Annotated in this window: 103 protein-coding genes, 2 tRNA genes and 1 pseudogene; 53 read left to right on the top strand and 53 right to left on the bottom strand. The window is 62.6% G+C overall.

What is annotated here, in order from left to right:
- Positions 1-156 precede the first annotated feature (156 nt).
- Positions 157-1,287 (top strand): glycosyltransferase family 2 protein, encoded by a 1,131-nt coding sequence (locus tag IVB22_RS29770; protein ID WP_247520962.1) that lies wholly within the window; start codon positions 157-159, stop codon positions 1,285-1,287.
- Positions 1,288-1,294: 7 nt separating this feature from the next.
- Positions 1,295-2,797 (top strand): glycosyltransferase family 39 protein, encoded by a 1,503-nt coding sequence (locus IVB22_RS29765; RefSeq protein WP_247520725.1) that lies wholly within the window; start codon positions 1,295-1,297, stop codon positions 2,795-2,797.
- 13 nt (positions 2,798-2,810) lie between these two features.
- On the opposite strand, the gene IVB22_RS29760 is transcribed toward IVB22_RS29765, so the two are convergent.
- Both IVB22_RS29760 and IVB22_RS29755 read right to left on the bottom strand, forming a co-directional pair.
- The gene (locus IVB22_RS29760; RefSeq protein ID WP_247520724.1) at positions 2,811-4,706 is read right to left on the bottom strand and encodes a CHASE2 domain-containing protein; all 1,896 of its coding nucleotides are present in this window, start codon (positions 4,704-4,706) and stop codon (positions 2,811-2,813) included.
- An 11-nt stretch (positions 4,707-4,717) separates the two neighbouring features.
- On the bottom strand, positions 4,718-5,239 hold the full coding sequence (locus IVB22_RS29755; protein ID WP_247520723.1) for a FecR domain-containing protein: 522 nt from the start codon (positions 5,237-5,239) through the stop codon (positions 4,718-4,720).
- A gap of 287 nt (positions 5,240-5,526) precedes the next feature.
- Here IVB22_RS29755 and IVB22_RS29750 point away from each other — a divergent pair, with 287 nt between their 5' ends.
- Positions 5,527-6,222, top strand: coding sequence for a DUF899 family protein (locus IVB22_RS29750; RefSeq protein WP_247520722.1), 696 nt, complete (start codon positions 5,527-5,529; stop codon positions 6,220-6,222).
- A 27-nt stretch (positions 6,223-6,249) separates the two neighbouring features.
- Here IVB22_RS29750 and IVB22_RS29745 read toward each other — a convergent pair whose 3' ends face one another.
- Positions 6,250-6,573 carry a hypothetical protein gene (locus IVB22_RS29745; RefSeq protein WP_247520721.1) on the bottom strand — a complete coding sequence of 108 codons (324 nt, stop codon included), beginning with the start codon at positions 6,571-6,573 and terminating at the stop codon, positions 6,250-6,252.
- Between the two features lie 63 nt (positions 6,574-6,636).
- Here IVB22_RS29745 and IVB22_RS29740 point away from each other — a divergent pair, with 63 nt between their 5' ends.
- The 7 genes from IVB22_RS29740 (at position 6,637) to IVB22_RS29710 (ending at position 14,452) form a co-directional block, all read left to right on the top strand.
- The gene (locus tag IVB22_RS29740; protein ID WP_247520720.1) at positions 6,637-7,977 is read left to right on the top strand and encodes an RtcB family protein; all 1,341 of its coding nucleotides are present in this window, start codon (positions 6,637-6,639) and stop codon (positions 7,975-7,977) included.
- 263 nt (positions 7,978-8,240) lie between these two features.
- Positions 8,241-9,416 carry a DUF2778 domain-containing protein gene (locus IVB22_RS29735; protein ID WP_247520719.1) on the top strand — a complete coding sequence of 392 codons (1,176 nt, stop codon included), beginning with the start codon at positions 8,241-8,243 and terminating at the stop codon, positions 9,414-9,416.
- Between the two features lie 181 nt (positions 9,417-9,597).
- The gene (locus IVB22_RS29730) at positions 9,598-11,082 is read left to right on the top strand and encodes an AMP nucleosidase (protein WP_247520718.1); all 1,485 of its coding nucleotides are present in this window, start codon (positions 9,598-9,600) and stop codon (positions 11,080-11,082) included.
- Positions 11,083-11,375: 293 nt separating this feature from the next.
- Positions 11,376-11,447 (top strand) — tRNA-OTHER (locus tag IVB22_RS29725).
- 408 nt (positions 11,448-11,855) lie between these two features.
- On the top strand, positions 11,856-13,007 hold the full coding sequence (locus IVB22_RS29720) for a slipin family protein (protein ID WP_247520717.1): 1,152 nt from the start codon (positions 11,856-11,858) through the stop codon (positions 13,005-13,007).
- A gap of 121 nt (positions 13,008-13,128) precedes the next feature.
- Positions 13,129-13,293, top strand: a complete 165-nt coding sequence (locus tag IVB22_RS29715) for a hypothetical protein (RefSeq protein ID WP_374207726.1) — start codon at positions 13,129-13,131, stop codon at positions 13,291-13,293.
- A 397-nt stretch (positions 13,294-13,690) separates the two neighbouring features.
- On the top strand, positions 13,691-14,452 hold the full coding sequence (locus IVB22_RS29710; protein ID WP_249805449.1) for a Crp/Fnr family transcriptional regulator: 762 nt from the start codon (positions 13,691-13,693) through the stop codon (positions 14,450-14,452).
- Between the two features lie 333 nt (positions 14,453-14,785).
- Here IVB22_RS29710 and IVB22_RS29705 read toward each other — a convergent pair whose 3' ends face one another.
- The 3 genes from IVB22_RS29705 to IVB22_RS29695 all read right to left on the bottom strand — a co-directional run bounded on the left by IVB22_RS29705 (position 14,786) and on the right by IVB22_RS29695 (position 17,757).
- Positions 14,786-14,998 (bottom strand): hypothetical protein, encoded by a 213-nt coding sequence (locus IVB22_RS29705; RefSeq protein WP_247520715.1) that lies wholly within the window; start codon positions 14,996-14,998, stop codon positions 14,786-14,788.
- Positions 14,999-15,709: 711 nt separating this feature from the next.
- Complete coding sequence (gene groL, locus IVB22_RS29700; protein ID WP_247520714.1) at positions 15,710-17,353, bottom strand: chaperonin GroEL; 1,644 nt, start codon at positions 17,351-17,353, stop codon at positions 15,710-15,712.
- A gap of 89 nt (positions 17,354-17,442) precedes the next feature.
- Positions 17,443-17,757, bottom strand: coding sequence for a co-chaperone GroES (locus IVB22_RS29695; RefSeq protein WP_247520713.1), 315 nt, complete (start codon positions 17,755-17,757; stop codon positions 17,443-17,445).
- Positions 17,758-18,138: 381 nt separating this feature from the next.
- Between IVB22_RS29695 and IVB22_RS29690 the strand changes: the two genes are divergently transcribed.
- Positions 18,139-18,426: an usg protein gene (locus IVB22_RS29690; protein WP_247520712.1), complete on the top strand. Its 288-nt coding sequence runs from the start codon at positions 18,139-18,141 to the stop codon at positions 18,424-18,426.
- A gap of 161 nt (positions 18,427-18,587) precedes the next feature.
- Positions 18,588-19,136 carry a cupin domain-containing protein gene (locus tag IVB22_RS29685; RefSeq protein ID WP_247520711.1) on the top strand — a complete coding sequence of 183 codons (549 nt, stop codon included), beginning with the start codon at positions 18,588-18,590 and terminating at the stop codon, positions 19,134-19,136.
- A gap of 140 nt (positions 19,137-19,276) precedes the next feature.
- On the opposite strand, the gene IVB22_RS29680 is transcribed toward IVB22_RS29685, so the two are convergent.
- Positions 19,277-20,527 carry a NupC/NupG family nucleoside CNT transporter gene (locus IVB22_RS29680; RefSeq protein WP_247520710.1) on the bottom strand — a complete coding sequence of 417 codons (1,251 nt, stop codon included), beginning with the start codon at positions 20,525-20,527 and terminating at the stop codon, positions 19,277-19,279.
- 111 nt (positions 20,528-20,638) lie between these two features.
- Here IVB22_RS29680 and IVB22_RS29675 point away from each other — a divergent pair, with 111 nt between their 5' ends.
- Positions 20,639-21,862, top strand: a complete 1,224-nt coding sequence (locus IVB22_RS29675) for an MFS transporter (protein ID WP_247520709.1) — start codon at positions 20,639-20,641, stop codon at positions 21,860-21,862.
- Between the two features lie 158 nt (positions 21,863-22,020).
- Here IVB22_RS29675 and IVB22_RS29670 read toward each other — a convergent pair whose 3' ends face one another.
- Both IVB22_RS29670 and IVB22_RS29665 read right to left on the bottom strand, forming a co-directional pair.
- Positions 22,021-22,785 (bottom strand): SDR family oxidoreductase, encoded by a 765-nt coding sequence (locus IVB22_RS29670; RefSeq protein WP_247520708.1) that lies wholly within the window; start codon positions 22,783-22,785, stop codon positions 22,021-22,023.
- 13 nt (positions 22,786-22,798) lie between these two features.
- The gene (locus tag IVB22_RS29665) at positions 22,799-23,557 is read right to left on the bottom strand and encodes a proteasome-type protease (RefSeq protein WP_247520707.1); all 759 of its coding nucleotides are present in this window, start codon (positions 23,555-23,557) and stop codon (positions 22,799-22,801) included.
- Between the two features lie 329 nt (positions 23,558-23,886).
- Between IVB22_RS29665 and IVB22_RS29660 the strand changes: the two genes are divergently transcribed.
- Complete coding sequence (locus IVB22_RS29660) at positions 23,887-25,476, top strand: ABC transporter substrate-binding protein (protein ID WP_247520706.1); 1,590 nt, start codon at positions 23,887-23,889, stop codon at positions 25,474-25,476.
- Between the two features lie 124 nt (positions 25,477-25,600).
- Here IVB22_RS29660 and IVB22_RS29655 read toward each other — a convergent pair whose 3' ends face one another.
- The 3 genes from IVB22_RS29655 to IVB22_RS29645 form a co-directional block, all read right to left on the bottom strand.
- Positions 25,601-26,440, bottom strand: coding sequence for a transglutaminase family protein (locus IVB22_RS29655; RefSeq protein ID WP_247520961.1), 840 nt, complete (start codon positions 26,438-26,440; stop codon positions 25,601-25,603).
- 168 nt (positions 26,441-26,608) lie between these two features.
- A complete protein-coding gene (locus IVB22_RS29650; protein WP_214488697.1) occupies positions 26,609-27,553 on the bottom strand; it encodes an alpha-E domain-containing protein in 945 nt (314 codons plus the stop codon).
- A 16-nt stretch (positions 27,554-27,569) separates the two neighbouring features.
- A complete protein-coding gene (locus tag IVB22_RS29645) occupies positions 27,570-28,988 on the bottom strand; it encodes a circularly permuted type 2 ATP-grasp protein (RefSeq protein WP_247520705.1) in 1,419 nt (472 codons plus the stop codon).
- A 218-nt stretch (positions 28,989-29,206) separates the two neighbouring features.
- Here IVB22_RS29645 and IVB22_RS29640 point away from each other — a divergent pair, with 218 nt between their 5' ends.
- The 3 genes from IVB22_RS29640 (at position 29,207) to IVB22_RS29630 (ending at position 31,167) form a co-directional block, all read left to right on the top strand.
- Positions 29,207-29,944, top strand: a complete 738-nt coding sequence (locus IVB22_RS29640; RefSeq protein WP_247520704.1) for a molybdopterin-binding protein — start codon at positions 29,207-29,209, stop codon at positions 29,942-29,944.
- Positions 29,945-30,010: 66 nt separating this feature from the next.
- A complete protein-coding gene (gene gpt / locus IVB22_RS29635; protein WP_247520703.1) occupies positions 30,011-30,520 on the top strand; it encodes a xanthine phosphoribosyltransferase in 510 nt (169 codons plus the stop codon).
- 29 nt (positions 30,521-30,549) lie between these two features.
- Positions 30,550-31,167, top strand: a complete 618-nt coding sequence (locus tag IVB22_RS29630) for a hypothetical protein (RefSeq protein ID WP_247520702.1) — start codon at positions 30,550-30,552, stop codon at positions 31,165-31,167.
- A 135-nt stretch (positions 31,168-31,302) separates the two neighbouring features.
- On the opposite strand, the gene IVB22_RS29625 is transcribed toward IVB22_RS29630, so the two are convergent.
- Complete coding sequence (locus tag IVB22_RS29625) at positions 31,303-32,325, bottom strand: methionine synthase (protein ID WP_247520701.1); 1,023 nt, start codon at positions 32,323-32,325, stop codon at positions 31,303-31,305.
- A gap of 117 nt (positions 32,326-32,442) precedes the next feature.
- Here IVB22_RS29625 and IVB22_RS29620 point away from each other — a divergent pair, with 117 nt between their 5' ends.
- The 3 genes from IVB22_RS29620 to IVB22_RS29610 all read left to right on the top strand — a co-directional run bounded on the left by IVB22_RS29620 (position 32,443) and on the right by IVB22_RS29610 (position 34,902).
- Complete coding sequence (locus IVB22_RS29620; RefSeq protein ID WP_247520700.1) at positions 32,443-33,144, top strand: glutathione binding-like protein; 702 nt, start codon at positions 32,443-32,445, stop codon at positions 33,142-33,144.
- A gap of 175 nt (positions 33,145-33,319) precedes the next feature.
- Complete coding sequence (locus IVB22_RS29615) at positions 33,320-33,928, top strand: 2-hydroxychromene-2-carboxylate isomerase (RefSeq protein WP_247520699.1); 609 nt, start codon at positions 33,320-33,322, stop codon at positions 33,926-33,928.
- On the top strand, positions 33,928-34,902 hold the full coding sequence (locus IVB22_RS29610) for an NADPH:quinone oxidoreductase family protein (protein ID WP_247520698.1): 975 nt from the start codon (positions 33,928-33,930) through the stop codon (positions 34,900-34,902). Before IVB22_RS29615 ends, IVB22_RS29610 begins: the two co-directional genes overlap by 1 nt.
- A 99-nt stretch (positions 34,903-35,001) precedes the next feature.
- Here IVB22_RS29610 and IVB22_RS29605 read toward each other — a convergent pair whose 3' ends face one another.
- The 5 genes from IVB22_RS29605 to IVB22_RS29585 form a co-directional block, all read right to left on the bottom strand.
- Positions 35,002-35,892 carry a crotonase/enoyl-CoA hydratase family protein gene (locus IVB22_RS29605; protein ID WP_247520697.1) on the bottom strand — a complete coding sequence of 297 codons (891 nt, stop codon included), beginning with the start codon at positions 35,890-35,892 and terminating at the stop codon, positions 35,002-35,004.
- A gap of 181 nt (positions 35,893-36,073) precedes the next feature.
- Positions 36,074-37,498 carry an amidase gene (locus tag IVB22_RS29600; RefSeq protein ID WP_247520696.1) on the bottom strand — a complete coding sequence of 475 codons (1,425 nt, stop codon included), beginning with the start codon at positions 37,496-37,498 and terminating at the stop codon, positions 36,074-36,076.
- Positions 37,491-38,663 (bottom strand): M20 aminoacylase family protein, encoded by a 1,173-nt coding sequence (locus IVB22_RS29595; RefSeq protein WP_247520695.1) that lies wholly within the window; start codon positions 38,661-38,663, stop codon positions 37,491-37,493. Before IVB22_RS29595 ends, IVB22_RS29600 begins: the two co-directional genes overlap by 8 nt.
- Before the next feature lie 5 nt (positions 38,664-38,668).
- On the bottom strand, positions 38,669-40,201 hold the full coding sequence (locus IVB22_RS29590; RefSeq protein WP_247520694.1) for a M81 family metallopeptidase: 1,533 nt from the start codon (positions 40,199-40,201) through the stop codon (positions 38,669-38,671).
- Between the two features lie 207 nt (positions 40,202-40,408).
- A complete protein-coding gene (locus tag IVB22_RS29585; protein WP_247520693.1) occupies positions 40,409-41,539 on the bottom strand; it encodes a M20/M25/M40 family metallo-hydrolase in 1,131 nt (376 codons plus the stop codon).
- A 406-nt stretch (positions 41,540-41,945) separates the two neighbouring features.
- Between IVB22_RS29585 and IVB22_RS29580 the strand changes: the two genes are divergently transcribed.
- The 4 genes from IVB22_RS29580 to IVB22_RS29565 are packed head-to-tail and all read left to right on the top strand — an operon-like array spanning position 41,946 to position 47,062.
- Positions 41,946-43,526 carry an ABC transporter substrate-binding protein gene (locus IVB22_RS29580; protein ID WP_247520692.1) on the top strand — a complete coding sequence of 527 codons (1,581 nt, stop codon included), beginning with the start codon at positions 41,946-41,948 and terminating at the stop codon, positions 43,524-43,526.
- Between the two features lie 53 nt (positions 43,527-43,579).
- The gene (locus IVB22_RS29575) at positions 43,580-44,521 is read left to right on the top strand and encodes an ABC transporter permease (protein WP_247520691.1); all 942 of its coding nucleotides are present in this window, start codon (positions 43,580-43,582) and stop codon (positions 44,519-44,521) included.
- Positions 44,521-45,444, top strand: a complete 924-nt coding sequence (locus IVB22_RS29570) for an ABC transporter permease (RefSeq protein ID WP_247520690.1) — start codon at positions 44,521-44,523, stop codon at positions 45,442-45,444. The genes IVB22_RS29575 and IVB22_RS29570 overlap by 1 nt, the downstream gene beginning before the upstream one ends.
- A gap of 1 nt (position 45,445) precedes the next feature.
- A complete protein-coding gene (locus IVB22_RS29565; RefSeq protein WP_247520689.1) occupies positions 45,446-47,062 on the top strand; it encodes an ABC transporter ATP-binding protein in 1,617 nt (538 codons plus the stop codon).
- Between the two features lie 235 nt (positions 47,063-47,297).
- On the opposite strand, the gene IVB22_RS29560 is transcribed toward IVB22_RS29565, so the two are convergent.
- Positions 47,298-48,155, bottom strand: coding sequence for an alpha/beta fold hydrolase (locus IVB22_RS29560; protein WP_247520688.1), 858 nt, complete (start codon positions 48,153-48,155; stop codon positions 47,298-47,300).
- Positions 48,156-48,282: 127 nt separating this feature from the next.
- Between IVB22_RS29560 and IVB22_RS29555 the strand changes: the two genes are divergently transcribed.
- A complete protein-coding gene (locus IVB22_RS29555; RefSeq protein WP_247520687.1) occupies positions 48,283-49,017 on the top strand; it encodes a 1-acyl-sn-glycerol-3-phosphate acyltransferase in 735 nt (244 codons plus the stop codon).
- Here the strand turns inward: IVB22_RS29555 and IVB22_RS29550 are convergent.
- Together IVB22_RS29550 and IVB22_RS29545 are read right to left on the bottom strand one after the other, a co-directional pair.
- Positions 49,014-49,601: a TMEM175 family protein gene (locus tag IVB22_RS29550; protein ID WP_247520960.1), complete on the bottom strand. Its 588-nt coding sequence runs from the start codon at positions 49,599-49,601 to the stop codon at positions 49,014-49,016. The two genes, IVB22_RS29555 and IVB22_RS29550, sit on opposite strands and share 4 nt — an antisense overlap.
- 161 nt (positions 49,602-49,762) lie before the next feature.
- Positions 49,763-49,849 (bottom strand) — tRNA-Leu (locus tag IVB22_RS29545).
- A gap of 174 nt (positions 49,850-50,023) precedes the next feature.
- On the opposite strand from IVB22_RS29545, the gene IVB22_RS29540 reads away from it, so the two are divergent.
- The gene (locus IVB22_RS29540; RefSeq protein WP_247520686.1) at positions 50,024-50,467 is read left to right on the top strand and encodes a twin-arginine translocation pathway signal; all 444 of its coding nucleotides are present in this window, start codon (positions 50,024-50,026) and stop codon (positions 50,465-50,467) included.
- Positions 50,468-50,485: 18 nt separating this feature from the next.
- On the opposite strand, the gene IVB22_RS29535 is transcribed toward IVB22_RS29540, so the two are convergent.
- On the bottom strand, positions 50,486-51,688 hold the full coding sequence (locus IVB22_RS29535) for an FAD-dependent monooxygenase (protein WP_247520685.1): 1,203 nt from the start codon (positions 51,686-51,688) through the stop codon (positions 50,486-50,488).
- A 7-nt stretch (positions 51,689-51,695) separates the two neighbouring features.
- Positions 51,696-51,941 (bottom strand): zinc-finger domain-containing protein, encoded by a 246-nt coding sequence (locus IVB22_RS29530; protein WP_025590194.1) that lies wholly within the window; start codon positions 51,939-51,941, stop codon positions 51,696-51,698.
- A 260-nt stretch (positions 51,942-52,201) separates the two neighbouring features.
- Here IVB22_RS29530 and IVB22_RS29525 point away from each other — a divergent pair, with 260 nt between their 5' ends.
- Both IVB22_RS29525 and IVB22_RS29520 read left to right on the top strand, forming a co-directional pair.
- Positions 52,202-53,356, top strand: a complete 1,155-nt coding sequence (locus tag IVB22_RS29525; protein WP_247520684.1) for a hypothetical protein — start codon at positions 52,202-52,204, stop codon at positions 53,354-53,356.
- A 55-nt stretch (positions 53,357-53,411) separates the two neighbouring features.
- Positions 53,412-54,164, top strand: coding sequence for an alpha/beta hydrolase (locus tag IVB22_RS29520; RefSeq protein WP_308200477.1), 753 nt, complete (start codon positions 53,412-53,414; stop codon positions 54,162-54,164).
- A 3-nt stretch (positions 54,165-54,167) separates the two neighbouring features.
- Here the strand turns inward: IVB22_RS29520 and IVB22_RS29515 are convergent.
- Positions 54,168-55,532: pseudogene (locus IVB22_RS29515) on the bottom strand (hypothetical protein); the annotation flags it as partial.
- A 207-nt stretch (positions 55,533-55,739) separates the two neighbouring features.
- Between IVB22_RS29515 and cysE the strand changes: the two are divergent.
- The gene (gene cysE / locus IVB22_RS29510; protein WP_247520682.1) at positions 55,740-56,567 is read left to right on the top strand and encodes a serine O-acetyltransferase; all 828 of its coding nucleotides are present in this window, start codon (positions 55,740-55,742) and stop codon (positions 56,565-56,567) included.
- 107 nt (positions 56,568-56,674) lie between these two features.
- Positions 56,675-56,893, top strand: coding sequence for a DUF3126 family protein (locus IVB22_RS29505; RefSeq protein ID WP_025590201.1), 219 nt, complete (start codon positions 56,675-56,677; stop codon positions 56,891-56,893).
- 135 nt (positions 56,894-57,028) lie between these two features.
- On the opposite strand, the gene IVB22_RS29500 is transcribed toward IVB22_RS29505, so the two are convergent.
- Positions 57,029-57,667 carry a hypothetical protein gene (locus tag IVB22_RS29500; RefSeq protein WP_374207744.1) on the bottom strand — a complete coding sequence of 213 codons (639 nt, stop codon included), beginning with the start codon at positions 57,665-57,667 and terminating at the stop codon, positions 57,029-57,031.
- Between the two features lie 296 nt (positions 57,668-57,963).
- Here IVB22_RS29500 and IVB22_RS29495 point away from each other — a divergent pair, with 296 nt between their 5' ends.
- On the top strand, positions 57,964-58,293 hold the full coding sequence (locus IVB22_RS29495) for a hypothetical protein (RefSeq protein ID WP_247520680.1): 330 nt from the start codon (positions 57,964-57,966) through the stop codon (positions 58,291-58,293).
- A gap of 73 nt (positions 58,294-58,366) precedes the next feature.
- On the top strand, positions 58,367-58,897 hold the full coding sequence (locus tag IVB22_RS29490; RefSeq protein WP_247520679.1) for a gamma carbonic anhydrase family protein: 531 nt from the start codon (positions 58,367-58,369) through the stop codon (positions 58,895-58,897).
- A 22-nt stretch (positions 58,898-58,919) separates the two neighbouring features.
- Here IVB22_RS29490 and IVB22_RS29485 read toward each other — a convergent pair whose 3' ends face one another.
- Complete coding sequence (locus IVB22_RS29485; RefSeq protein ID WP_247520678.1) at positions 58,920-59,087, bottom strand: hypothetical protein; 168 nt, start codon at positions 59,085-59,087, stop codon at positions 58,920-58,922.
- On the bottom strand, positions 59,084-59,311 hold the full coding sequence (locus IVB22_RS29480) for a hypothetical protein (protein WP_247520677.1): 228 nt from the start codon (positions 59,309-59,311) through the stop codon (positions 59,084-59,086). The genes IVB22_RS29485 and IVB22_RS29480 overlap by 4 nt, the downstream gene beginning before the upstream one ends.
- A gap of 896 nt (positions 59,312-60,207) precedes the next feature.
- On the opposite strand from IVB22_RS29480, the gene IVB22_RS29475 reads away from it, so the two are divergent.
- From IVB22_RS29475 to IVB22_RS29465, 3 genes are all read left to right on the top strand, one after another.
- Positions 60,208-60,360, top strand: a complete 153-nt coding sequence (locus IVB22_RS29475; protein ID WP_247520676.1) for a hypothetical protein — start codon at positions 60,208-60,210, stop codon at positions 60,358-60,360.
- Between the two features lie 347 nt (positions 60,361-60,707).
- Positions 60,708-66,377 carry an MBG domain-containing protein gene (locus tag IVB22_RS29470; protein WP_247520675.1) on the top strand — a complete coding sequence of 1,890 codons (5,670 nt, stop codon included), beginning with the start codon at positions 60,708-60,710 and terminating at the stop codon, positions 66,375-66,377.
- A 363-nt stretch (positions 66,378-66,740) separates the two neighbouring features.
- On the top strand, positions 66,741-68,441 hold the full coding sequence (locus IVB22_RS29465) for a ShlB/FhaC/HecB family hemolysin secretion/activation protein (RefSeq protein WP_247520674.1): 1,701 nt from the start codon (positions 66,741-66,743) through the stop codon (positions 68,439-68,441).
- 373 nt (positions 68,442-68,814) lie between these two features.
- Here the strand turns inward: IVB22_RS29465 and IVB22_RS29460 are convergent, their stop codons facing one another.
- The 3 genes from IVB22_RS29460 to IVB22_RS29450 all read right to left on the bottom strand — a co-directional run bounded on the left by IVB22_RS29460 (position 68,815) and on the right by IVB22_RS29450 (position 71,223).
- Positions 68,815-69,321 (bottom strand): hypothetical protein, encoded by a 507-nt coding sequence (locus IVB22_RS29460; protein WP_247520673.1) that lies wholly within the window; start codon positions 69,319-69,321, stop codon positions 68,815-68,817.
- A 155-nt stretch (positions 69,322-69,476) separates the two neighbouring features.
- Complete coding sequence (locus IVB22_RS29455) at positions 69,477-70,364, bottom strand: alpha/beta hydrolase (RefSeq protein ID WP_247520672.1); 888 nt, start codon at positions 70,362-70,364, stop codon at positions 69,477-69,479.
- Positions 70,365-70,593: 229 nt separating this feature from the next.
- A complete protein-coding gene (locus IVB22_RS29450; RefSeq protein WP_247520671.1) occupies positions 70,594-71,223 on the bottom strand; it encodes a transglutaminase-like cysteine peptidase in 630 nt (209 codons plus the stop codon).
- A 140-nt stretch (positions 71,224-71,363) separates the two neighbouring features.
- On the opposite strand from IVB22_RS29450, the gene IVB22_RS29445 reads away from it, so the two are divergent.
- On the top strand, positions 71,364-71,519 hold the full coding sequence (locus tag IVB22_RS29445; RefSeq protein WP_247520670.1) for a hypothetical protein: 156 nt from the start codon (positions 71,364-71,366) through the stop codon (positions 71,517-71,519).
- Between the two features lie 35 nt (positions 71,520-71,554).
- Here the strand turns inward: IVB22_RS29445 and IVB22_RS29440 are convergent, their stop codons facing one another.
- From IVB22_RS29440 to IVB22_RS29410, 8 genes are all read right to left on the bottom strand, one after another.
- Positions 71,555-72,172, bottom strand: a complete 618-nt coding sequence (locus tag IVB22_RS29440) for a PilZ domain-containing protein (protein WP_247520669.1) — start codon at positions 72,170-72,172, stop codon at positions 71,555-71,557.
- Between the two features lie 171 nt (positions 72,173-72,343).
- Positions 72,344-73,150: a SagB/ThcOx family dehydrogenase gene (locus tag IVB22_RS29435; RefSeq protein WP_247520668.1), complete on the bottom strand. Its 807-nt coding sequence runs from the start codon at positions 73,148-73,150 to the stop codon at positions 72,344-72,346.
- A 22-nt stretch (positions 73,151-73,172) separates the two neighbouring features.
- The gene (locus IVB22_RS29430) at positions 73,173-74,489 is read right to left on the bottom strand and encodes a YcaO-like family protein (RefSeq protein WP_247520667.1); all 1,317 of its coding nucleotides are present in this window, start codon (positions 74,487-74,489) and stop codon (positions 73,173-73,175) included.
- A 21-nt stretch (positions 74,490-74,510) separates the two neighbouring features.
- The gene (locus tag IVB22_RS42115) at positions 74,511-75,443 is read right to left on the bottom strand and encodes a TOMM precursor leader peptide-binding protein (protein WP_374207743.1); all 933 of its coding nucleotides are present in this window, start codon (positions 75,441-75,443) and stop codon (positions 74,511-74,513) included.
- Between the two features lie 736 nt (positions 75,444-76,179).
- Entirely contained in the window at positions 76,180-76,371 is a 192-nt protein-coding gene (locus tag IVB22_RS29425) for a hypothetical protein (protein WP_247520666.1), read from the bottom strand.
- Between the two features lie 297 nt (positions 76,372-76,668).
- On the bottom strand, positions 76,669-77,736 hold the full coding sequence (locus IVB22_RS29420; protein ID WP_247520665.1) for a radical SAM protein: 1,068 nt from the start codon (positions 77,734-77,736) through the stop codon (positions 76,669-76,671).
- Positions 77,737-78,050: 314 nt separating this feature from the next.
- Positions 78,051-79,214: a CynX/NimT family MFS transporter gene (locus IVB22_RS29415; RefSeq protein WP_247520664.1), complete on the bottom strand. Its 1,164-nt coding sequence runs from the start codon at positions 79,212-79,214 to the stop codon at positions 78,051-78,053.
- Between the two features lie 63 nt (positions 79,215-79,277).
- The gene (locus IVB22_RS29410; protein WP_247520663.1) at positions 79,278-79,565 is read right to left on the bottom strand and encodes a hypothetical protein; all 288 of its coding nucleotides are present in this window, start codon (positions 79,563-79,565) and stop codon (positions 79,278-79,280) included.
- A 143-nt stretch (positions 79,566-79,708) separates the two neighbouring features.
- Between IVB22_RS29410 and IVB22_RS29405 the strand changes: the two genes are divergently transcribed.
- The 5 genes from IVB22_RS29405 to IVB22_RS29385 all read left to right on the top strand — a co-directional run bounded on the left by IVB22_RS29405 (position 79,709) and on the right by IVB22_RS29385 (position 86,063).
- Complete coding sequence (locus IVB22_RS29405; protein WP_247520662.1) at positions 79,709-80,482, top strand: enoyl-CoA hydratase-related protein; 774 nt, start codon at positions 79,709-79,711, stop codon at positions 80,480-80,482.
- A 16-nt stretch (positions 80,483-80,498) separates the two neighbouring features.
- Positions 80,499-82,235, top strand: coding sequence for a ubiquinone-dependent pyruvate dehydrogenase (gene poxB / locus IVB22_RS29400; RefSeq protein ID WP_247520661.1), 1,737 nt, complete (start codon positions 80,499-80,501; stop codon positions 82,233-82,235).
- A gap of 68 nt (positions 82,236-82,303) precedes the next feature.
- On the top strand, positions 82,304-82,891 hold the full coding sequence (locus IVB22_RS29395) for a hypothetical protein (protein ID WP_247520660.1): 588 nt from the start codon (positions 82,304-82,306) through the stop codon (positions 82,889-82,891).
- A gap of 324 nt (positions 82,892-83,215) precedes the next feature.
- A complete protein-coding gene (locus IVB22_RS29390) occupies positions 83,216-84,385 on the top strand; it encodes a trans-acting enoyl reductase family protein (protein ID WP_247520959.1) in 1,170 nt (389 codons plus the stop codon).
- A gap of 79 nt (positions 84,386-84,464) precedes the next feature.
- Complete coding sequence (locus IVB22_RS29385) at positions 84,465-86,063, top strand: FAD-binding oxidoreductase (protein WP_247520659.1); 1,599 nt, start codon at positions 84,465-84,467, stop codon at positions 86,061-86,063.
- A 130-nt stretch (positions 86,064-86,193) separates the two neighbouring features.
- Here the strand turns inward: IVB22_RS29385 and IVB22_RS29380 are convergent, their stop codons facing one another.
- From IVB22_RS29380 to IVB22_RS29360, 5 genes are all read right to left on the bottom strand, one after another.
- Positions 86,194-86,922: an amino acid ABC transporter ATP-binding protein gene (locus IVB22_RS29380; RefSeq protein WP_214488743.1), complete on the bottom strand. Its 729-nt coding sequence runs from the start codon at positions 86,920-86,922 to the stop codon at positions 86,194-86,196.
- A complete protein-coding gene (locus tag IVB22_RS29375; RefSeq protein ID WP_247520658.1) occupies positions 86,909-87,559 on the bottom strand; it encodes an amino acid ABC transporter permease in 651 nt (216 codons plus the stop codon). Before IVB22_RS29375 ends, IVB22_RS29380 begins: the two co-directional genes overlap by 14 nt.
- Positions 87,560-87,562: 3 nt before the next feature.
- Positions 87,563-88,225: an amino acid ABC transporter permease gene (locus tag IVB22_RS29370; protein WP_247520657.1), complete on the bottom strand. Its 663-nt coding sequence runs from the start codon at positions 88,223-88,225 to the stop codon at positions 87,563-87,565.
- Between the two features lie 19 nt (positions 88,226-88,244).
- Entirely contained in the window at positions 88,245-89,024 is a 780-nt protein-coding gene (locus tag IVB22_RS29365; protein ID WP_247520656.1) for a transporter substrate-binding domain-containing protein, read from the bottom strand.
- Between the two features lie 229 nt (positions 89,025-89,253).
- Positions 89,254-89,808, bottom strand: coding sequence for a PAS domain-containing protein (locus tag IVB22_RS29360; RefSeq protein ID WP_247520655.1), 555 nt, complete (start codon positions 89,806-89,808; stop codon positions 89,254-89,256).
- Positions 89,809-90,301: 493 nt separating this feature from the next.
- On the opposite strand from IVB22_RS29360, the gene IVB22_RS29355 reads away from it, so the two are divergent.
- The gene (locus tag IVB22_RS29355; protein WP_247520654.1) at positions 90,302-91,099 is read left to right on the top strand and encodes a rhomboid family intramembrane serine protease; all 798 of its coding nucleotides are present in this window, start codon (positions 90,302-90,304) and stop codon (positions 91,097-91,099) included.
- A 189-nt stretch (positions 91,100-91,288) separates the two neighbouring features.
- Entirely contained in the window at positions 91,289-91,717 is a 429-nt protein-coding gene (locus IVB22_RS29350; protein WP_247520653.1) for a CBS domain-containing protein, read from the top strand.
- 3 nt (positions 91,718-91,720) lie between these two features.
- Here the strand turns inward: IVB22_RS29350 and IVB22_RS29345 are convergent, their stop codons facing one another.
- Complete coding sequence (locus IVB22_RS29345) at positions 91,721-92,779, bottom strand: patatin-like phospholipase family protein (RefSeq protein WP_247520652.1); 1,059 nt, start codon at positions 92,777-92,779, stop codon at positions 91,721-91,723.
- 233 nt (positions 92,780-93,012) lie between these two features.
- On the opposite strand from IVB22_RS29345, the gene IVB22_RS29340 reads away from it, so the two are divergent.
- Entirely contained in the window at positions 93,013-94,077 is a 1,065-nt protein-coding gene (locus IVB22_RS29340) for a hypothetical protein (RefSeq protein WP_247520958.1), read from the top strand.
- Positions 94,078-94,177: 100 nt separating this feature from the next.
- On the opposite strand, the gene IVB22_RS29335 is transcribed toward IVB22_RS29340, so the two are convergent.
- Entirely contained in the window at positions 94,178-94,741 is a 564-nt protein-coding gene (locus IVB22_RS29335) for a nitroreductase (RefSeq protein WP_247520651.1), read from the bottom strand.
- An 82-nt stretch (positions 94,742-94,823) separates the two neighbouring features.
- The gene (gene thrS, locus IVB22_RS29330; protein ID WP_247520650.1) at positions 94,824-96,869 is read right to left on the bottom strand and encodes a threonine--tRNA ligase; all 2,046 of its coding nucleotides are present in this window, start codon (positions 96,867-96,869) and stop codon (positions 94,824-94,826) included.
- A gap of 247 nt (positions 96,870-97,116) precedes the next feature.
- On the opposite strand from thrS, the gene IVB22_RS29325 reads away from it, so the two are divergent.
- Positions 97,117-98,382, top strand: a complete 1,266-nt coding sequence (locus IVB22_RS29325) for a hypothetical protein (RefSeq protein WP_247520649.1) — start codon at positions 97,117-97,119, stop codon at positions 98,380-98,382.
- 105 nt (positions 98,383-98,487) lie between these two features.
- The gene (locus IVB22_RS29320) at positions 98,488-99,615 is read left to right on the top strand and encodes an MFS transporter (protein WP_247520957.1); all 1,128 of its coding nucleotides are present in this window, start codon (positions 98,488-98,490) and stop codon (positions 99,613-99,615) included.
- 15 nt (positions 99,616-99,630) lie between these two features.
- Here IVB22_RS29320 and IVB22_RS29315 read toward each other — a convergent pair whose 3' ends face one another.
- The gene (locus IVB22_RS29315) at positions 99,631-100,941 is read right to left on the bottom strand and encodes an alpha/beta hydrolase (protein ID WP_247520648.1); all 1,311 of its coding nucleotides are present in this window, start codon (positions 100,939-100,941) and stop codon (positions 99,631-99,633) included.
- Positions 100,942-101,238: 297 nt separating this feature from the next.
- Between IVB22_RS29315 and IVB22_RS29310 the strand changes: the two genes are divergently transcribed.
- Positions 101,239-102,609, top strand: coding sequence for an APC family permease (locus IVB22_RS29310; protein ID WP_247520647.1), 1,371 nt, complete (start codon positions 101,239-101,241; stop codon positions 102,607-102,609).
- Positions 102,610-102,611: 2 nt separating this feature from the next.
- Positions 102,612-103,856 (top strand): hypothetical protein, encoded by a 1,245-nt coding sequence (locus IVB22_RS29305; protein WP_247520646.1) that lies wholly within the window; start codon positions 102,612-102,614, stop codon positions 103,854-103,856.
- 31 nt (positions 103,857-103,887) lie between these two features.
- Here IVB22_RS29305 and yidD read toward each other — a convergent pair whose 3' ends face one another.
- A complete protein-coding gene (yidD, locus tag IVB22_RS29300) occupies positions 103,888-104,241 on the bottom strand; it encodes a membrane protein insertion efficiency factor YidD (RefSeq protein WP_247520645.1) in 354 nt (117 codons plus the stop codon).
- Positions 104,242-104,478: 237 nt separating this feature from the next.
- Here yidD and IVB22_RS29295 point away from each other — a divergent pair, with 237 nt between their 5' ends.
- The gene (locus IVB22_RS29295) at positions 104,479-105,387 is read left to right on the top strand and encodes a hypothetical protein (protein WP_247520644.1); all 909 of its coding nucleotides are present in this window, start codon (positions 104,479-104,481) and stop codon (positions 105,385-105,387) included.
- A 142-nt stretch (positions 105,388-105,529) separates the two neighbouring features.
- On the opposite strand, the gene IVB22_RS29290 is transcribed toward IVB22_RS29295, so the two are convergent.
- Positions 105,530-105,979, bottom strand: coding sequence for an iron-sulfur cluster assembly scaffold protein (locus IVB22_RS29290; protein ID WP_247520643.1), 450 nt, complete (start codon positions 105,977-105,979; stop codon positions 105,530-105,532).
- Positions 105,980-106,209: 230 nt separating this feature from the next.
- On the opposite strand from IVB22_RS29290, the gene folE reads away from it, so the two are divergent.
- Both folE and hisI read left to right on the top strand, forming a co-directional pair.
- The gene (gene folE, locus IVB22_RS29285; protein WP_247520642.1) at positions 106,210-106,932 is read left to right on the top strand and encodes a GTP cyclohydrolase I FolE; all 723 of its coding nucleotides are present in this window, start codon (positions 106,210-106,212) and stop codon (positions 106,930-106,932) included.
- A 28-nt stretch (positions 106,933-106,960) separates the two neighbouring features.
- Positions 106,961-107,380, top strand: coding sequence for a phosphoribosyl-AMP cyclohydrolase (gene hisI / locus IVB22_RS29280; RefSeq protein ID WP_247520641.1), 420 nt, complete (start codon positions 106,961-106,963; stop codon positions 107,378-107,380).
- Positions 107,381-107,407: 27 nt separating this feature from the next.
- Here the strand turns inward: hisI and IVB22_RS29275 are convergent, their stop codons facing one another.
- From IVB22_RS29275 to mddA, 3 genes are all read right to left on the bottom strand, one after another.
- Entirely contained in the window at positions 107,408-109,525 is a 2,118-nt protein-coding gene (locus tag IVB22_RS29275) for an alpha/beta hydrolase (RefSeq protein ID WP_247520640.1), read from the bottom strand.
- Between the two features lie 4 nt (positions 109,526-109,529).
- The gene (locus IVB22_RS29270) at positions 109,530-110,147 is read right to left on the bottom strand and encodes a TetR/AcrR family transcriptional regulator (RefSeq protein WP_247520639.1); all 618 of its coding nucleotides are present in this window, start codon (positions 110,145-110,147) and stop codon (positions 109,530-109,532) included.
- Positions 110,148-110,289: 142 nt separating this feature from the next.
- Entirely contained in the window at positions 110,290-111,075 is a 786-nt protein-coding gene (mddA, locus tag IVB22_RS29265; protein ID WP_247520638.1) for a methanethiol S-methyltransferase, read from the bottom strand.
- Between the two features lie 285 nt (positions 111,076-111,360).
- Between mddA and IVB22_RS29260 the strand changes: the two genes are divergently transcribed.
- Positions 111,361-112,380 (top strand): transglycosylase SLT domain-containing protein, encoded by a 1,020-nt coding sequence (locus tag IVB22_RS29260; RefSeq protein ID WP_247520637.1) that lies wholly within the window; start codon positions 111,361-111,363, stop codon positions 112,378-112,380.
- Positions 112,381-112,454: 74 nt separating this feature from the next.
- Here IVB22_RS29260 and IVB22_RS29255 read toward each other — a convergent pair whose 3' ends face one another.
- Positions 112,455-112,814 carry a hypothetical protein gene (locus tag IVB22_RS29255; protein WP_247520636.1) on the bottom strand — a complete coding sequence of 120 codons (360 nt, stop codon included), beginning with the start codon at positions 112,812-112,814 and terminating at the stop codon, positions 112,455-112,457.
- A gap of 305 nt (positions 112,815-113,119) precedes the next feature.
- Here IVB22_RS29255 and IVB22_RS29250 point away from each other — a divergent pair, with 305 nt between their 5' ends.
- Positions 113,120-114,295 (top strand): DUF2336 domain-containing protein, encoded by a 1,176-nt coding sequence (locus tag IVB22_RS29250; RefSeq protein WP_247520635.1) that lies wholly within the window; start codon positions 113,120-113,122, stop codon positions 114,293-114,295.
- Positions 114,296-114,558: the final 263 nt, after the last annotated feature.

The raw sequence follows: 114,558 nt of genomic DNA, 5'->3' as shown, positions 1-114,558 counted from the left end.
AGCGAAGCAGGGCGCGGATCCGATCCGGCGGCGGCTACCGAGTAGCCCGCGCTAGGCGGACACCGGGGCGGTTTCGCCCCGTTTTCACCGTCCGGTCACCTCGTTCCTGAAGCTCGCCTTGGCATGTCGGGCGGCGGCGGATATACGCTGGCGATCATGAATGACGCCATCAAACCGGGCCCCGAAACCCCGTCGCAGGCCGGTTTGCCTGAGCTTTCGGTCGTTGTGCCGACCTTCAACGAGCGCGACAACGTCACCGTGCTGTACCGGCGGCTGGAGGCCACGCTGTCAGGCATTTCCTGGGAAGTGGTCTTTGTCGATGACAATTCCCCTGACGGGACCTGGGAAGTGGTTCGGGCGCTGGCGCGGAAGGATTCCCGCGTCCGCTGTATCCGCCGGGTCGGACGCCGCGGACTGTCGGGTGCATGCATCGAGGGCATTTTGGCCTCGAGCGGCCCCTATGCGGCAGTGATCGACGCCGATCTGCAGCACGACGAAACGCAACTGCCGAAGATGGTCGCGCTGCTGCGGAGCGGCGAAGCGGAACTCGTGGTCGGCAGCCGCTATGTCGAAGGCGGCAGCGCCGACAGTTTCAACAAGCAGCGGGCAGGGGCCAGTCAGCTTGCAACCGAGGTCGCCAGGCGCACCCTGAAGGTCGAGGTCGCCGATCCCATGAGCGGCTTCTTCATGATCCGCCGCGATCGCTTCGAGCAATTGGCGCCGCAGCTCTCGACCCAGGGCTTCAAGATCCTGCTCGACATCATAGCGACCGCGCAGGGCAAGCTGCGCACCATCGAAATTCCCTACACGTTCGGCTCGCGCCAGCACGGCGAGAGCAAACTCGATTCCATGGTGGCGCTGGATTTCCTCGGCCTGGTGCTGGCCAAGCTGACGCACGACGTGGTCTCGCTGCGTTTCCTGTTGTTCGCAATGGTCGGGGGCACCGGCCTTGTCGTGCATCTCGTGACGCTGTTCATCGCGCTCGAAATCTTCAAGGAGCCGTTTGCGGAGGCGCAGGCCGCCGGTGCGCTGACTGCGATGACCAGCAACTTCATCCTGAACAATTTTCTCACCTATCGCGACCAGCGGCTCAAGGGATTTGCAATCCTGCGCGGCCTGTTGCTGTTCTATCTCGTCTGCGGCGTCGGACTGCTCGCCAATGTCGGCGTCGCGTTCGCGGTCTTCGATCAGGAACCGATCTGGTGGCTCGCAGGGCTTGCCGGCGCGCTGATGGGCGTGGTCTGGAACTACGCGATGTCCGGACTGTTCGTCTGGCGCAAGCGATGACCGGAAAATGAATTCGAACGAGGCTCGGGTTGCGCTCAATACGGGTCTGGCGATCCTGGGGCTCGTTGCGCTGCGCCTGATCGCCGCGGCGTTCACGCCGATCACCTTCGACGAAGCCTACTATTGGATGTGGTCGAAGCATCTTGCTGGCGGCTACTACGATCATCCGCCGATGGTCGCGGTGGTGATCCGGCTCGGCACGCTGATCGCAGGCGATACCGAGTTCGGCGTACGGCTGGTCTCGATCCTGCTGGCGCTGCCGATGAGCTGGGCGATCTATCAGGCCGCCGCCATCCTGTTCGGCAGCCGGCGTGTGGCTGCGTCGTCGGCGATCCTTCTGAACGTCACGCTGATGGCCGCGGTCGGCACCATGATCGTCACGCCGGACGCGCCGCTCCTGGTGGCTTCCAGCCTCCTGCTGTTTGCGTTGGCCAAGGTGCTGCAGACCGGTCACGGCGTGTGGTGGCTGGCGGTCGGCGCCGCCGCCGGTTGCGCGCTGCTGTCGAAATACACCGCGCTGTTCTTCGGGCCGGCGATCCTGATCTGGCTGGTCGCCGTTCCCAAGCTGCGGCATTGGCTGATCTCGCCGTGGCTTTATCTCGGTGGGCTCGTGGCGCTAGTTCTGTTTGCGCCGGTCATTCTCTGGAACGCCGGGCACCACTGGGTTTCCTTCATCAAGCAGATGGGGCGGGCGAGGATCGAGGATTTCCATCCAGTCTACATCGCCGAACTGATCCCGACGCAGATTGCGTTCGCGACGCCGCTGGTGTGGATCCTCGGCGCGATGGGGCTGTACGCGCTGTTCCGCCGACGCGCCGGCGCGCTGCCGGCGCGCGTGCTCGTCAACATGATGTTCTGGGTCATCGTCGCCTATTTCGTCTGGCACTCGCTCCATGCCCGCGTCGAGGCCAACTGGTTTGCGCCGGTCTATCCGGCGTTTGCGATTGCTGCCGCCGTCGCCGCGCATCTGGTCGAATGGGAGCCTCGCTGGCAGCGCCTGGTCGACTTCTGCCGGCGCTGGGCGTTGCCGGGCGGCGTCCTGATGTTCGTACTGCTGGTCGTGCAGGCCGACACCGGCGCGCTGTCGGGCTATCGCCGCGATGCCACCGTGCGCAGCGTCGGCATTGGCTGGCGCGAAACGGCTGATGGAATTGAGGCGGTGAGGGCGCGCATCGGCGCAACATGCGTGCTTGCGCCGGATTACGGCACCACCGCATGGCTCGCCTTCCATCTGCCGAAGGGCACCTGCGTCGTGCAGCACGGCCAGCGCATCCGTTGGATCAACTTGCCCGAACCTGATGCGGCACAGCTCGCCGGCAAATTGCTATATGTATATGAGGCGCGGCTCGGCGATGCGCCCTATCTGAAGGACAGGTTTGCCCGTGTCGAACGGGTCGGGGAGGTCCAGCGCAAGCGCGGCCCGCTGCTAATCGAGACCTATGCGCTCGATCTGCTGGACGGCCCCAAAGTCGAAGTGCTCGAGCGCTCGCCGCCGCCGGAAGCGCGATAGAGCGCGCGGCCGGTCACTCCGCGGCGTCGGGATGCGTGCGTTGATCCATCGTGGGATGTTCGCCCCGCCACAGCCAGACCGTGAGCGTGCCTGATCGGCCGCGAATCTGCGTCTCGACAGGGCCGGCAAGGCTGCCGGTTTTCAGCCGGGCGCCGATGCGCTCCGCCGCGATGCGCAACGTATCGCTCAGCGCCAAACGGACATCGTGACGGGCCGCCACTTCCATCAGACGGCTCGCGATGTTCACGGTGTCGCCGGTTGCGGTGATGTGCTGATGGTTTCGGCCGCCGAGCCGGGAAGCGACGATCGGCCCGAAATGCGCGCCGATCTTGAAGCCGATGCGATGAGCGATTGCAGGCGGCAACGCCTCGATCCAGCGTTCGGTCTTGACGCAGAGCGCGATCGAACATTGCGCCGAGCGCGCAGCGTCATCCGGCGCTGCCTCCGGCAGGCCGAACAGGATCATGGCGCCATCGCCGAGGAAGCTCGTGATCATGCCGCCGCAATGCGTCACTTCCTTGTCGACCAGGGCGTGAAACTCCTTCAATAGCCCCCTCGTGGCGTCGGGATCGAGCGTTTCGCTGAGCGAGGTAAATCCGGACAGGTCGACGAACACGACGGCGGCATTCTGCCTGACCGGCGCCAGCAGGAAGTCGGGATCGCGCGTGAGCCATTGCTGCAGGCCCGGCGTCTGGAATTGTTCGAGCAGCTTGTTCTGCGCGGCGAGATGCTGTGCGCTACTCCGGCCCGACCACAATTGCAATGTGCCGAACAGGATGATCGGCGGTGCAGCAGCGGCAATGGTGGTTGCGGCGTCGAGCCATATGCCGTGCGCGAAAGCAATCGCATTCGCAGCCAACCACGCCAGCGCCACCGCGCTGACCGTCAAGAGACCGATTGCATTTCGTCGCCAGGCCAGCAAGCCGACCAGCAGCACCGGGAGCAGGATCGTCGTGACGGCCTCGACGATACGAACCGACCGGTCGCGCACGACGCTGTCTCCTGCGACCAGATGCGTAATCGCGGTGGAAATGATTTCTACACCCGGCATCAATGAATCGAACGGCGTCGGAAAGAAGTCGCCGGCGCCGGTCGCGGTCGCGCCGAGCACGACGATCCGGCCCTGGATGGCTTCCTTGTCGATCTGGCCGTCGATCAGATTTGCGGCGCTGACGGTGCGAATGGTCTGGCGCGGGCCGTAGTAGGAAATCGGCAGCGCATAATCGGAAGCAGTCGCGATCGGCCGCTCGCCGAACAGCAGGCGGTCGGGCTCGATCGTCAGCTTCTGGCCGATCGCGACGGACGCGACGCGAAGCGGAAACGACAATTCGATTCTGTCGCGCGTCCGGAACAGCATCGGGACCGAGAGCGGCGTGCCGGTCTGGCGCGTCGTGACATTGGCGATGCCGACTTCCGCGCGGTCGGCAAATGCCGGCAGCGGCAGCAGGAAGCGATCGGCCTTCGGCAGGCGTGCCAGCGGCCCATCGTCCTCCGCGGAAGCCTGAACGGTGTTGGAAAATACCGCCGCTGCCGCAAGCACGGTCGGACTCGTCGTCAGCGATTTCGCGAGTGCCGCGTCGCCGTCGGCGGGCCCTTTGTCGACCAGCAGGAGATCGATCGCGATGACCTTCGGCTCCAGCCGCGCGATCGCCTCGACGATCCTGGCGATCTCCGTGCGCGGCAGGGGATAGGTGCCGGCGAGCTTGACGATGGTGTCGTCGATCGCAACGATCGTGACGAGGTCCGGCGGCGGCTTTACGCCGCGCACGAGCGTTCGCATATCGGTCAATGCCGACTCGAGGCGGTCGAGAAACCGCAAATGGCCGCTGGTATGGCCGAGCCATATCGCGCCTGCCCACAATACCGTGCAGAGCAACGCAGCCAGAATAGGAAGACGTCGATGGCTCATTCGCTTGATTTCTATTGTCCCAGTCTTGCCATCAGGGCCGTAACGCGCGCGGGCGGCCAGCGTTTCACGATCAGCTCGCCAGATCCCTCGACATCGACACCGTCGCCGGCGCCGAGTACGACGCGGCCGGGACCGGTGCGGCGCGCAACGCTCACGCGGCCGTCGACGACAAAGATGGAGGTCTTTCCTCCCTCGGCATCTACCGCCCATTTGGTGCCGCGCACCGCGGCAATCGCCTGCGGCGTCACCACGTTGAACCAGGTACGGCCCGGCTTCTTCGGCACTTCGAGCAGCAGGGCCTTGTTGCTCAGTTCGACGGAATCGACATGGCCGTCGCGGTTGCGATCCCCGAGCTCGAACTTCGCGCCGCTTTCGGACACGATCGTGATCGCCTTCTCGCATCGCAGGGTCTGTATCCCCTGGGCTGTTTGCGCGGACGTGCATCCCAGTCTGGCCGGCTGCGCTGCAGCGTCACCAACGAGCAGCACGAGACTTGAGAAAATAATACATCCGGCGCGTGCTAGCATTGTCATGGCAGCTTCCCTTTCGGGCTATCTGGAGCAGAGGGAGCAGGGATGATACGGTAACGTATCACGTGCCGCCCTCAGTGCAAAAGCATGGGACCGGCGATAGTATGTCTGCCTGCGGGGGTGAAGGTTCGGCGGAATGGGTCCGATCCGGTAAATCGGCATAGCGATCCGGCAGATCGGCAAAGCCGACCGAAAACGGTGGTTTTTAGTCGATTTTTTTTGCCTACCGGTGTCGGCCTGGCGAGCCCCAGAACGTCTTGTAGCGGGCAAACCAAAAATCGAGGTCCGCCATGTCCGGTTCCGCACTGAAACCCGCCGCCGAACTCGCCCGCGGAAACATCGTGCGCTTTCCCAACGAGAGCGCCGAATATCGCCGCGCCCGCGAGCAATTGCTGACGGAAGAAATCGAACTGCGCCGTCACATCGAACGCGTCGCCGAATTGCGCCGCGCGCTGCCGCCGGGAGGGGCGGTGATGAAGAATTATGAATTCGAAGGCGAGGGCGGCAAGGCAACCTTGTCGGACCTGTTCGGCGACAAGCCGACGCTCGTGATCTACAGCTACATGTTCGGCCCGGCCCGCGAGCAGCCGTGCCCGATGTGCACGTCCTTCATGAGTACCTGGGAGGCGAAGCTGCCCGATGTCGAACAGCGCATCGCGTTCGTCTTCGTGGCGCGCTCGCCGATCGCGCGGCTGATCGCGGCGAAGAAGGCGCGCGGCTGGACGCGGCACCGGATCTCTTCGGATGCATCGGGCGACTACACGCGCGATTACGTCAGCGCCGCAGATGCGGACATGCCCGGCTACAACGTGTTCACGCGCCGCGACGGCAGCATCCGCCATTTCTGGTCCGGCGAAATGGGGCCATCGACCGCCGATCCCGGACAGGATCCGCGCGGCGCGCCCGACATCGATCCGCTGTGGACCATTCTCGACACCACGCCGGAAGGACGCGGCAGGGATTGGTATCCGCGCCTGAGTTACTAGCGGCGGCACAAGTGGACGTTGCCGGCTCTATTTACAAATCCTGGAATTGCTGTATGTGATCGCGCGCTTCTCGCCGATCTCTGGGAAAGACGATGCTTCGTATAGACACCAATGTTTCACGTTATGCAGGCCAGCCGGTCGTCCGGCATGGTCGCGCTTTGGCGTGTTCGGTTGGCGTGTATCCAACGAGAGCACCGATTTCGCAAAGCGAACCAGCAGCGTAAGACGGCGGCGGGTCTTCCCTCTGCCGTCCAGGCAGAGAGAAATGATCCGCACGATGCCCTTCGCGGCTAAATGCATCCCCTCAACTCCCTGCCTGCAAACCGAACCGGCCTGTGTCGCGACTGACATGGGATTCTGCCGGAGTCCCGAAGGGCCTTCGGAACGAGGTATATTGCAGTGAAGGAGGATCCAATGCGATCCGATCCCTACCAGGAGCGGGCCAGGGCTTTGGCCGTTGAAGCCGGGCTTGACCCCGATGCGAAGATCGATCGGCCCGGCCAGCGGCCGATGCCGACGTGGTGCCTGTTTCGCGATGCCGCGCGCAAGGAGAAACTTGCGCGGGAAGCGCAGGCCGTTGCCGCTGATATCGCGCTCAAGCCGCAGGTCGCGCAATACCAGAACAGCCCGCTCAGGGTCTTCGGCAAGCACGATGACTCGACGATCGCGCAGATGCGCAATTGCATGTCGGTCGGCAACGCGGTCGCCGGGGTGATTTGCGCGGACGGGCATCTCGGCTATGCGCAGCCGGTCGGCGGCGTGATCGCCTATGAGAAGCAGATCAGCATCTCCGGTGTCGGCTTCGACATCGGTTGCGGCAACATGGCCGTACGCCTCGACACGCCGTTCAGCCAGATCGAAGGCAACGTCGGTACGATCATCAAGGACGTGCACAACGTCATCTCGTTCGGCGTCGGACGCACCAACGACGAGCGGGTCGAGCATGAACTGTTCGACGACGCCGATGCGTGGCGTGAATCCGACATGGGTGCCTACCGGCAGAAGGCGGTCTCGCAACTCGGCACCGTCGGATCGGGCAACCATTATGTCGACCTGTTGCGCGACGAGGCGGGCTTTGTCTGGATCGGCGTGCATTTCGGCAGCCGCGGCCTCGGACATACCAGCGCGACCCGCTACCTCAAGGCTGCGGGCGGCAAGGACGGCATGAACGTGCCGCCCGCTGTCATCGACGAGGACAGCGAGATCGGGCGGCGCTACATCGCGGCGATGCAACTCGCCGGGCGCTACTCCTATGCCGGCCGCGAATGGGTGATCGATCGCGTGCGCAGGATCATCGGCGGCGAGGTCACCGACATGGTTCACAACCACCACAATTACGCGTGGCGGGAGAACCATGGCGGCAGGGATTTGTGGGTGGTGCGCAAGGGCGCGACGCCGGCATTTCCCGGCCAGCGTGGCTTCATCGGCGGATCGATGGGCGACGATGCGGTCATCGTTGAAGGCGTCGACAGCGAGGAGGCGAAGGCTTCGCTCTACTCGACGGTGCACGGCGCGGGCCGTTTGTTTGGCCGCAAGGAGGCCAAGCGGCGGTTCACGCGGGCCGAGATGGACGCGTGGCTGCAATCGCGTGGCGTGACGCTGGTAGGCGCCGACCTCGATGAAAGTCCGATGGCCTATCGCCGGCTGCCGGAGGTGCTGGCCGAACACGCCGGTTCGATCAGGGTGCAGCACACGCTGCGTCCGTTCGCGGTGGCGATGGCTGGCGAGAATGAGTTCGACCCGTTCAAGGATTGAGGCCGAACTTGGCCCAATATGGGACATCCGGCGTGGCTCACGCCGAATGTCCCTGTTTGGGACCGATCCCTGCAGCATTACGGCGGTAATTTCTCCAATAGTTCCATGGATTTGGGCCCGCCTTACATCCGCCCGCGTTTAATCCGGATTTAACTAAAAGTCGCCTTAATGACGCTCTGTGCCTCTGCGAGATGCTGCAGGGAACGTCTCCGGACGCGGCATCAAAGGGGGTCTTGGTGGTAATTGTCCTGGGCGTTGTGTGAATGAGTAAGCGTACGCGTGCGTTCGGCCCTGCGGCCCACAACCGCAGGAAATCCTCTCGCAAGGGTATCTCCCAACGTTTTCTCGGCGGTGTCGCGCTCGCGGGCCTCGTGCTGGGCTGCGCGTGGACCGTTTACACCAACGTGCTCGGCGCCAGCGTCTATCCATCCGTGAACAGCGCCGCCTTCGAGGCGCCCGCCGTCAAGAACCCGACTACCGTCGCTGCCCATCCGGTGCGGCCGGCTTTCAACGAAATATTCGCATCGCTGGAGCAACGGCCGCTGGTGATGCCTGCGCCGGAGAACGTCGCGTCTTCGCTGATGTTCACCGAACGGTTCGCCGCAGCGGCGGCGCAAGGCCAGCCATCCAGAGCTTTCGAGCCCCAACCGGTCGAAGCGACAAAGCTGGCGGAAGCTTCGCCGCCGGCCGAAGCGCCGAAGGCCGTTCAGGCGTCGAAGCCCGCGGAGACGCCGAAGCCGAAAGTTTCCACCCCGGCTACCAAGCTCGCCTTGAACGTTCCGGCCACGCCGCCGAAGGAGATCGAAGCCAAGACTGCGGAGGACAAGACCGCGAAGGTATCCTCCGGCTCTTCCGTTCGCGACATGGCGCAGCGCGCCAAGGCCGCCGTGATGTCGATTGCTTCAAACGAGAAGCAGACCATGGTGGAAAAGCTGTGGGGCAAGCAGCCGGCAGCTGGCGGGTTCCTGGCTTACGCATCCGCCGACGCCAGCGTCACCGGCAGTATCATCGATACACGAAGCCAGAACCCGATGATGGGCGGCTCGCCGCCCTATGACCGCCAGACCGCGGTCTACGATATCGCCGCCAAGACGGTGTATTTGCCCGACGGTACCAGGCTGGAGGCGCATTCGGGGCTCGGCTCCAAGATGGACGACGTGCGCTATTCGCATGTGCGGATGCAGGGCGTGACGCCGCCGCACATCTACGAAATGAAGCCGCGCGAGGCGCTGTTTCACGGCGTGCCGGCGCTGCGGCTGACGCCGATCGGCGGCGAGGAAAAGATCTACGGCCGCGACGGGCTGCTCGCGCACAGCTACATGCTCGGGCCGAGCGGCCAGTCCAACGGCTGCGTCTCGTTCAAGGACTACTACGCATTCCTCGACGCCTACAAGAACAAGGGCATCCGCCGCCTCGCGGTGCTGGCGAAGATCCAGTAGCGCGTCGCGGAACAATAGGCATTTGTGGTTATGGGTCCCGGGTCAAGCCGGGACGACGGGGTACTTCTGAACACAAACCCCAGACGTGTCTGGAACGAGACTCGATTGTGGTTATATTTGCTGATCCAGAGTGAGTCTCCGCTCGACAACCAATCTGGCGCGAAGCGACATGTGTTCCGCAATGCTCGTCGAAACTCCACCGCCCTTCGCGACCGAAGCATTCGTCGATGCCGGTGCGGCTGTTGCCCGTCTCGAAGAGATCTACGAGCGCAATACCCGGTTCCTTCGCGATCGCTTTGAAGCCTATGTCAATGGCGGGGCGTTCACGACGCGCGTGCGCGCCTGTTATCCGTTTGTGCGGATGACGACCGCAACCCATGCGCGGCTCGATTCGCGTCTCGCTTACGGCTTTGTCGCGGGGCCGGGCGTACACGAGACCAGCGTGACGCGCCCGGACATTTTCCGCAACTACCTCACCGAGCAAATCGAGCTGTTGGTCAAGAACCACGGCGTGCCAGTTGAAATCGGCGAGTCGAACGAGCCTATTCCGATTCATTTCGCCTATCGGCGGGACATCAACATCGAGGCGGCGCTGACTATTGCCGACAGCTCGGCCTTTACGCGAACGCTGCGCGACGTGTTCGATACGCCCGATCTTGCCGCCATGGACGATGCGATCGCCGACGGCACGTTTGAGCTGCCCCCTGGAGCACCCGAACCCCTGTCCCTGTTCCGTGCCGCGCGCGTCGACTACTCACTGCGCCGTCTCTATCACTACACCGGCACCGATCCTGAGCATTTCCAGAATTACGTGATCTTCACGAACTACCAGTTCTATGTCGATGCCTTCGTGCAACTGTGCCAGCACCGCCTCGCATCGGGCGAAACAGGCCCCGATGCCTTTGTTGCGCCCGGGAATGCGATCACGCGCAATGCGCGGCTTGGCGGTGGCACGACCGGGATTACGCCTGAGCGCGCGCCACAGATGCCTGCCTTTCATCTCGTCGAGCCGGGCGATCGCGGCATTACCCTGATCAACATCGGCACCGGTCCGTCCAATGCGCGGAACGTCACCGACCACGTCGCGGTGCTGCGGCCGCACGCCTGGTTGATGGTGGGGCATTGCGCGGGACTCAGAAATACGCAGCGGCTCGGCGACTACGTACTCGCGCATGGTTACGTCCGCGAGGATCACGTGCTCGATCATGAGCTGCCGCTCTGGGTGCCGATCCCGGCGCTGGCCGAAATGCAGGTCGCGCTCGAGGAAGCGGTCGGCGAGGTTACCGGGCTGACCGGCTTCGAGCTCAAACGGGTGATGCGCACCGGAACGGTCGCAAGCGTCGACAATCGCAATTGGGAAATCAGTGGCCCGTCGGTCATACGACGGCTGTCGCAATCCCGAGCTGTCGCGCTCGACATGGAGTCCGCGGCGATTGCCGCCAACGGCTATCGCTTCCGCGTCCCCTACGGCACCCTGCTGTGCGTCTCCGACAAGCCGCTGCACGGCGAAATCAAGCTCGCCGGCATGGCCAGCGAATTCTACCGGCGACGGGTCGGTCAACATCTCGAGATCGGCCTGAAGGCGCTCGAACGGCTCAAGCACCAGGAATCCGAGCGTCTGCATTCGCGCAAGCTCAGAAGCTTTGCCGAAGTCGCATTTCAGTAGTCCGTAGGGTGGGCAAAGCGACAGCGTGCCCACCATTTCGAAGCGCGCTCGACGATGGATGGTGGGCATGTCGCTGACGCTCCTTGCCCACCCTACGAAGCTACGAAGTGGTCAACGCTGTGACGATGACGACACAGCGTCTGCTCGATCTTGAAAAAATCCCTTCAGCGCTCTTGCAACTGAAAGATGTTTCGTCTATTGACCCGCTCCTTCGCTTGGCCATGTGTTCGGGCTCGTTGTGACCCCGACTGGCGCGGGCCGGTCTCCGGTTTCGTGTTCCGCCAGGTGAAGACGCGATAGTAGCTCAGCGGTAGAGCGTCGGGGTGACCCGAAGGTCGCCGGTTCGATTCCGGTCTATGGCACCACAAAGGATAGCTCAGTTGGGTAGAGCAGATGAATCATAATCATCGGGTCGTGGGTTCGAATCCCGCTCCGCTCCGGTTCAGCCTAAAAAGCTGATTCCCATTGAAGGGGACCGGACGCGCGCTTCAGTCGCAGTCCGGCCGTATTGCCGCAAGGCTTTTCGTCCGAACCTAGACACTGTGAGACCGGCTTTGCGCCGCGGTGGATACCGCTTGCGTTGATGCCGGGTGGCAACGCTTGACCGCTCGACACTCGTCGAGCGATCGAGCGCGTGCGCCCGCCATCGCGCAAGCTCAAACCTGGCCCGCCGAGCTTTCAGGAAGCGTCGTCCGCGTCCCCACGTCCTTTGCAAAACGAAACCCGCTTTCCGACCCCGCGAGGGCCGGAGGGCAAACCTATGGAGGCGTGCCATGACCTGGCATTTGCTGATGAAGACGCTGACGGTGAAGGATGGCGAGCGCGCGTTGCTGACGCGTAACGGCAGGCTCGAGCGCGTGCTCGAACCCGGTCGTCACCGGCTGCTCGATTTCAGGCGTCAGTTGACGGCGGAGATCTTCAACGTCGTTCGCACCGAATTCCCCCCGGAGCGTTACGCGGTGCTGAAGGCCGCGCGGCCCGATCTGGCCACGGAGCTGTTCGAGGCGGTGGAGACGAAGGCGAACGAGATCGCCATCGTCAGCCTTGACGGTCGTCCCGTGCACCTGATGACGCCCTGGCAGGCGCGCGTCTACTGGAAGGTCGCAACCTCGATCGATGTCGAGCGCATCGACGTGGCCAGCGATCCCCGCGTGACCGCGCGTCACCTGGCGATGATCGAGCGCAACCGTCCTACCATCGTGACGGAAGCGGTGGTCGAGAACCACGAGGCCGGTCTGCTCTACGTCGAGGGCCGGCTGGTGGAGCGGCTCGCGCCCGGTCGGCACGCCTTCTGGATCGCCGGCCGCAAGATCGAGGTGAAGCGCCTCGATCTGCGTCCCCAGGCGGTCGAGATCACCGCGCAGGAAATGCTGACCAGGGATCGCATCGCGCTGCGTGTGACCCTGACGGCATTCCGACGGATCGTCGACCCCGAGCGCGTGGTTGCGGCTGTGCCCGACGTGGATGCGTGGCTGTACCGCCTGGTGCAGTTCGCGATCCGCGAAGCGGTTGCCGGCCGCACGCTCGACGAGGTGCTGTCGGCGAAGGCTGCGCTGGACGCGGAGCTGCGCGACTACGTACGTGCGCGCATCGCCGATAGCGGTGTCGAGGTCTCCGAACTCGGCGTGAAGGACGTGATCCTGCCCGGCGAGATCCGCGAACTCGTCAACAAGGTGGTGGAGGCGGAGCGGGTCGCGAAGGCGAACCTGATCCGCCGGCAGGAAGAGACGGCGGCGACGCGGTCTCTTCTGAACACCGCCAGGCTGATGGAGGAGAACCCTCTGCTGCTGCGGCTTAAGGAGCTGGAGTCGCTGGAGCGGCTGGTGGAGAAGGTCGGCCGGATCGACCTGCATGCGGGTGACGGGCAGGGCCTCGACGCGCTGCTCACAAAGCTGGTCCGCTTGAAGCCCGCGGAGAACGCATAACAGGAAGGGTCGCCCATGGGCGGCCCTTCATTTTTTGTTTTCAGGCATCGTGCAGCTGTGTCGATAAGGGTTTCTACGACAGTACCAATGTCTTCTCACCGTCCCGGCCGGCCACCCGTTCGTGCTCGGCGATAACCGCGACAACTCTAGCGACAGCCGGATATATTCCGCTGGAGAATGTCATCGGTCGCGTGGGCATGATTTGCCTTTCCATCGATGCCGGTGGCAACGGCGCGCAGCCCGCCATTCGTCACGGGCGGATCGGCACGGTGGTGCAATAGCGTGACACCAGTGGCTGCATTACAACGCCGGCCCGCAACGTCCGACGCGGATCTCGCCGTGGCTGCTCATTGAGAAGCAAAGGCCGCCATTTCAAACGCTAGTCGGCTTGCCGTGCGCCGGAATTGGAACCGCACGGCCCCGTAAGCTTACGGTGTTACCCATGCGTATTTTACGGTTGCGTCCGGACGCCCATTTGCATCTAACTCCTTGAGAGCGCGAGCAGGCAGCCTCGCGCCCGAGCGTTTGAAGTTTATTTGTTAGAGTTGAGAGTTTGTTTGAGTGAGTGTGCATAGAGAAAGCAGATTTAAGCTCATGTTCAGGCCGCCGTTCCGGGACACTCCAAATGGCGATGGTCGCGGACCTTTCACCGCGGGTTCCCCGCAGTGACGCCTCCTGCGGGAATGGGTAATCGCCTTCTTGCAGCATTGCCGGCATCGGACCTTGACCTGCTGAGGCCCGAGCTTGAGATGGTTGCGCTTGATCAGGACGCGGTCATCTCGCGGGCGGGTGACGCGATCGAGTACGTCTTCTTCCCTCATAGCGGCGCCATCTCGCTGATGATCGACATGGCGGACGGGCATACGGTTGCCATCGCCGCAGTCGGGCGCGAAGGGGCGGTAGGTATTCTTTCGGTGCTCGGGCCGTCGTCTGCAGACAATACCGCGGTCGTTCGTGCCGCCGGCACCGCCGCCCGGATACCCGCATCGCGATTTCACACCGCTTTCACCCGGAGCCCAGCGATACGGCACGCGGTCCAGATTCACGTCAAGGCGATGCTGAAGCAACTTCAGCTCGGTTCGGCCTGCAACGCGCTTCACCCGGTCGAAGCGCGCATGGCTCGCTGGTTGCTTCAGCTTCGCGACCGCGTCGACCATGATGTGCTCCCGCTCACCCAGCAGGCGCTCTCGCAGATCCTCGGTGTGCGACGTACGACCGTGACGCTCCTGATGCGCAAGCTGCGCGCGGGTGGAGCGATCAGGTCCGATCGACGAGGCCTGATCGAGATCGACCCGGCGCGGCTCGCGGCGGCAGCGTGCGAATGCCACAACGTCATGCATCTCGAAGTCGAGGAGATGTTCGCGACGAAATCGGCCCGATCTCGCGCGGCGGCTCCGCCCGAAGACCGACGCATTCCAGGAATCAAATCGGGCGGTGCCATGTGAGCGCGTTTCCGCGCAACCGCTCGATCTTCCGCATCGCGACTTGCCGCTGCGGCATTCCCGGAAAAACCTTCAAACAGCGGATTCTCCGCCCGATCCGTTTCTCTGCCGCCAATTTCGGCCGGGTGCTTGCTCGGATGCCGCCTCGAGCCTCGCAATCTCTCGCAGCACCTTCGCCGTCTGGCGCAGATCATTGCGCTCAGGACCCGGCTTCAGCCGTCGTGCCTCGTAAAGAAAGTCCTTGGCCTGCAGCAACCAGGTGGACGTTTCAGTCGATATTTGCATTCGCGCCATGGTGTCCCCCCATCGCGATGACAGCCTGATCCGTGTCGACGCCTACGCTAGCGAGGCCTCGCTGCGGTGCCGGACCCGGATGCTCGGCTCGTCGACCCAGGCTTCCCGCGCGAACCAGGCGTGATCGGCGCGGCAAATCGGACAACGGGTGCGCGAGAAAAACACCGCGCTTCGCGCAAAGCTCTCACGATCAGTCTTGATGCCGGTGGGAATCGCGTGCCCGGTTTGCGGACACTTGACCATGACCATACCCATGTCGCCTCCCTGGAAATTGCTTTCTTATTTGTCTCTTGCTGAAAAGCACCGGCCGGTTGGAGTTCGCCTTGTCGGTGCGGGTTACTTGGGGGGCATCGCGCACCTTGTCTGATCGAGCATTGGGCAGTGGGGCTCATGCTCGCTACTGGGCTTATTCCTACCGGCCGGATCCCTCCTCAAACGAACCTTGGACGTTGAGCGCAGCTTTGTTCGCCGGCTCGATGAAAAACCTTGGTGAAGTATTTCCTGATAGGCTCACTTGTCGCGTTCAGCGTGATTTTCACTTCGCTTTCACTCACGGCACGATTGTCCTTCTCAGGCGAAAGCATTCCCCGCGACGCTCGCCAGCGTCACGAGAGCTCGCGCTCCGTGTTCCGATCAGATTTTGGATGAGCCTTGACCAGCCCCAACGTTACTTTGCCCCACGAAAAGCCGGACTGTCGGTTCGGTTTGCGACTCTCGCGCAAATTTTTTTTGAAATTGTCAACATACACCATCGTATATTTGCGGAGTGGTGTGCATAACAGGGATATCCTGCGCGAGCGTGAAGCCTTTTCGTCAGCGTGACGTTGCGAATTTTTCAGCGTGACGTCGCAACGGGCGTCGGCGTTCACTGCGCAGTAGCGGTCGTCCGCACCGTCTGCTCAAACAAAAACCCCGGCATCGCTGCCGGGGTTTTGCATTCCTTGAGTAACGCCTTGAGTGGCTGGATCAGAAGTCCATGCCGCCCATGCCGCCGCCCGGAGGCATCCCGCCGCCGCCGCCGGCGTTCTTCTTCGGCAGTTCGGCGATCATGGCTTCGGTGGTGATCAGGAGAGCCGCGACCGACGCCGCGTTCTGGATCGCCGCACGAACCACCTTGGTCGGGTCGATGATGCCCTTGGTGACCAAATTGCCGTATTCGCCGGTCTGCGAGTCGAAGCCGTAATTGTACTGCTCCTTCTCGAGGATCTTGCCGACGATGACGGAGCCGTCTTCACCGGCGTTGATCGCGATCTGGCGGGCCGGCGCGGACAGCGCCTTGCGCACGATCTCGACGCCGGTCTTCTGGTCGTCGTTCTGGGTCTTGATGCGCTTGAGCTGCTCGGAGGCGCGGAGCAGAGCGACGCCGCCGCCCGGCACGATGCCTTCTTCAACCGCCGCACGGGTCGCATGCATCGCGTCATCCACGCGGTCCTTGCGCTCCTTCACCTCGACTTCGGTCGCGCCGCCAACGCGGATCACGGCGACGCCGCCCGCGAGCTTGGCCAGGCGCTCCTGCAGCTTCTCGCGGTCGTAGTCCGAGGTGGTTTCCTCGATCTGCGCCTTGATCTGCTGGACGCGCGCCTCGATATCGGCCTTCTTGCCGGCGCCGTTGACGATGGTGGTGTTTTCCTTGTCGATCATCACCTTCTTGGCGCGGCCGAGCATCTGCAGGGTCACGTTTTCGAGCTTGATGCCGAGATCTTCCGAGATCGCCTGACCGCCAGTCAGAACGGCGATGTCCTGCAGCATGGCCTTGCGGCGATCGCCGAAGCCCGGAGCCTTGACGGCAGCAACCTTGAGGCCGCCACGCAGACGGTTGACGACGAGGGTGGCGAGAGCTTCGCCTTCGACGTCTTCCGCGACGATGACCAGCGGCTTGCCGGTCTGCACCACGGCTTCGAGCAGCGGCAGCAGCTCGTTCAGCGAGGAGAGCTTCTTCTCGTTGATCAGGATGTAGGCGTCGTCCATTTCAACGCGCATCTTGTCGGCGTTGGTGACGAAGTAGGGCGAGATGTAGCCGCGGTCGAACTGCATGCCCTCGACGACGTCGAGTTCGGTCTCGAGCGACTTGGCTTCTTCCACCGTGATGACGCCCTCGTTGCCGACCTTCTTCATGGCGTCAGCCAGGAACTTGCCGATCTCGGCGTCGCCGTTGGCGGAGATGGTGCCGACCTGAGCGATTTCCTCGTTCGAGGTGACCTTCTTGGAGTTCTTGACGAGGTCGGCGACCACGGCTTCCACAGCCAGGTCGATACCGCGCTTCAGATCCATCGGGTTCATGCCGGCGGCAACCGACTTGGCGCCTTCACGGACGATCGCAGCCGCCAGAACGGTCGCGGTGGTGGTGCCGTCGCCGGCAGCGTCCGCGGACTTGGAGGCGACTTCGCGCACCATCTGCGCGCCCATGTTCTCGAACTTGTCCTCAAGCTCGATCTCCTTGGCGACAGTGACGCCGTCCTTGGTGATGCGGGGAGCGCCGAACGACTTGTCGAGCACGACGTTGCGGCCCTTGGGGCCGAGCGTGACCTTGACGGCATTGGCGAGGATGTCGACGCCGCGCAGCATGCGGTCGCGAGCATCTACGCCGAATTTGACTTCTTTAGCTGACATATTTGGTATCCCTGAGTTGATGCTGGATCTCACCCTGTCGGGGAGGCGCCTCGCGGGCGCTCCTCAGGGTGAGCGTTGCAGGCGGTGGCTTAGGCAGCCTTCTTCTTGGAGGCGGGGACGTCGAGTACGCCCATGATGTCGCTCTCCTTCATGATCAGGAGATCTTCACCGTCGATCTTGACCTCGGTGCCCGACCATTTGCCGAACAGCACGCGGTCGCCGACCTTGAGGTCGATCGGGATCAGCTTGCCGGCTTCGTCGCGGCCACCCGGGCCCACGGCGGTGATTTCGCCCTGCGAGGGCTTTTCCTTGGCACTGTCCGGAATGATGATGCCGCCAGCAGTCTTCTCTTCGGCGTCGATGCGCTTGACCACGACGCGGTCGTGAAGCGGACGGAATTTCATGCAGTCCTCCTAAGTTTCTGAAGATGTTGTCAGAATTGGAAATTTTGGCAGTCCGGGCAGGCGAGTGCCAACACGGCTGCGGCTGATTTAGGCCAGTCTTGTTCGGGGGACAAGGGCTTCTAGCAGAAAAATTGGCACTCAAATATGACGCCTGCCAATTTCGTTAATCATGATTAATTCGGCGGACGGGGTCGCGGACCCCGTATTAGCAGGTGCGGTAAGCTGCTGCTAACGCGTGAATTTTCAACAATTCATTAAACATTTAGGCTTGTGATGGGTTGGTATCGTGCGTCACATTTCTCTCATGTGAGCGCATCTCCGCCGGGGTGGCTCGGTGTGTGGCCACCACGTGAAATGCGCTTCCAGCAATGGAGGTTTGGCATGGTCTCGCGGGTTGGAGTTGCTTCCGAAGACTTCCGGAAGCAGGTGCTGGGTTACGGGCTGACGACGGCGCAAATCCTGTATCGGATGCCGGATCACCCCTCATTGCTGCAGACCTATGTCTGGCAGAACTACGATCTCTGCCCGAAATTTCCGGCGCTCCAGGACTTCCTCGCCTTCTGGCAGGAAAAGCTCGATGGCCCGCTGTTCTCCGTCACCGTCGCGCATTCCAGGCTGATCAAGCCAGCCGAACTGCGCGCGGTGGATGGCGTGTTCAGGCTGCATTGAGGCCAACGCTGGCGCCGTAGGGTGGGCAGAGCGAAGCGTGCCCACCCTGCCAATTTCGATCTCGCGCTTGATGGTGGGCACGGCGCGAAGCGCGCCTTTGCCCACCCTACGAAATTGAATTCGTGTTAGCCTCCCGCGACAAACAAAAAAGGGAGGAATCCATGGCCAAGCAGAAGGCGGCATCACGTCCCGCGGCGCAGACCGCCGTGAAGAAAAAATGGTCGGGCCACAAGACGGCAGCCAAGTCTTCGGCCCGCAAGACAGTCAAATCCAAGGCGAGGGGCGTTGCAGCGGCCAAGCCCAAGCCGGCCAAGAAGGCGCGACCGAAGCAGCGCATCGCCATCAGCCATCACCGCGAAGAAGATTTCAAGGCCGACGGTCTGCGCACTTACGCGCATTACCGCGACCTCGGCATTGCGGAGGCGACCCACGGCCTGGCGCAGGCGCATGTGATCCGCCTGCAGGGGCCCTGCAATCCGGCGGAAGTTTCAAAGCTGCATTACCACGACGTCGAATTCCAGATGGTCTACGTGCTCAAGGGCTGGGTGAAGACCTACATGGAAGGCCAGGGCGAGACGCTGATGAAGGAAGGCAGCGCCTGGACGCAGCCGCCGCGCATCAAGCATCTGATCATGGATTATTCCGACGACGTCGAATTGCTGGAAGTGATCTTGCCGGCGGAGTTCAAAACGGTGGAGTTGGCGAGCTGATCTTGTAGCACGGATGAAGCCAACGGGTCGCGCGAATGCGCGCCCGATGACAGGCTCCGCGAAAGCCGGGGCCGCTCTCGCAAGCTAACGAACTGATCCCGGATTGCGCTTCGCTCCATCCGGGCTACGAGTTGACGACCTTACGTCAACACCCCCACGATCGCCCCCATCAAACACGTCGTCAGTGTGCCCGAGACGATCGACTTCAATCCGAGCGCATTGATCTCCTCGCGCCGCTCCGGGGCCATGGTGCCGAGGCCGCCAATCATGATGCCGAGGCTGGCGAAATTGGCAAAGCCGCACATCGCGTAGAGCATGATCAGCCGCGAGCGCGGGTCGAGTGTATCAGTGCCGAGTTTTGACAGGTCGAGATAGGCGATCAATTCGTTGAGCACGGTCTTGGTGCCCATCAGGCTGCCTGCCGTGACGGCCTGCGACCAGGGCAGGCCCATCAGCCAGCACACCGGCGCCATCAGGTAGCCAAGCAGGCGCTGCAGCGAAATTTTGGCGCCGCCGATCTCGGGCAACAGCCCGAGGACGGCATTGACGAGGTAAACCAGCGCGACCAGCACCAGCAGCATCGCGATGATGTTGAGCAGCAATTCGAGCCCGGCCGTGGTGCCCTTGGCGATGGCGTCCATCGTGGAGGAGGCGTGCATGTCGGGATCTTCCAATGATCCACCCGTGCGCTTGTCCGAAGTCTCCGGCACCATGATCAGGCTGATCAGGATTGCCGCTGGCGCGCTCAGCACGGAGGCAATGACAAAATGCGCCGCCGCGTCCGGAATCAGCGGTGCGAGGAAGGTGGCGTAGAGCACCAGCACGGTGCCGGCGATGCCGGCCATGCCGCCGGTCATCACCAGAAACAATTCGCTGCGGGTGAGTTGCGCGAGATAAGGGCGGATGAACAGCGGCGCCTCGACCATGCCGAGGAAGATATTCGCCGCGGTGGACAGGCCCACCGCGCCGCCGACACCAAGCGTGCGCTCCAGCAGCCACGCCATGCTGCGCACGATCGGCGGCAGGATGCGCCAATAGAACAGCAGCGTCGTCAGAACGCTCATGACGAGCACGATCGGAAGCGCCTGAAATGCCAGGATGAAATCCGCGCCCGGCGCCTTGAGGTCGAAGGGCAGGGCGCCGCCGCCGAGATATCCGAACACGAAGGAAGTGCCGGCACGCGTCGCCGCCGAGATCGTGTTGACGGCGTCGTTGATGGCGCCGAACGCCTTCGCGACCGGCGGCAGCTTGAGCAGCACCAGCGCCGTGACGACGGTGACCGCAAGCCCGACTGCCATTTGCCGCAACGAGACCGCGCGGCGGTTATCACTGAGCGCCCACGCAATCGCCAGCAATGCCAGCACGCCGAACGCCGATTGCAGTTGCAGCATGAATCCCCCGCCAACCCCGGTGCGATTATGCCAGCGCCGCGCGGCCGCGCAATGCCGTGTTGCGGGTCTGCACGTTGACATCTGCATCCCGCTCAGCCACCCCGTCTCTCCATGTCCTCGACGATGCCGGTGGGCGCCCGCGACCTGCTCAGGCACGGGCCGTTCCTGTTCTTCCTGTTGTCGCGAAGCCTTTCGCGCTTCGCCAGCCAGATCGCCGCCGTTGCGATCGGCTGGCAGATCTACGACATCACCGGCAGCGCTTTTCAGCTCGGCATGGTCGGGCTGGTGCAATTCCTGCCCACAGCGCTGCTCGTTTTCGTGGCCGGCCATGCCGCCGACCGGTTCGAGCGCAAGCGCGTGGTGCAGCTCTGCCAGCTCGCGGAAGCGGCGACCGCGCTGTTCCTGGCGGTCTCCACCTTTGGCGGCTGGCTCACCGACGTACAGATATTCATCGCTACGTTCGTGATCGGGATCGCCGGCGCCTTCGAGAGCCCGGCCACGGCCGCGCTTCTGCCGCTGATCGCCCCCAAAGGTTCGGTGCAGCGCGCGACTGCGATCTCCTCCGGCGCAGCCCAGGTCGCGACCATCACGGGACCTGCGCTCGGCGGGCTGGCTTATGTGTTCGCGCCAAGCCTGCCTTATTTCGTCATCGTCGCCTTCTGGCTGGTGGGCGCGGTTCTGACCGGCTTCATCCACATCACGAAGCAGGAGCTTTCGAAACCGGATGCGATCGCCGACGATGTGTTCGCCGGCGTGCGCTTCATCCGCAGCAACCCGGCGATCCTCGGCACCATCTCGCTCGATATGTTCGCCGTGCTGCTCGGCGGCGTCACGGCGTTGCTGCCGATCTATGCGCGCGACATTCTTGAAACCGGCCCGCTGGGTCTCGGCATCCTGCGTGCCGCGCCCGCGGTCGGCGCGCTGCTGATGACGATCGTGCTGGCGCGCTACGTTATCAACCGACATATCGGATTACGGATGTTTCAGGCCGTGATCGTGTTCGGCGCGGCGACGGTCGTGTTCGCTCTCTCGCAGTGGATGTGGCTGTCGGTGCTGGCGCTGGCGGTACTGGGCGCGGCGGACACGATCAGCGTGGTGATCCGTTTTTCGCTGGTGCAGCTTTCGACGCCCGACGAGATGCGCGGCCGGGTCGGCGCGGTCAATTTCCTCTTCATCAATGCCTCAAACCAGCTCGGTCAGTTCGAAAGCGGCGTCACCGCGGCGCTGTTCGGCGTCGTGCCGGCCGCCGTACTCGGCGGCGTCGGTACGATCGCGATCGCGCTGCTGTGGATGAAGCTGTTCCCGGCGCTGCGGAAGGTGGAGCGGCTGGAGTAGGGGTTGCGCTACGATGTCTTAGCATGTCGTCCCTGCGAACGCAGGGACCCATACCGCGTGATATCTCGTGTGAACACGAACGGTAGACGTCTCGTAACCCAATCCGCGCCGCGGAGTATGGGTCCCCGCGTTCGCGGGGACGACGCCGGTGGGTTTGTCTACCCCCGCCCGACAAACGGCATCTTGCTCGCCATCACCGTCATGAACAGCACGTTGGCATCCAACGGCAGGCCGGCCATGTAGGCGACGGCGTCGCCGACCGCCTTCGCGTCCATGCGCGGTTCCTGTTTCATCGTGCCATCGGGCTGCATCACACCGGGGCCGGCGACCATGCGGTCGGTCATTGGCGTCGCGGCATTGCCGATGTCGACCTGGCCGACCGCGATATCGTACATGCGGCCGTCGAGATTGGAGGCTTTGGTGAGACCGGTGATCGCGTGCTTGGTCGACGTGTAGGCCGCCGAGAACGGCCGTGGCGCGTGCGCCGAGATCGAGCCGTTGTTGATGATGCGGCCGCCGCGCGGGTTCTGATCCTTCATGATGCGGAAGGCGTGCTGCGTGCACAGGAAGGGACCGGTGAGGTTGGTGTTCACCACCGCCTGCCACTGTTCGAGGCTGAGATCCTCGAAATTCACCGGCGGCGCGCCCATGCCGGCGTTGTTGAAGAGAACGTCGAGCCGGCCATAGGTATCCTTCACCTTGGCGAACAGCGCCGCGATCGAGCCGGGATCAGTCATGTCGGCGGACACGCACAGGCTCTTGCCGACATTGTCGCCGAGCTTCTTGGTTTCTTCCAGCATCTCCATGCGGCGCCCGGCCAGCACCACGGTGAAGCCGGCATTCATCAGCGCGAGCGAAGCGGCGCGCCCGACGCCGGTGCCGGCACCGGTCACGATTGCGATCTTGTTTGTTGCGTCGGCCATTGTTTCCTCGCCTTCAGTTTTTTGTTTCTGTTTCGGATTTGTAGGGTGGTCTTGGAATATTCTGATGCGCCGCCCGCAGTGCCGCCGACCAGCGGGAACGCAGATCGTGGAAATAGGGCTCGCCCGCCTCGATGCGGTGGTTGAGATCGGCCTCGCAGGCATCTGTCCGCACTACCAGCACGTCGATCGGCAGGCCGACGCCGAGGTTGGAGCGCATGGTCGAATCCATCGAGATCAACCCGGTCTTCAGCGCCTCATACAGTTCGACGTCGTAATGCATCGCGCGGTCCAGCACCGGCTTGCCATATTTGTGCTCGCCGATCTGCAAATAGGGCGTGTCGGTGGTGCATTCGATGAAATTGCCGGCGGTGTAGACCATGAACAGCCGCATCCGCGAGCCCTTGATCTGTCCGCCGAACAGGAAGGAGACGTCGAAGCTGACGTCTTCGGATCGCAGCGCCGGGCCTTCGGTGGCATGGACCAGGCGGATCGCCCGCCCGATGCGCTGCGCCGCCTGGAACATGGTCGGCGCGTTCATCAGCGTCTCGATCTCGCCGGTGTTGGGGTCTTCGATGCCCTCGGTCAATGTCGACAGCACTGACTGGCTGATCGCCAGGTTGCCGGCGCTGGCAATCGCCATGATGCGCTCGCCGGGTTTTGAGAAGACGTGCAGCTTGCGGAAGGTCGAGACGTTATCGAGCCCGGCATTGGTGCGGGTATCCGCAATCATGACGAGACCGTCCCGAACCAGAATTCCGCAGCAATAGGTCATTCCAAGTCCCCGAACGCGCCCGATACCTTTGGCGGCCAAACTAGTAGCCAATTTCAGGGGGGCATCCAACCCCAATTCCCGTGGCGCGGCATGCGCCGGCGACTAAAACCCGCCTTGCCCGAGGCGGCATGGCGTCTCACGCCGGCGAATATCCGCCGGGGTGCGGTTGGCCCACCCGATGGGCGAGTTCTCGAAGATCAGGGCAGCCCGATCGCGGTGCAACTTTTCCGGGAACGGGGTATGCAAAGATAGTGTCGCCGGCCGGCATCGGCTGCGTTACGTTGCGACCACCCATAGCTACAAGAAAAGAAAATACATTGGGAGGCTGAATGCGCGCCTGGAACCTCATGGTGCTTCTCGGCACCGCACTTTTCGCTGCAAGTCCCGCCGCCGCGCAGAAAAAGGGCGGCACGCTCAGGCTCTACCACAACGACAATCCGCCCTCGACCTCGCTGCATGAGGAAGCGACGATCGCCTCGGTGACGCCGTTCGCGGCGATCTTCAACAATCTCGTCGTGTTCGATCCCGCCAGGGTTCATGAGAGCATCGACACTGTCATTCCTGATCTGGCCGAAAGCTGGTCGTGGGATTCCACCAACACCAAGCTGACCTTCAAGCTGCGGCAGGGCGTGAAATGGCACGACGGCCAGCCGTTCACGGCCAAGGACGTGCAGTGCACCTGGCGGATGCTGATCGGCAAGACCGAGACCCAGGACTTCAAGCGCAATCCGCGAAAAGTCTGGTACACGAAGCTGCAGGATGTCAGCATCAACGGCGATTACGAGGCGACGTTCGAACTGAGCGAGCCGCAGCCCAGCCTGCCGGTGCTCCTGGCGAGCGCGTTTTCGCCGGTCTATCCCTGTCATGTGCCGCAGCAGGTGATGCGCACCAAGCCCGTCGGCACCGGCCCTTTCAAATTCGTCGAGTTCAAGCGCGGTGAGTCGGTGCGTCTGGTGCGCAATTCCGATTACTGGAAGAAGGATCGTCCGTATCTGGACGAGATCACGTTCCGGATGATCGACAGCCGCGCCACGCGCATGCTGGCGTTCGCCACCGGTGACTACGACATCACTTTTCCCTCCGACGTCAGCGTTCCCCTGATGAAGGACATCAAGGCACGCGCGCCGAACGCGATCTGCGAGATGACGGCCACGGGAACCCAGATCAATCTGATGGTCAACCGCGTCAATCCGCCTTTCGACAATCCGGATATCCGAAAGGCGATGTCGCTGGCGCTGGACCGCAAGCCCTTCAACACCATCCTGATGGAGGGGATGGCGCGGATGGGCGGGGCGATGCTTGCCAAGCCCGAAGGCGAATGGGGTATGCCGCCGGAAATGGTAACTTCGCTGACCGGCTACGGTCCGGATACCGAAAAGAACATCGCCGAGGCGCAGTCGATCATGCAGAAGCTCGGCTACAGCGACGCCAAACCGCTGCAGATCAAGATCCAGACCCGAAACCTGCCGACCTATCGCGATCCCGCCGTGATCCTGACTGACCAGCTCAAGAAGATCCACATCACGAGCGAACTCGACATTCTCGATACGCCGCGCTGGTACGCGCGGCTGGCCAAAAAAGATTACACGATCGGACTGAACGTCACCGGCGTCAGCGTCGACGATCCCGACGGCAACATCGTCGAGAACTATTCCTGCAAGTCGGAGCGCAACTACACGCAGTATTGCAATGCCGAGGTTGACCGGCTGCTGGCCGCGCAATCGAGCGAGCTCGACAAGGAAAAACGCAGGAAGATGGTCTGGGATATCGAGCGGCTATTGGTCGAGGATGCTGCGCGGCCGATCATCCTGCACTCATCGGCCGGCAATTGCTGGCAACCCCACGTGAAGAACTTTCGGCCGCATGACAACAGCCAGTACAACAATTTGCGGTTCGAGGATGTATGGCTGGATAAGTAACGGAATCGTAGGGTGGGCAAAGGCGCATCGCGCCGTGCCCACCATATCTCCACGATCTCAATGTTTAATGGTGGGCACGCTTCGCTTTGCCCACCCTACGAGTCCTTGCAATGACGGTACAAGCTTACTGCGACTGGCTCTGCCACTGTCCCGATCGTCCGGCCCGATCGACCTTGACCGCCACCGTCAGCGTCTCCGCACCGCCGCCATAGCGCGTGCCGCGCACCGGCGCGGCGCCGAGATAGTCCAGCCCGATCGCGACACGGGCATGGGCATCGGTGGTGCAGATGCCGTTGGCGGCATCGAAGCCGACCCAGCCGAGATCAGGCACATAGGCTTCCGTCCATGCGTGGCCGGCCTGCTGGTGCACGGTGCCGTCGGAGCGCAGGAAGTGTCCGGAGACGAAGCGCGCCGGCACGCCGCCCGAGCGGGCGCAGGCGATGAAGATGTGGGCGTAGTCCTGGCAGACGCCGCGCTTGAGCGCGAAAGCTTCCGCCGCCGACGTGCCTGAGTTGGTGGGGTCCTCGTCGAAGGTCATATGCTCGTTGATCTGCACCATCAGCGCGTGCAGGAAGCCGAGCACGTCGCCATCGGATTCCGAGCGCATCTCGCGGGCAAACGTCGCCATCGCCGGATTGACCTCGGTCAGCGCGGTCTGGCGCAGGAACAGGCTCGGCGGAAAGCGCTCGTCGGTGCCGCGCAGCACGCCGCCGGTATCGTGGGTCTCGATCAGGCCTTCGACACGGATGGTGAGGTCGGCGATCGCGCCGTGGGTGAGCACATGCGTGACGTTGCCGAATGCGTCCTGGTGCATGTCGAGCCGGGAGTCCGTGGAGACGTCGATCTGCCATTCGGCGACATATTGCCCGTCATGGCTGCCGGGCGTCATGCGCAAAATCTGGATCACGCCCGAGGCCGGTGGCTCGTAGCGATAGCTGGTGGAATGGGCAATTCGCAGGCGCATTGGGCTAAACCAGTTGAGGTCCTGACCGTCATGCCCGGGCAGTAGCGCGAAGCGCGTCTTCGCGCTAGATGTCCCGGGCATCCACGTCCACCGGTTGGCATAGCAAGACGTGGATGGCCGGGACAAGCCCGGCTTTGATGGCGTTTGGTTGCGTTTCGTCCGAAATCTCTAAATCAAATACTGCCGGGTGATGATCTCACCGAGGCGCGCATTGTCCGAGATGAATTCCTGGATGAACTCATGGACGCCGTGCTGAAAGATATCGTCCATATGGCTGTGTTCAAGCCGGTTGCGGACGCCGCGGGCGTGGCGCTGGGAGGCGCCCTGGCGGCCATAGGCGACGCCGATCTGGTCGAGATTGCGCACGAGGTTGCTGTAACAGCTCGCCAGCGAACGCGGCAGGGTGTCGTTCAGGATCAAAAGGTCGGCAATCAACCAGGGTTTCAGCGTCTCGCGATAGACCCAGTGATAGGCGGTCAGCGCCGACACCGAGCGCAGGATCGAGGTCCACTGGTAATAGTCCAGCGGGCCGCCGACATGTTCCTCCTCGGGCAGCAGCACGTGGTACTTCACGTCGAGAATGCGGGCGGTGTTGTCGGCGCGCTCCAGGTGCAGGCCGAGGCGGGAGAACCAGTAGGCGTCGTTGCGCAGCATGGTCCGGTAGGCCGAACCGTCGAACCGCAGCGAGGTCTCCTGCACGAAGCGGAGGAACCGCGCCAGTTCCTCACGGCTGGAGGTGCCTTTGCCCCAGACCTCCTGCAATTCGATCCAGGCCGAGTTGATGGTGTCCCACATCTCTGACGTCAGTGCGGTGCGCACCGAACGCGAATTGAGCCGCGCTGCCTCGATGCAGTTCTTGATCGAGGAGGGATTGGAGGGGGAAAACGCGAGGTACTCGACGACGTTCTGCTCGTTGGCTTCCTGATAGGCCTCGTAGAAGCTCGCGCTGACGCCGGCGGTCAGCAGCGCCGATTCCCACTCGTTGGTCTTGCCGATATAGGCGGCGGGAAGTGCTGTGACGCGCAAGGTCGCGTCGATGGTGCGCGCGATATATTCGGCACGTTCGACGTAGCGGGCCAGCCAGTAGAGGTTTTCGGCAGTGCGCGACAGCATACGAAAATTTCGCTCTCTATTCGTCCAGTATCCAGGTGTCCTTGGTGCCGCCGCCCTGGCTCGAATTGACCACCAGCGAGCCTTCCTTCAGTGCCACCCGCGTCAGCCCGCCCGGCACGATGGTGACGTGCCTGCTCCCCGTCAGCACGAACGGCCGCAAATCGACATGGCGCGGCGCGAGGCCCGACGCGGTGCAGGTCGGGCAGGTCGACAGCGCCAGCGTCGGCTGGGCGATGAAACCCTCGGGCTCGCGCTTGAGCTTGTCGCGGAACGCCTCGATGGTTGCTTTCGTCGCGGCAGGTCCAATCAGCATGCCATAGCCGCCGGAGCCGTGCACTTCCTTCACCACGAGGTCGCTGAGATTGTCGAGCACGTACGACAGGTCCTTCGGCTCGCGGCAGCGCCAGGTCGGCACGTTCTTCAAGATCGGCTCTTCGCCGAGATAGAATTTTACGACCTCCGGCATGTAGGAATAGATCGCCTTGTCGTCGGCGATCCCGGTGCCGACCGCGTTCGCCAGCGTGATATTGCCGGCCGCATAGGCCGACATCAGGCCGGGCACCCCGAGCGCCGAATCCGGGCGGAAGGTGAGGGGGTCGAGGAAATCGTCGTCGACGCGACGGTAGATCACGTCGACGCGCTTCAGCCCCTCGGTGGTGCGCATGAACACCTCGTCGTTCTTGACGATGAGGTCGCGGCCCTCGACCAGCTCGATCCCCAGTTTGTCGGCCAGGAAGGAATGTTCGTAATAGGCGGAATTGTAGACGCCGGGCGTCATCAGCGCGACGGTGGGCTCCGCCGAGGCCGAGATCGGTGCCACCGAGCGTAACGCCGAGAGCAGTTCGTCGGGATATCGCTCCACCGGTGCGACGCGGTGGCGGGCGAACAGATCCGGAAACAGCCGCATCATGATTTCGCGGTTTTCCAGCATGTAGGACACGCCCGAGGGCGTCCGCGCATTGTCCTCCAGCACGATGAAATTATCGGCGTCGACCCGGACGATGTCGATCCCGGCGATGTGCACGTAGACGTCGTGTGGCACGCTCTGGCCGTTCATCTCGGGCCGGAACACCGGGTTCTGGAAGATCAGGTCGTCGGGGATGATGTTGGCGCGCAGGATGTCGCGGCCGTGATAGATGTCGCGCAGGAACATGTTGAGCGCGCGCACCCGCTGCTTCAGGCCCTTTTCCAGCGTGGCCCATTCCTTGGCCGACATGATTCGCGGGATCACGTCGAAGGGGATCAGCCGCTCCTGGGCTTCGGCGTCGCCATAGACCGCGAAGGTGATGCCGATCCGGCGGAACAGCAGTTCCGCCTCCTGCCGGCGATATTCCAGAGCGTCCGGAGGCGTCTCCTTCAGCCAACGGGAGAGCTCCCGATAGGCCGGGCGGAGGTCGCCGCCGGGACCATTCATTTCATCGAACGCAGCTGCCATAAATTCTGAATATCCCCCAAGTCATGCGCCACAGTGCATGACCTGAAGGGATGGTAGCAAGGGCCGGGCCAGCGCGATATGCATTGGCTTGCGGCATTTGGTATGGGTAGTCCGCCGTGCTGCCCGGAAAAAAGGCTGCCGGGTGCTTATTTCGGCAGCAAACCCCCGTGACTTCAATGCGTTGCTTGCGCAAGGTACGGGGCAGGTGGGGAGAAGTCATGAGCGAGATCGTCACGGCGGGTATTCTGGTCATTGGCGACGAGATCCTGTCCGGCCGGACCAAGGACAAGAACATCGGCTTCATCGCCGAGTACCTGACCAATATCGGGATCGACCTCAAGGAGGTCCGCGTCGTCGCCGACGATGAAGCCGACATCATCGCCGCCCTTGATGCACTGCGGCATCGCTACAACTACGTCTTTACGACCGGCGGTATCGGCCCGACCCATGACGACATCACCGCTGACAGCGTCGCCAAGGCGTTCGGTGTCGGGATCGACCATCACCCCGAGGTGGTGGCGCGCTTCCGCGAACGCTGGACCGAACAGGATCTGAACGAGGCGCGGCTGCGCATGGCCCGGGTGCCCGATGGCGCCGATCTGATCCAGAGCGCCACCATCCTTGCTCCCGGCTTCAAGCTCGGCAATGTCATCGTGATGGCCGGCATCCCCTCGATCATGCAGGCGATGATGGACATCGTCGCGCCCAAGCTGAAGTCGGGTGTGCGGATGCTCTCGGACTCGGTCCGCGCCAATGCGCGGGAAGGCGACATCGGCGGGCCGCTGCGCGAGATTGCCAATGCCCATCCCGACACCATCATCGGCAGCTATCCGTTCATGGACGAGGACAAGAAGCCGAACACCAACCTCGTCGTCCGCTCGCGCGATCCGGAAAAACTCAACGCCGCGATGGCCGCGGTGAAGGAGATGCTGGCGGGATTGAACGTCGCGCGGTAGCGGCGCGAGTGATCCGGTTTCGAAGTTACGGAGAACAAGGGTGACAAATCGTTCTGGAGCGCGCTCATGACGGCGCGCGAAAATGCCACTCCGCCGCCGGAGAAAGCCTTTCCGGTCTCCTGGGACCAGTTTCACCGGGATTGCCGGGCGCTGACCTGGCGGCTCAACGAGGTCGGCCCGTTTCATGCCATCATTGCGATTACCCGCGGTGGGCTGGTGCCGGCGGCCATCGTGGCGCGCGAACTCGGCATTCGCATCATCGATACCGTCTGCATTGCCAGCTACGACCACACCCGGCAGGGCGACCTGCAGGCGCTCAAGGGCGTTTCGACTGAGGTGGCAAAGCTCGGCGGCGGCAGTGGCAAGGGGCTGCTGATCGTCGACGACCTCGTCGACACCGGCAAGACCGGGCGGCTGGTGCGTTCGATGATGCCGGATGCGCATTTCGCGGCTGTCTATGCCAAGCCGCAGGGTAAGCCGCTGGTTGATACGTTTATCACCGAGGTGTCGCAGGATACCTGGATTCATTTTCCCTGGGATACTGCGCTGTCGTTCCAGCCGCCGATCCGTCCGTGACGGGGCGTGGCTAACGACTGAGCCAACCCATGCCCCTTCAAAACCGCGTCACGCCCACCGGCGACATCATCGCCACCCCGCATCGCGGCCTGTTCACCGGCAATCGCGGCATCATCCACGAGCCCGCGACGAAGACATTGCTGAAGAAGCGCTGGTCGAGCCCGGCGTGGATCACCTGCGTCTGCGAATTCCGCGGCTGGCGGCGCAAGGTGATGGCCACCCGAAGCTGGACCGAGCTGTTCTTTCTCGACGAGGCGACCGCATTCGCGGCCGGCCATCGTCCCTGTTTCTTTTGCCGCCGCGACGATGCCAACCGGTTTCGAGCGGCGTGGGAGGAGGGCAATGGCGTGGTGGACATTCGCGCGCGGGAGATGGATGGCGTGCTGCATCGCGAGCGGCTGGACCGGGGGAAGAAGCGGCTCCATCCGCTTCCGATGCCGGTTGCGCAATTGCCTGATGGCGCGATGGTGCAGGCAGGTGAGGAGAGTTTCTTGATCGTGCAGGGCAGGGCGATGCAATGGTCGATGGCTGGCTATGTCGAGGCGGATGGCAAGATCGAGAACGCGCTGCTGCTGACACCGCCCTCAACGCTGCGCGCGCTCAGTGCCGGATATCGGCTGGTGCTGCATCCGAGTGCGGAGAATTGAAAGTTTGAGCCCCGCTCTGTCCTCCGTCATGCCCGGGCTTGTCCCGGGCATCCACGACTTCCTTTTCTAACGGAAGCCAAGACGTAGATGGCCGGGACAAGCCCGGCCATGACGGCTGAAACAGACGGGAACGTTTCAGCCCAACTTCTCCCGCGCCAGCTTCGCGCCCGCACCCAGCGCCGCCAGCTTCGCCTCCGCAATATCCCGCCGCATCGGCGCCATGCCGCAATTCGTGGTCGCGACGATGTTGCTCAGCGGCACGAATTTCGACACCGCCTCGATGACCTTCACGACATCCTCGGCCGTCTCCACCGTATCGCTGGCGACGTCGATCACGCCGGCCTGGACGACCTTGCCAGGGAGAAGCGCCAGTAAATCCAGCGGCACTTTCGAATTGCGGCACTCGATCGCGACCTGCTGGATCGGGCTCTTGGCGATTGCCGGAAAGATATCCTCGTATTGCCGCCACTCGCTGCCCAGCGTTTCCTTCCAGTCGGTATTGGCTTTGATGCCGTAGCCGTAGCAGATGTGCACGGCGGTGGTGCAGGTCAGGCCTTCGGCGGCGCGCTCCAGCGCCTTGATGCCCCAGTCGGAGACCTCGTCCATGAAGACGTTGAAAGCGGGCTCATCGAACTGGATCACGTCGACGCCGTCGGCCTGCAGCGCCTTGGCCTCGTTGTTGAGCAGTTCGGCGAAGGCAAACGCCATCTTGACCTTGTCGCCGTAATATTTGTCGGCAACCGTGTCGGCGATGGTCATCGGGCCGGGCAGGGTGAATTTCAGCTTGCGGGTGGTATGGGCGCGGGCGACGCGGGCTTCATCGGCATGGACGCGGCCCTTCAGCGTCAGCGGCGCGACCACTTGCGGCACCATCGCCTTGTAGCGGTCTTTCCTTATGCCCATCTCGACCTTGTGCGCGAAATCGATGCCCTCGACCTTCTCTAGGAAGCCATGGACGAAATGCTGGCGGGCCTGCTCGCCCTCGGTGACGATATCGACGCCGGCATCCTCCTGCAGCTTCACCGCCAGCATGGTGGCGTCGCGCTTGGCGCGGGCGAGCTCGTCGCCCTCGGATTTCCAGGGGGCCCACAGCGTATTGGGCTCGGCCAGCCATTCCGGCTTGGGCAAAGAGCCTGCGATTGTGGTTGGAAACAGCATAGGGGCCTCCCGCTCGGTTCTGATTGAGCGCCTGTCTGCCATGTCTTATGATCGAGGTACAGAACAACGAAAGTCGCCATCGCGGGGAATATTTCCGCATCGACAGCTAGGGGAGCCATGATCGACCTGCACTACGCGCCGACGCCCAATGGCTGGAAAATCTCGATCATGCTGGAGGAACTCGGGCTTCCCTATCAGGTCATTCCGGTCAATATCCGCGCCGGCGAGCAGTTCAGGCCGGACTTTCTGGCGATCAGCCCGAATAACCGCATTCCGGCCATCGTGGACCATGAACCCGCCGACGGGAAGGGGCCGTTTTCGGTGTTCGAGACCGGCGCGATCCTGATCTACCTCGCCGACAAGACCGGACGCTTTCTGCCGAAGGAAACGCGGGCGCGCTCCCGCGTCATGGAATGGCTGATGTGGCAGATGAGTGGGCTGGGGCCCATGCTCGGCCAGCACGGCCATTTCGCGCTCTATGCGGCGGAAAAAATCCCGTACGCGATCGAGCGCTACCGCGACGAGGCGGCGCGGCTCTACCGCGTGCTCGATACCCAATTGGGCAAGACACGCGCCTACGTCGGCGGCGATTACTCGATCGCCGACATCGCCTGCTTCCCCTGGACCATGACGCACAAGGCGCAGGGCTTTACGCTCGACGACTATCCGAACGTCAAGCGCTGGTACGCTGACGTGCGCGCGCGGCCGCAGGTGCAGGCAGGATTGGCGATCGGCAAGTTCGTGAAGGAGCCGTTCGATGAGGAGGCGCGGCGGAATATGTTCGGGCAGAAAGCGAAGGAGATGACGGGGAGGAAGTAGGTATCGTCATCCCTGCGTAACGGCTTCGCGGTTATCGCTGGAGGTGCGAGCTCTTGCGAGCCTCGAAGGATGCGAAGCCGAGGGCCCTCCACCCTTCGAGGCCGCGGCTGCGCGACGGCACCTCAGGGGTGACGTGAAAATACAGCGCTGCAAACACGATAATAAAGGAAACCCCATGATCGAATTCTTCTTCGACTGCTCCAGTCCCTGGACCTATCTCGCCTTTCACAATATCCAGCCGCTCGCCAAGGAGCTCGGCGTCGAGATCAATTGGCGGCCGATCCTCGTCGGCGGCATCTTCAACACCGTGAACCCGAGCGTCTACGCGCAGCGCGAGACGCCGGTGCCGTTGAAGGCGCGCTACATGAAGAAGGACCTCGCCGACTGGGCGAGTTCTGCGGGGCTTGCGATCAAGATGCCGCCGACTGTGTTTCCCGTGAATAGCGTCAAGGCGATGCGCGGCTGCATCTGGCTTGGTCAGGACATGGTGCCGTTTGCCACCGCGGTGTTCGAGACCTATTGGGGTGGCGACAAGGACATCTCACAGGATTCCGTGCTGACCGAAATCTGCAAGAAGGCTGGCATCGACCACGTAAAATTCTTCGAGGGCATCGGCCAGCAGGCGATCAAGGACCAGCTCAAGGCCAATACGGATGAGGTAATGGCGCGCGGCGGTTTTGGTTCGCCGACCATCTATGTCGACAAGACCGACATGTATTTCGGCAACGACCGGATGCCTTTGATCCGCGAGGCGCTGGAGCGCCTGAAGGCGCGGGCCGCCTGATGCCGAAAGCCGTCGTCTGCCGCGAGCTCGGCCCACCGGAGAACCTGCGCCTGGAAACGTTTGACGCCGCACCCTTGGCCCCCGGGCAGGTGCGCGTCGCCATCCGTGCCGCCGGGTTGAATTTCCCCGACGTTCTGATGGCGGCGGGCGAGTATCAGCTCAAGCCGCCGCTGCCGTTTACGCCGGGCATGGAAGCCGCCGGCGATGTCGTCGAGGTCAACGCGGCCGAGGGCGTCGCGGTAGGTGACCGTGTGATCGTCAAGATGCGGCACGGCGCCTATTCCGATGAAGCGGTCGCTACGCCCTCGCAGCTCGTAAAACTGCCGTCGACGTTCGACTACGCCGAGGGCGCGACGTTTCTGGCCGGCCACGGCACGGCCTATCACGCGCTGATCGACCGTGGCCGGCTCGAGCCGGGCGAGGTGCTGCTGGTGCACGGCGCGGGCGGCGGCGTCGGGCTCGCCGCCGTCGAGATCGGCAAGATGCTGGGGGCGACCGTGATTGCGACGGCGTCAAGCAACGAAAAGCTCGCGATTGCGAAAGCGAGGGGCGCCGATCATCTCGTGCGCTACGATCAGGAGCCGTTCCGCGATGCTGTCAAGCGCATCACTGGTGGGCAGGGCGCGGATGTGGTGTTCGACCCCGTCGGCGGCGAGGTGTTCGAGAATTCGATGCGCTGCATCAACTGGGGCGCACGGCTTCTGGTCATCGGATTCACCGGCGGCATCGGGCTGGCAAAGACCAATCTCCTGATGATCAAGGGGGCGAGCGTGCTCGGCGTCCGCGCCGGCGAAGCAGTGCGGAGAAATCCTGCGCTTGGCGAGGTCAGGATCAAGGCGCTGACGGAATGGGCGGAAGCGGGAAAGGTGCGTCCGAATATCTCGCACCGGTTGCCGCTTGAGGATTACGCCAAGGCAATGCGGCTATTGATCGACCGCAAGGCAATCGGGCGCGTGGCGTTGACAATGGGGTGATGCCGTAGGGTGGGCAAAGGCGCACTTGCGCCGTGCCCACCATTCTCGCGTCGTAAAAAGTTGGTGGGCACGCTTCGCTTTGCCCACCCTACGGTCCGGCTACTTATATTCCCGCTCCTGCCACCACGGGAAATAGTCTGGCATGTCGCTGGAAACCTTGTTCTTGAATTCGGCCGGGCGCTTTTCCAAAAACGACACCACGCCTTCCTTGACGTCGTCGCTTCGCCCGCGGGCGTAGATGCCGCGGCTGTCGACCTTGTGGGCTTCCATCGGATCATCCGCGCCCATCATGCGCCACATCATCTGCCGGATCAGCGCCACCGACACCGGCGCGGTCTTGGCCGCAAATTCTTTTGCCAATGCACGCGCGGTCGGCAGCAGATCGTCCGGCGGCACCACCTTGCTGACGAGGCGGCCGGCGAGCGCTTCTTGCGCCGGGAAGACACGCCCCGAATAGCACCATTCCAGCGCCTGCGAGATGCCGACGATACGCGGCAGGAACCAGCTCGAGGCAGCTTCCGGCACGATGCCGCGCTGGGAGAACACGAAGCCGAAGCGCGCGGCCTCGGAAGCAATGCGGATGTCCATCGCAAGCTGCATGGTGACGCCGATGCCGACCGCCGGTCCGTTCACCGCCGCGATCACGGGCTTCAGGCACTTGAAGATTCGCAGCGTCACCTGGCCGCCGCCGTCGCGCACCATGGGATCGCTGTAGTCGACCGCGCCGCTGGCAAGCCGCTTCACCGGGCCGCGGCGTGCGTCGCGGTCGAAGGTGTTGGCGCCGGAGGAGAGGTCTGCGCCGGCGCAGAAGCCGCGCCCCGCGCCGGTCACGATGATGGCGCGGACATTGTCGTCCTTGTCGGCAGCGTCGAAGGCGACGATCAGTTCCTGCTGCATCGTGCCGTTGAAGGCGTTGAGCTTGTCGGGCCGGTTCAGCGTGATGGTGAGAATCTGATCGTCGACCTCGTACTGGATGGTCTCATACGCCATGGGGTGTGTTTCCTTCCTGTGTGTTCTTGTTCGATTTGCCCAACGCATCGTCATACCTGGGCAAAAGCGCGAAGCGCGTCTTCGCGCCAGATGTCCCGGGCATCCACGTCTTTCTGTCTATCGAGAGCGTAAAGACGTGGATGGCCGGGACAAGCCCGGCCATGACGGAGGTATACAGAAGCTACTTCTTCGGCGGCGACGGCCACGGCCGCTGCGGGCCGCGCAGGCCTTCGAATGCCTTGGCCATGCCGAGCACGCCGAGATCGTCGAAGCGGCGACCGACGATCTGCACGCCGATCGGGAAACCCTTGCTGTCATGACCGCCATTGAGCGAGATTGCGGGATTTTCAGCCATGTTCCACGGCACGGTATAAGCGATGTGCTCGAACGGCTTGTCCGGATCGTTGACCGGGGCGGCGAACTCGGCAGGGAAGTTCACCACCGGCGACACCGGCGAAATCACGTAGTCCAGGTCGCAGAACAGTTTTGCAGCCGCCGCGCGGATCGCCATCGTAGCGTTGAAGCCCCTGACGACGTCGACGCCGGAAAGTCTTGCGCCGGCTTCCGCCCATGTGTGGATGTAGGGCAGCACCTTGCCGCGTTCCTCGGGCGAAAGTTTTGAGAGATCGTCCCACATTCGCGCCCGAAAGAAATTGTCGATCCCATCGAGCATCTCGCGCGTCAGGATGCCGTCGACCTCTGTGACGACGGCGCCGGCGGACTCGAACGCCTTGGCCGCCTTGACGGCAACGCTTCGCACGTCGCTTTCGAGCGGCTGGCCGGTGCCGGCATCGAGCATCAGGCCGATGCGAACCTTGCGCGGTGATTTGTCGAGTGTCTTCCAGTGAATGCTGCTGTCGGCCGGCAGGCTCATGCCGTCGCGGCGGTCCGGCTTCGACAATACGCACATCATCAGCGCCGCATCGTCGACGGTGCGGGTCATCGGCCCGGCGACGCGGCCGACATAGGGCGGATCGTACGGAATGCGCCCAAAACTCGGCTTCAGCGCGACCAGGCCGCACCACGATGCCGGCAGCCGGACCGAGCCGCCGATGTCGGTGCCGAGATGCAACGGGCCATAGCCTGCCGCGCCTGCCGCGCCCGCGCCGGAGGAAGAGCCGCCGGGATTTTTGCTGAGGTCCCAGGGATTGCGGGTGAGGGGATGGAAGCTTGAGAGGCCCGACGACAGCATGCCGTAATCCGGCATCGTGGTCTTGGCGAAGATGATCGCGCCGGATTCACGCAACCGCGCGGCGGGCGGCGCATCCTTCTCGGCCGGTATAAGCTTGACGCTGGCGGCGCCGAGCGGGATCGGCTGGCCTTTGGTGGCGATATTATCCTTGATGGTGACGGGCACGCCGTCGAGCGCGCCTGCGGGCTCGCCTCTCTGCCAGCGGTCAGTCGACGCCTTCGCGGCAGCGCGCGCGCCGTCCGGATCGAACAAATAGAGCGCGTTGATATGCGGCTCCCACGCCGCAACATGCTCGATCACTTCGTCCAGCACTTCCGACGGCGAGAACTGCCTGGCGCGATAGCCGGCGATCAGGTCGACGGCGGAAAGGTCATGCAGCGAGGTGATCCCTTCTTCGGCGGCTGGTTTATGCATGCGAACCTACCGGCAAACGGGTTTCGATGATGCGGGCGAACATGCTGGCGCCGATCGGCAGAATCTTGTCGTCGAGGACGTAGCCGGGATTGTGTACCGGCACCGAGCCGTCATGGCCGATCCAGAAATAGGCGCCGGGCACCACCTGCATCATGTCGGCGAAATCCTCGCTGCCCATTTTGGGCGTCGAGCGCGTCAACACATTGGCCGGATCGACGATCGTCTTCGCCACCTCCTCGACCACCCTGGACTGTTCTTCCTCGTTGACCAGCACGCTGAAACCATCGCGGATATCGACGGATATTTCGCACTGGAAGGTCGCGGCAATGCCGGCGCTGATCGCGCGCATGCGTTCACGGATCAGCGCGCGCACGCCGTCGTCGAAGGCGCGCACCGTGCCGCACAGCTTGGCGTCGCCGGGGATTACATTATAGGCGGAGCCCGCGTGAATCTGGGTGATCGACAGCACCGCCGCCTTCAAGGGATCGACGTTGCGGCTGACGATCGTTTGCAGCGCCTGCGCCAGCGTGGTCGCGATCATGACCGCATCCTTGGAACGTTCCGGCATCGCGCCATGCGCGCCGTAGCCCTGGATGTTGATGTCGAAGAAGTCGGCGCCGGCCATCGCCGGTCCGGGCAAGATCGCGATCTCGCCGTGGTTGAGGTCCGGCGCATTGTGCAGCCCGTAGACCTCGTCGCAGGGAAATTTCTGGAACAGGCCGTCCTTGATCATGGCGCGCGCGCCGCCGAGGCCTTCCTCGGCGGGCTGGAAGATGAAATGCACGGTGCCGTCGAAATTCTTCGTCTCCGCCAGATAGCGCGCGGTGCCGAGCAGCATCGTGGTATGGCCGTCATGGCCGCAGCCGTGGAAGCGGCCGGGAATCGTCGAGCGCCATTTCAGGTTGGTATTCTCTTCCATCGGCAGCGCGTCCATGTCGGCGCGCAGGCCGATGCGCTTGCCGCCATTGCCCTTGCCCTTGAGCACGCCGATCACGCCGGTGCCGCCGAGGCCGCGATGCACCTCGATGCCCCAGCCCTTCAGCTTCTCCGCGACGATGCCGGAGGTACGCACTTCCTCGAAGCCGATCTCGGGATGGGCATGCAGATCGCGTCTGATCGCGGTGAGTTCCTCGGCGTAGCTGTCGATGCGGTCGATGGTGGGCATGTCTGTTATCCCGTGACTGGAGATGTTGAGCGAGATTGAGCTGAAGGTGTGAAGACAGGGCCGTTCGGCTTGATGCGGATGCCCGGACGCAGCCGCGTCCAGGGGAGCGCTGCCGTATCGGCCGGCATCGCGCCCGGCGCGGCGCAGATCAGGAGTTTTTCGGCGATCGGTTCGAAATCGGCGCGGAAATGCACCGAACTCTTGTTGACCAGAATTTTCTGTTCGGTCGGCTCGATGCCGACATAGCGGTACATCGACTGGTCCGCGAGTTGCGCCTTGTAGGAGCCGACGACTACTCTGATATTACCGATGCGCAGACAGGCCGATGGTCCCATGTCCATGTCGCGTCCGCGATAATAGGGGCCGGACGCCAAGAATTTGCCGTCGGACAGTTTTTCGACGACGAAAGTTTCCCTGTATGGCGCATCGCCTGATATGCCCGACTTGCCGCCGAGATCGAGCGTGACCGTGGCGCCGACGCCGGCTGCATGCGCGGCCTTGGCCGACTCCGGATCGTAGATCACGCCAGTAGCTCCGGACGCCTTGTTGCGCACCAGCGCGCGCAGCATGCCCGTGGTGTCGGAATCGCCGCCGGCGCCGGGGTTGTCCTGGGTGTCGGCGATGACGATCGGCTTACTTGCCGATTTCGCCAGCTCCATCGCGAGGCGCACGCCGTCATCGGGCGAATAGATGCGGCCGTCGAAATCGTCCTCGTGGCTCTCGACGAGCGCCACCAATTTGTCGGCGGCGGCATCGGCGTCGGCCTGGGTCCGGCCATAGGCAAACACGCTCGGCCCGCAATCCCGGAAATCCGCGGCCGGAAAGCCCGGCGCGAACGACAGCGTCGGCACCGCGACGCTCTCGAGCGCCGCGAGCTTTTCATAAATGCCCTTGGTCGGCTGGTCGTTGGTGCATTGCCAGGAGATCGGGATCAGGAACGGCAATTGCCGGAACGCTTTTGCAAAACGCTGCCCCGTCTTCAGCATCAGCGCGAGGTGTCTTGCACAGGCGCGGCCGGTATCGGCCATGTCGATGTGGGGATAGGTGCGGTAGGCAATGAGCGCATCGGCATGCTCCATCATCTCGGGCGAGACATTGGCATGGAGGTCGAGGCTCACGACCAGCGGCAGGTCCTTGCCGATCACCTTGCGCACACGGGCAAGCGTTTCGCCTTCACCGTCGTCGTAATGTTCGGTCACCATGGCGCCGTGCAGATCGAGATAGACGGCATCGATCGGTCCTGCCGCAGCGATGCCGTCAACCATCTCTTTCATGACGCGTTCGAAGGCCTCCCTGGTGACATGCGCCGATGGGACCGCGGCCGCCGAGATCGTCGGGACCAACTCCCAGTCATTGGCTTCGGCCGCCTCGACGAAGCCGGCCAAGCCGACATTGATGTTGCGCATGACCTTGAGCACGTCTGCGCCATGCGCCATCGACGGCCAGCCGCCGCCGTGGACGAAGTCGTCATAGGTCGCCTTGGTCGGCGCGAAGGTGTTAGTCTCGTGCAGAAAGGCGCCAACGGCGATGCGGGTCATCAAGTCTCTCGGTCAATGCTTTTCGTCGGGGGACGTTAAGCGTGACATCGTGGCAAGCGCAAGCTGCGAAGCAATTCCGTTTTGCATGCCGCCCCACCGTCATTGCCTGCGACAAACGCGAAGCGTTTGCGCAAGGAAGCAACTTGTCCGCCGTCGCTCAACGAGCGAATGCGGAAGCAATCGATGCCGCGCCTTGCGGCGCGTGGCTCACGTCAGCGTCGCAAGCAAACCCGCCATCAAACGGCCACGCTCGGTGAGGCTGTCGACCTCGATATGTTCGTTGAGCGTATGAGCGTCGGCGCCACGGACACCCAAGCCATCTAAGGTGGGGATGCCCATGGCGCCGGTGAAGTTGCCGTCGGAGCCGCCACCGGCACTGCCATGCGGGAGCTCGACGCCCATTTGCCTGGCCACGCTGCGCGCGTGTTCGTAAAGCGCCATCGTGCCGGCATCGGGTTCCCACACCGGCCGGGTCACACCGCGGGTGACCTTGAACGTCACATCATTGCTGCTGCCGGAAAGCGCGAGCATCCGTTCGACGCCGCGATCGAGGTCGGCCTGTCGTTTGGCCATGCTGAGCGCCTCGCCCGTGCAGGTGGTGGCAACGCAATTCACCCACTGGCCACCATGCACGATGCCGACCGAAAAGGTGCAATCTTCAGTCGTCATGCCGTCGATAGTGATAATCTGGCGTGCCATTTCGCGGATCGCAGAACGGCCGGCGGAGAGCGTGGCGCCGGCATGGCTCGGCTTGCCGATGGCTTCGAGATTGAAGCGGGCAATGGCATATCGCCCGGTGACCACGCCGTTGTTCGTGCGGCCCGGCTCCGGCACCAGCACATATTTGTTGCGGGCGGCTTCGGCCTCGATGATGTCGCGGGTCGATGGCGTGCCGACCTCTTCGTCCGGCGTGAACAGCACGGTGATCGGCAGCGGCGTTGTGAACGAGGCGCGGGCCAGTTGCCGGATTGCTTCGAGGGTGAGGTAGTTGCCACCCTTCATGTCGAAGATGCCCGGGCCGTAGCACTTGTTGCCTTCGCGCCGCCACGCCAGCTTTTCCAGCGTGCCGACGGGATGGACGGTATCGAGATGGCCCGCGACCAGAATACCGGGCTCGCCCCGCTTCGGGTGAGGGAAGCGCGCGCGGACGCAGCCGGCAAAACCCTGCCGTCCGGCGATGCGTTCGATGGTCGCACCCATGATGGCCATTTCGCGCGCCGCAAGGTCGAGCATACGATCGACCGCACGCGCATCCCAAGTGGGGCTTTCGCATTCCACCCAGGCCCGCAAACCCTGCAGCATGGTCTCGGAATCAAAGGGAAGGTTGGCAGGATTCATAATGGGTCCTCCCGGTTAGGCCGGAATGTTTGGTTTCGGTGTGGGCCCTTTACGAGAAGGACCAGCGGCGAATTTGTAAAGGGAAAACATGGCGCGTTCGGACCTTCCCGGTGCGAGGTAGGGGCAACGGTAATTCTGGCATCATTCTTGATTGTAGACTTTGGAGAAGGCGTGTTGGCGGAGCTGAACCGGGGCTACAATCCATTTCGGCGGCGGGCGTAAGCCGGCCGCGAAAGGACCTGTCCGGAAGGCTGTCCTGATTTCTGCCTGAGCGCCGGCGTCACCAGTGTCGTCGGGTCAAAAGGGTGTTGTGAAGCTGAATATCGACCCTATAGTCCGGTCAGAAACCGGGCAGGGGCCCGAACAATAGGCGTTCGGGCGTCGAGACGACAACGGAGGTGAAGGAATGAACGCGTTCAGAAAAGCAATTCTTGCTGCGACTTGTGTCGGCAGCCTCGTGGCGGTGGCAGCGCCGGCGCTTGCCCAGACCACATTGCGCGCCGTCATGCACTCGGATCTGAAGATCCTGGATCCGATCTGGACCACGGCCTACATCGTCCGCAACCACGGTTACATGATCTACGACACGCTGCTTGCGCAGGATGAAAAGGGCGAGATCAAGCCGCAGATGGTGGAGAAGTACGAAGCCGCGGCTGATGGCAAGGGCTACACCTTTACGCTGCGCGACGGTCTGCTGTGGCATGACGGCAAGCCGGTGACGTCGGAAGACTGCATCGCCTCGATCAAGCGCTGGGCCGCGAAGGATTCCCTCGGCCAGAAGATGATGACCTTCGTCGACTCCATCGACGCGGTCGATGCCAAGACTTTCACCATCAAGCTCAAGGAATCGACAGGTCTCGTGCTGCTGGGCCTGTCCAAGCCGTCGTCCAACGTGCCGTTCATGATGCCCAAACGCGTCGCCGAGACGGACCCCAACAAGCAGATCGAGGATTTTACGGGATCGGGACCCTTTGTCTTCGTCAAGGATGAGTGGAAACCGGGCGACAAGACCGTCTACGTCAAGTTCGACAAGTACAAGCCGCGCGCCGAGCCGGCCTCGGGTCTTGCCGGCGGCAAGGTCGCCAAGGTGGATCGCATCGAGTGGCGCGCTATTTCCGACGCGCAGCAAGCGGTCAACGCGCTGCAAAAGGGCGAGATCGATTACATCGAGCAACCCAGCCACGATCTCCTGGGCACCTTGAAGAAGGATACCAACATCTCAATCGTCGAGGTGCCGCAAATCAAGGCGCAGTACGTCTTCCGTCCGAACCACCTGCACAAGCCGTTCGACAACCCGAAAGTCCGCCAGGCGCTGTGGTACGCCTTCAATCAGGAAGACTTCCTGATGGCGACCATCGGTGACGAGAACTACATCAAGGCGTGCAAGGCGCTGTTCATCTGCGATTCCCCGTTCGGGACGACCAAGGGAACGGATGCAATTCTTACCTCGAACGCCAAGAAGGCGCAGGAACTCTTGAAGGAAGCGGGCTATGACGGCACGCCCGTGCTGCTGATGCACTCCACCGACCTGAAAGCTTTGACCAACCTCGCGCCGGTGGCGAAATCATTGATGGAAAAAGCCGGCTTCAAGGTCGACATGCAGTCGATGGACTGGCAGACGCTTGTAGCGCGCCGGGCCAAGAAGGATCCACCGAGCGCCGGTGGCTGGAATGCCTTCCTTACGGCCTGGGTCACGGCCGACGTGATGAACCCGGTCTCTGCCGCCTATGTGAATTCAGGGTGCGAAAAGGCTTCGTTCGGATGGCCCTGCGATGCAGAGATGGAGAAGCTGCGCGACGATTTCGCGCGCTCATCCGATCTGGCCAAGCAGAAGGAGATCGCGGAAGCGGTCCAGAAGCGCAATCTCGAGATCACGGCCATGATCCCGGTCGGCGAGTACGTACAGCCCATTGCCATTCGCAAGAACGTCAAGGGGCTCTTGATGGCGCCGGTCCCGGTGCATTGGAACATCGAAGTCACGAAGTGATGTGAAGGAAGCGGGCGGCTTCCCGCCGCCCGTTTCGTTTCGGGGATCGACCTATGTATGGCTACTTCTTCCGGCGATTGCTCGGCACGCTCCCCGTGATGCTGGTGGTCGCGGTCTTCATCTTCCTGATGCTGCGGCTGACCCCGTCCGACCCGGCGGCAGTCATCGCCGGCGACAATGCCACCACCGAACAGGTGGCGCAGATCCGCAGCCAACTCGGCCTCGACCGGCCGATGATCGAGCAATTCGTGATCTGGTCGGGCAGGGTGCTGACCGGTAATTTCGGCGAAAGCTTCTTCTTCAAGAAGACGGTGGCCTCGCTGATCGGCGAGCGGATCGAGCCGACCCTGTCGCTCGCCTTGTTCACGATCCTGATTGCGGTGTTTGTCGCTGTTCCGCTCGGCGTGCTGGCGGCGCACCGGCACGGTTCGTGGATTGACCGCATCGTGATGGGCTTTTCGGTGCTCGGCTTTTCCGTGCCCGTGTTCGTGATCGGCTACCTCCTGATCTATTTGTTCGCGGTCTATTTGAACTGGCTGCCGGTGCAGGGCTATCAGCGAATCTCGGAGGGGGTTGGCGGCTGGGTGCAGCGGCTGATCCTGCCGTCCGTAACCCTGTCGGTGATCTATATCGCGCTGATCGCGCGCATGACGCGCACCAGCGTCCTCGAGGTGCTCTCGGAAGATTACATCCGCACCGCGCGCGCCAAGGGACAGTCCGAGCGAAAGGTGCTGTTCCGCCACGCGCTGCGCAATGCGGCGGTGCCCATCGTTACCGTGATCGGCCTTGGCGTGGCGCTGTTGATCGGCGGCGTCGTCGTGACCGAAAGCGTGTTCACGATTCCCGGCCTCGGCCGGCTGACGGTCGACGCGGTGCTGGCGCGCGACTATCCGACGATCCAGGCCGTCATCCTGCTGTTTTCATTCGTCTACGTCATGATCAACCTGGCGGTTGATATGATCTATACCGTGCTCGATCCCAGGATTCGCTACTGATGGTGGACGCGACGATCCTCGAACCCGTTCTGCCGGCCAGCCCGACCAAGCCGGCTGCGTATCGCAAATTGCTGCGCAACCCGGGCGTGGTGTTCGGCGCCGCCGTCATTACGATCGTATTGCTGATGGGGCTATTCGCGCCCTGGCTCGGAACCATTGATCCCACGGCGATCAGCCCGATCGCACGAAACAAGGTCCCCGGCGTGGAAATCACAATGCGGACGGACACCGGCGAACGCATCAAGATGATCGCCAAGTTCGGCACGGACAGCCTGGGACGTGACGTCTACAGCCGCGTGGTCTATGGCGCGCGCGTCTCGCTCTTTGTCGGCATCACGGTAGCACTGATCAGCGTCGCCTGTGGCCTGTTCATCGGTCTGCTCGCCGGCTTCTTCCGCTTTCTCGACGCCATCATCATGCGGATCATGGACGGGCTGATGGCGATCCCGGCCATCCTGCTGGCGATCGCCATGGTGTCGCTGTTCCGCTCCAGCGTGTGGACGGTGATCATCGCCATCACGGTTCCGCAGATTCCAGGCGTGGTCCGGCTCGTGCGCTCCATCGTGCTCAGCGTGCGCGAGGAACCTTATGTCGAGGCGGCGGTGACGCTCGGCACTTCGACCCCGAAACTGCTGTGGCGGCATGTGTTGCCCAACACGATAGCGCCCATGATCGTGCAGGGCACGTTCATCTGCGCGTCCGCCATCCTCATCGAAGCCATCCTGTCCTTCCTCGGCATCGGCGTGCCGCCGGAGGTGCCGACCTGGGGCAACATCATGGCCGAGGGCCGGCAGGTCTTCAGCCTGTATCCGCACAACATCATCTATCCCGGTATATGCCTGGCCCTGACGATCCTTGCCGTCAACGTTCTCGGCGACGGCTTGCGCGATACGCTCGATCCCAAGATGGCGAAGCGGGTGTGATGTGAGCAACACTGTCCTCGAAGTCTCGAATCTTAGCGTCGCCATCAATGGCGGTGATCGGACGCATGCGGTGCAGGGTATCAACCTGACCGTCGATGCCGACGAGATCGTCTGCGTGGTCGGCGAATCCGGCTCCGGCAAATCGGTGACGGCGCAGGCCGTCATGGGCCTGCTGCCGAAGGGGGCGATGCAGGTCGAGAGCGGTTCGATCCGGCTGCAGGGCGATCAACTGCTCACCAAATCCGATGCCGAGTTGCGCGCGATCCGCGGCACCCGCATGGCCATGGTGTTCCAGGAGCCGATGACCGCGCTCAATCCGGTCGAGCGGGTCGGCGACCAGATCCGCGAAGTGCTGGAGATCCACACCAGCCTCGACCAGAAGGAGCAGCGCGCGCGTGTGCTCGAGATCATGCGCGCGGTGCATCTGCCCGATCCCGAACAGATGATCGACGCCTATCCGCACCAACTCTCCGGCGGCCAGCGCCAGCGGATCATGATCGCGGCGGCGCTGGTGCTCGATCCGGCGCTACTGATCGCCGATGAGCCGACCACGGCGCTCGACGTCACCACGCAGGCGCAGATCCTCAAGCTCGTGCGGGAAATGCAGGGGCGCAAGAAAACCGGCGTGCTGTTCATCACCCATGATTTCGGCGTCGTCTCCGAGATCGCCGACCGTGTCGTGGTGATGCAGATGGGCCGGATCGTGGAGCAGGGCCCCTGCGAGGAGCTGCTGCGGAACCCACGCGAGGACTATACAAGGATGCTGCTGGCCGCGGTCCCGAGCATGACGCCGCCGAAGCGGTCGCCGGTGACCGGACCGGTGGTCCTGCAGACCGAGAATCTTTTCAAGACCTATGGCAAGCGCTCGCTGTTCCAGCCGAAGGCGCGCGTGGTTGCCGCAGTCAAGGACGTCTCGCTGACGATCCGGCGCGGCGAAACGCTGGGCATTGTCGGCGAGTCCGGCTCCGGCAAGTCGACGGTGGCGCGCTGCGTCGCGCGGCTGGTCGACGCCACCGACGGCGGCATCAAGATCGACGGCGTCGATATCGCGGCGATGCGCGAGGCGAAATTCCGCCCGATGCGCCGGCGCATTCAGTTCATCTTCCAGGACCCGTATCGATCGCTCAATCCGCGGCGCACGGTCGGCGAAGCGATCATCGAGGGGCCCATGAACTTTGGCCTCAGCCGCAAGGAGGCGTTGCAGCGCGCGCGCGACCTGATGGCCGTGGTGCATCTGCCGCCGGCTGCGATCGATCGTTTCCCGCATCAGTTCTCCGGCGGCCAGCGTCAGCGGATCTGTATTGCGCGGGCGCTGGCGATGGAGCCTGAATTGCTGATCGGCGACGAGCCCGTATCGGCGCTCGACGTCTCTGTGCAGGATCAGGTGCTGAAGCTACTCGACGAAGTGCGCCGCAAGTTCGATCTGGCGGTGCTGTTCATCACCCATGATCTGCGGGTGGCCGCACAGGTCTGTGACCGGATCGCGGTCATGCAGCGCGGGGTAATAGTCGAGCAGGGCGCCACGGCGGACGTTTTTGCTGCGCCCCAGCACGAATACACCAGAGCGCTGTTCGACGCCGCGCCCGGCAGGCATCAGGAATTTGCCGCCAGCGCGTGATGGCGTTGCGTTCCTTCCATCAATGACAACGGCGTCAGCAGTGGCTGTCGTGCAGCAGTTCCAGCCCGTCATTCAACAGTGGGGAGCGGATTTGCGGATGTTGAGGCGGAGGGGAACGCCGATCCCGCGCTGGCTTGCTCGCCGTAGATTTCGACTTTTCGGGATGTTGTTCGCTCGGCATATCGTCAGCGCTCCATTTTGCTGCACGACAACATTTTGACCGGCGTTGCGTTCCTCACGCCGGATGCGCGGTGAGATGTTCCAGCATTAATTCGCATACACGCTCCGGCGCCTGATCCGCCGCGAAATGGCCGACGCCCGGAAGCACCTCGAAACGATAGGGCGCGGCGATGAAATCGACGGTGCCTTCGGCGGCGGCGCGGCCGACGGTGTCGTCGGCGTCGCCCCAGATATAAAGCGTCGGCACGCGAATGGGGCCGAGCGGCCCGCGGATCGCGCCGCGCGCGCGATACCAGGCAAGTGCAGCTTCCATCGCATCCTTGTTGCCGAGCACGGCGAGGTGCCTCTCGATCGCGTCGGCAGGGACGCCATTGGCGGCCAGACGCTCGCGCAGCCATTTGGCGTCGTCAGCCAGCACGACATCGGCGGCATCCGGTTCCAGAAACGCCTTGTGATGCTTTGAGCGCTGCGCCTGCTCGCTGTCATCCATCAGCGCGCGATTGAAAGCGTTCGGGTGCGGCCGCGAAAGAATGGTGAGCGAGGCTAGCCGTTCGTGGTGACGGTCGGCGAGGCCCCAGGCGATGCTGCCACCCCAGTCGTGGCCGGCGAGATGAAAACGCGCACTCCCATAACCCGCCGCCGCCACGATCGCCATGGCGTCGTCCATCAGGCGGTCGATCAGGTAATGCGAAAATTCGCGCGGGTCCGGCCGGGCGCCCGGCGAATAGCCGCGCTGGCTCGGCGCAATGGCGCGATAGCCCATGTCGCCGAGGCAGGCGATCTGTGCGCGCCAGCAATGCATCGATTCCGCAAAGCCGTGCAGCAGCAGGACCAGCGGCGCCCCTGGCGTGCCGGCGGTAATGACATCGAAGGCGAGATGCGGCGCGATGGTGATTTGTTCTGATGCCGGCATGGGGCGATCCTGGACGGGCAATCGGGCCAATCCATGGTGAGACATATTTCAACGAGGTGGGCGGAATTGTGCAACCCGGGAAAAGTGCTGTATTGGAAGCCGCATAGAGACCCGAGGGGACAGACGTTTGCATTATCTGAGGTCCATACTATTCGATGCCGCCGTGGTGATCCTGACGCTGGTCGTTTCGCTATCGGTGCCGTTCATGGCGCTGTTCAATGCGAGCAGCGCGACGGTGCGCGCGGTCTCCCAGGTCTGGGCCAACGGCATCATGTTCCTGATGAAGTATGTGGTGGGGCTGGATTATCGCATCGAGGGGCGCGAGCACGTTCCCGACGGTCCCTGCATCATCGCCTGCAATCATCAATCGCTATGGGAGACCGCGGCGCTCTGCGTGATCTTCCCCGATGCCAGCATCGTCGCCAAGAAGGAGTTGAGGAAGTTGCCGCTCGTCGGCTGGTTTCTGGGGCGCTATCCGATGATCCTGGTCGACCGGTCGGCGGGACGCCAGGCGCTGCGCCAGATGGTCGATGAGGCGAGGCGCGCGGTCGGCGAGGGGCGCAAGGTGCTCTTGTTTCCGCAAGGCACGCGGCAGGCGATCGACGAGCCTGTGAAATTCCAGTCGGCCGGCATTTCCGCCCTGTACACCAACCTCGACGTATCAGTCGTGCCGGCCGCGTGCAATTCCGGCCTGTTCTGGGGCAAGAAGACCTTGATGATGCATTCAGGCACCATCACGCTGTCCTTCCTCCCGCCGATTGCGCCGGGCCTGCCGCGCAAGGAGTTTCAGGACAAGATGGAGCGGATGATTGCGGAGGAGGCTAACCGGTTGCTCACGGTGACCGAGGCGAAGGTCCGCTAGCTTGCGCGGCGCGCTGCGAGCCAGCCGCCCAGTGGTGCCAGGAACGCCAGGCACCAGATGAACTGTGCCGCTTTCGGCGCGACAAAGGCTGTGGTCGTGCCGATCACGAACACCACGACGGGGACCAACGCTGTTGCCAGTAATTGCGGATCGTGACGGCCCCGCAGCGCGAGAACCCACAGCAGCGCATTCAGCGCGGCGATCACCAGCAGGTGGAAGCCGTAGATCACGGCGACCACGCCATCGAGCCGGTAGCTGCCGTAGAGGCCGTTGGTCACCGGCAGGATGATGATCGCGAGCAAAAAAAACAGATTGAGGAACACGACGCCGCGGCCGCCTTCCGGCGCCACCGCAAGCCGCCGGTGGTGGCTGAACCAGAACAGGCCGGCGACGATGAAGCTGATCGTCAGCGCAATGACGGGTTGGGCGTAGACACGCATCAGGTCATGCCAGCCGGGCGCGTTGGCAAAACTGCTGGCTTTGGGGAGATCATAGGCGAGCAGCGTCATGGCAACGCCGAAGATGGTGTTGCTCAGCATTTCCAGCCGGCGCATTTCGAAAAGATGGGTTTGCGGCAATTTGATTCCCCAATCGTCCTGACAGTCTCAGCGTCGCTGCGACAGCCCGACCGGCCTTAGCCTCACCAGTCCGTCTTCGCTTTCGCTTCGCTCAAGCTACGCCGGACACGCTTCGACCTGGCGGTCTTCGCGTGGCTGCGCCACGCGTAGCCCGCCAGGGCGAAGCGTGGTGCGGGCGGTGGGACTCGAACCCACACGACGTTGCCATCGAGGGATTTTAAGTCCCTTGCGTCTACCAGTTCCGCCACGTCCGCTTAGTCTCAGGAGATCAGATACTTAGCGCGTTTACCGGAGAAGTGGAATTGGCATGTTCCCCGGCCGAACGCATCCTTTGCTTTAAGCGAGCGCGTCTGCCAAAGCAAAGCCTCAATGCGGACACTTGTGCCTGTTTTAGGCAATCTCAACACTATCCGCCTAACGAAGGTCCGATGCCGATATCGCCGTCCCACTGCCGGTCATTCAAGCGCTGCCTTGCCGCGCTGGCGCTGGTTGCGCTCGGAGCCGGCCTGTCCGGCTGCGCCGGGGTGAGCGACGCCATTTCCCCGGCCTTCGCCGACCCCGCCAAATACGATCTCTACGATTGCAAGCAGCTCGAGACGGAGCGCAAGAATCTTGCCGCCCGCACCGCGGAGGTGCAGGGGCTGATGACGAAGGCCGAAACCGGCGTCGCCGGTCCCGTGGTGGCGGAGATGGCCTATCGCAATGACTACATTGCCCTGCGCGGACTGTCGAAGCTCGCCGATGAAGCCTGGCAGAAGAACAGGTGCCAGGAATCGAAACCGGAAGCCAGGCCGGCGCCGGTCCCGCCATCGATCGCGCCGGCTCCCGACGCCAAGAGCGGCCGTTCGAAGGCCAGCCGTGCGGCGAATTAAAGCTACAGAGTTTTCCGCTTACACCCGCCAGTCATAAATCCAGTCCTGCCGCGCCAGCATGCGCTGTGGGCCCATCGCCTTGATGGCGAGGTCGCGCGCCAGCGCCAGCGGTCCGGTGAGATGATAGATGCGCCCCTGTTGCCGTGCGGCGCGCTGCACCCGCAGCACACGGCCGCGCCGCAGTCGGCCATAGCGCTTCAGCGTTGCCGGGATGCCCGCGATATTGTCGCCCGGGCTTTCGCTCAAGCATTTGGCGAGCACGGCGGCGTCCTCGATCGCCATTCCCGCGCCTTGCGCGGCAAACGGCAGCATCGCATGCGCGGCGTCACCGAGCAGCGCGATCGCGCCATCAGTCCATTCGCCGATGTCGGGCAGCGTGAACAGCGCCCATCGCCGCCAGCCGTCGACGGCCCCGATCAGCATCCGCGCGGTGGCTGGCCAGCGTTGCGAGGCGAACGCGTTCTTCAGTTCATTGGCGTCGCCGGGTGCGCTCCAGCCCGGCCGGTTCCAGGTTCCCGGCACGATCGCGACCACGTTGATCTGCCGCGCGGCCGCGATCGGGTAGGCGACCAGATGCGCGTCCGGCCCCATCCAGAGTTGCACCCGCGGCGCGGTATATTCGCGCGGCAGCGTCGTCGCATCGAGGGTTCCGCGCCAGGCGATCAGGCCGGAAAATTGCGGTTGCACTTCCGGGAACAAATGGTTCCGCACCGCGGACCAGATGCCGTCAGCGCCGACCAGCGCCACGGCCAGTTCCTGCTGCCGCGCGTTGCCGCGGCGCTGGACCACGGTCAGCCCCTTGGCGTGCGATGTCGCGTCCTCGAACTGGCAGCCGAGCCGCAGGTCGATGTCCGGATGGTCGTTGACCTCTGCCTGCAGGGCTCCCTGCAGATCGGCGCGATGCATCACCCAATAGGGCGCGCCAGCGCGAAGGCTGGCGGCTTCGCCGAGCGGCAGGCGAGCGATCTCGCCGCCTGCCCGCGCGCTCATGATAGTGATGGCCTCGGGCGTCACGGCGCGCGACGCAAGCCGCGACCGCAGGCCGAGGTCGACGAGGATTCGGCTGGCGTTGGGCGAAAGCTGCAGGCCGGCGCCGGCTTCCTCCAGCCGTTCGGCCTTCTCCAGAATGATGACGCGAAAGCCTTTCGCGGCGAGCGAAAGCGCTGCCGTCAGTCCCCCGATCCCGGCACCAGCGACGATGATGGTGCGCGCGGCAGCCACCGAAAGGTCAGGCGACCTTGTCCTTCAGGACGCATTCCGGCGGGCGGGCCTCACCTGCGGCGAGGTCGGCGGCAAAGCGGTACAGCGTGGAGCAATAGGGGCAGATGATCTCGTTGTCGTTGCCGAGGTCGAGAAACACGTGCGGATGGTCGAACGGCGGATTGGCGCCCACGCACATGAATTCCTGCGAGCCGATCTCGATTACCGAGACTCCGGCGTCGTTATGGAAATGCGGGACGACATGGTCGGACATCAGTTTCACCTTGGATAGCAACGGTAGGCGGACACAATCAACGCGATCCGGCAAGCCCGAAACGCCGCGCACCATAATGGGGGGTGCCGATGATTCCTAGAGCGGTTGTTCAGCGATTCCTGGAGGTCCCCATCGCACATTTGCTCATGCAAATTCGACACAATATTGTCGTCGGGGAAAAGCCCTTCTTTCGTCGGGGCAGTTGTGTCTTAAAAACGGCACACCATCTTGAGAAAGACGAAAATATTGGGCTTTTTGGGATGAGGCGGTTGCGGGTCGGGTCAGCTCTTATAGGGGCGATAGGATGCTTGGCGCTCAGCGTGGCGGTGTGCGTGGCGCTGTGGCCGCATGCCCGCGAGGCCGGCGCCATTCTGGCGGCGCAGGACGACCCGGCGGCGCTATCCGATATCCACATCGATTCAGCCCTTCGAAGCAATCAGGCGCTGGTTGCCGACCATATCGAGGCAGCACTCGCGGAGGGCGATTCAGATCTCGCCAACAGCTTCGTCGAACTCGCCCGCGACAAGGGCATTGCCGTCAGCGACGAACTCTCGAAGCGCGTCAGCGATGCCGTTACTGACGCAGGTTCGGCGTCGCATTTTGCCAAACGCTTTGCCACCGGTCTGGTGACCGGTAACGCCGACGACGTCGCGAGCCTGTCGGGCACGGTCGCCGGCGATCTCTTCGTGTACGGCGATATCAGGGATGTCGTGCGCGAGGGCAAGCACCTGGCGACGGGCGAGGACGTGGACCGGCTGGTGCTGGGCCTGGCGACGGTAGGGCTCGCGGTGACCGCCGCAACCTATGTGTCTGTCGGCGGCGTCGGCCCGGTGCGCGCCGGCCTCAGCATGGTCAAGGGAGCCCGCAAGGTCGGGCGGCTGGGCGAGGGGCTGACGCAATGGGCCGGGCGCTCGGTGCGCGAGGTCGTCGATGCGCCCGTGCTGCAGCAGGCGGTCGCGAAGGGTTCGGTGCTGCGGCCCGGCCAGACCATCAGCGCGATCAAGGCGGCGTTCCGCGCCGAGAAGGCCGGTGCGCTAGTGCGGCTGGCGAAAGACGTCGGACGCGTCGGCGAAAAGGCCGGCACGCGCGGGGCGCTCGATACGCTGCGCATCGCGCAAGGGCCGAAGGACGTTGCGCGCGCCGCACGGCTTGCCGAATCCAAGGGCGGCCAGACCCGCGCGATTTTGAAGGTGCTCGGCCGCGGCGCGCTGCTATTGGCAACCGGCGCCTTCAATCTGACGATGTGGGTGTTCGGTGCGCTGTTGGCGCTGTTCGGTTTTCTGTCGTCGATCAAGGCGACCACCGAACGGGCTACCGAAGCATGGCTGCGTCGCAAGAAGGCGCGGCGGTTAAGAAAGCAGGCGGCAGCCTTGCCGTCCGGCCCGGCTCTGGCGGGCACAGTCGCGCAGGGCTAGACTTGCAGCCATTGCAAGATCGTTCATTCCAATCCCCCAATAAATGGAACTGATGATGCCGAGTTTTCACAACGGCGCTGTCGAAATTGCCTATCTCGACGAAGGCGAGGGTGATCCGATCGTTCTCGTGCACGGCTTTGCCTCCAGCAAGAACGTCAATTGGGTCTATCCGACCTGGGTTTCCGATCTGAGGAAAGATGGCCGCCGCGTGATAGCGCTCGACAATCGCGGCCACGGCGATTCCGAAAAGCTCTACGATTCCGCTGATTACGAAATTGCGATCATGGCAAGCGACGTCATCGCGCTGCTGGATCATTTGGGAATCGAGCGCGCCGACATCATGGGCTATTCGCTGGGATCGCGAATGACGGCGATATTGGCGCGCGAGCAGCCGCAGCGGTTGCGCTCGGCGATCCTCGGCGGGATCGGGATCGGGCTGATCGAGGGCGGCGGCCCCGGCGAGAACGTGGCCATGGCGCTGGAAGCGCCATCGCTGGAAGACGTCACCGACCCGGTCGGTCGGACGTTTCGCGCCTTCGCCGACCAGACCCGCTCCGACCGTCGCGCGCTTGCTGCCTGCCTGCGCGGTTCGCGGCGGCTGATGACAGCGGAGGAGGCCGCCGGGATCGGCGTGCCGGTCCTGATCGCAGTCGGCACCAAAGACGAGATCGCGGGCTCAGCCGCGGCGCTGGGGAAAATCATTCCGGGCGCCGAGGTGCTCGACATTCCGAACCGCGACCACATGCGCGCCGTCGGCGACAAGGTCTACAAGGTCGGCGTCACCGACTTCCTGTCGCGGCGGCAATGAGCGGTCGCGCGCGTCACTGGTGAAGCGCCTGATAGCCGCGATCAGCACTACCGTGGTCGCAAGCCACGCCAAGCGTGCGCCGTAACGATCATGCGGGCCTGATATCACGGCGCAGATGAACGCGTTGCCGAGCAGGGCAGACGTGACCGTGCCGGCGAGCAAGGTGAGATCGTCGAACGGCCGGCGCAGCACGCCGTGGCCGAACAGGATCGCGGCCAGCAGCATCGACGCCAGCGCGACGGGAACGTGAATCCGGTTGATTGCGGTGAAATCGAAATGCCAGCGCTGCTGCTGCGCCGCGCGCATCGGCTTCACCTGTGCGGGAAGAAAGCGCTCGACGATGCCGTAGGTATGGCCGAGCCAGACACCGATGCCTTCGCCGGTAGCGGCCTGGCCCAGTTGCTGCACTGTGGCCGTCAGCGCCGCCTTGGCCTGCCAGGCCGGATATTCGGCCAGCGAATGCAGCACGATAAAGCTCATCTCGTCGTTCAATCCTCGAAAGCGGCCCAGCGTGTTGAACATGCTGTTGCCCCACAGGAACTGGTCGGCGGTGGCGGGAAGCCGGTCGCGATAGGGGCAGAGCTTGAAGTTCTGCTTCGGACAATGATCGCGCAGATACTGCGCGACGATGCCATCCTGCAGCATCCGTCCGAAGGCTACGCCGTAACCGCCGGGTGTCCACGCCAATTTTCCGGACAATGCGAAATTGGTCGACAGCAGCAGCGCTGCTCCCGCGACGATGGTGAGGCTGCCCTGCGTCAGTCCGGAAACGGAAATCCGCCCACGCAGAAAGGGACGCGCGATCCAGCCGATACAACACAGTCCGAGCAGCACCGCGAGCGTCGCGCTGTGCGTCGCCGCGGCGAAAGCGGTGAGGCCGAACAGCAGGCATTTTTCCGGAATCGAAGTCCGCTCGCCATGCGCGACCAGGATGAAGAGCGCCAGCACGGACAGGCCGACGAAAATGTCGGTGAAGAGAGTGCTGGCGAGCCACGGCAGCGAGGTGGTCAGGGCCAAGATGAGGCTCATGGCCAAGAGCCGCAACGGCTGGGACTGGCCTAGCACGCGCAGCGTCAACTGCAGGATCCACAGCGTCGCCAGCGCGTGGAATCCGAGGTTGATCCAGAAGCTCGAATCCTCGCCGAAATGAAGATAGAGGCCGAACGTGGTGGAGCGGCTCGGCACCAAATAGCCCTCGTACCACCGCGCCAGGTAGCCGCCGGTATCCCACTGGAGCAGGGGGTAGCCATTCCACAGGGCGGGCGCCAGCAACATCAATGGGATGGCGATAGCGGCGATCCAGGCCGACCGCGAATCCGCAGCCGTCCGCGCCTGCACTACCTGCGTGCTGGTGTGACTTTCCCCCATTGGGTCCCAGCATCCGGGAATGGCAGGCCGGCCGAAATTGACCAATAGTCGGACATTATCCGGCTTGATTTCCGGAATTGATTGACCACCTTGAATTGACCCCGAATGGCATTCGGCTGCGGTTTACTTTGCCGAAGCCTGCCCGGGACAGCCGTCCGCCCGCCGTGCTATCATATCGGCCAACCAAGCGAATTTGCGAGAGCCCCCATGGCAGTGCATCAGGTCAATCCGCAAGGGTCGAAGCTCGCCGCGCTCGATCCGATCTGGGATCGCGTCCGGGGCGAGGCGGAGGACATTGTCCGCCGCGAGCCCGAGCTCGCTTCCTTCATCTATTCGACTGTGCTGCATCACGAACGCCTCGAAGATTCGGTGGTGCATCGTCTCGCCGAGCGGCTCGATCATTCGGCACTCTCAGGCGACTTGATCCGCCAGACCTACGACGAGGCGCTGCGCGACGAACCCGATCTCGGTAATGCGTTCCGTGCCGACCTGGTCGCGGTCTACGACCGCGATCCCGCAACCTCGCGCTTCATCGATCCATTGCTCTACTTCAAGGGTTTTCACGCGCTGCAGACCCATCGCCTGGCGCATTGGCTCTATCAAAAGGGCCGCAAGGATTTCGCCTACTATCTGCAGAGCCGCTCGTCGGCGGTGTTTCAGACCGACATCAATCCCGCCGCCAAAATCGGCCGCGGCATTTTCCTCGATCACGCGACCGGCTTCGTTTGCGGCGAGACTGCCGTGATCGACGACGACGTTTCGATCCTGCACGGTGTCACGCTGGGCGGCACCGGTAAGGAGAACGAGGACCGTCATCCCAAAATTCGCCGCGGCGTGCTGATCGGGGCCGGCGCAAAGATTCTCGGCAATATCGAGATCGGCCATTGCGCACGCATCGCCGCAGGCTCGGTGGTGGTCAAGCCGGTGCCTCACAATGTCACGGTGGCCGGCGTTCCCGCCAAGATCGTCGGCGAGGCCGGCTGTGCGGAGCCATCGCGCACCATGGATCAGATGCTCGGCGCGATCGGGCTTTGATTTTCCACACTTTCTGGCAGCCGTATTTGTGAAGTTACGGCTGGTAGTCTGCGCCGTCTCGTCCTAAAAACCTCCCGGAAATTCAAAGAATCCGATTGGAGACCGCCGTGGACGTTCAGGAAGTCAGGAAGCTCGACGCCTATCTCAAGCGCGTATTCGGCAATCCCAAGATCCGCGTCGTGCCGCGGCCGAAGAAGGACGACTCCGCTGAGGTCTATATCGGCGAAGAGTTCATCGGCGTGCTGTTCGTCGACGACGAGGACGACGATCGCTCGTTCCAGTTTCAGATGGCGATCCTCGAGGAAGATCTGGCCGATGTCGGCTGAGATGCGCACTCGCGCCACAACGCCGTAGCGCCGTAGGGTGGGCAAAGCGAAGCGTGCCCACCATTTCGAAGCGCGATCGGTGATAGATGGTGGGCACGTCGCTAACGCTTCTTTGCCCACCCTACGAGTCCGTGGCTAACCCTTCGGCCCTCGCATCTGCGCTGTCAGGCGATCCATCGCATTCGCAACGTCACGCCATTGCGACAGCCAGCTCCGCGGAAAGCGGAACGTCAGGTCGGCGCCATCGACGCGGCGCTCGCTTAGGCACATGCCGGGCGTCTGACTGTCGCGCAAACAGCGCGCGTTGAGGCTCGGCGTAGCGGCGAAGAACAGGTCCTCGTTGGCGTAGGGCGAGCCGTCGCGAAACGTACGCATCGTCAATCCGTCTTCCACCAGCGTTGAAGCCTGCTCGAGGTAACGCGGATAGATGGTGCGCACCCGCATGTCGGGCGCCAGCGAGTCGTGATGGGCTGATATCGATACGAAGATCCGATCGATCGGCTGTACCTTCTCCTCGATCGTATCGGCACTGACGTGCTTCGGCGCATCCGGTGGTTCCAGCGACGGGAAGACGAAACTGAGATCGACCCGCTCCTGCGGCCCGGAGTGGCGCTGGATCTTGCGGCGGATCGCCGCCGTCGGCACGTTGAAAAGCGTGGCGCCGACGCTGACCGGCAACCGATCGGGGGCGCTGGCAGGGCGCGCCACCCAGGTCGGCCACAGCAAATAGGCGACCAGCGCAACGGCGCCCGCGGTGATGATTACCGCGACCATGATCAGGATCATGTGCGAGCGCGGGTCCCTGCGGGTGTCGCGGGCGAGGTGCTGGGCCGTCGAAAGCAGGGTCATGAACGAAGCATCGGTCGAGGAAGAGCCAGGCGAATCATCTTCGAGAATATGCCATGGGGCGCGTGATTTCCTCATGATTTCGCAGGGTTTCCGACCTCGCCAGCCATGCGCAAACGAGGTCCCGGGGGGTGCGTTGTTAACCTTTCCTTAAGGATGCTGTGGCGGCCGCCGCCCAATTTTGCGAAAGCAGGGCGCACGGTTGTCGAGTAGGGGAAGTTACCATGTCGCCCGAAGCGTTGAATTCCCTGTTCGCCCTTTTCATCGGCTTTGCATTCGCGGGCGCGCTCGCCAGCGGCTATCAGGCGATGGCGGCGCGGCCGGCGGGGTTCGGGCTGCTTGGGGAAGGCGTGGCGCCGAAGACGTTTGCGGCCGTGCCGTTTCTGGTTTTCGCCGCACCCTTCATCATCATGCGCAACACGCTGCGCGGCGCGCAGATCGAGCGCCGCCGCTTCGAATTCGTGATGATGGCGACCGTGCTTTCAGGCTTCTGGAGCCTGATGTCCGGCACGTTCTTCCTGATGACGCTGCGCGCCACCGGCGTGCTGGCCTGAGGCTAGCGTCCTGCTCGCTTGATCCCGCGCCAGCGGTCGTGCCAAGGTCTCCGCCAACGGAGACCTTTTTGCTATGGCGATCTACGAACTCGACGGACAGGGGCCTGAATTCCCCGGAGACGGAAACTATTTCATCGCAGATACCGCCGTCGTGATCGGCAAGGTGCGCCTTCTGAATTCGGCCAGCGTGTGGTTCGGCGCGGTGCTGCGCGGCGACAATGAGTGGATCGAGATCGGCGAAGGCTCCAACGTGCAGGACAATTCCACCTGCCACACCGACCCGGGCTTTCCGCTCACGATCGGCAGCAACTGCACCGTCGGCCACAACGTTATCCTGCACGGTTGCACGCTTGAAGACGACGCGCTCGTCGGAATGGGCTCGATCGTCATGAATGGCGCGCGGATACGCCGCGGTAGCGTCGTCGGCGCAGGCTCGATCATTACCGAAGGCAAGGAGTACCCCGAATATTCCCTGATCATCGGCTCGCCCGCGCGCGTGATCCGGACGTTGACGCCGGAGCAGTCGACGGCGATGAGGCGTGCCGCGAAGTCCTACGTACGGAACGGGCCTAGATTCAAAAATGGACTGAAGAAGATCGGCTGAAGCCGGAAGCCTGCTTTCCGCCTCAGCTGCCTTCGCTCTCGTTCGCCTCGCGGGCGCCGGCGACCTTTTCATGGCCGGCGGCCCACAGCGCATGTTGCTCGCTGCCATCCTGATACGGATTGGCTTCTGCCGGAATGTTCTGGCGTGCGGCGCGCTGGCCTTGCTCGAAAGGGTCTGGGTCGGAATTCATGGTGGCGTCTTTCCGGCTTTCGATCTTGTCTTCTTCGGCGTCGCGGCCTTCGAAATCCCCGCACTTTTTCGCAGCGCATCCTTTAGATCGATGGGAATGCCGTGCTTCTTGAGCAGGTCTGCAAAGGCTTCATCGGCCAGTTCCTGAAACGTCCCCATCCTGTCGCGTGCAAGCTGGGTGAGCTTGTCGAGCGTATCGTCATCGAAGGCGATCAATTTGCGCAAGCGTGACCACTCCGGGCGTCGAGCGGTTGTGAATGAATGTTCTGGCGGGGGAATCGTTCCGGCAGGAACCAGGGCGCGGGTGCCGTCGTTGCTCCGAAAAGGAGATTTCCGATGAAGCTGGTATCTGCAGCCGCCGCAGTTGCGGCAATCACAATCCTGATATCCCCGGTCGCTTCGTTTGCTCAGAGCGCAGGCGGATCCGCGGGCGGATCGTCTGCCGGCAGCAGCAGCGGTAGCGCCGCCGGCTCGCCGAGCGCAGGCTCTGCCGGTGCCGGTTCGCAAGGCATCAGCGGCGTTCCTCCCGGGCCCGCCGCTCCCGGAGGACTTAACAATGCCGGCGAAGATCCAAGCGGCGCGGCGAACGCGTCCAGGCGCGCGTCTCCACCTGCGCCTGGGACCAACACCGCCGGCACCGCACAGTCGTCAGGCGGCGGTGTCAATACCGGTAGCGGTGTCACGACGGGCTCGGGAAGATCGGCGCAGACAAGCGGCGACGCCGAGATCACCGAAGAGAACAAAGCGGTCGATCGCAAGATCAAGAGCATTTGCCGCGGCTGCTGATATCGATTCCCGGCCAGCTCCGCTTCCACGGAAGTGAGCAAAGTTGCCCGGCCACCTCCTACTCGATACGGCTGGCGCATCCGGCCCGTTCAGGTATGCGGCTGACCTGGGACGTCCGGTCGCACGACGGGAGCAAAAATAGGCCAAGTCAACTCCGAGAACTCGTTCTAGACTTACCCCGGGATCTGCGAGGATCCGACGCCGAAAGCGCCGAGCACTTCGAGGGCGAGATCACAGCGGCATGAATAACGCGACCATGGTGTTTTCATCACCGAGGCCGTGGTTTTGATTCCGTTCGCTGATGCGCCGTTTGCATCTGATCAGGGATGTTGAACATGCTCACAGCCCCGGCATTGACGTTACTGTTTCTGGTGATCGTGATTTGTCTCGGTGCGGCCTTCGTCTGGATGTTCTGGGAAATCGAACAGAGGACGTCCAAGCCGCATCGGATGCCCAAGCCATACCGCAAGAGCGGTCACGTCGGATAGGCGATCTCGACAGTGTCGTGCGCTATCGCGTGCTGCGCGCGATGCTTTGGCGTGTGTGGTCACCGGCCATCATCCGCAATTTTCCGAAAAATTGCGACTATTAGTTGATACATCCTTAGATGGTCGCATGGAACTTTGCCGCGCGTGCATAGAACCATCGCATGTCTGGCAAAGAATTTGTGGAGGCGGGAAACTTGTAGTGCCGCGACCTGTCGCGGATGGTGGTTCGATTGATCGTCTCATCCACGTCAGATCTCTCGTCGGCCCTCAAATCGTGCACACGAGAGTTTCGAACTTCCGTCAGCTTGATCGTGCTGTTGTGGGGCTTGTGTTGCGCGCAGCCGGCGATGGCGCAATCGCTGCCGACCGGCGGAACGGTAGCAAGCGGAAACGTTTCGATCAGTTCGACTTCGCCGACCAGTCTCACGGTCACCCAATCGAGCCGCACCGGCATCGTCAACTGGTCGAGCTTTTCAATCGGGCAAGGCAATCAGGTCCAGTTCAATAACGGCAGCGGCGCGACGCTCAACCGCGTGACCGGCAATGTGCCGTCGTCGATCAATGGCGTCCTGTCGGCGACCGGGTCGGTCTATCTCGTCAATCCGTCGGGAATCGTCGTCGGACCGAGCGGGATCGTCAAGACCGGCGGCAGTTTTGTCGCCTCGACGCTGGATGTCCGGGATACGGATTTCCGGGCGGGAGGCGCACTGACCTTCAGCGGCAACAGCAACGCCTCCGTTGTCAACCTCGGCAAAATCGGTTCGTCGAAGGGCGACGTCGTCCTGATCGCACGGCAGCTTCGTAACGACGGCTCGCTGACGGCGCGCAACGGCACCGCCGCGATGGCCTCCGGCAGCGAGGTGGTGCTGAGCGACGGCTCGCTCGGCAATGGCAAGGTGCTGGTGCGGCGTCCGGCGCAGGATGGCGAGATCCGCAACAGCGGCGCAATCCGCGCCGCCGAAGTAGAGCTGCGCGCCAATGGCGGCAACATTTATGCGCTTGCCGGCAACACCGGGCGGACCATTACGGCAACAGGCGTCGCCAGCAAGGGCGGACGAATTTTTCTCACGGCCGAGGGTGGTTCGGTCAACGTGACGCAGAAAGTCGTGGCGCGGCGCGTGCAAGCAAACGTGGCACGCGCGGGGATCGCCAGCCAGCGCGGCCCGTTCACCGGCGGAGACGTCATCGTCAGCGGCGACAAGGTCGTGGTCGGCGGCACGATCGAGGCGAAGGGCAGCGGCGGCACCGTCGTGGTGACGGGCACGGATGTCATCCTGACTTCGGGCGCTACGATCGACGCCAGCGGGACATCGGGCGGCACCGTGCTGATCGGCGGCGATCGGCTCGGCGGATCGGACGCCACGCTGAAGTTTCTGCCGCAAACCATCGCCAACGCGCAGACCACGACGATCGAGGCAGGTGCGACGATCACGGCCGACGGCACGTCAGGCGCCGGCGGCAATGTGGTGGTGTGGTCTGATGGCACGACGTCGTTTGCCGGCGCCATCAGCACCCAGGGTCTGCGCGGCGGCTTCATCGAGACGTCGGGGCATGTGTTCAACTTCGCCGGCGGCAGCATCAATGCCGGCAGGGGCGGTGCATGGCTGCTCGATCCCGTGGATCTGACGATCGATGCGACGCTCGCCGGCACCATCGCGACCGCGCTGAACGGGGGCAGCAACGTTACCCAGTTGACGAGTGCGTCCGGCAGCGGCGGCACCGGCGACATCACGGTGGCAAGCGGCATCAGCTGGTCGACCAACGCGACGCTGACGCTCAGCGCCTATCGCAACATCGCGGTCAACGCCAACATCGCCAGCACCGGCGGCGGCGGTGTCGTGCTGGCCGCCGACAACGCCGGCACGGGCACCGGTACCGTGACGTTCGGCGGTGGCCAGATATCGACGGCGGGAATGGTGTCGATTTTCTACAACCCGACCGGCAGCAGTTCGACCGTCAACACCACCAAATACACGGCGCCGACGCAGACGAGCTTCAGCGGCAACGTCACCGGAGGTGCAACGCTCAAGACGCACATGCTGGTCAACAATGTCTTCGACCTCCAGAACATGAAGAACAGCCTGACCGGCACCTATGCGCTCGGCCGCGACATCGATGCGAGCATCACGTCCGGCTGGAACAGCGGCGCAGGCTTCGAGTCGATCGGCGCCGGGGTCAGCTTCAACGGAAACCTCGACGGCCTGGGCCACACGATCTCCGGCCTCTTCATCAATCGGATAACCCAAAACGTTGGATTGATCGCCTATCTCGGCACCAGTGCCTCGGTGAGCAATCTCGGCGTCATCGGTGCGACCGTCACCGGCCGGACCGCTGTTGGCGCAGTCGTTGGCTCGAACTACGGGACGGTCACGAATGTCTACTCGAGCGGATCGATCACCGCCACAGAAGCCGGCGCCGGCGGTCTCGTCGGCTACAATTTTAATACTGTGTCGAATGGTTACTCGAGCAGCACGGTGCGCGGACCGCTGTATGTTGGCGGTGCCGTCGGGTTGAATAATTGTAGCTCTTCCGGCTGCGCTAGTGGCCCCGGCTTGCTATCGCAGATCTATGCGACGGGCGCTGTGATCGGTACCGGCACCGGCCCAACCTCCATCGGCGGCCTCGTCGGCCTCAACGCCAGCTCAGTCACGGCGTCCTACTGGGACAGCTACACCAGCGGGCAGACGTTGGGCGTCGGCTCCGGCGGCTCGGGCGGCGTGACGGCCGTGACCAGCGACCCGGCGCTATCAGCCGCGGCCAATTACGCCTTCAAGCAGAGCGCCTACGGCAGCTTCAGCTTTCCGGGAGCAAGCACGGCTGGCTGGTTCATGATCGACGGCCAGACCCGTCCGTTCGGCCGCTGGGAATACCAAACCACCATCACCAACGCGCACCAGTTGCAGCTGATGGCGATGAATCTCGGCGCGAGCTACACGCTGGCGGGCAATATCGACCTCAGCTCCAGCCTGGCGGCCGTCAGCGGTAAATATCCTGGCATGTGGTCACCGGCGGGCTTCGTCCCGATCGGCAGCACCGCCACGCAATTCACCGGAGCGTTCAACGGCCAAGGCCGCACGATCGCGAATCTCACGATCAATCGGCCGAGCGCCGCCAACGTCGGATTGTTCGGCTATATTGGGTCGAGCGCAACGATCAGCGATATCGGCCTCGTCGGCGTCAATGTGAGCGGCTCGATAAACACCGGCACGCTGGTCGGTTACAACGAGGCGGGCACGATCACGCGCGCTTATGCCACCGGAGCTGTTACCGCCAGCAGCGATGTCGTCGGCGGTCTAGTCGCCAGCAACACGGGCAGCATCATGCAGTCCTACGCGGCGGTGACGGTCACCGAGAGCGGCGCCGGCCACTCTGCCGGCGGGTTGGTCGGCTCGAACAGCGGCCTTATCCAGCAGTCCTATGCGACAGGGGCGGTCAGCAGCGGCGGCACCAGGGTCGGCGGGCTGGTCGGCGGCAACAGCGGCAACGTCCAGCTGTCTTATGCGACCGGCGCGGTGAGCGGTACCAGCGATGTCGGCGGCCTGGTCGGTTACCACACCAACTTCGGCAGCATCGCGCAAGCCTACGCAGCCGGCGCCGTGAGCGGCGCGAGCGCGGTGGGTGGGCTGGTCGGCACGAGCAACAATAGTGCGACGATCGCACAATCCTATTGGGACACCGTGACGTCCGGCCGCGCGATCGGCGTCGGCAGCGGACCCACAACCGGCGCGATAGGCCTGACCACCAGCCAGATGCAGGACCCCGCGAACTTCGCCTCGACCTACGCCGGCTGGGACTTCGCCAACGTCTGGTCGGCGCCGAGCGCCGGCTATTATCCGCAGCTCTACGGCGTCAACTATGTCCTGCGCATCGATCCCGCCAATGCGTCGCGGGCCTATGGCGACGCCAACCCGGCTCTCACTTATACGTCCTACGGCCTGCACACGGGCGACACATCAGCCATTCTCGCTGGCCTCTCGCTGTCGACGGCGGCGACAATGACGTCCAATGTAGGAAGCTACGCGATCACAGCGGGCGGCAGCGTCACCAGCATCGGCGGGCAGGCCTATCGCCTGATCCAAGCGCCCGCAGCGCTGACGGTGACGCCACGCTCGATCACGGTGACGGCCGATGCGAAGAGCCGCGCCTACGGCGATGCCAATCCGGCGCTGACCTGGCAGGTCGGCGGCTCCGGCCTGGTCAACGGCGATACGTTGTCAGGCGCGCTGGCGACGTCGGCGACGACAGCCAGCAACGTCGGTACCTACGGGATCGGTCAGGGCACACTCACGGCCTCCGGCAACTACGCGCTGAACTATACGAGCGCCAACCTGACCGTTACGCCGCGGTCGATCACGGTGACGGCCGACGCCAAGAACCGCGCCTACGGCGATGCCAATCCGGCGCTGACCTACCAGGTCGGTGGTGCGGGCCTCGTCAACGGCGATACGCTGTCGGGCGCGTTGGCAACATCGGCGACGACCGCCAGCAATGTCGGCGTCTACGGCATCACGCAGGGCACGCTGGCCTCGTCGAACTATGCGATATCCTCGTTTACTGGCGCCAACCTCACCGTCACCCAGCGTGCGATCACGGTGACGGCCGATGCCAAGAGCCGCGCCTATGGCGACACCAATCCTGCGCTGACCTATCAGGTTAGCGGTGCGGGCCTTGTCAACGGTGACAGCCTGTCGGGCGCGCTGGTGACATCGGCGACGACAGCCAGCAACGTCGGCACCTACGGGATCGGGCAGGGCACGCTCACGGTCTCGGGCAATTACGCGCTGAATTATACGAGCAACAACCTCACGGTCACCCAGCGCGCGATCACGGTGACGGCCGATGCGAAGAGCCGGGCCTATGGCGACGTTAATCCGGCGCTGACCTATCAGGTCGGCGGCTCCGGGCTAGTGAACGGCGACATGCTGTCGGGCGCGCTGGCGACATCGGCGACAACTTCGAGCAATGTTGGCAGTTACGGGATCACGCAGGGTAGCTTGGCGGCCTCGGGCAACTACGCGCTGAACTATACGAGTAACAACCTCACCGTCACCCAGCGGGCGATCACCGTCACGGCCGATGCGAAGAGCCGTGCCTATGGCGATGTCAATCCAACGCTGACCTATCAGGTCGGCGGCTCGGGCTTGGTCAATGGCGATACATTGTCGGGCGCGTTGGCGACATCGGCGACAACAGCCAGCAACGTCGGCACCTACGGAATCGGGCAGGGCACACTGGCAGCCTCGGGCAATTACGCGCTGAACTATACGAGTAACAACCTCACCGTCACCCAGCGGGCGATCACGGTGACGGCCGATGCGAAGAGCCGGGCCTATGGCGATGTAAATCCTGCACTGACCTATCAGGTCGGGGGCTCGGGCCTCGTCAATGGCGATACGTTGTCGGGCGCGCTCGCGACGTCGGCGACCGCAGCCAGCAATGTCGGGATCTACGGCATTACGCAAGGAAGCCTCGCAGCCTCGACCAACTACGCGCTGAACTATGCGAGCGCCAATCTCACCGTCACCCAGCGGGCGATCACCGTGACGGCCGATGCGAAGAGCCGCGCCTATGGCGAAGCCAATCCTGCGCTGACCTATCAGGTCGGCGGCTCCGGCCTCGTCAATGGCGACACACTGTCGGGTGCGCTGGCGACGTCGGCGACGACTTCCAGCGATGCCGGCGTCTACGGCATCACGCAGGGGACACTGGCGGCCTCATCGAATTACGCCTTCGCCTTTGTTGGAGCGAACCTCACCGTTACGCCAGCGGCAACCCCTCGCGTACCGGCCGCAGAACTCGCAGCTTACGTGAAGTCGCGGGTGGCTTTGCCCGCGCCGCAGCCGCCCGCGCAGATGCGCGAGCCCGTGAGCATCGAGCAACCGTCTGCCGCAATCATCTGCAAATCCAGGCAATGCCTCGAGCTTCCTCATCCGCGCAATCGGCGGATTGGCGAACGCGCCAGATTCGTCGACACGATGATCAGTCGCGATCGGCTGCCAGCCTTTGCCGACAATTGATGTCGATTGGGTGAGGCCACGGCGAGCGGCCACACACATTTCGATGTGTTGATGCACGCGTAAGTTGGTTTGAATGGATCTGTTTCAACCGTTCGCGCTGCAGTTATGTCACACAAGGAATTCAACCTTAAGCCGTTCTTAATCCATAAACCATATTGGTTGACTTATTCATTGTTCGCCGTGTGCGACAGAGCGTCGGAACGTGCAGCTCATGCGGACTCACACGTCGATACCCCGAAGCCTTCGCAGGCTGCGGACGTCATGATGCTAGCGCTTTCAGGACATTTCGGATCGCGCATGACACTAAGGGGGCGAACATCCGCGCGTCATGGAAGCGGAATCGGCACCTGTTGCGCGCTGATCATGACCTGCACTGTTGCGGTCGCGCCCGATGGCATCGCGCAGGCGCAAGTGGTGGAGCGCAATCTGCCGCCGGAGCCGCCGCGCCGCGCGTCGGCGATCAAGCTCGATACCAACGATCTGCTGAAGAGCGATGATGCAACGCCGCTCGGCGTGAACGTTCAAGCCATCGTCCTGATTGGAGCAAACGCCGGCGCGAAACAGGTCGGCGGCGCGAAGGGCGTCGATGTGAGCGAGGTCAGCGGAATCGACGCCGCCGCGCTTCGCGAGCAACTCACGCCATTTGTCGATCGGCCGCTCAGCCGCAAGCTGATTGCCGAAGTGCAGACGGCGGTGGCCGCGGCTTACCGCGACGCCGGGCGTCCATTCGTGTCGGTCACGCTGCCGCCGCAGGAAGTATCGTCCGGCGTGCTCCAGTTGCGTGTGATCGTCTTCAAGGTCGACGGCATCAAGGTCACGGGAGCCGCAGCCGAGAGCTACCCGCAAAGCCGCATCCGCCTCGTCCCCGGACAGGAAATCGATGCCCGTAAACTCGAGACCGATCTCGACTGGGCCAACCGCAATCCGTTTCGGCAGGTCGAAGCGGTATTCGGTCCCGGCAAGGATCTCGGCCTGACCGACGTCAACATCCAGGTGACGGACCGCAAGCCGTGGCAGGTGTACGCCGGCTATACCAACAGTGGCACACTCCTGACCGACCGTAATCGCTATTATGTCGGCGCCAGCGGGGCGCCGTCCGCCGATATCGTCGCGTCCTATCAGCTCACCGGCAGCGGGAATTTCTGGATGGACGACGGGCTGTTCAGCCGGCCCGACGACGCGAAATATGTCAGTCAGGCGGGGCGATTGCTCACGCCGCTCGGATTGCGCACGAGTCTCGAAGTCGTAGGCGATCATGTGCTGACCAATGAGCGGCCCAACAATCTGTTCCGGATCAAGACTCAAACCAGCCAGGCATCGGCGATCGTTCGAACCGCGCTGTCCGGTCTGCTGCCCCCGGCGGCCGGCGATCTCCTTGGCGGCGTCGAACTCAAGCACCAGCTGCGCACGACCATCTTCGATGGTACGCCCGTCGCGGAGGGCAGCGCCGATGTTGCCCAATTGGTGGTCGGATGGAACGGGCGCTGGTCGGACAATTTGGGCGCCAACACCCTCGACATCCGTCTCAAGTCCAATCCCGGCGGCATCTTGTCCGGCAACAATGCGAGCGCCTGGAATGCCTTCACCAATGGACGCGTCACCGACGTGCAGACCAATCTCGTCACCCTCGAGTATGGCCGCGTGACGCCGCTGCCGAAGAGCCTGTCGCTGAAATCGGAAGCATCCGTGCTGGCATCCTCCAAGCCGCTTCCGGACACCGAACGCATCGGGCTCGGTGGGATACACGCCGTGCGCGGTTATGTGACCGAAGACGGTGCGGTCGATCAGGCCGTGATCCTGCGCAACTCGCTCTACGTCTCGATGCCCAGCATGCCTTCGTGGATGCCGGGCACGCTGGCGCCGTTCCTGCTGGCCGACGTCGGGTGGGGGCGGGATCTGTTTTCCCGGCGCGACTCCACGCTGTCGTCGGTTGGAGCCGGACTAGACTTGGCGGCCGGGTCGAACTTCAATTCCAAGCTGCTGGCGGCCCGAGCAATGACCGACGGGCTGCATACCCCGGCCGGATCCTGGCGCGTATCGTTGCAGGCGTCGGTAAGCTACTGAGGTTTTTGCACGCCGCGGCGGTTGCGGGGGTCAAAAAAACAAGGCCGTCGACGCAGTATACCGTCAACGACCTTGCCAGCCCCGGATATTGAAATCGGCTCACGCCATCCGGTGAATTTCAGGATGCCCGGGATTCTTGCGGGCATATGTGAACCAGTTCACAAAGGTGGAAAAAAGTTGCGGCAAGGCGTGCCGTAACGGTGGAAAATATCCCGCCGCCCGGCCGCGTGGTGCCATAGCCCGATCGGGCCGCCACCCAAGATACTTGCAATGGCGGTGCTTGTGAGGCGGCTGGCAGGCAAGGCACTGATCAACGTGTGATTTCGGTGGCCGCACTCCGCAGAACTTCATCGTCAAACGCCATCGAGACCGATCAGCCGCGCGCCTTGGCGCGGCTGCGGTTCACGCTACGGCTCGCGCGGGGCTTTGCCTTGGCTGCCCGCTTGCGCGGCGCGGGAGCCGCGGAGGATTCGGAGGCTTGCGCGCTGGCAAAGGATTGCCGCAAGCCGTCGATCGCTTCGGTCAGCGTTCCGACCTGCTCAGAAAGCTTCTTGGTGTCGGCCTGCTGCGCGGCGAGCAGGCGGCGTACGGACTGCAGCTGATCCTGCACCACCTGCAACTGATCGATCGATTCCTGCTGCGTCGCTTCCAGACCCTTGGTCTTCTCGACCAGTTGTTCGGACGCCTGCGCGGCGCGCGCCTGCAACTGCCGGGTCGCGACCGCGCGTTCGGTCTCTGGGGCGCTGCCGGTATAGGCACGCCAGAGCGTGATAGAGGTTACGCCAATCACAACAATGACGAGGGCCGCAGCGGCGATCGCAATCGGCTGTCCGCCGAAACGCGCGATGGGGCTGGCACTCCGGGGCGCGAGTTCGATCATGCGACTCTAAATCCGGACGTGATTCTAAAGTTCCAAAATAGCACAGGCCGGACGGCGCTAAAACCCGGGATTTGCCGGGCGAGCTTGGGACTCCGGGCAAAACCCTTAGGCGACCGGGGTTTGAGCTGCAGGAACGGCCCCGGAAGGCTCTGGGGCTACCGGATCTGCGCCCGGATGAATTGACCGGCGGAGGCCAACGCGCGGCGGCCGTCTTCGAGATTCGCATTCCAGACCGGCCATGCATGGATCATGTGCGGCCAGATTTGCAGCGTCACATCGACATCGGCCACCCCCGCGGCCTCGGCAAGCCTCGTCGCGTCCGCGAGCAATGTCTCGGCCGATCCGACCTGAATCAGGACCGGCGGAAAGCCCGTGAGATCGGCAAACAGGGGCGAGATCAGCGGATCGCGGCGATCGATGGATGGCGGCGCATAGGCATCCGCTAGTTCAGCGAGATAGGCTTTGTGAATCAGCGGATCGACGGCGTCCTTGGTCGCAAGGGTCTCGCCGGACATGGTGAGATCGGTCCACGGCGAGACCAGCCAGGCGCAGCCGGGCAGCGGCTCTCCCGCCGCGCGCAAACGGCTGATCAGTCCGAGCGTCAGGTTGCCGCCGGCGCTGTCGCCGCCAACCGCGATATCAGTCGCTGCAATGCCTTGCCGGCGCAGAAAGCGCCATGCCGTGAGCGCGTCTTCATGGGCGGCGGGGTAGGGATGTTCAGGGGCAAGCCGATAGTCGATCGCAAGCGTGCGCATGCGTGCCGCGCGCCCGGCCTCCGTCACCAACCGGCGGTGACTGACAATCGAGCCGGAGCAATAGCCGCCGCCGTGGAAATACAGCAGCACCTGCGAAGGCTCGCTGCCGGGAACGATCGACCACTCACCGGCGACGCCATCGCAATCGACCGCCTCGTATTTCACATCTGGCGCCACCGGCCAGGTCGATCCGACCTCGTCGAGACGTTCACGTCGTTCCGACCAGCCGACCGGCCGCGGCTTCGAGCCCAGCAATGTGCGGATGGCGTCGATCTCGCTGTGCGCCAAGGTGCGTTCTCCCGCTGCGGGAGGCCATCATCGCATATCGGTCGGGCAGCGCAAAAACATTGGAAGTCCACGTCCCGGGTGGCGCTGGTGGTATGGGCTTCCACCGGCCGCGCCGTACCCAAAAAGGTGCGGCCAGCCTTTGGGGGAAGGCTGGCCGCGCGCGAACCGGTCTGGGACGGGGAGGGGTGGGGATGTGACCGGGTCGCGGGTTCGTAAAATCCTTTGTTGGTTATCGATCTCGTGACGAGGCGGTGGCGACCGCAGGGCGGCTGTCACCGAGCGAGACCCAGATATTCGGATCGCTCTGCGACTGACGCTTGACGAAGCGGTAGCCGGTCTCGGTCCAGGCCAGGACGGTTTCGTTCTGGTTGTCGAGAACGAACTCGCCCTTGTCGGTCTTCACGGTCAGCACCGCGTGGCCTTCGCCCTTCTTGTCGCGCACCACCGTGATCAGCAGCGCTTCGCGCGGCCATCCGGCGTCGATCAGCATCTTGCGCTTCAGAAGCACATAGTCCTCGCAGTCACCGTAACCGTCTGTCGGCAACGACCATTTCTCGATCACACCCCAATGATCCATGTCGGTGATCGGCTTGACGGTCTCGTTGACCCACTTGTTGACCCGCAACAAATCCCGCCACGCCGTCTGCGACATCACGATGTCGCGCGGCTGTGATGCGCCGCCACGGCAATCGCCGGGATTCTCGGCGCAAAATTCGACCCAGCCGATCGGCGAACGCGCGGCCTCGCCCAGGCTGGCATAGAGAGCCTCGCCGGCTTTCGCCGAGACGCCCATTGAAGCGTTTAACCCCAACAGGACGGCGATGACCGCCAGTCCCTTCCCCTGTCCCCTGAACAACATTGTGGCCCCCGTTTCTTGTTGGGACCATGTTTCGCACAAAGGATTTGCGCTGCCGCTAAGTCAGGCAAGTACATTTGACGTGAATACAAGTAAAAGCTGCGGAAAATTCGATCTATACTTGAATTGAATTCGACTAAAATTTGAAACAACTGCAATTGATTCAAATTTTACATATTAACGCGCGCGACGCTGCGCCAGCGGCGGATACGCGCGCGAAGGCCCGCCGCGTTAACCGCGTTTTGCAGGGCCTCGGACACGGCAAAGGCGGCATCCGTGGTGTGGATACCGCCTTTTGAGGCTGAAAAGTCAGGGATTTTTGTCGGCTGGCGCTTTACCGCGCGGTAACCGCTTCTTCGAGCGCCTCGCCGACTTGCTCGTGGACGAACTCGAGCGCGAAGCCTTCCTCGAGATTTCGCACCACGCGGGACTGCACCTTGCCCAGCATGACCAGCGATTTCAGGGGCGGGCGGTTCTCGGCGGCGATGGCGGCGCCCGACAGCGACAGGTCGATGATGCGGCAGGTCATCTTGCTGCCGTCCTCGAGCGTGAGCAGGGCGATCGGATTGCGCGGCACGATACGGTCGTGGCGGCGGTCTTCCGGCAGATTGAGGATATCGCGGTTGGCAAGCCAGGTTAGCTGGGCGGCGAGCTTGTCGCGCTTGCGCGCGGTGGCGCCGACCGTCATGGCAAAGCCGTTGTCGATGATGCGGGTGATTTTGCCCTCGACCCGGCCGATATGGTCGAGATAGGCGATCACACGGTCGCCGACATTGCCGATGCCGGGCGCCAGCAGGGCCAGTCCGCCCGGCGACATGTTAATAATCTGGCAAGGAAATTCGCGACGATCCGGCAACATGTAGCGGCCGAGCAGGTGGACTTTGACACGCTGAAAGCGCCGTCGCTCCTGGGCGGCCGGTACTGTGGTTGTTTTCTTTTGCGCAAACGACATCTTCGCCACCAGACAGCCGGTCCTTCGGCGTCAGGAAGACCCTAAGGCCGACAAGGTTAATGATGTGTTAGCGGCAGATGAAGTGCGGGCACGAGAGGTGCCCGATGCGCCTGCAGGGAAGCGCGGCCCTTCCTTTCTCGATCATTGTGCATTCCTCGACATCGCAGGAGCTCAATTAGCATGATTAGAAGAATCGGCAGGCGTTCCCATAGTCACTGCGTACACCGCGGCCTCCTCGATACCGTCGATGTTTAGAAGGTCATTAAGGCTGTCATCCACAAAGCCCCCAACGGGGCAAACACCCACGCCAATGTCAGTCGCAGCAAGACAAATGTTCTGCATAGCATGCCCCGCCTCCAACAGCACAAAACGATAGGCTCTCTCGCCGTATTTAATCTTCGACCGACCGAAGACCGCCGTAAACACCATCAATGCCGCAGACTTTTCCACTCCTTCAAGCCCGGGCATAGCAGTCACAAGCTGCGGACTAAGATCGCCTTTCACTAGCTCTGTAAGTCCGTGGGCTCTCACATCATAATGATACAAGCCGGCATCCAGCTCCGTAACATTCATCGCGATAATGTAAAGTTCCAACGGATAAAGGCCGCCCGCGGAAGGCGCGCACCGTAGCTGGCGCCCGTCAGATATCCCAAACGAGCAAAATGCCAGGTCAGCGATTACCTTAGCCGCAACAGGAGCACCTGAATACAAGCGACACGACCGTCGGCCTGCAATGGCGCGCAAAATCGGCGATGCCTGCTTGGCTTCTGGCGCGAGCAAGCCGACCTTTGGCGCATGCATATATCGCTTAAAGCCTGTCGGTGCGACGAATATCGATTCCGCGCTCAGAGCGAAACCCGTGGCATTGCGCGCTATCTTGCTGTTTTCGTGGTACACTTCCGAAATCGAAAACAGATTTCGATCCCCCAGAAGGCGTCGTCGTGCCTCGACGAGCCCAAGCTCAAACAGGCCCTTCATTCTCAAATTCCTTCCTTCGAATTCACGGAAAGGGATGTGGGTGTAAGTTTAACGAATCCGCGGCGCGATCTGGATACGGATTGCACTTTGCCCGAACAGATAGCCGATGCATTCCCGTGCCAAAAAACAATGGCTGACACCCCGGGACAATTGCTCGAACCACATGGAAGCCACACTCCCTGATGTCAGGAGAAGTCACATCAACTACAATCACTTCGTGGCCTTGCGCCGAAAGCCGATCCACGCAGGTCTGAATCGCTGTCAGCACATCGTTGGGTCCGGCACATGCATGGTTATCCAAATCAACGAGTTTGTCCGATGAAAGCGCGAATTCGAACGCCGGCCGAGCCGACGGCCGAAGAGGCCAAAGTACGTGTTCTTCTATGCGTGAGAACTTTTCAGTCCTTGGGTCTGGCACGTGCGTCCCACCATCGATCAGGCCCGCCGCCCACATCAAAGACTGCGCCAACTCGGTCAGAGCTCCAACTACTGCGCGTCCTGGAACCAAGTTTGCGGACGATGTAAAAATAGCTCCGCGTTCTTTGTCGATCGGTCCGTCCCACACGGAAACATATGCAGGAATCCCGAGGTCGGTGGTGACATCCAGAACGGTTATGTGCCTCCTTAAGTCCCCAAACCGCGAGCACGCATCCGACACCAGACCTTCGGCCAAACCATCCAGGTTAACCTTTGGTGGACGACGCATCTGCAGCCACATCAGCATCGCTGCATCACGCTCAACGATTTCGCATATCGCGGACAGAATCGCCTCTTCAAGCGTATTGCCACATGCCAGTCCAGTCGTAATCTGCTGGATAACCGGCGCTTCATCGACCACGCTTTGATAGGGCTGGTACACTGCAAAAGCTGGTACGAGGATCCATTCGCGACGGGTTAGAGAATATCCATTTACCCATCCGATCGGCTCATCGCACCCAACTGACTTGTAACCAAATCCGGGACGACAATATTGATCGGCGTCGTAAAGCGTCAACGATTGTGGCGCTACAGCTCGCATGCTGAGTGTCTCGTATGAAAGGACCGTGATTTCATCATATGGGACAAATGCCGCCGAGTACCGCTCTATCGCCTCGCCGATTGCCGCGGCTATTGCCTGGTCTCGAACCAGCGACGTCGACCCACTGATGCGGTTATCGGATGGAAAGCCGAGCCGATCGTAGTCGCCGCGCAAGCAGCCACAACCGAAGATTTTTGGCGCACCTGAGGCGATGGGTGCCTCGAACAGAATTTTAATTACGCCTGTCTCTTCGTCCACGAGCCGTACGGCTTTACGGATCGTCTCTTCCGGCAGTGATGGTGGTCGATGCTGAAGTCGCATGACGACTATTCTCAAGTCACGCTACACCTGTAGCTTTTCAGAGGGCTTCTCGAGGAGTCCATCAGCGCTTGATTGGGATCGGATATCCCAAATCTTTTCCATCGGGCGTTTTCGTGCCCGAGTGCACGACGGGCAACGAGGGAGCTTCAAAATTTCATGAAAGCGCGACTCAAACGTGTGTAGCTCAAGATGCAAAACCCGCCCATGGACGGCTGAAAGATCATTGCTAGCCAATACTCTCAGGACATCGAGCGCGACGAAGTTTCCAATAATATTGGAGAATGGCGCGATCGTTGGCCAATCGTGCGCACAATCCTCAACCTTTCTCCAGTAACGATGGAGTGCCTCGTGGTCCGCGGGCTGATCCGAGTTTGCGCGGTTCCGCAGCTCAAAGCATGTAAAGCACGCCGTTTGTTCCGGGATGACGAAAGGACCAATTATACCGCGGCTCCGGTCAATTCGTGCTGACACCCAACGGATGCCATGTCGTAAGCAGGCGGCATTTGTTCTATCGTAGCCCGCCAAAGACATGCTGTCGCCGGCTAGTACGACGATCGTCGCACTCGAAACCATGTGCTCCCAGTCAGGCAACTGTTCCACGCTTGCGACAACGGGCTTAGTTGTCCCACGTTTCTGTTTTGAGAGCTCGGCCGCGACAATCTCCGCTCTAGGCTGACCAAGACCGTCAACGTCGTAGCCCCATACGGCATCTGAATGCTGCACGCTGTGTGGATCAACGAGCACAAGGGTCCCAACCCCAGAGGCCGCTAGCGTCCGAGCAATGCTGAGCCCAGTACCGCCAAGACCTGCAACTATAACCGTCGAAGCTTGCAAACAGTCCCAAGCTTGAGCCGGACCAGGTCCGTAAAGCCGCCAATAAGCGTTCTCGTGATGACCGACCCCGACTGGATCTCGTCCATTCCCTTCCTCATATAGAATTTTCTTTTCCAACATAAGCATCAGAAATTCTTCTAATTCTGGCCGGAAGCCCTCGTCCACACTCCCCATTAGATCTCGGACCAACCTCCCTCCATGAAGCTGGTTAAGCAGGTTCGGCAATTGCGAAGCGACGAACTCGCCGGAGAGCATCACAGTTCCAGAAAATGAACGCAGGAGAAGATTCTCGTGATCCACAGGTATCACTTCGACGCCGGGACGTAAGCGGAGGCGATTGGGGAGCGTTGGAGGATATTCCATAGCGTGGACCGAGTAAGGGGTGACAAATCACGCCTACATTGCGCACAAGACCCGTTGGCTCTCGCTCTAGTAACGAGGCTAGCGGACGGAGAGATGGTCGCACTGTATCGCCGCTGGTGAACGCGACCGGCCACGTCACCGCCACGCTGACGAGATCGTTCGGCGGTGACGCATAGCGCTCCTGCTATGTTCTTACTCCGCGGTCAACTGATGGCCGCAAGAGCTACAACAATTCGCGATTATTTGGCAGCTGCTGCTTCCGCCGGCCCGTTCATTTGCAGCCTGCAGCTCTCGGTAAACCTGAACAGCAATCATGTCTCCAACCACTTGAGCTACCTGCTCCCTTTCCTCGACACTGATACGAAGTTGAGACAGTTTTGTAATTCCTACCTCTTTAGCCATGGTGACCACTCCGTTGTACAGGTTTGCGTTAAAGTTCTACGGTTTCATCAGTTCTACAATTCTACGTTTCAATTTGGATGCGTCGGACGATTTAGTTTTCGCTCGCTTCGGATCCCATTTCGCCAAGAGCCAGAAACGATTGACGAGCGCGAGCAATTTCCCTCGATGCTTGGTCTGAAATGAAAGGAACGAGCGCTGCAGCAACCGTTTCGATCGTCTCAACTCGAAACTGGATAGCTGAGAGCGCACCAATAACTTCGTTGGGACTGATCTTCTCACTCATGAGGCCAACACCCGTTCGAAGTCGCCAAAGATACCCGCCGCGCTACTCAAGTAACTCAGTCAAACGATCTTTTGATGAGGACGAACAGTTTCCGATTATGTCGCAGCTACCATTGGAGCAATTTCCGATAATTGCACACCCTGCAAGCTTTACCCTGTCGTTGATCCTTCGAAGCTCGCGGTAAACGTGGATAGCAACAAGCTCTCCAGTTAGCTCCGCGACCTTCTCTCGATCGATTACAGAGAGGCGGAGTTTCTTTGCTTGGCCCGGATGGCGTTCCTCCGACATCGATATCACTCATCCGGTAGCGTGGGGTTCGAGGTGCATCGCTTGCGTCCGCCGCTTTGCGGCGAGTTTGAAGACTCTGTCGACCGGCTCTGCCGGAGGCTCCACCGTGACCAGCGAGGCTAGTTCTGAGAACAACTGCTCGGCTGCCTCGCTAATGGTTTGCGCGTATGCGTTCGAAGACAACATGACGTGGCACAGGTGACATTGGTCATTGAACTTGTCCGGAAAATCAGCTTCCCCAGCTGCAGCCCGCAAGAACGGTAGGAAGAACTGAGGTCCTACCGCCTCCAATATGGCCAAAAGTTTGCTATCTGCAGCGCTGTCCAGTATCGACCGCAATGACGCGTCATTCACGTTCCCCATACGCAGCGGTGGCGAAAATCCACCGGGAGAACAGCATGGATAGACGTCCCCCCGTCGGTCTACCGCCAGCTTTTTAAAGTGCTCTCTGCAGTTTCCGTACGGTCTCGCGAACTTCGGGCCAAACTCATCCGAACGAATCTCGGTTGCGCCTCGACCGACTGGTTGGCACGGCATAACAATAATTTCTACTCTATCTGCGAGATCGCCAAGTGAGGCCTGAAGCTCATTGCTGGAAAGGGATGAAGTAGAAACCAGGTTGATTGCAACCTTCAATCCTGCGAGCAAGGCGGTGTTCGCTGCTTCGATGACCGTACCAAGGTCGAGGAACTCTTGGTGGAACACACTTGTGCTGATGTGAATTGCGCGAAGGCCGGTTCTCTGCAGATCGCGAATTAGCCGAGTAGCGCGCTGGGATCTGCCCCAAAAACCGTTTGTTGTGATGGATGAAGTGTAACCTAGCTCGCCAGCAAATCGAACGACTCGCTGCAACAAATCGACGAACATGAATGGCTCGCCGCCGCTGATTCCAATTTCCCGGATCGAGGGTATCTCGCGCGCTGTCTCGATAATGCGAGCGATGTCCTCGAAGCGAGCGGCGCCTGAGCGTGAAGGGTGAGAATCATTGCAACAATGTCGGCAGCTAATGTTGCACTTTGAGGTAAGCAACACCCCAAGGACGCTGGGACCCGAAGCAACCGCGATAGGCGGGAGCATGATAGCCACCCCTAGAGTCGCGAAGCCAAATACACGTCAGGATTGCCTGACGCGGTTGTAGCAAGCAAAACATACGCAATCGAGCTTCAGTTGTCACGCGAAATTTCGCACCCTACGATTTACCGCTACTTTGAGCAGTGCCGGGGCACGTGTGCAGATCTCGATGTCGGCGCCTGCACTGAAAGCAATAGGCGGGTCATTCTTGACATAGCGGCACCCAAGCTTTTTCAAAGTTGCTACAAACACTTCGCCTGCCGCGCGCATTGCTAAATTCGGGCACAGATTGCGAACCAGCGATTTTGGAATTGAATTTGTCACGCGGCCTGCGGTCGCCGCGCAACAATCCGGTTGTATCCCCATAACAATACTGGACAAGCCAGCAGGGCCGCCGTCCCGAAGTCGAAGGCTGCCGCCGCACTGCCTGTTGCTTTGGCAATGGCGCCGGCAACCGCCGGGCCCAGCATCATCGCGGCGTAGTAGACGGTGTAGAAGATACCCATCCCGATGGCGCGCGTTTCCGGCTGCAATACGCGCGCGGGGAGGCTCATGATCGGTCCCGAGGGCAGGGCGCTGATTAAGCCGATCGTGATCACGAGAGGGATTACCGCTGTGCCGCGGGGTAGCGCCAGCATCAATAGCGCGAACATGATGCATCCGACGACAAGCACCGATTGCGGCCGCTTGGTCCAATCGGCCAGAAATCCGCCGGCCGTTCCGCCGAGCGCCGCGAGCCACAGCACGATGCTGATGGCCGAGCCCGCCGCCGTGATCGACCAGCCGCGTTCGACCAGCAGCGTGGGGCCGAAACTGAAAATCATCGCGAAGCCAATGTTGAACAGGCCCCAGATCAGACCCGCGATGATCACGGCGAACAAGGTGTTGCGGTCGAGCCGTGAGGCGGCTGAAGGCGCGTCTGCTGCAGTCGACGGCGATCGATAGGCCGCAACAAGAAGCAGGATGGCGAGGCCGATCAGCGCGGCAGTCGAAAGATAGACCGCGCTGACGCCATAGGCGGTGCCGACCGCCGGCAAGGTCAACAGCGAGATGGCGACGCCGGCCGGCCACGAGTTGATGAAAATCGCCATCGCGGTCGCGATTTCCCTGCCGGCGAACCAGTCAGTGACCATTTTCGACATCAGGACATTGAGCAAGACGCCGCCACCGCCCGCGATCAGCCGTCCTGCAATTTGCCAGCCCCAGGAATCCGAGGCCACCATGGCAAGTTGGCCGATCAGCATCAGCAATAGCGCGCCTGACACGGTGGCCTTGTCGCCAAACCTTTTTCCGATCGCACCACCCGGCAACGACAGCGCGACGCCTGGCGTCAAATAGAGGCCGATCAGGAGTCCTATATCGGCAAGGCTGGCATCGAATTTGGTGCCGAGCAGTGGCGCAACTGCAGCGACACTCTGGAACTGAAACGCCATGGTGAGCCGCACGGTGAACAGAACGGCCAGAATGCCCCAGCGATTGCTCAACGCTCGCTCCTCACCGGGTAAACAATCACTGCGACGAAATTGGCGCAGTGATTGCGGTATCGCCTACTTCTGAGCGAGTTGATTGAGATCCTGCTTGATCGTGTTCAAGAGCGACTCCAATCGTTCCTGCCGAAACGGCGGTTGCTGCTCGGGAGTGGCTTCAACGGGGCGTTCGGGTCGAGCGGATCGAACAGGACGCCTCGGGAACACAGGGCGCACGGGCTCCTCGGCATGCGGCTCGCTTTTGACGAACTCACCATGCAGCACGTCCTCGCGACGTCCCATCAGCCAGAGCACGGCCCAATAGGCCACCGCCAGAAAAATTACGCAGAAAGTACCGATCTCAAACATAACTCACGTCCAATCGGCCAAGTATCTCTGGGAACGCCGATTTTGGTCAAGTCTGCGAGAGGCGATTGTTGCGCGCGGTGGCATTACGGTTACTCTTGCGCCCGGCCGTCCGGCCAGAAATGCCTGCGAACGGAGGTTGCGAAATGCCGGGTGTGAAGCGGGAACGCGACGATTGCGTCGGCGTTCTCACACTGGATGAGCCTGCGACGCTCAACGCGATGACGCCCGACCTGTTGGGCGACCTCGCAACTGCGATTGGCGAGATGAGTGAGGATCCGCAGGTGAGGGCGCTGGTGCTGACAGGCGAGGGTCGCGGGTTCTGTTCAGGGCAAAATCTCAAGGCCGCGCAAATCCTGGGCGACGACATCGTCGCCGGCGTGATGAAGTATTACTGGCCAACGTTCAAGGCGTTGCGCGAGTGCCGCGTGCCGGTCGTGGTGGCCGTCAACGGCGTGGCGGCGGGCGGCGGCTTCAGTCTTGCGATGGCGGGTGACATGATCGTTGCCGCGCGTTCGGCGCGCTTCATTCAGGTGTTCAGCCGCATCGCGCTGGTCCCCGATCTCGGATCAACCTGGCTGCTGCCGCGCCTTGTCGGCCGTCAGCGTGCGCTCGAACTGATGATAACCAACGAGCCGCTCACGGCCGATCAGGCCAAGGAGTGGGGGTTGGTCCGTGAGGTGTTCGATGATGCCGCACTTCGCGACGGCGCGCTTTCGCTGGCGCGCAGGCTCGCGAGCGGGCCGACGCGCGCGCTGGTCGCGACGCGCCGCCTGATCGACGAGAGTGAACACGCCAGCTATGCCGATCAGTTCCGCCGCGAGATCGAAACGCAGGCGGAAATCCGTCTCAGCGCCGACGCGGTGGAGGGGCGCAACGCCTTCCTCGAGAAACGTCCGGCGGTGTTCACCGGACGCTGAGAAGGGATCATGCCACATGAAGATCGACAATGTCGCAGACCTTATCGCAGAGACGCTGGCGCAAGCCGGCGTCAAGCGTATCTTCGGCGTGGTCGGCGACAGCCTGAATGGCCTCACCGACGCGCTACGCAAGCGAAAGGCGATCGACTGGATTCATGTCCGGCATGAAGAGGTCGCAGCCTTCGCCGCCGCGGGCGAAGCGCAGATCACAGGCGAACTCGCGGTCTGCGCCGGATCGTGCGGACCCGGCAATCTGCATCTCATCAATGGCCTGTTCGATGCGCACCGCAGCCGTACGCCGGTACTCGCCATCGCCGCGCAGATTCCGTCGGCTGAAATCGGCGGCGGTTATTTTCAGGAGACCCACCCGCAGGATCTGTTCCGGGAATGCAGCCACTATTGCGAACTGATTTCCGATCCGTCGCAATTGCCTTACGTCCTGGAAAACGCCATTCGCGCGGCCGTGGGGCGGCGCGGTGTCGCCGTGATCGTCATCCCCGGCGACGTCGCATTGCGATCAGCGCCGAAGCGCGGCATCTCGCCGAATGCCGGGCTGCTGCCGGCTGCGCCCATTGTGCGACCGGCCGAAACCGAGCTGGAGGCGCTGGCCAAGCTCCTCAACGGCGCCAAGCGCATCACGCTGTTCTGCGGCCGCGGCTGTGCCGGCGCGCATGATGGCTTGATGCGGCTTGCCGAGACGCTGAAGAGCCCGATCGTGCATGCACTCGGCGGCAAGGAGCATGTCGAGTTCGACAATCCGTACGACGTCGGCATGACCGGCTTTATCGGTTTCTCGTCCGGCTATGCCGCGATGCATGCCTGCGACGTGTTGCTGATGCTCGGGACCGACTTTCCCTACAAGCAGTTCCTGCCGACGGACGCGAAGATCGCGCAGGTAGATATCCGCCCGGAAAATCTTGGCCGCCGCTGCAAGCTCGACCTCGGCCTAGTCGGTGATGTCGGCGCCACGATCGGTGCGCTGCTGCCGAAACTGAAGGCGAAGACCGATCGCAAGCATCTCGATGACAGTTTGGCTCACTACAAGAAGGCACGCGCCGGGCTCGACGAACTAGCGCAGGGTACGCCCGGCCAGAAGCCGATCCATCCGCAGTATCTGGCGCGCCTGTTGAGCGAACAGGCGTCCGAGGATGCGGTGTTCACGGCCGATGTTGGCACGCCGACGATCTGGGCGGCGCGCTATCTCGTCATGAACGGCAGCCGGCGCCTCATTGGTTCGTGGGTTCACGGCTCGATGGCCAACGCCATGGCGCACGCCATCGGCGCGCAGGCTTCGCAGAAGGGGCGGCAGGTGATCTCGATGTCGGGCGACGGCGGGTTTGCCATGCTGATGGGCGACCTGATCACGATGACGCAGATGAAGCTGCCGGTGAAGATCGTGATCTTCAACAACGGCGTGCTGGGGTTCGTGGCGATGGAGATGAAGGCTTCCGGTTTCATCGAAACCGGCGTCGATCTCAAGAATCCCGATTTCGCGGCGATGGCGCGCGCGATGGGCATTCACGCGGTGCGGGTGGAGGATCCGGGCGAGCTCTCAAACGCGATCCGCGACGTGCTGGCTCATGACGGTCCGGCCGTCCTCGATGTCGTTACCGCCACCCAGGAACTGTCGATGCCGCCGACCATCACGGCAGAGCAGATCAAGGGTTTCAGCCTCTGGGTGCTTCGCGCCGTGATGAGCGGCCGCGGCGACGAGGTGATCGATGTGGCCAAGACCAATTTGCTGTCGCGCTAGGCAGTGTATTCGGGTGCAACCTTTGATTCGGCTGGATGGCTGTTCAGTGTGCTAAACACTAAGGCTCTATGTCCAAATGGCTTAAACAGTTTCTATTTGGAATTTGGGGTCTTCTGCTGATCCCGCTGATCACGCCTATCCTCAAAAAATGGTTGGAGGAAAACGTCTTCTCCGATCCTAACGATGTGGCCACGACGGTTTTTCGTAACGCTGTGGCCACGACCGCTTTTGATAACCTTGTCGCACTGGGCCAACAGCGTTGGTTTAAATTCGCAGTGGTCTTTTCGACCGGAGTCGTAATTGGCGTCTCAATAGAATGGTTGAACCGGAAGTCGGATGAGAAGAAAGCTTCCGAGCTCCGGAGCCTCGGTTCTAAATTTCGCAGTCTTTCAGATAGCCTCAAAATTCGGGGCGCGTCGTCAGGATGGCCGGACAATGTGCGGGATCTTAAACCTGCAATCATGTCTGCACTTGGCTCCGCCAGGAAATTTCATCTGTGGGTCCCGGATGAGCACGTGTACCAATTGCCCGATGCGTCATTCCTTTGTGAATACTTCAGATGTGTCGGTAAGCTTTTAGAGGATGGACAATTTGACAAGGCCAAAAGTGAGGCGCTCTCCTGGAAGCCATTCCTCGATAACGTGACGCTGTCTTGAGTTTCCGCGCTGGTCCAACCAAACTAGGACCGCTGTGCTGCGTGCCACACCCTGGGCTAGTGCTCTGAATCTACTTCCGCTTTCGGCCGAACCGCGGACAGGGCCGGGCTTGCCATTGGTTGGCCCCGGTCGCGAATGACCCCAAAGCGAACGTTGCGCGCCCAAGGCAGGAACTGTGGTATCCTCCGTCAAAACGCGATGGGACGGTTCAGTGAAGCGGCGGCCCCTCAAATGGCCCTTGCTGCTCGTGCTGAGCGTCCTCGTGTCCTGCCATTGCACACGGATCTGAAGATAACTCTCCCGGATATCGAGGAGGACCAAGTCGTGAAGCGGGACTTCGACCTCATCGTCTATGGCGCAACGGGTTACACTGGTCGTCTCATCGCCGAGTATCTGGCGACGTCCTATCGCGGCGACGATGCGCCATCCTGGGCGATCGCGGGACGCTCGACCGACAAGCTCCAGAAGGTGCGCACCGACATCGGCGCACCGGGCGATTTGCCTTTAGTGAAGGCGGATGCCGCCGAGCCGGCCAGCCTGCGTTCGATGTGCGAGCGTGCGGCCGTGATTATCACGGCGGTCGGGCCTTATCAGCTCCACGGTCCCGAGCTTGTGGCGGCCTGCGCGGCCACGGGCACGGCCTACGTTGATCTGTGCGGTGAACCGGCCTGGATGCGGCGCATGATCGACGCCCATCACGAAGAGGCGAAACGGACCGGCGCGCGCATCGTCTTCTCCTGCGGCTTCGATTCCATTCCGTTCGATCTCGGCGTGCTCACGTTGCAGGAGAAGGCGCGCGAGAAATTCGGACGCCCGGCGCGGCGGGTCAAGGCTCGCCTGCGCAAGGTCAAAGGCGGGATGTCTGGAGGCACCGCAGCCAGCGCCCAGGCGACATTGGCCGCCACCGCGCGCGACCCGGCCCTGATCCGGCTGCTGACCGATCCCTTCGCGTTGACGCCGGGGTTCACCGGGCCGTCTCAGCCGTCGGGCCTTGTCCCTGAATACGACCCGAGCCTGAACGTGTTGCTTGTCCCGTTCCCAATGGCGCCTATCAACACCAAGAACGTGCACCGCACGAATTTCCTGTTGGGTCATCCCTACGGCGCGGACTTCGTTTACGACGAGATGATGGTCGCGCCGGGATTGGGGGAAATCGCTGGCGTGGCGACGGAGACGTTCGCCACGATGGTTTCCTTGCTCGGGACCGGCGGTCTCAAGCGCGGCGCAGGCCCGACTCGGGAAGAGCGCGAGAAGGGCTTCTACGACATCCTCTTCCTGGGCGAGCTGCCGGATGGCGGACGGGTCGAGGCGGTAGTCACGGGCGACCGCGATCCGGGCTACGGCTCGGCCAGCAAGATGATCGCCGAGAGCGCTCTCTGCCTTGTGCGCGACGTGCAGGGCGATGGCGGCATCTGGACGCCGGGCGCACTGATGGGTCCGGCGTTGCGCAAGCGTCTGAAGGAGCGCGCCGGCCTCACCTTCAGCGCGCGTTGAGGTAACGCTCAGAACTGCAGCGGCGCGCTGGATACCGCGGCGATCTCGGAAATCACAGACAAAAAGCAGGGAGGATGCCATGAGCGGTGCAAGGCTAAAACATTACGGCTGGGGTCGCGAAGACGAAGGCATGACTGCCGAGGAGCAGGCTTTCGTGCTCGGCCGCTATCACGCGAAATTCGCGCGCGATGCGTTTGAGACAAAAGCCGTGCCGCGTCTTGAGGACCTGGCACTGCGGGCGCCGCGCGTTGCACTGCCGAGCTCACTTGCCGCTTTCTGTACGAGCGAACGCTACGACCGGGTCGCTCACACCTACGGCAAATCCTATCCGGACTACGTGCGAGCCATGCTCGGTGACTACGACAGCGCGCCCGATGTGGTCGCATATCCACGCAACGAAGCAGAGATTTCCGCTGTGATGGACTGGGCCGGTAGCGTCAGCGCCTCGCTGACACCGTTCGGGGGCGGGTCGAGCGTGTGCGGCGGCGTCGAGCCGCGAATAGATGGGCTTCGCTATAAGGCGGCCGTCACACTTGATCTGCGCAATCTCGGCAAGGTTGTTGAGGTAGATCAGATATCGCGCGCCGCACTGATCGAAGGCGGTGCCTATGGTCCATCGTTGGAGAACCAGCTTAAGCCGCACGGCGTCACATTGCGGCATTTTCCGCAGAGTTTCGAATATTCAACCCTTGGCGGCTGGATCGCGACGCGATCGGGTGGTCATTTCGCCAGTCTCTACACGCATATAGATGATTTCGTCGAAAGCCTGCGCGTCGTGACGCCGCGCGGCATACTGGAAACGCGTCGATTGCCGGGGTCGGGTGCTGGACCGAGCCCCGACCGCATGTTCATAGGCTCTGAAGGCACGCTCGGCGTGATTTCGCGCGCCTGGATGCGATTGCAGCCACGTCCGAAATTCCGCGCCGGCGCATCGGTTCGTTTCCATTCGTTCTTCGGTGCTGCACGCGCGTTGCGCGCCATCGCACAGGCCGGCCTCTATCCATCGAACTGCCGCATCCTTGACGCGCAAGAGGCGTTCAACACCGGTGCGGCCGACGGCAGTGTCGCGATCATGGTGCTCGGCTTTGAATCCGGCGACCATTCGCCGGATGCCCGGATGGCACGTGCGCTTGAATGCTGCGGCGACCATGGCGGGACGCCGGAGGCCGCAAAAGCCGGCGATGCACATCTCGAAGGTGCAGCAGGAATCTGGCGGAACGCATTTATTCGCATGCCATATGCGCGCGAGTTTTTGACCCCGGCCGGTCTCATCAACGACACGTTCGAGACCGCTATCACCTGGGACCGGTTCGAAAGTTTCCACGACAAAGTGAAGGCGGCGACGGAGCGTGCGATCCTCGAAGCGACTGGCCTGAAAGGCGAGGTCACATGCCGCTTCACCCATGTCTATCCGGACGGGCCCGCGCCCTATTTTTCATTCCACGCACTCGGCCGCCATGGTGCTCTTCTGGAGCAGTGGCAGGCGATCAAGAATGCGGCCAGTGACGCGCTGATTGAGGCGGGTGGTACGATCACGCATCATCACGCTGTAGGCCGTGATCATCGGCCTTGGTACGATCGCCAACGCCCGGGTCTTTTCGCGGCCGCGCTTCGGGCAGCAAAAAGAGAACTCGATCCACAAGGCATGCTCAACCCGGGAGTGCTCATCGATCCGTAATGCGGATCGACGCGCCAACGGACTATGCGAATAATTGTGTTATTTGCTGCGGTGCACGAGTCCGCTGTTGGTTCGCATAGCAGACCTGACAAGCCGTCCGCTCGGTAGATTTATGGGTCCACGCCCTGGCTCAACCGACCTGGCCGACGAATTGCTGCAGTTCCGGCGTTCGGGGCGCAGCGAACACCTCCTTTGGCACGCCTTCTTCATGCACCTTGCCATGGTGCATGAAGACGAGCTTGGTGCCGACGTCGCGCGCAAAGCGCATTTCATGCGTAACCAGGATCAGCGTCATGCCCTCGCGCGCGAGTTGCTCGACCACGCGCAGCACCTCATTGACCAGTTCGGGGTCGAGCGCCGAGGTGATTTCGTCGCACAGCAGCACCTTCGGCCGCATCGCCAGCGAACGGGCAATGGCGACGCGCTGCTGCTGGCCGCCGGACAGTTCGCTCGGATAGGCGTCCATCTTTTCCGATAGTCCCACCTTGGCAAGCACCTCGGCGGCGGTCGCGCGCGCTTCCGCCTTCGACACCTTGTTGACGACGGTCGGCGCCAGCATGACGTTCTCGGCCGCCGTCAGATGCGGAAACAGGTTGAACTGCTGGAACACCATGCCGACATGGCGGCGCAGTTCGCGCAGATTGGTGTTGGCGCCGGCGACTTCGATCCCATCGGCGGTGATGCTGCCGGATTGATAGGTCTCCAGTCCGTTGATGCAGCGGAGCAAAGTGCTCTTGCCGGAGCCGGAGCGGCCGATGATGGCGACCACGTCGCCCTTGGCGATGTCGAGCGAGACGCCTTTCAGCACCTCGTTCGCACCAAAACTCTTCCTGACGTCACGAATGCTAACGAGCGACATTGAGGCGGCCTTCGATTTTCTTCGCCCACCAGGACAGCGGGAAACACAGGCAGAAATAGATCAGCGCGACCAGCGAATAGACCAGGAACGGCCGGAAGGTCGCATTGTTGAGCATGGTGCCGGCCTTGGTCAGTTCGACAAATCCGATGATCGAGGCGAGCGCCGTGCCCTTGATGACCTGCACGGAGAAACCAACGGTCGGCGCGATGGCGATACGCGAGGCCTGCGGCAGGATGACGTAGCGCATCTGCTCGATATAGCTGAGCGCGAGGCTGGAGGACGCCTCCCATTGGCCCTTCGGGATCGACTCGACGCAGCCGCGCCAGATCTCGGTCAGAAACGCGCTGGTCCAGAATGTCAGCGCCAGCGTCGCGGCCGTCCATGGCGAGACCTCGACGCCGAACAGCGCAATGCCGAAGAAGAACAGGAACAGTTGCATCAACAGCGGCGTGCCCTGGAAGAACTCGATGTAGATCTTGGTGAACCATGCCAGCGGCGCGATCCGCGACGTCCGCATGAACAACAGGACCAGGCCTACGATGCCGCCGCAAAAGAACGCGATCAGCGACAGCACGATCGTCCATTGGGTGGCGATCAGCAGGTTGGAGAGGATGTCCCAGAAGCTGAACTGCAGCACGGTTCACCTCGCTTTGAAGATGACGCGGCCGAGCGCGCGCAAAGCCGCGCGCGTCAGTATCGCCAGCACGAGGTAGGCCAGGGCGACCAGCAGATAGACCTCGAAGTTGCGGAAGTTCCGCGACGCAATGAAGTTCGCGGCATAGGTGAGGTCTTCCGCCGAGATCTGCGACACCACCGCCGAGCCCAGCATCACGATGATGATCTGCGACGACAGCGCCGGATAGATTTTTCGAAATGCCTGGTTGAGCACGATGCGGCGCAGCACCTCCCATTTGGTCATCGCGAGACTGAGGCCGGCTTCGATATGGCCTTTGGGCACGGCCTCGATGCCGGCGCGGATGATCTCGGTCGAGTAGGCGCCGAGATTGATCACCATGGCGAGGAAGGCGGCGGTGGTTTCGCTGAGCTTCAGCCCCAGCGCCGGCAGGCCGAAGAAGATGAAGAACAACTGCACGATGAACGGCGTGTTGCGGATCAATTCGACATAGACCGCAACGACGCGGCCGAGCCAGGCGGGGCCGAAGGTGCGCGCCGAGGCACCGGCGGTGCCGACGGCTATGCCGGCCACCGTCGACACAACAGTCAGCACGATCGTGAAGACCAGCCCCTGTAGAAGCACGTTCCAATAGGGCAGCAGTTCGGCGAATTGCAGTTTGTAAGACACTGCGGTGCCCCGGCTTGCGTTAGAAGCCGGGCGGTAACGGCGCCTTCAGCCACTTCTCCGACAGTTTGCCGATCTCGCCTGACGCCTTCGCCTTGGTGATGATCTCGTTGACCTTGGCCAGCAGCGCGGGCTCATTCTTGTTGAGCCCGACATAGCAGGGGCTGTCCTTGATCACGAATTTCAGCGCCGGCGCGCGGGCAGGGACCTTTTCGGCGATCGCGGCCGCCACCGTGTTGCCGGTGGCGATCAGGTCGACCTGACCGGACACGAAGGCGGCGATGGTGGCGTTGTTGTCCTCGAAACGCTTGACGGTCGCGTCCGGCGGGGCCGAGGCGGTCAGCGCCTGTTCCTCGATCGCACCGCGGGTGGCGCCGATGGTCTTGCCCTTGAGGTCGGCCGCGCTGCCAACCGTGATCGCCTTGGTGCCGAACACGCCGGAGAAGAACGGCGCATAGGCGATTGAGAAGTCGATGACCTTTTCGCGCTCCTCGTTCTTGCCGAGGCTTGAGATCACGAGGTCGGCCTTGTTGGTCTGCAAATAGGGAACGCGGTTGGCGCTGGTCACCGGAATGATCTCGGTCTTCACCCCGAGTTCCTTGCCGATCAGATTGGCCATGTCGATGTCGTAACCCTGCGGCTTGAGATCGAGGCCGGCGGAGCCGAACGGCGCAAAATCCTGCGGCACGGCGATCTTGATCACCTTCGACTTCATGATGGAATCGAGGGCGTCGGCATTGGCCTGCGTCGCCACCGCGGCAGTGGCCAGTGCGGCGGCAAGCATCAGTCTCTTGAACAGCATTCTAGGAATCTCCGAGGTTACGGCGAATAAGCGCCTCCGAGATTCCTCTCGGTGCGTACAATTCGGCTGATGTGGCCCGGCTCCACGTCGTGATTCGACCCTGCCTGACGCCTCGCATTTAGGCAATGCTTGGCGGTGCTTTTTTTGGAGGCGTTTGTGCGTTGTTTTCGAGCATGGTCACGCGACCATGCGTTGTGCTGCGGCGTTCGTTGAACCCGTCGGTTCGTGATTACCGCAGGCCTTCATACACCATGAAGCCGCGCGCGATGGCGAGCTTGCGCAAGGCGCGCGGAACGAGCTTTTGCGGCCGATGCAAATAGCGCCACGACGTCACCTTGAAATCCCTGATCGTGCCGAGGTCGCCTTCGAACGGCGCCAGCACTCCGGTCAGGCTGATCGGCGCATGCGCGCGGTTGTTGAATGGCAGCAGCAGCAACTCCAGATGCGCCGTCGTACCGTCTTCCGAAGTCGCGGTGATGCCGGCAATCGCTGCCAGCATTTCCTCTGCGACGTAGCTGACGATGTCCTCGATCTCGCGGCGGCTGTCCGGGGTGAACAGCGCGGAGAAGCTCGTATCCTTCAGGTCGCGGCCGAGCAGGGCGCAGACCCGGGTTCCGGCGACGCGAAACGGGTAGCCGGCATCGTTGTCGTAGGACAGCACGAAGATGTCGCCGAGCAGCTCGCGCACCGCGCCGGGTTCGATCTCGCTGCGGTCCGGTGCCCGCGCATCGCCCCGCTTCGCATCCCAATAGGCGAAGAACTCGCGGCTCGATGGGTGTTTCATAACTAATCCTCGCCCCGGGTTGCATTAAGCGAGACACTTCTGTCCCGCTTTTGCGCAACACGCCTTCCCTTGCGTGTTGTGCAGGACGGGCTTTGCAGCGTCCATGCCGGGAACGCGATTTGGCCGCGCGCGCCACGCCTTTGCGTTGTTAACGTTAAGTTAACTATGAGGTTGGCGAAGGCGGGGCGGCGTGCGTAGTGTGGAACGCATCAGTCGGCGCCGGCTTATCTCAGGGTTCTCGGCGCAGTTGGTACACAGGTGGCTTCAAACAGTTTGGTCATCGCGCGGGGAGGGGTGGGGATGTGATCCTTAGCTCCGGGTGCGAGAAGACCGACGAGATAAGGGAGAGCTTTCTCAGAGCTCTCCCTTTTTCTTTGGACGGCGAACTCGCGTCCGGGACACGGATAGTGGCGATTGTGCACTTGCACAGGGCGGGCAAAGCCGCCTATCTGGATCCATACGCCTCTAAGCTGCCTTGCAAGGTTCTGGCCCTTTGGAATCCCAGCCTTACTCATCCTCGGTCGAGCCGCCGGAGACCCCGCACGAGCCGATCCTGACGCTGCCGGGCGCGCTGACGGCCTATATCGCGCTGATCGCAGCGATTCATTTGCGCGTGCTGCTGCCGGTGGAACTGGAGAACTGGACCATCGACGTGTTCGGTTTCATTCCGAAGCGCTACGATTCGACGCTGCTCAACATCACCTTTCCCGGCGGCGCCGGCGCCAAGGTCTGGACCTTCGTCACCTATTCGCTGCTGCATGCCAATCTGAGCCATATCGGCTTCAACATACTGTGGCTGTTGCCGTTCGGCAGCGCGCTGGCCCGCCGGTTCGGTCCTGTCAGGTTCTTCGTATTCATGGCAGTGACGGCCGCGGCGGGTGCACTGGCGCATCTCGTCACTCATGAGCACGCGATCGCCCCGATGATCGGTGCCTCGGCCTCGGTATCCGGCGCCATGGCGGCCGCCATTCGCTTCGCTTTCGTGAAGGGAAGTTTTCTTTCGTTCAGCCGGGGCGATGCGGATGCCGCGGCGAAAGTTCCAGCGCTGTCGCTGGCCCGCGCGCTGCGTAACCCGCGAGTGCTCGGATTTCTGGCGGTGTGGTTCGGCGTCAACATCATCTTCGGCCTCGGGTCGATTTCGATCGGCTCCGAAGGCGCCAGCGTCGCCTGGCAGGCGCACATTGGCGGATTTCTCGCCGGCCTGATGTTGTTTTCGCTATTCGATCCGGTGCCGCGTGCGACGCCGCATGCGGCGGATGCTTCATCGCCGGACGAGGCTGGCCGCGTCTGATCGCCGCTTGCGGCGAACGACGATTTCATTCATCATCCACTAAAGTTGTAATGCAAGCCTATGCCGCTGCCGTGCTCGACAGCCGCGCTTGTAAACCGTGTCCCGAAACAAACCGGCGCGGAACTGTTGATTGAAGACTCGCGGAACAAGTCGGGCCCAGGGGGCGCGAACGGATTCAGGGAGGCGCCAATGACGGTACGTTCAATTCTCGACACCAAGGGCCATCAGATCCAGAGCGTCGAGCCGGACGTCAAGCTTTCGGCTGCGATCAAGATCCTTGGCGAACGCAAGATCGGCGCCGTGCTGGTGATGAACCAGGGGCGCCTTGAAGGCATCCTTTCGGAACGCGATATCGTCCGGGTGCTGGGCGAGCGCGGCGCCAGGGTGCTCGAGGAGCCGGTCAGCGCGGTCATGACGCGCAAGGTCGTGAGCTGCCGCGAGTCCGACACCGTTTCCGGGATCATGGAAATGATGACGATCGGCAAGTTCCGCCATTTGCCCGTGGTCGAGGACGGCAAGGTGGTGGGCCTGATTTCGATCGGCGACATCGTCAAGCGCCGCGTCCAGGAATACGAGACCGAGCAGGAAGCCCTGCGCGACTACATCAAGACGGCCTGATCGTTATTCTTTCTCGATCTTTTCGACTGCCGGCTCGGCTGCGCCCGCCGGCGGCGGCGCCAGAATGTGGATCGCCTCCTGGATCGACTCGATGGCGCGTTCGGCCGCGCGCACGCCGTGGGCGATCAGGTCGTCGGCGCGATGAAAATCGAACCAGCCGATCTTTCCGACACGGGGCGAGATCAACAGATCGGGCGGATCGCCGGCAAGCCGTGCGCGCGTGATGCGGTCCTGCATGATGTTGAAGGCGTCGACCATGACCGAGGAGATGCCCGGCCGTCCGCCGCCGCCGAAGAACTCACGCTTCATGGTGCGCTCGGCGGAGAAGAATTTTCCGATGCCGCGTTTCCGCGGCTCGGGTTCAGCCGCCGGTTCAGGCATCACCGACACCGAAACGCCGGGCGTTGGGCCGTGGGAATAGATCGTCGTGGAGTGCGTGAAGACGTCGCTGGAAAGATTGGCGGCGATGACGATCTCCGCGCCGAGCGCGCGTGCCGCCGACACCGGCACCGGATTAACCAGCGCGCCGTCGACCAGCCAGCGGTCGCCGACCAGAATCGGCGAGAATATTCCCGGCAGCGCATAGGAAGCGCGCATCGCATCCACCATCGGGCCATGGGTCAGCCAGATCTCGTGACCGGTGCGCACTTCGGTCGCCACGGTGGCAAATTTCACCGGCAGATCCTCGATCAGGCTCTGGCCCAACGCGCCCTCGATTTCGGCCGCAAGCCTGGCGCCGCCGATCAGGCCCGAGCCGTTCAGGCGGATGTCGAGGTAGGAGAGGACGCTTCGCGGCTGCAGGCTGCGCGCCCATTCTTCCAGCTTGTCGAGATGTCCGGCGGCATAGGCGCCGCCGACCACAGCGCCGATCGACGTTCCGACCACCACGTTGGGGATGATTCCGTGGGCCACCAGCGTTCGGACGATGCCGATATGAGCAAAGCCGCGCGCGGCGCCACCGCCCAGCGCGAGTCCGATCACCGGCCGGCGGATACTGCCAAGCCCTACCTTGTCCTGGGCATCGGATCCCTTTTGGCCGCGGCCCATCCAGCTATCCAACACGCAAACTCTCCTGCGGCTGCAACGATATTCGCCACGGCGCGGAAGCGCCAGACCAGTCCATCTCAATCCGGATGCATGGTTTATGCCCGGGGAAAGCGGCCTAGGCAGGGAATGTGACTGGACCACGACCGCAGGATTAACATTGGGGGGTTATGCGGGTTCCGCTACCGCTGCCGGCCCGAACTCCGCTACGGAGGCTTGAATTTGCCGCGTTTTCGGTGAAAAGCATGGCCATGATCTCGGGCGGTAACGGTATCGTTGGATTCGGGCGGGGCGGATGGCCTTTCCCGGCGCTGGCGTTCGCGTTGGCGCTGCTCGCCGCCCCGGCCTCGGCCCAGATGTTCTCGGACCGTCCGCCGCCCGTGCCGCCGGCCGCGGTTCCGGATGTCCAGACCGGGCCCGCCATGAATCTGGCGCCGCCGTCGGGGACGGGAACGATCCCGCCGATTCCGGCACCGCTGAACCAGCCCACCATCGTGCCACCATCGATCGCGACGATCCCTCCGGGGACGCCTCCACCAGGTGCCGCAGCTCCAAATCAGGGGGTGCTGTCGCTGACGGCGCGCTACGGCAAGGATCTGCCGGTCATCAACGGCGGGCTGGTGTGGCGGGTGTTCGCCGACAAGCCCGACGACACCGGCACGTTCAAGCTGATCCGCGAGGAGCGCGGCGCGACCCCCAACATCGTGCTGCCGCCCGGCAATTACGTCGTCCACGTGGCGCTTGGTCTGGTCAGCGCGGTGCGGGCGGTGAGCCTGAAAGCGGAGACCGATCGCGTGGGCTTCGTGCTTCCGGCCGGCGGACTGCGCATCGAGGGTCGCGTCGGCTCCAGCAAGATTCCACCGAACCAGATTTCGTTCGCGCTCTACAAGGGCAGCCAGTTCGAAGGTGGCGCCGAACGCACCCCGCTGCTTCCAAGCGTCGCCGCCACGGACGTCGCGCTGCTGCCGGAGGGCACCTACTACATCATCTCCAACTATGGCGACGCCAACTCCGTGGTGCGCTCCGACATCCGCGTCCAGGCCGGCAAGCTGACGGACGTGACCGTCAGCCACCGCGCGGCGGTGATCACGCTGAAGCTCGTCAGCGACCGGGGCGGCGAGGCGCTCGCCAACACCGCATGGTCGGTGATCACGCCGGGCGGCGACGTCATCAAGGAATCGATCGGCGCGTTTCCTCGCGTCGTGCTGTCCGAGGGCGAATACCGGGCGATTGCCAAGAACGAGGGCAAGGTGTTCGAGCGCCCCTTCAACGTCGTCAACGGCGTCGACGGCGAGGTCGAGGTCGTCGCGCGCTAGTCTCGGGATGGGTTGGCGGTACACCGCAGCGCCCGAACACAAAATCGCGAAAACAACCCCATGCAAAGTAGAACCCGGCAACGACCTCGGCGTGTCGGCTTCAAAACCGCGTTACGATATCGGACAGCGCCGGACGCGGGCGGTCTTCGATCGGCTTCGCCGGCGTGCCGATATGGATGAAGCCGGCCAGCCTTTCGTCTGCCTTCAATCCAAGCCCGTCGAGCACGTCTCGGTCGAACGCGAACCAGCCGGTAAGCCAGTTGGCGCCATAGCCGAGCGCGGTGGCGGCGGTGACGATGTTCATCGCGCTGGCGCCCGCGGACAATTCCTGCTCCCACGCCGGCACCTTGGGATGTGGTTTGGTGAAACTAACCACGGCGATCACCAGCGGCGCGTCCATCAGCCGGCGTTTCTCGATCTCGATGTCGGCGGTGGGTGCAGCCGGATTCTTCTTTGCGAACACCTGCGCAATGACGTCGCCGGCCCGCGCCCTGGCGTCGCCCTCGAACACGATGAAGCGCCACGGCGTCAGCTTGCCGTGGTCCGGCACCCGCGCGCCGATGGTCAGGATGGTATCGAGTTCGCCCGCCGTGGGGCCGGGCCCGCTCATCTCGCGGGGCTTGACCGAGCGGCGGATCTTCAGGAGTTCAATGGCGTCGGGCACAAGGGTCTCTTTTGTCGGAAATGGCTGTGCCAGAGATAGTGGCACAGCCGGTCCAGCGGAAGCCGATTTAGACCGATTATGATCAGGCCGCGGCACGCGCCCGCTTCACATCCGGCGGCGTTGCTTCCTCGACTAGCGCGGCCAGCGCCTCGTCGGTCGGCATTACCTTCTGCCCATCGCTGCCGAGCCGGCGGATCGAGACTGAATGGGTCTCGGCTTCCTTCTTGCCGACGACGAGCAGGGCAGGGATTTTAGCCAGCGAGTGCTCGCGGACCTTGTAGTTGATCTTCTCGTTGCGCAGGTCGATCTCGACGCGCAGGCCGGCGCGCCGCGCGGCGGCCGCGACCACCTTGGCGTATTCGTCGCCTTCGGAGGTGATGGTCGTGACCACCACCTGGATCGGCGCCAGCCAGAGCGGAAAATTGCCGGCAAAGTGCTCGATCAGAATGCCGATGAAGCGCTCCATTGAGCCGCAGATCGCGCGGTGTACCATCACCGGGGTCTTCTTCGAGCCATCGGCATCGATGTAGAACGCGCCAAAGCGTTCCGGCAGGTTGAAGTCGACCTGTGTGGTGCCGCATTGCCAGTCGCGGCCGATGGCATCGCGCAGCACATATTCGAACTTCGGCCCGTAGAACGCGCCTTCGCCCGGGTTGATCTCCGTCTTGATGCGATTGCTGCCGCTGGCCTGAATTTCCGCGAGCACGGTCGCCATCACGCGCTCGGCGTGATCCCACATCTCGTCGGTGCCGACGCGCTTGTCGGGCTTGGTCGAGAGTTTTATCGTGAGTTCGCCCTCGAAGCCGAAATCGGCATAGGTCGACAGGATCAGATCGTTGATCTTCAGGCACTCGTCGGCAAGCTGCGCCTCGGTGCAGAAGACGTGCGCATCGTCTTGTGTAAAACCGCGCACGCGCATCAACCCGTGCATGGCGCCCGATGGCTCGTAGCGATGCACCACGCCGAACTCGGCAAGGCGCAAGGGAAGGTCGCGGTAGCTCTTCAAGCCATGCTTGAAGATTTGCACATGGCCCGGGCAGTTCATCGGCTTGAGCGCAAACCAGCGCTTGTCTTCGGCTTCGTCGCCGGCGGATTGGGCCGCGAACATGTTCTCGCGGTACCAGTCCCAATGGCCGGAAGTTTCCCACAACACCTTGTCGAGGATCTGCGGCGCGTTGACCTCGCTGTAATCGCCGGTCAGGCGGCGGCGCATATAGGCGATCAGCGCCTGGAACACCGTCCAGCCCTTCGGGTGCCAGAACACCACGCCGGGGCCTTCCTCCTGGAAGTGGAACAGGTCGAGCTCGCGGCCGAGCTTGCGGTGGTCGCGCTTCTCGGCTTCCTCGATCTGCTTGAGGTAAGCGTCGAGCTCTTCCTGCTTGGCAAACGCCGTGCCGTAGATGCGCGTCAGCATCGGGTTGTTGGAGTCGCCACGCCAATAGGCGCCCGCTACCTTCATCAGCTTGAAGGCATTGCCGACCTTACCGGTCGAAGACATATGCGGGCCGCGGCACAGATCGAACCAGTCGCCCTGGAAATAGATCTTGATCGGCTCGTCGCCGGGAATGGCGTCGACCAGTTCGACCTTGAAAGCCTCGCCCTTGTCGCGGAACACCTGTTTTGTCTTCTCGCGATCCCACACTTCCTTGGTGAAAGGCTTGTCGCGCGCGATGATCTCGCGCATCCGCTTTTCGATCGCAGCGAAATCTTCGGGCGTGAACGGTTCGTTGCGGAAGAAGTCATAATAGAATCCGTTCTCGATGACAGGTCCGATGGTGACCTGCGTGCCCGGCCACAGCGACTGCACCGCTTCGGCGAGCACATGTGCGCAGTCATGCCGAATCAGTTCCAGCGCGCGCGCGTCTTCGCGGTTGATGAGCTCGATCTTCGCATCGCCCGAGATCGGATCGTTGAGGTCGGCGACCACGCCGTCGAGCGCCATCGCCACCGTGCGCTTGGCGAGCGAGGGCGAGATGCCCTTGGCGATGTCGAGGCCGGTGATGTCCCTGGGGTATTCGCGTTTCGCGCCGTCCGGGAAGGTGAGGGTGATCTTTTCCAGGGGCTCGGCGGGTTTCAAATTGGCAAGGCCGAACTGGAATCCAGATGCAGGCGTATTCTGGTCAGGCATAGTCGTCTCCTAAAGCTCACTCCTGCGAACGAGCGCAGGTAAGCGGGAAGCAGCGGTATAGCAGGGGATTCGGCTCCTGCAATCGGGCAATATCGAGAAATTCAGGTCAAATCCTGCTTACAATCAATGGCCTTAAGTCCGATCGATCGAGCGCCACGCGAGGGGCGCCGCGACCAAGGGTTGCGGCGCCGACAGGCATTGTCTAGCTTTGGCCATTGCTGCCATTACCCTATTGATCACGCCGGTCATGATGCTCCGCCTTTTCCTTCTCGCAGCCCTGCTGCTGGTTCACGGCGAGGTGCGTGCCGAAACGCCGGCCGAAAAGGCTGGATTTGCACCGCGACTGACCATTTACAATGCCAAGGGCCCAGCCAATTCGTGCGGTCCGGGTTGCGATCGCTGGATCGCGGTCGAAGGCCAGGTCGATGAGGGCGCGGCGGCGCGCGTCAGCCGCTTCCTGCGCGACGTCAAGGACACCAGGCGGCCGATCTATTTTCATTCGCCGGGCGGGTCGGTCAGGCCGTCCTATGTCATCGCCCGCCTGCTGCGCAGCAGGAAGGCCGTCGCCCGGATCGGACGCACCATCGCAACCGCCTGCGTCGGCGGAACCCAGGTCGACGCGGCCTGCCTCAAGATCAAGACGGCCGGCGGGGAGGTTGAGGCCGAACTTACGACCCGTAACGCCATGTGCAATTCTGCCTGCGGCTATCTGTTTTTCGGCGCCACGACCCGCGAAGTCGCGCCCGATGCCGCGATCGCCGTACATAACTCCAGGCTCACGCTCGTCGCTCGTGGGCCATTCTCGGCGCAGCAGATTGCCGATTTCAAGCGACACAGCATGGCGAGGGCCGACCGCGAGCGCGCCGCCTTCGTCGTTTCCATGGGCATCAGCCGTGAGCTGGACGATCTCATCAAGACGGTAAAGTTCGAGAGCTTGCATGTCCTCACGCGCGCCGAACTCTATCGCTTCGGCATCGACCAGCGTCCGTTGCTTGAGACGGCTTGGACGCTTGAGGCTGCGTCGCGACCATACGTCCGCAAACTTGCCGCGGCAAAACAGGGCGATGGCGCATCGTTCCGAACAATGGAGTGGCGGCTGTTCTGCGAGAACAAGGATCGCGCCAGGCTGACATTCGTGCGGGAAGCCGATCAGGGCGCTGGCAGCATCAAGACGATGATGTTGATGGCGGGTTCGGACAAATCCGTCGCCTTTGGACGATATCCCGCGCGCGTCGGCAAATACGAAGTGTGGAGCGATGTCGTCGCGCCCGATGCAATGCAGGCGATGTTGGCGGCTTCCAGCCTGCAGATGGGCGAGGGTACGCTTGGCGCGGAAGGCAAGACCAAGCTCGCGACGTTCGACATCGATACGCTTGGCCTCGGGACGTCGTGGACGCAGCTCTTGACATCGTGCCCGGCAAACACCGCCCGGCCTGCAGCCACGTCTTCCAATCTCAATGCAGCTCCCGCGATTCCGGCGACTTCCGCAGCTCCCGCAATGCCGGCGAAGTGAGCGCAAGATGCGGAATCGATAACCGGACATGCATTTTCATGCCGTTGCATTAAAACTCGCAACTGCTACACGCGCCAAGTGAACCGCTTTGCGCCTACGGCACTCATGCTCGGCAATGTCGTCACCGGCTGCTCGGTGTTGGCGCCCGCGGGCATGTTGAGCGAACTGTCTTCCGGTCTCGATGTCTCTATCCGCACCGCGGGTCTTCTGATCACCTTCGGCGCGATCATGCTCTGCGTCGGCTCACCTGTTACCGCGTGGCTGACGTCCAGGATCGAGCGCCGCACCCTGCTCACGGCGACGCTCGCGGTGCTTGCGCTTACCAACTTCGCCTCCGCCTTCGCGCCTGACTACGCGAGTCTGCTCGCCATTCGCCTGGTGATGCTCGCGGTCGGCGCGCTTTACACGCCGCAGGCGGCTGGAACGGCCGGGCTGATCGTGCCGGAGCAAAAGCGCGGCAGCACCATCGCCTATATCTTCCTCGGCTGGTCGCTGGCGGCAGCGGTCGGTTTGCCGCTGATCACGTTCATCGCCAGTCGCTATGGCTGGCGCGCCGTCTATGGCAGCATCGGCCTGATCGGCTGCGTGAGCTTCCTCCTTCTGGCGTGGCGTCTGCCGCGCGGCCTGATGGGCGCGCCGGTCGACCTCAAGACATGGGCCGATATCGGCCGCAACCGGTTGATCGTGTTGTTGCTGTTGATCACCACGCTGCAGATGTCCGGTCAGTTCGTGGTGTTCACCTTCATGGGGCCGCTGCTGGCGAGGCTGACGGGGGCGGGGCCGGATGCGATCGGGCTGGTGTTCGCCGTCTACGGCGTGTGCGGCGTCATCGGCACCGCGATCGCAACGCGCATCGTCGATTCCTGGGGCGCATGGAAGACGTCGGTGCTGTTCACAGGTCTGTTGCTGACGGGCGTGGCCGGCTGGGCGCTCAGCGCCGGCATCTACCCGCTGATGGCCGTGTCCGTCGCGATCTGGGGCCTCGGCTTTGCCTCCACCAATTCGATGCAGCAGGTGCGGCTGGTCGGCGCGGCGCCTACGCTGGCATCCGCCTCGGTGTCGCTCAACACATCGGTGCTCTATGTCGGGCAGGCGGTGGGATCGGCGATCGGCGGCTTTCTGTATGCGCGCGATCTGTTCTACGCCGCGGGTTATGTAGCCGCGGCCTTCGTTGCGCTGGCGGTGGTGACGGTGATCCTGACTCGGCCGAAAAAGAGTCTTAGCGGAGCATGATCTTGAAGAGGCCGGTTATCGGCTTGCGTTGGGGGCGCTGGCGACCCGGGTCAAGGCGGGCGTTGCCGCCATCTTGACCAGCACGTCCTTGATCGGGTGCTCGGTCCAGGCCTGCGTTACGTAATCGCGGTGCGTGACGCCATTAGGCGTCTGCACGAACACGACGCTGCCGGGCCGCAACGGTCCGTCCATGCTCTCGGTGACTGTGATGCCCTTGTCGCGGAGCATCTGCATCAGCTCAAGGTCGCGCCGTTTGGTGTAGCGGGTGTAGGAGCTGACGAAGAAGCCGGTCCGGTTCTTCTCGATCCAGGACGCGAACTTCTCCATTTCACCGTAGACGGCGTCGAGCAGGAATACGCCGCGGACGCGGTTGGGGATGCCGCCGACCTCGAGGCTCCAGGCGGTCGGGAGGAAGCCACCGCTATAGCCGACAATCACGATCGGCAGGTTCGCGAACGCCTGGGCTGACTTCGGATCGCCATAGAGGCGGGCAAGGTGGCTCGCTGACTCATCAATGAAGTGCTTGAAGCCGCCCGGCTGCCAGAACTTGCCGGCGCTGGAGTCCGCGGCGTTGACAGCCATTTGCGGGGCGAGCAGCACGGCGTTGACGCCGGAATCCGAGATCTGCTGCGGCACCAATTGCCGGTCGCGCACGTCGCGCTCCAGCGTCGCGCCGTTGCCATGGAAGAACACCACGATCACGCCCGGCTTCCTGACATCGAACGTCTCGGGGACGTGCACGAGCACGCGGCTGTCGTTGTAGGTCTCGTCCTGCCAATAGACCTTGCCGCTGTAACTGCGATGGCCCTTGCGGTCGCCCTTGGAGATGTTGAGGAAGGGCTCTTCGGAGCGCGGATTGGTGCCGAAATAGGGGAAGGCCGAGGACTTCATGCTGACCAGCGTCGTCAGCTCTTCGCGCTCATTGCGAGGCAGGGTCAGCGTCGGTGTCAGTGAGGCAACCCTCACAGGTTCCGTGCGAACCGTGCGCGGCGGCTGTGGCGCGAGCGCAACCTGGCGCTGGACCTGTGGCAGGCTTTCATTGGCGGTCGGGAAACGGTCGGCGAATTGCGGCGTGGGGAAGCGGTCGTCGAACGTAACGATTGAAGTTTGGGATTTGGCGGGCCGGGATTTTGCGCCTTCCGTGTTCGCCGCCAGCATTCCGGCGCTCGGCGCCTTGCCGCACTGAACCAGGACAAAGGATAGCGGCCCGATCAGCGCAGCCAGCGCAAACCAGTGCCATCGTAGCGGCAGGGCGCGCCGCGGCACAGCCGACGATGTCGGCCGGCCGCGACCAATTGTCTGGAATTTCGGATCAGCTCCGACCATCCACCCCAATGTCCCAAGATCACCGTCAACCGAGGTTAAGCTCGCACGCGCTTAGACGACGTTAAGCGTCCGGAAAAACTCCCCACGTCCGGAAGCCCCGAGGGGACCATGCAATCGTGTCGCGATTGTGGGACCGTCACGATGTTTTCTCAATCCAGTAGTGGCACGGGAAAAGTGACGGTATTATAAAACCTATTCGTGTCTCAATTTAAACCCTTGTAAACATTGCTTGAATTGAAGGGCGTCAGCCTGCACGATGCAGCTCTCGGCTGCGGGCGCTTGAAGGTGGGGTCCGAGATGGCGGCATCAGAAACGGGAAGCCCGGCTTGGCGCGGCGCGCACGCCGGCAGCGGCTCCAGCGTTTCGTTCCTGGTGGCGGTTGCCATCGTCGTGGCCGACATGGTCGGGGTCGGCGTCTTCACCAGCCTCGGCTTTCAGGTCAAGGACATTCCCTCCGGCTTTTCGATCGTGTTGCTGTGGACGATAGGCGGCATCGTCGCGTTGTGCGGGGTGTTTTCCTACGGTGAACTCGGCGCGATGTTTCCCCGCTCGAGCGGCGAGTACAACTTCCTCGGCCGGGCCTATCACCCGGCCTTCGGTTTTGTGGCGGGCTGGGTGTCGGCGACTGTCGGATTCGCCGCACCGGTTGCGCTGGCTGCCATGGCATTCGGCGAGTACGGCAAGTCGGTGCTGCCGGATGCGCCGCCGCTGGCGCTTGCGGTCGGTGTGGTGTGGCTGGTGTCGCTGGTTCAACTCACCGGTGTCAGGCACTCCTCGACCTTTCAACTGATCGCGACCATCCTGAAAGTATTGCTGATCATAGCCTTCCTGGTCTGCGGCTTCGTGATCGGCTCCGGGCAGCCGGTGTCATTCGCGCCAACAGCTTCCGACTTCACGCATGTCGTCAGCGCGCCGTTCGCGATCAGCCTCGTATTCGTGATGTATTCGTTCTCGGGGTGGAACGCGGCGACCTACATCATTGGCGAGGTGAGGTTGCCCGAGCGCAACGTGCCGCGGGCGATGCTGACCGGAACGCTGATCGTGCTCGTATTGTATGTCGCGCTCAACGCGGTGTTCCTGCACACCGCGCCGATCGACAAACTGGCCGGGCAACTCGACGTCGCCCGCATTTCCGGCAGCTACATCTTCGGCGAATTCGGCGGCCGCATCGTCGGCGCGATGATCTGCTTCGGGCTGATCTCATCGATCAGTGCGATGATGTGGATCGGGCCACGCGTCATGATGACGATGGGCGAGGACATTCCGGTGCTGAGGCCGTTCGCCCGAAGGTCGACCGGTGGTGCGCCGGCTTACGCCATTCTGTTTCAGCTTGCAGTCGCGAGCCTCTTGCTGTTCACGCGCAGCTTCGAGGCGGTGCTCGAATTCATCCAGTTCGCGCTATTGTTCTGCTCGTTCTTTACTGTGCTCGGCGTGATCAAGCTTCGCATCACGCATCCTGACCTGCCGCGGCCCTACCGCGCGTGGGGATACCCGGTAACCCCGGTGGTTTTCCTGATCGTGACCGGTTTCATGATGTACTATCTTTTGACGGAACAGCCGTTGCGCTCGTTTCTTAGTCTTTTGATCATGTTTTCAGGTCTCTTGATTTACGCCGTCTTCCGCAAGCGGGCAGATCAAGTCCCGGCGGTCGCAGCGGGTCGCGAATGAACATGCTGCAATCTCTGAGAATGGCGACGCTTGGTGCCGTGATGCTGTTTGCGGCGGCGCTTCCTGTTCATGCCCAAACTGCATCCGCTGACGATACCGCGAAATTTCTGGCGGGCATGATGCCATCGGCGGATTCGCCGCTCGCGCCGCTCACCAATGACCCGGCCTGGCAACGCCACGCCAAATTCTTCGACACCGCGTTCGAGAAACTCGAGCAGCGCCAAATATCGCGGATCCGCGCCTGGGCGGATACCAATCTGGCGGCGCCCAAGCCGACCATGTTCTACATGTTCTCAGGCCCGGACTTTCTCTATGCGAACGCGTTCCATTCCAAGGCGTCGACCTACGTGCTGAGTGCGCTCGAGCCGGTCGGCTCGGTGCCGGACCTATCGAGACTGCCGCGCGGCGGCATGGCGTCGGCGCTCTACAATGTCGAGCGCTCGCTGGGTTCGATCCTGAGTTTCAGTTTCTTCATTACCAAGCAGATGAAGACCGATCTGCAGGCGGGCCAGATCAGCGGCACCTTGCCGATCCTCTACGTCTTCCTGGCACGCTCGGGCATGACCGTCAGAAGCGTCAGTCCGATCTCGCTGGACGACCAGGGCGCGGCGTATTTCGCAGGCGAGAATGCCGGATCGAATGCCGTGCGCGGCGTCCGCATCACGTTCGTCGGCAGCGACGGTCAGGAAAAGACGCTGTATTATTTCTCGACCGATCTTTCCAATTCCGGTGTGAAGGCGAGCGGCTTCCTGAAATTCTGCGAGACGCTCGCGCCCGCCAACAGCCTGATCAAGAGCGCGTCCTATCTCCTGCATTCCGGCAACTTCACCACCGTGCGCAACTTCCTGCTCAACAACAGCGCCACCATCATCCAGGACGATTCCGGAATTCCGCTGGCCTATTACAGCACGAAGAAATGGCGCCTGTTCCCGTTCGGCCGCTATCTCGGACCGATCGACGAATTCCAGGGGCGCTACCAGGAGTCATATGCTGCACTCTTCCGCCGCGCGCAGCCGATCGATTTCGGCATCGGCTATCGCTGGCGCACGCCTGAAACGAATGTGCTGCTCTCGGTGAGATTGCCCGACGATGGATCGCCCGCTATCGACGCCACGGCGTCGACGGAGGCGCCGCCGCCACCGCCGCGTCCGCGCAGGCCGCGGCCGCCGGCGGATATCGGACCGCAGCCGAGAGGCGGGGGGTTCTTTCCGCAGCCGCAAGGCGGCGGGTTCTTCTTCTGGCGGTAGTGCGAACTCAATTCGTGAAGGCTGATGCGCGTCAGGGGCCGTTGACGCCGCGCCAGCGTCCGTAGCGCCACGGCAGATACCATCGCGCGCCTGGAGGTGTCGTGAGCGGCACGTTGTCGATGCCGGATGTGCCCCAGGGGTGACACCGCAGGATCCGCGCCAGCGTCATCCATCCGCCGCCCCACAGGCCGAAGCGTTCGATCGCTTCGTCGCTATACACCGAACATGTCGGAAGATGCCGGCAGTTGTAGCCGACCAGCAGTGACAGCGAATGCCGATAGATCCAGATCAGTGCGCGCCCCGCGTTGCGCGGCAGACGACGGACAGTGCTGGCACAATCCGTGCATTGTTTTCGAGGTGACGATGAATGACCTGCGGGCACCATGCTGAACTATGTACGTACTTTTGCGGGTGTTCCAAAGCAAGGAACTTAAGCCGTGCAGATATTTACGCCACAGTTTGGAATTATCGCACCGCAAAACACCGGGGCACGCCAAGGTATTATGGACGACACACGTCAGTACAGTTACCGTTTCAGCAACGCTTCGATAACAGAATCATGCCGCGTTGAAGTGGGGCCGTTGCCATCGCTCCCTGAGGGGGCTTGGGGGAAGGAACCAAATTGAGGTTTGTGACGTCGCTGAAATTTCGCGGCTGGGCGCTCCTCGGCGCCACCGCCTTCTGTCTCGCACTGCCTGGCGCGATCACGACGCTGGGCAACTTGGCGTACGCCGGCGGCACTCTCGAAGAACGCAAGCAGCCGATGCATTTCAAGTGGAATGCCTGCCAGCCGGATTGCAGGGGCTGGGTTTCGGCAGTCGGCATCGTCACATCGGATAGCCCGAGGGAGTTCGACGAATTCGCCAAGGGTCGCCAGCTCGCCGGCGCGACCATCGTGCTGGATTCCAGCGGCGGCTCGGTCAATGATTCCATCGCACTTGGCCGCCGGTTCCGCAGTCTCGGCGCGCTGACCACGGTCGGCACCACCGTGCGCACGCAGGGCGAACGCGCGAGCGTGGCGCCGGAAGCCTATTGCGAGTCGATGTGCGTGTTCCTGCTTCTCTCAGGCAAAACCCGCTATGTCCCGCCGGTCGCGCGTGTCCGCGTGCACCAGATCTGGATGGGCGATCGCGCCGACGATGCCAAGGCCGCGAGCTACACCGCGCAGGACCTGATGATCGTGCAGCGCGACATTGGCCGCCTCACGAAATACACCTTCGACATGGGCGGCACCGGCGATCTGCTGTCGCTCGCACTCAGCGTCCCGCCGTGGGAAGATCTGCACGAATTGTCGCGCGTTGAATTGCGCCTGGCCAATCTCGTCACGACCGATGCGGTCGCCGATGTGTTCCCGCAGGACAATGCATCGGTGCCGATGGCCGAGGCGAAGCCTGCCAAGCCGCAGGATCGCTTCATCAGTTCCACCGTCGGGGGCGACGCGCAGCCGCAGCCGGGCAGGTCCACCAAGACCGCCGAAGCCGCGGCTCCGACCGGCGGCTCAGCGACCGCGCCGACTCAGCCGCAGAAGTAATCTGCATCTGCCCAGATAATGGTCATTATCCGCGAAAGCGGATGATCCAGTGCGCCGCGGCGCTTGTGATCGAACGAGAATTCCCGGCGTACTGGATACCCCGCATTCGCGGGGTATGACGACGGTATGCGGGGCTCGCCCCTTAGGCCGACGCCGGCTGCTTTGCCCGGGCCTCGATCTGGCCGATGGCGTCGACCACCGCGTCGAAGGTCAGCATGGTCGAGGCGTGGCGGGCCTTGTAGTCGCGCACCGGTTCAAGCAGGCCGATGTCGGCCCATTTGCCTTGCGGGGGACCGCCGTCTTCCTTCAGCATCTTGCGGACGGTTTCTCGCAGTTCACGTAACTCGCCAGCCGTCGAGCCGACCACATGGCTTGCCATGATCGAGGAGGAGGCTTGGCCGAGTGCACAGGCCTTCACGTCGTGGGCGAAGTCGGTGACCACGGGCCCGTCCATCTTGAGATCGACCTTGACCGTCGAACCGCACAGTTTGGAGTGGGCGGTGGCGCTGGCGTGGGGGTCGGGGAGGCGGCCGAGGCGGGGGATATTGCCCGCCAGTTCGATGATCCGCTTGTTGTAGATGTCATTCAGCATGAGAATCGGTGTCCCGGGCGGCAGTCCGAGCGCCCTTGGCGGCTGGGTTTCATCGTCCTATATATGGACGGGAACGGCCGAAAAACAGCCCGGCCTTTCGCCGAGGCGTGCCGAAATGGAAACCAATTCGCCCGCCAACGTATTGTGATGGGACTCAGGCGCCCGGCGGCAAAACCGCCCCGTCTGCCCGGTGACACTCCGGTCTTTCGGACCGGTCGAACGGAGAAGACATGGACGCATTGATCAAATCCCTCCGCCCAGGCAAGGCGCCTGACTTGAAGCCTTCCGAAGTGAAATCGCCCGATGTGGCCCCGGAAACTCGTCCGGCCGAGCTCGATCCGGCCGAATTCCTGGCCGCCGCCGTTCGCGCCGACCTGCCGCGCCCGTCGCGTGGGGAGGCCGAGCAGGCCGTGCTGACGCTGCTCAGCTATATCGGCGAGAACCCCGGCCGCGAGGGCCTGCTGGATACGCCGCGCCGGGTGGTCGAAGCCTTCGACGAACTCTATCAGGGCTACCACCAGTGTCCCGCCGAGGTGCTGGACCGCACCTTTGGCGAAACCGCCGGCTATGACGATTTCGTGCTGGTCCGCGACATCGAATTCACCTCGCAATGCGAGCATCACATGATGCCGTTCTACGGCAGGGCGCATATCGCCTATACGCCGGTCGAGCGGGTGGTGGGATTGTCGAAGCTGGCGCGCCTGACGGATATCTTCGCCCGCCGCCTGCAGACCCAGGAGCACCTGACCGCCCAGATCGCGGCCGCCATCGACGAGGTTTTGAAACCCCGCGGCGTTGCCGTGCTGATCGAGGCGGAGCATACCTGCATGTCGGTGCGCGGCGTCGCCAAGCATGGCGCGATGACGTTCACCAGCCGGTTCACCGGCATGTTCCGCGACAATCCGGCGGAGCAGCAGCGTTTCCTGTCCCTGGTGCGAGGACCGAACCGGTAACCTCGCTTGAATTTTGGCGAGGTCTGTCGTGTCCACCTCAAAACATGATCACGATCGCGAAGAAGGGCTGGATTTCCAGCCCAATTTCGACGCGTCCGGGCTCGTGACCTGTGTCGCGACCGATGCCGCCACCGGCGACGTGCTGATGGTCGCGCACATGAATGACGAGGCGCTGCGCAAGACGATCGCGAGCGGCGAGGCCTGGTATTTCAGCCGTTCACGCAATGCGTTGTGGCGAAAAGGTGAGACGTCGGGTCAGACCCAGCGCGTGGTCGAGATGCGTCTGGATTGTGATCAGGACGCGGTCTGGATCAGGGTCGAGCAGATCGGCGCCGCCTGTCACACCGGCCGGCGCTCGTGCTTCTACCGAAAGGTCGACGGCGATACGCGATTGTCGTTCGTTGACGCCGACCGCCTGTTCGATCCAAAGGCGGTCTACCGCGAATAGCTCGGGATTGTCTGGCCGAACGCTCGGTTATGTCAGCAGCTCGGCGATCATGCGGGCTGCACGTCTTGCCCCATCGGCCTCGACTGGATCGGGCTTACCCGACCTCGACAAAGCCAGCATCATCGCATCGGCAATCATGTCCGGCGTGGAGGCGGCGAAATCCATTTGAATGCCTGCGCCATAGCGGCGGAGGCGATGAGCGACATGAAAGGTCTGCTCAAAATGGTTTCGCAACGGAAAATAGACGAACGGCGTGCCGGCGGCAGCAAGTTCCATGCAGGTGGTGAGCCCGCCTTGCACCAGCGCAAGATCGCAGGCCGCGAGATGGCGATCGAGATTGGCGACGAAGGCCCGCACCTCGACGCCGTCAGGTGCTGCCAGTGACGCCGCATCGATGCGTGGGCCGGCGACCACGATCATGCGCAGCTCGGCAAGCTTCGCCTTTACGATGGGATAGGCCTGAAGGATACGTCGGATCAGGTGCGCACCGATGCCTGAGCCGCCGACGGTAACAATGCAGATCCGCTCGTCGTCGCGGTAACCCAGCCTTTCGCGAAGCGATTGCCTGTCGCCGAAAGTCTGGGGATGCTCGCCGATAACGTAGCCGGCAAAATCGAAATGCTTCGGTATCCAGTCGCGCATCAGAGGCAGATCTGCGCCGAACGACAGGGGGACGATGTCTTCAGGTGCGCCGACGAAAATCGAGCGATCGCGCACGCCCGGGTGTTGCTCTATGTGCTCGATCATCTCCGCATTGTAATCGGCCGTCAGCAGCGCTTCCCGTTCCCCGCCGGCCGGCATCGGCACGTAACCGACAAAGTCTGTCAGCCAGGCGAGCTTTGCCTTCTTCAGTTCGGGGTGCTCGTGCCAGTAGTGGTCGATGTCCCAGGCTTCGTCCGCGATCACCAGGTCATAGGCGCCTTGCTCGACTGCGTCCTGGAAGATCATGAAGTTCTTGATCAGCACTTCATCCATGCGGCGAAGCGCCTGAAAGCAGTGCAACTCATGCTCGCCGCTTTCGAGCTCGATATGCCGCGTCTCGCTGGCAAGTCGGGCGCTAAGCGGATGGACATGTTCGTTGTTGGATTCGAGCAGGCGTGTGACGGGGTCCTGTGCCAGCCAGTCCACTTTCAGGTCAGGATGGAGCTTTCGCAGTTCGCACGCGACGGCAATATCGCGACGGCCATGGCCGAGACCGATCGGAGACGAAAGATAGAGGGCGCGTTTCTCGCGTATCGTGCGTGGTAATGGCGCACGCGCAGGCGTGATGATGCCCAGCCGTCGATCGATGAAGTCGTTGATCAGGGTGTTCGCCTTTGCCGGATACCGCCCGAGAGGGTTATGGCCACCGCCGCTGATCGTGACGAACTCCGAGCCGCTCACCTCGGCGTGCGCGGCCTCCGCGCGCCCGTGGGGCTGGATCTGGTCGTTGTCGCCGTGGATGAACAGCATCGGACAGCGAATCTTGCGGTACATCTCTTCGCTGACGTCGAAGCGGGGTGGAATGTTGCGCGCTTCCACCGTATTGATCAGCGTCGGCCCGCTGGTCTCGACGGCCCAGCCGATTCCGTCTTCGATCTGCTTGGTTGAATGCGGCTCGCTGCAGATGTTGCGAATGAAGAACTCCGCGAAGTCAGGATAGTTCTTCAGCCAGTAATCGCGGTTGTACTTGTCCCAGCCTTCGTAACTTTCCCGCTCCGCCGAAAAGTGCGAGGCGGCCAACCTTGCGTAGGGTGGAGGTCCGATGGTTGTGACCGTACCGACAACAATCGCCGCTCTGACGCGCTCGGGATGATACGCCGCGAGGATGGAGGCGAGCAGGCCGCCGAACGAAAGTCCGACCAGGATCGGCTGGCCGACGTCGAGAGCATCCATGACGGCGAGTGCGTCGGCCACATAATTGTCCAGCGTGTAGGCGGCGACATCCTTCGGCCGGTCGGATTTGCCATTGCCTCGGCCGTCATAGGTGATGCAGCGGAAGCGCTCGCTGAAATAGGGTAGCTGGGCCTTGTAAATTCGGGAGTGGACGATGCTCCAGGGCGGGATGAACAGCATGGTTTCAGGCGCGTCGCCGTAGATTTCGTAGGCGAGATTCACGCCGTCGCGGGTAACGAAACCCGCGCTGTCCGGCAATTTTGCGCGCATGGCGTCACCTCTTGTCTGACGAGGATCCTTCCGCAATCCGGATGAGATCGCCGACGCGACGAAGCGACGCTCGTATCGGCGAGCCTTTCTTCTCGAGGCCGAGCAGGAACAGGCTTTCGCCCCCTATAAAGCTGGCGGCGGCGATCGCGCCGGCTTCCTCCGCCGAGAACGGGCCGAGGGGACCGATCTTCTGTTCAGCCGCCCGTGCCAGGCCGACGATCAGATCGACCCAACCCATGATGCCGGCGCGGATCACCTTGGCTACTTCCGCGTCATGCCAGCTCACGGCGATCAGTTCCTGCAGCACCCGCACGTAGCCTGAGGCAATGTCTTCATCCAGGTAGTCGCAGGCGCGGTCCCACTGCTCGGACAGTTTTAGGGATGGGTCTCCGAACAATTTGTTCTGCCGGTCCAGAAGTTGGACATTGAGATATTCGAACAGCTGGAGGACCAGGTTCTGCTTGGACCCGAAGTGATAATGAATCTGGCTCAAGGGCACAGCTGCCTCTGCCGCGACTTCACGGGTCGACAGTCCGGCATAGCCGGCGCGACGCAACACCTTCTTGGCAGCTTCGAGCAAGCTGGTGCTGGTTTCGATCTTCTTCACTGCCGCGCGCGCCATGGTGCCTCGTGATGTGATGGAAGTACGCCAAGACGCTACATGAAACCCGGTCGAAATGGCCAGGCTCGCCGTTTCACCCTCCGCCCGTCGGAAGACCGATGCCCGGCACCAAGCCGGGCACCGTGGAAACAGCTAGTGCATGTCACCCTACCTTCGCCTTATGTCGTGGCAGCGGGATCAGCATCGACACCTGTTGCCGGTAGCGTCGGTACTGGTCGCCGAACAGCGCTATCAGGTCGCGCTCCTCCAGCCATATGCCGATCAGAATGTAGCCGGTGGTGGCGATGGCGAACACCAGATGACCAACCGTCATCGTCGGCGTCGCCCAGAACGCGAGCAAGAAGCCGAGGTAGATCGGATGCCGAACGACCTTGTAAAACATTGGCGTTTTGAACTCTGCCGGAGGCAACTCGCGCCCGAGAAGGCGCGCCAGCACCTGGCGCAAGCCGAACAGTTCGAAATGGTTGATCATGAAGGTGCTGGCGAGGACCACCGTCCAGCCGATCCAGGAAATCGTCTCCAGGAAAATTGTCGCAACCGGATCGGTCGCCGACCAGACGATGCCTGTCATCGGCCGCCACTGCCAGTAGAGCAGGAGCAATGCGAGGCTGGCAAACAGCACGAACGTCGTGCGTTCAACCGACGGCGGCACGAGGCGGGTCCACCAGCGCTTGAAAGCTGGCCGCGCCATCACGCTGTGCTGGACGGCGAACAGGCCGAGCAGGAGGACGTTGATGAGCAGGGATGGAATGAACGGCCCCGGCTGGCCGCTGTCGATGGTTTTGGGTACCGGCAGGTTGCCCACGAAGGCAATCGCATAGAGGAAGGTGGCGAGAAACAACAGGTAGGTAACGGTGCCATAGAGCATCGCAACCAGGCCGCCGGCGGTAGTCTTTGCAGAGGGGGGATTGATGGCGTGATCACTCATGAGTTGATCCTGTTTCTGAAAAGTTGAAGAGATGCCCTTTCAATGTTCGTCGTCGGGGAACCCGTGCCCTAGCGTTTCTCTGTGGTTCCCGCGGCTTACGGTCGCCCAATATTAGGTCGGTCGATCGACCGAAATAGTTCAAGGCCGGTGCGGCTTTTTTTTGACGAGGAGCGCCCTTAACGGGCTATTAACCATAATTGCGGCAGTCTCGACCGCGTATAGGCGCTGATTGCCAGGGCCTTGAGAGGCCGCGCGGTCGTTTCGCGAGGAGCGGGCACCAGAGACATGTCGGTCGACACAACAAGCGCCACGGCTGCGGCAGGTGTCGATCCCACGCGCGCGAGAATCGCGGGCTCGATCAAGCAGGCCGCGTCGACCACCGGCGCCAGCTTCGAATATCTGCTCGCCACCGCGAAAATGGAATCCAATTTCAACCCGAAGGCCGCCGCCACCACCTCATCGGCGCGCGGGCTGTTTCAATTCATCGACCAGACCTGGCTCGGCACCGTGAAGGAAGCGGGCGCCCATCTCGGTTACGGAAAATATGCCGACGCCATCACCAAAAATCCTTCCGGCAGCTATTCGGTCAACGACCCCGACGCGCGGGCGGCGATCATGAAACTGCGCGACGACCCGGATGCCGCCTCGTCGATGGCGGCGGTGCTGACGCAGTCCAACAGTTTCAGATTGACCGGCAAGATCGGCCGCCGCCCGACCGACGCCGAACTCTATATGGCGCATTTCATGGGCGTCGGCGGCGCCGGCAAGCTGATCCAGAACGCCGAGGACAATCCGAACGCTTCTGCCGCGCGGATGTTTCCGAACGCGGCGGCGGCCAACCAGTCGATCTTCTATGATCGCTCGGGGCAGGCACGCAGCGTCTCGCAGGTCTATTCGGTGCTGAACACGCGCTACGCCGCCGCCGCTGACTCGCCGGTGACGCGAACCGCCATGGCGGCTGCCGGCGGCGATCTGCCGAGGCGCGTCACGGTCGCGAGCAACGCCGCGCCGGCGGCGGCAGCGATCGACAACGCGGCCTATCTGTCGAGCTTCCCGGATCAGCGCGCGGTGACGCCGGTTGCAGCAACGTCGCAGACCGCCGCGGCATCATCGGAGCCGATCTTCCGCTCGCTGTTCCAGGCCGGCGAACGCACGCAGCCGATTTCGCCGGCGGTGCAGGAATTGTGGGGCAGCAATTCGTCGCTAACCTCAGCGAGCACCGTCTTGTCCGAACATAAGCCCGAGGTTCGCGCACCCGGCCGGCTCGATCTCTTCAGCGACCGCAACGGCACGTTCAGCAGCTAAGCGAGGCTGCTGTCTCCGGCGCAGCGTTGCCAATTTCACCTGCAACCCGCCAGAGGATCCGGTTCGGAGATTTGTTACCGCCGCGCTTCATGCCACTGCACAACGGTGTTCGCGACTGCATAGCCGCAGATCAGAAGCAACAGCACAGCAATGACGGAATTGTCGGCGAGGTAGGCCACCGCGGCGAAGCCGGCGAAAGCAACGATCGATAGTGCCGCGGAAACCCCGAACCGCCGTCGAATTTCCAGGGGTATCGACCGATTGAACAGCACGTACATCATGTAATAGCGCGACGAAAGATCATCGGTGAATTGCAGTGGAAAGTATCTGCGCGCGCTCATTTCTGCACGCACCCCTATCCATGCAGACACCAGCAACAATGCGCCGCTGAACACCGCCAGCAAACTAATCACGCTGTAAACCTCCGGGCTCACTCGTGCCACCCGATCGCGCCAATAATCGCCCAAACGACAACTGACTTCATCCAGCGCATTCTGATTACTCCGTGAACGCTGCAAATTTCCAGAAAAGCGGGACCGGTAGATTCATACACTGCGCCCCGAATGCTGTGCAGAGAACGCTAAGTTAGGAGGCGGTGCCTCCGACCTTCCCCGCACCCTTAACAAAACGTCAATGAAACCAGCCGTTTATGGTGAACCCTTTGTTAAGTGTCATGGTTTATTTTTTCTAATAGTGGCACCGCGTCACGGTGTCGTCTCACGTTGCGTAAGCCAGGACCATGATCGTTCGGCAGTTCATAAGTTGGATTCGTACCGCTCCGGCAGGCGAGCGGGCAGAGGCGACGCGGGCTTTGGCGCGGGCCTGGTTGATTTCAGATCTTTCCGAGGACGATCGCATCGCCGCCGAAGGCGCGCTGCTGATGCTGCTCGACGATCCATCGCCGTTGGTCCGCCAGGCCATGGCGGAAGTATTTTCGCGCAGCCCGGACGCGCCGGCCGCGATCGTGCAGGCGCTCTCGCTGGACCAGCCCTCGATCGCGCTGCCGGTGCTCGAACATTCGCCGCTTCTGATCGATGCCGACCTCGTCGACATCGTCGCGACAGGCAACAGCGACATGCAATGCGCCATCGCTCGCCGCATCAATTTGCCGCCCTCGGTTTCCGCCGCGATTGCCGAAGTCGGCTCGGCGGCCGCAGCGCTCGAACTGATCGAGAATGCCTACGCTGAACTCGCGCCGTTTTCCTGGGATCGCATCGTCGAACGTCACGGCCATCTCGCCGCGATCAGGGAATCGATGCTGGTGCTGGAAGGCTTGCCCGCCGCCACCCGCGTCGCGCTGGTCGCCAAACTCACCGATACACTGGCGCAATTCGTCGTCGCGCGTAACTGGCTGAGCGCCGACCGGGCAGGGCGGCTTGCGAGCGAAGCGCGAGAACGCTCGACCGTGAACATCGCGGCGCGATCGCGGGGCGATGACATGCAGGGTCTGGTGCGGCACCTGCGCGCGACAGGGCAATTGAATGCCGGCCTGATCCTGCGTGCGCTGTTGTCGGGCAATATCGAACTGTTCGAGTCCTCGCTGGCCGAACTGGCCGATCTGCCGCTCGCCCGCGTGACCGCGCTGCTGCATGACCGCGGTGGCGCCAGTGTTCAAGCGCTCCTGATCCGCGCCGGCCTTCCCGAATCGACTTTCGCGGCGTTTCGTGTGGCGCTCGAGGTCAGCCATGAAACCGGCTATGTCGATACGATTGGAGGCGCGGCGAGACTGCGCCGCCGCATGGTCGAGCGCGTGCTGACCCATTGCGAGACCGACCGCAAGGCCGCCGAGCCGCTAATGATCCTGCTGCGGCGCTTCGCGACCGAGTCCGCGCGCGAAGAAGCCCGCATGTTCTGCGAGGAACTGGTCGCCGACGAAGCATTCGTGCCGCCCGAGCGCGATCTGATCGCGGCGTAAATCCGAAGATTTCGTAGGGTGGGCAAAGCGAAGCGTGCCCACCATCTTCCTCACGTAGTGCGAGACCGTGTGGTGGGCACGGCGCAAGTGCGCCTTTGCCACCCTACGAAGCTGCAACAATACACTCGGTGTCGTCCCTGCGAACGCAGGGAGATGGACTCACGTTTGAAGTGCAACGGTTGATTTGAGGAGAGAGAATGCCTCGGCTGGGGTTTTGAAGTCGAGGCATTTTCGCGGCGTCTCATTGTAAGTTCGGACGATGC

The sequence above is a fragment of the Bradyrhizobium sp. 190 genome, assembly GCF_023073415.1.
Classification (GTDB): Bacteria; Pseudomonadota; Alphaproteobacteria; order Rhizobiales; family Xanthobacteraceae; genus Bradyrhizobium.
The sequence above is the reverse complement of the archived record's forward strand: the minus strand, read 5'-3'. Positions and strand labels throughout refer to the sequence as shown.

Bases quoted from the DNA above. Each gene is read 5' to 3' on its own strand.
- IVB22_RS29770 (WP_247520962.1), top strand. From the start codon at position 157: ATGAATGACGCCATCAAACCGGGCCCCGAAACCCCGTCGCAGGCCGGT.
- IVB22_RS29765 (WP_247520725.1), top strand. From the start codon at position 1,295: ATGAATTCGAACGAGGCTCGGGTTGCGCTCAATACGGGTCTGGCGATC.
- IVB22_RS29760 (WP_247520724.1), bottom strand. From the start codon at position 4,706: ATGAGCCATCGACGTCTTCCTATTCTGGCTGCGTTGCTCTGCACGGTA.
- IVB22_RS29755 (WP_247520723.1), bottom strand. From the start codon at position 5,239: ATGACAATGCTAGCACGCGCCGGATGTATTATTTTCTCAAGTCTCGTG.
- IVB22_RS29750 (WP_247520722.1), top strand. From the start codon at position 5,527: ATGTCCGGTTCCGCACTGAAACCCGCCGCCGAACTCGCCCGCGGAAAC.
- IVB22_RS29745 (WP_247520721.1), bottom strand. From the start codon at position 6,573: ATGTCAGTCGCGACACAGGCCGGTTCGGTTTGCAGGCAGGGAGTTGAG.
- IVB22_RS29740 (WP_247520720.1), top strand. From the start codon at position 6,637: ATGCGATCCGATCCCTACCAGGAGCGGGCCAGGGCTTTGGCCGTTGAA.
- IVB22_RS29735 (WP_247520719.1), top strand. From the start codon at position 8,241: ATGAGTAAGCGTACGCGTGCGTTCGGCCCTGCGGCCCACAACCGCAGG.
- IVB22_RS29730 (WP_247520718.1), top strand. From the start codon at position 9,598: ATGCTCGTCGAAACTCCACCGCCCTTCGCGACCGAAGCATTCGTCGAT.
- IVB22_RS29720 (WP_247520717.1), top strand. From the start codon at position 11,856: ATGACCTGGCATTTGCTGATGAAGACGCTGACGGTGAAGGATGGCGAG.
- IVB22_RS29710 (WP_249805449.1), top strand. From the start codon at position 13,691: ATGGGTAATCGCCTTCTTGCAGCATTGCCGGCATCGGACCTTGACCTG.
- IVB22_RS29705 (WP_247520715.1), bottom strand. From the start codon at position 14,998: ATGGGTATGGTCATGGTCAAGTGTCCGCAAACCGGGCACGCGATTCCC.
- groL (WP_247520714.1), bottom strand. From the start codon at position 17,353: ATGTCAGCTAAAGAAGTCAAATTCGGCGTAGATGCTCGCGACCGCATG.
- IVB22_RS29695 (WP_247520713.1), bottom strand. From the start codon at position 17,757: ATGAAATTCCGTCCGCTTCACGACCGCGTCGTGGTCAAGCGCATCGAC.
- IVB22_RS29690 (WP_247520712.1), top strand. From the start codon at position 18,139: ATGGTCTCGCGGGTTGGAGTTGCTTCCGAAGACTTCCGGAAGCAGGTG.
- IVB22_RS29685 (WP_247520711.1), top strand. From the start codon at position 18,588: ATGGCCAAGCAGAAGGCGGCATCACGTCCCGCGGCGCAGACCGCCGTG.
- IVB22_RS29680 (WP_247520710.1), bottom strand. From the start codon at position 20,527: ATGCTGCAACTGCAATCGGCGTTCGGCGTGCTGGCATTGCTGGCGATT.
- IVB22_RS29675 (WP_247520709.1), top strand. From the start codon at position 20,639: ATGTCCTCGACGATGCCGGTGGGCGCCCGCGACCTGCTCAGGCACGGG.
- IVB22_RS29670 (WP_247520708.1), bottom strand. From the start codon at position 22,785: ATGGCCGACGCAACAAACAAGATCGCAATCGTGACCGGTGCCGGCACC.
- IVB22_RS29665 (WP_247520707.1), bottom strand. From the start codon at position 23,557: ATGACCTATTGCTGCGGAATTCTGGTTCGGGACGGTCTCGTCATGATT.
- IVB22_RS29660 (WP_247520706.1), top strand. From the start codon at position 23,887: ATGCGCGCCTGGAACCTCATGGTGCTTCTCGGCACCGCACTTTTCGCT.
- IVB22_RS29655 (WP_247520961.1), bottom strand. From the start codon at position 26,440: ATGCGCCTGCGAATTGCCCATTCCACCAGCTATCGCTACGAGCCACCG.
- IVB22_RS29650 (WP_214488697.1), bottom strand. From the start codon at position 27,553: ATGCTGTCGCGCACTGCCGAAAACCTCTACTGGCTGGCCCGCTACGTC.
- IVB22_RS29645 (WP_247520705.1), bottom strand. From the start codon at position 28,988: ATGGCAGCTGCGTTCGATGAAATGAATGGTCCCGGCGGCGACCTCCGC.
- IVB22_RS29640 (WP_247520704.1), top strand. From the start codon at position 29,207: ATGAGCGAGATCGTCACGGCGGGTATTCTGGTCATTGGCGACGAGATC.
- gpt (WP_247520703.1), top strand. From the start codon at position 30,011: ATGACGGCGCGCGAAAATGCCACTCCGCCGCCGGAGAAAGCCTTTCCG.
- IVB22_RS29630 (WP_247520702.1), top strand. From the start codon at position 30,550: ATGCCCCTTCAAAACCGCGTCACGCCCACCGGCGACATCATCGCCACC.
- IVB22_RS29625 (WP_247520701.1), bottom strand. From the start codon at position 32,325: ATGCTGTTTCCAACCACAATCGCAGGCTCTTTGCCCAAGCCGGAATGG.
- IVB22_RS29620 (WP_247520700.1), top strand. From the start codon at position 32,443: ATGATCGACCTGCACTACGCGCCGACGCCCAATGGCTGGAAAATCTCG.
- IVB22_RS29615 (WP_247520699.1), top strand. From the start codon at position 33,320: ATGATCGAATTCTTCTTCGACTGCTCCAGTCCCTGGACCTATCTCGCC.
- IVB22_RS29610 (WP_247520698.1), top strand. From the start codon at position 33,928: ATGCCGAAAGCCGTCGTCTGCCGCGAGCTCGGCCCACCGGAGAACCTG.
- IVB22_RS29605 (WP_247520697.1), bottom strand. From the start codon at position 35,892: ATGGCGTATGAGACCATCCAGTACGAGGTCGACGATCAGATTCTCACC.
- IVB22_RS29600 (WP_247520696.1), bottom strand. From the start codon at position 37,498: ATGCATAAACCAGCCGCCGAAGAAGGGATCACCTCGCTGCATGACCTT.
- IVB22_RS29595 (WP_247520695.1), bottom strand. From the start codon at position 38,663: ATGCCCACCATCGACCGCATCGACAGCTACGCCGAGGAACTCACCGCG.
- IVB22_RS29590 (WP_247520694.1), bottom strand. From the start codon at position 40,201: ATGACCCGCATCGCCGTTGGCGCCTTTCTGCACGAGACTAACACCTTC.
- IVB22_RS29585 (WP_247520693.1), bottom strand. From the start codon at position 41,539: ATGAATCCTGCCAACCTTCCCTTTGATTCCGAGACCATGCTGCAGGGT.
- IVB22_RS29580 (WP_247520692.1), top strand. From the start codon at position 41,946: ATGAACGCGTTCAGAAAAGCAATTCTTGCTGCGACTTGTGTCGGCAGC.
- IVB22_RS29575 (WP_247520691.1), top strand. From the start codon at position 43,580: ATGTATGGCTACTTCTTCCGGCGATTGCTCGGCACGCTCCCCGTGATG.
- IVB22_RS29570 (WP_247520690.1), top strand. From the start codon at position 44,521: ATGGTGGACGCGACGATCCTCGAACCCGTTCTGCCGGCCAGCCCGACC.
- IVB22_RS29560 (WP_247520688.1), bottom strand. From the start codon at position 48,155: ATGCCGGCATCAGAACAAATCACCATCGCGCCGCATCTCGCCTTCGAT.
- IVB22_RS29540 (WP_247520686.1), top strand. From the start codon at position 50,024: ATGCCGATATCGCCGTCCCACTGCCGGTCATTCAAGCGCTGCCTTGCC.
- IVB22_RS29530 (WP_025590194.1), bottom strand. From the start codon at position 51,941: ATGTCCGACCATGTCGTCCCGCATTTCCATAACGACGCCGGAGTCTCG.
- IVB22_RS29525 (WP_247520684.1), top strand. From the start codon at position 52,202: ATGAGGCGGTTGCGGGTCGGGTCAGCTCTTATAGGGGCGATAGGATGC.
- IVB22_RS29520 (WP_308200477.1), top strand. From the start codon at position 53,412: ATGCCGAGTTTTCACAACGGCGCTGTCGAAATTGCCTATCTCGACGAA.
- cysE (WP_247520682.1), top strand. From the start codon at position 55,740: ATGGCAGTGCATCAGGTCAATCCGCAAGGGTCGAAGCTCGCCGCGCTC.
- IVB22_RS29500 (WP_374207744.1), bottom strand. From the start codon at position 57,667: ATGGTCGCGGTAATCATCACCGCGGGCGCCGTTGCGCTGGTCGCCTAT.
- IVB22_RS29495 (WP_247520680.1), top strand. From the start codon at position 57,964: ATGTCGCCCGAAGCGTTGAATTCCCTGTTCGCCCTTTTCATCGGCTTT.
- IVB22_RS29490 (WP_247520679.1), top strand. From the start codon at position 58,367: ATGGCGATCTACGAACTCGACGGACAGGGGCCTGAATTCCCCGGAGAC.
- IVB22_RS29485 (WP_247520678.1), bottom strand. From the start codon at position 59,087: ATGAATTCCGACCCAGACCCTTTCGAGCAAGGCCAGCGCGCCGCACGC.
- IVB22_RS29475 (WP_247520676.1), top strand. From the start codon at position 60,208: ATGCTCACAGCCCCGGCATTGACGTTACTGTTTCTGGTGATCGTGATT.
- IVB22_RS29470 (WP_247520675.1), top strand. From the start codon at position 60,708: ATGGCGCAATCGCTGCCGACCGGCGGAACGGTAGCAAGCGGAAACGTT.
- IVB22_RS29465 (WP_247520674.1), top strand. From the start codon at position 66,741: ATGACCTGCACTGTTGCGGTCGCGCCCGATGGCATCGCGCAGGCGCAA.
- IVB22_RS29460 (WP_247520673.1), bottom strand. From the start codon at position 69,321: ATGATCGAACTCGCGCCCCGGAGTGCCAGCCCCATCGCGCGTTTCGGC.
- IVB22_RS29450 (WP_247520671.1), bottom strand. From the start codon at position 71,223: ATGTTGTTCAGGGGACAGGGGAAGGGACTGGCGGTCATCGCCGTCCTG.
- IVB22_RS29440 (WP_247520669.1), bottom strand. From the start codon at position 72,172: ATGTCGTTTGCGCAAAAGAAAACAACCACAGTACCGGCCGCCCAGGAG.
- IVB22_RS29435 (WP_247520668.1), bottom strand. From the start codon at position 73,150: ATGAAGGGCCTGTTTGAGCTTGGGCTCGTCGAGGCACGACGACGCCTT.
- IVB22_RS29430 (WP_247520667.1), bottom strand. From the start codon at position 74,489: ATGCGACTTCAGCATCGACCACCATCACTGCCGGAAGAGACGATCCGT.
- IVB22_RS42115 (WP_374207743.1), bottom strand. From the start codon at position 75,443: ATGTTGGAAAAGAAAATTCTATATGAGGAAGGGAATGGACGAGATCCA.
- IVB22_RS29425 (WP_247520666.1), bottom strand. From the start codon at position 76,371: ATGAGTGAGAAGATCAGTCCCAACGAAGTTATTGGTGCGCTCTCAGCT.
- IVB22_RS29420 (WP_247520665.1), bottom strand. From the start codon at position 77,736: ATGCTCCCGCCTATCGCGGTTGCTTCGGGTCCCAGCGTCCTTGGGGTG.
- IVB22_RS29410 (WP_247520663.1), bottom strand. From the start codon at position 79,565: ATGTTTGAGATCGGTACTTTCTGCGTAATTTTTCTGGCGGTGGCCTAT.
- IVB22_RS29405 (WP_247520662.1), top strand. From the start codon at position 79,709: ATGCCGGGTGTGAAGCGGGAACGCGACGATTGCGTCGGCGTTCTCACA.
- poxB (WP_247520661.1), top strand. From the start codon at position 80,499: ATGAAGATCGACAATGTCGCAGACCTTATCGCAGAGACGCTGGCGCAA.
- IVB22_RS29395 (WP_247520660.1), top strand. From the start codon at position 82,304: ATGTCCAAATGGCTTAAACAGTTTCTATTTGGAATTTGGGGTCTTCTG.
- IVB22_RS29385 (WP_247520659.1), top strand. From the start codon at position 84,465: ATGAGCGGTGCAAGGCTAAAACATTACGGCTGGGGTCGCGAAGACGAA.
- IVB22_RS29380 (WP_214488743.1), bottom strand. From the start codon at position 86,922: ATGTCGCTCGTTAGCATTCGTGACGTCAGGAAGAGTTTTGGTGCGAAC.
- IVB22_RS29365 (WP_247520656.1), bottom strand. From the start codon at position 89,024: ATGCTGTTCAAGAGACTGATGCTTGCCGCCGCACTGGCCACTGCCGCG.
- IVB22_RS29360 (WP_247520655.1), bottom strand. From the start codon at position 89,808: ATGAAACACCCATCGAGCCGCGAGTTCTTCGCCTATTGGGATGCGAAG.
- IVB22_RS29350 (WP_247520653.1), top strand. From the start codon at position 91,289: ATGACGGTACGTTCAATTCTCGACACCAAGGGCCATCAGATCCAGAGC.
- IVB22_RS29340 (WP_247520958.1), top strand. From the start codon at position 93,013: ATGATCTCGGGCGGTAACGGTATCGTTGGATTCGGGCGGGGCGGATGG.
- thrS (WP_247520650.1), bottom strand. From the start codon at position 96,869: ATGCCTGACCAGAATACGCCTGCATCTGGATTCCAGTTCGGCCTTGCC.
- IVB22_RS29325 (WP_247520649.1), top strand. From the start codon at position 97,117: ATGATGCTCCGCCTTTTCCTTCTCGCAGCCCTGCTGCTGGTTCACGGC.
- IVB22_RS29320 (WP_247520957.1), top strand. From the start codon at position 98,488: ATGCTCGGCAATGTCGTCACCGGCTGCTCGGTGTTGGCGCCCGCGGGC.
- IVB22_RS29315 (WP_247520648.1), bottom strand. From the start codon at position 100,941: ATGGTCGGAGCTGATCCGAAATTCCAGACAATTGGTCGCGGCCGGCCG.
- IVB22_RS29310 (WP_247520647.1), top strand. From the start codon at position 101,239: ATGGCGGCATCAGAAACGGGAAGCCCGGCTTGGCGCGGCGCGCACGCC.
- IVB22_RS29305 (WP_247520646.1), top strand. From the start codon at position 102,612: ATGCTGCAATCTCTGAGAATGGCGACGCTTGGTGCCGTGATGCTGTTT.
- yidD (WP_247520645.1), bottom strand. From the start codon at position 104,241: ATGGTGCCCGCAGGTCATTCATCGTCACCTCGAAAACAATGCACGGAT.
- IVB22_RS29290 (WP_247520643.1), bottom strand. From the start codon at position 105,979: ATGCTGAATGACATCTACAACAAGCGGATCATCGAACTGGCGGGCAAT.
- folE (WP_247520642.1), top strand. From the start codon at position 106,210: ATGGACGCATTGATCAAATCCCTCCGCCCAGGCAAGGCGCCTGACTTG.
- IVB22_RS29275 (WP_247520640.1), bottom strand. From the start codon at position 109,525: ATGCGCGCAAAATTGCCGGACAGCGCGGGTTTCGTTACCCGCGACGGC.
- IVB22_RS29270 (WP_247520639.1), bottom strand. From the start codon at position 110,147: ATGGCGCGCGCGGCAGTGAAGAAGATCGAAACCAGCACCAGCTTGCTC.
- mddA (WP_247520638.1), bottom strand. From the start codon at position 111,075: ATGAGTGATCACGCCATCAATCCCCCCTCTGCAAAGACTACCGCCGGC.
- IVB22_RS29260 (WP_247520637.1), top strand. From the start codon at position 111,361: ATGTCGGTCGACACAACAAGCGCCACGGCTGCGGCAGGTGTCGATCCC.
- IVB22_RS29250 (WP_247520635.1), top strand. From the start codon at position 113,120: ATGATCGTTCGGCAGTTCATAAGTTGGATTCGTACCGCTCCGGCAGGC.